This is a genomic window from Oscillospiraceae bacterium (assembly GCA_015068645.1).
Lineage (GTDB): Bacteria > Bacillota > Clostridia > UMGS1840 > UMGS1840 > SIG452.
Genome location: SVKD01000012.1, coordinates 1 through 86188, shown reverse-complemented (window position 1 = coordinate 86188; position 86188 = coordinate 1). Strand labels below are relative to the sequence as shown.

95 protein-coding genes, 1 tRNA gene, 1 rRNA gene and 2 pseudogenes are annotated in these 86188 nt (G+C 41.0%); 26 read left to right on the top strand and 73 right to left on the bottom strand.

The features are described from left to right. From E7413_06905 to E7413_06895, 3 genes are all read right to left on the bottom strand, one after another. Positions 1 to 73: ribosomal RNA gene (locus E7413_06905) — 16S ribosomal RNA — on the bottom strand; the annotation flags it as partial. 435 nt (positions 74 to 508) lie between these two features. Beyond that, a complete protein-coding gene (locus E7413_06900; protein ID MBE7019585.1) occupies positions 509 to 1417 on the bottom strand; it encodes a radical SAM protein in 909 nt (302 codons plus the stop codon). A gap of 68 nt (positions 1418 to 1485) precedes the next feature. After that, positions 1486 to 1914, bottom strand: coding sequence for a hypothetical protein (locus E7413_06895; protein ID MBE7019584.1), 429 nt, complete (start codon positions 1912 to 1914; stop codon positions 1486 to 1488). Between the two features lie 269 nt (positions 1915 to 2183). Between E7413_06895 and E7413_06890 the strand changes: the two genes are divergently transcribed. Together E7413_06890 and pgmB are read left to right on the top strand one after the other, a co-directional pair. Further along, on the top strand, positions 2184 to 4373 hold the full coding sequence (locus E7413_06890; GenBank protein MBE7019583.1) for a family 65 glycosyl hydrolase: 2190 nt from the start codon (positions 2184 to 2186) through the stop codon (positions 4371 to 4373). Then, complete coding sequence (pgmB, locus tag E7413_06885; GenBank protein MBE7019582.1) at positions 4336 to 5013, top strand: beta-phosphoglucomutase; 678 nt, start codon at positions 4336 to 4338, stop codon at positions 5011 to 5013. Before E7413_06890 ends, pgmB begins: the two co-directional genes overlap by 38 nt. A gap of 596 nt (positions 5014 to 5609) precedes the next feature. Here the strand turns inward: pgmB and mfd are convergent. Beyond that, on the bottom strand, positions 5610 to 9080 hold the full coding sequence (gene mfd, locus E7413_06880; protein ID MBE7019581.1) for a transcription-repair coupling factor: 3471 nt from the start codon (positions 9078 to 9080) through the stop codon (positions 5610 to 5612). Position 9081: 1 nt separating this feature from the next. Beyond that, entirely contained in the window at positions 9082 to 9663 is a 582-nt protein-coding gene (locus E7413_06875; protein MBE7019580.1) for an aminoacyl-tRNA hydrolase, read from the bottom strand. Between the two features lie 351 nt (positions 9664 to 10014). Here E7413_06875 and E7413_06870 point away from each other — a divergent pair, with 351 nt between their 5' ends. Genes E7413_06870 through E7413_06860 form a run of 3 tightly spaced genes read left to right on the top strand, consistent with a single transcriptional unit; the run spans position 10015 to position 14379 of the window. Next, positions 10015 to 11766, top strand: a complete 1752-nt coding sequence (locus tag E7413_06870; protein MBE7019579.1) for an ABC transporter ATP-binding protein — start codon at positions 10015 to 10017, stop codon at positions 11764 to 11766. After that, a complete protein-coding gene (locus E7413_06865; GenBank protein ID MBE7019578.1) occupies positions 11753 to 13672 on the top strand; it encodes an ABC transporter ATP-binding protein in 1920 nt (639 codons plus the stop codon). The genes E7413_06870 and E7413_06865 overlap by 14 nt, the downstream gene beginning before the upstream one ends. Before the next feature lie 11 nt (positions 13673 to 13683). After that, positions 13684 to 14379: a GTP pyrophosphokinase family protein gene (locus E7413_06860; protein ID MBE7019577.1), complete on the top strand. Its 696-nt coding sequence runs from the start codon at positions 13684 to 13686 to the stop codon at positions 14377 to 14379. 51 nt (positions 14380 to 14430) lie between these two features. Here the strand turns inward: E7413_06860 and E7413_06855 are convergent. The 3 genes and pseudogenes from E7413_06855 to E7413_06845 form a co-directional block, all read right to left on the bottom strand. Continuing rightward, positions 14431 to 16720 (bottom strand): annotated as a pseudogene (locus E7413_06855) (UDP-N-acetylglucosamine 2-epimerase (non-hydrolyzing)). 38 nt (positions 16721 to 16758) lie between these two features. Further along, on the bottom strand, positions 16759 to 17031 hold the full coding sequence (locus E7413_06850) for a hypothetical protein (protein MBE7019576.1): 273 nt from the start codon (positions 17029 to 17031) through the stop codon (positions 16759 to 16761). Positions 17032 to 17155: 124 nt separating this feature from the next. After that, complete coding sequence (locus tag E7413_06845; GenBank protein ID MBE7019575.1) at positions 17156 to 17377, bottom strand: DUF1858 domain-containing protein; 222 nt, start codon at positions 17375 to 17377, stop codon at positions 17156 to 17158. Positions 17378 to 17527: 150 nt separating this feature from the next. On the opposite strand from E7413_06845, the gene E7413_06840 reads away from it, so the two are divergent. Genes E7413_06840 through E7413_06825 form a run of 4 tightly spaced genes read left to right on the top strand, consistent with a single transcriptional unit; the run spans position 17528 to position 19551 of the window. Beyond that, complete coding sequence (locus E7413_06840; protein MBE7019574.1) at positions 17528 to 18511, top strand: hypothetical protein; 984 nt, start codon at positions 17528 to 17530, stop codon at positions 18509 to 18511. Next, complete coding sequence (gene yabP / locus E7413_06835; GenBank protein MBE7019573.1) at positions 18502 to 18786, top strand: sporulation protein YabP; 285 nt, start codon at positions 18502 to 18504, stop codon at positions 18784 to 18786. Before E7413_06840 ends, yabP begins: the two co-directional genes overlap by 10 nt. Positions 18787 to 18809: 23 nt before the next feature. Further along, positions 18810 to 19265, top strand: coding sequence for a hypothetical protein (locus tag E7413_06830; GenBank protein MBE7019572.1), 456 nt, complete (start codon positions 18810 to 18812; stop codon positions 19263 to 19265). Between the two features lie 4 nt (positions 19266 to 19269). After that, positions 19270 to 19551, top strand: a complete 282-nt coding sequence (locus E7413_06825; GenBank protein MBE7019571.1) for a hypothetical protein — start codon at positions 19270 to 19272, stop codon at positions 19549 to 19551. 122 nt (positions 19552 to 19673) lie between these two features. On the opposite strand, the gene E7413_06820 is transcribed toward E7413_06825, so the two are convergent. The 10 genes from E7413_06820 to purE all read right to left on the bottom strand — a co-directional run bounded on the left by E7413_06820 (position 19674) and on the right by purE (position 28043). Continuing rightward, a complete protein-coding gene (locus E7413_06820; protein MBE7019570.1) occupies positions 19674 to 19868 on the bottom strand; it encodes a hypothetical protein in 195 nt (64 codons plus the stop codon). Next, positions 19865 to 20437: a hypothetical protein gene (locus tag E7413_06815; GenBank protein MBE7019569.1), complete on the bottom strand. Its 573-nt coding sequence runs from the start codon at positions 20435 to 20437 to the stop codon at positions 19865 to 19867. Before E7413_06815 ends, E7413_06820 begins: the two co-directional genes overlap by 4 nt. A gap of 228 nt (positions 20438 to 20665) precedes the next feature. Beyond that, positions 20666 to 21454 carry an amidohydrolase gene (locus E7413_06810; GenBank protein ID MBE7019568.1) on the bottom strand — a complete coding sequence of 263 codons (789 nt, stop codon included), beginning with the start codon at positions 21452 to 21454 and terminating at the stop codon, positions 20666 to 20668. 14 nt (positions 21455 to 21468) lie between these two features. Beyond that, positions 21469 to 22599: an SAM-dependent methyltransferase gene (locus tag E7413_06805; GenBank protein MBE7019567.1), complete on the bottom strand. Its 1131-nt coding sequence runs from the start codon at positions 22597 to 22599 to the stop codon at positions 21469 to 21471. Positions 22600 to 22605: 6 nt separating this feature from the next. Then, positions 22606 to 23892 carry a phosphoribosylamine--glycine ligase gene (gene purD / locus E7413_06800; protein MBE7019566.1) on the bottom strand — a complete coding sequence of 429 codons (1287 nt, stop codon included), beginning with the start codon at positions 23890 to 23892 and terminating at the stop codon, positions 22606 to 22608. A gap of 76 nt (positions 23893 to 23968) precedes the next feature. Further along, the gene (locus tag E7413_06795) at positions 23969 to 25141 is read right to left on the bottom strand and encodes a phosphoribosylaminoimidazolecarboxamide formyltransferase (GenBank protein MBE7019565.1); all 1173 of its coding nucleotides are present in this window, start codon (positions 25139 to 25141) and stop codon (positions 23969 to 23971) included. Between the two features lie 29 nt (positions 25142 to 25170). Continuing rightward, entirely contained in the window at positions 25171 to 25875 is a 705-nt protein-coding gene (locus E7413_06790; protein ID MBE7019564.1) for an inosine monophosphate cyclohydrolase, read from the bottom strand. A gap of 19 nt (positions 25876 to 25894) precedes the next feature. Further along, the gene (locus E7413_06785; protein MBE7019563.1) at positions 25895 to 26482 is read right to left on the bottom strand and encodes a phosphoribosylglycinamide formyltransferase; all 588 of its coding nucleotides are present in this window, start codon (positions 26480 to 26482) and stop codon (positions 25895 to 25897) included. After that, positions 26482 to 27528, bottom strand: a complete 1047-nt coding sequence (locus E7413_06780) for a phosphoribosylformylglycinamidine cyclo-ligase (protein ID MBE7019562.1) — start codon at positions 27526 to 27528, stop codon at positions 26482 to 26484. The genes E7413_06785 and E7413_06780 overlap by 1 nt, the downstream gene beginning before the upstream one ends. A gap of 17 nt (positions 27529 to 27545) precedes the next feature. Continuing rightward, positions 27546 to 28043 carry a 5-(carboxyamino)imidazole ribonucleotide mutase gene (gene purE, locus E7413_06775; protein ID MBE7019561.1) on the bottom strand — a complete coding sequence of 166 codons (498 nt, stop codon included), beginning with the start codon at positions 28041 to 28043 and terminating at the stop codon, positions 27546 to 27548. A gap of 257 nt (positions 28044 to 28300) precedes the next feature. Here purE and E7413_06770 point away from each other — a divergent pair, with 257 nt between their 5' ends. Then, on the top strand, positions 28301 to 29857 hold the full coding sequence (locus tag E7413_06770) for a DUF3794 domain-containing protein (protein MBE7019560.1): 1557 nt from the start codon (positions 28301 to 28303) through the stop codon (positions 29855 to 29857). A gap of 67 nt (positions 29858 to 29924) precedes the next feature. Here E7413_06770 and E7413_06765 read toward each other — a convergent pair whose 3' ends face one another. From E7413_06765 to E7413_06585, 37 genes are all read right to left on the bottom strand, one after another. After that, entirely contained in the window at positions 29925 to 31463 is a 1539-nt protein-coding gene (locus E7413_06765; GenBank protein MBE7019559.1) for a hypothetical protein, read from the bottom strand. Positions 31464 to 31595: 132 nt separating this feature from the next. After that, the gene (gene rpmE, locus E7413_06760) at positions 31596 to 31793 is read right to left on the bottom strand and encodes a 50S ribosomal protein L31 (protein MBE7019558.1); all 198 of its coding nucleotides are present in this window, start codon (positions 31791 to 31793) and stop codon (positions 31596 to 31598) included. Between the two features lie 13 nt (positions 31794 to 31806). Beyond that, entirely contained in the window at positions 31807 to 32148 is a 342-nt protein-coding gene (locus tag E7413_06755; protein MBE7019557.1) for a 50S ribosomal protein L17, read from the bottom strand. A 45-nt stretch (positions 32149 to 32193) separates the two neighbouring features. Continuing rightward, on the bottom strand, positions 32194 to 33141 hold the full coding sequence (locus E7413_06750) for a DNA-directed RNA polymerase subunit alpha (protein MBE7019556.1): 948 nt from the start codon (positions 33139 to 33141) through the stop codon (positions 32194 to 32196). A 143-nt stretch (positions 33142 to 33284) separates the two neighbouring features. Then, entirely contained in the window at positions 33285 to 33911 is a 627-nt protein-coding gene (gene rpsD / locus E7413_06745; protein ID MBE7019555.1) for a 30S ribosomal protein S4, read from the bottom strand. A gap of 79 nt (positions 33912 to 33990) precedes the next feature. Next, positions 33991 to 34386, bottom strand: coding sequence for a 30S ribosomal protein S11 (gene rpsK, locus E7413_06740; GenBank protein ID MBE7019554.1), 396 nt, complete (start codon positions 34384 to 34386; stop codon positions 33991 to 33993). Between the two features lie 104 nt (positions 34387 to 34490). Continuing rightward, positions 34491 to 34859, bottom strand: coding sequence for a 30S ribosomal protein S13 (gene rpsM / locus E7413_06735; GenBank protein MBE7019553.1), 369 nt, complete (start codon positions 34857 to 34859; stop codon positions 34491 to 34493). Positions 34860 to 35107: 248 nt separating this feature from the next. After that, positions 35108 to 35221 carry a 50S ribosomal protein L36 gene (gene rpmJ / locus E7413_06730; GenBank protein ID MBE7019552.1) on the bottom strand — a complete coding sequence of 38 codons (114 nt, stop codon included), beginning with the start codon at positions 35219 to 35221 and terminating at the stop codon, positions 35108 to 35110. 16 nt (positions 35222 to 35237) lie between these two features. Next, a complete protein-coding gene (infA, locus tag E7413_06725) occupies positions 35238 to 35456 on the bottom strand; it encodes a translation initiation factor IF-1 (GenBank protein ID MBE7019551.1) in 219 nt (72 codons plus the stop codon). A gap of 21 nt (positions 35457 to 35477) precedes the next feature. Beyond that, positions 35478 to 35759, bottom strand: coding sequence for a hypothetical protein (locus E7413_06720; GenBank protein MBE7019550.1), 282 nt, complete (start codon positions 35757 to 35759; stop codon positions 35478 to 35480). Between the two features lie 11 nt (positions 35760 to 35770). Next, positions 35771 to 36520, bottom strand: coding sequence for a type I methionyl aminopeptidase (gene map / locus E7413_06715; protein MBE7019549.1), 750 nt, complete (start codon positions 36518 to 36520; stop codon positions 35771 to 35773). Beyond that, positions 36517 to 37155, bottom strand: a complete 639-nt coding sequence (locus E7413_06710; protein ID MBE7019548.1) for a nucleoside monophosphate kinase — start codon at positions 37153 to 37155, stop codon at positions 36517 to 36519. The genes map and E7413_06710 overlap by 4 nt, the downstream gene beginning before the upstream one ends. Positions 37156 to 37176: 21 nt before the next feature. After that, a complete protein-coding gene (secY, locus tag E7413_06705; GenBank protein MBE7019547.1) occupies positions 37177 to 38427 on the bottom strand; it encodes a preprotein translocase subunit SecY in 1251 nt (416 codons plus the stop codon). 1 nt (position 38428) lies between these two features. Further along, a complete protein-coding gene (locus tag E7413_06700; GenBank protein ID MBE7019546.1) occupies positions 38429 to 38869 on the bottom strand; it encodes a 50S ribosomal protein L15 in 441 nt (146 codons plus the stop codon). Between the two features lie 30 nt (positions 38870 to 38899). After that, entirely contained in the window at positions 38900 to 39079 is a 180-nt protein-coding gene (gene rpmD / locus E7413_06695) for a 50S ribosomal protein L30 (protein MBE7019545.1), read from the bottom strand. An 88-nt stretch (positions 39080 to 39167) separates the two neighbouring features. After that, positions 39168 to 39674, bottom strand: a complete 507-nt coding sequence (locus E7413_06690) for a 30S ribosomal protein S5 (GenBank protein MBE7019544.1) — start codon at positions 39672 to 39674, stop codon at positions 39168 to 39170. 32 nt (positions 39675 to 39706) lie between these two features. Then, a complete protein-coding gene (locus E7413_06685) occupies positions 39707 to 40069 on the bottom strand; it encodes a 50S ribosomal protein L18 (protein MBE7019543.1) in 363 nt (120 codons plus the stop codon). 57 nt (positions 40070 to 40126) lie between these two features. Beyond that, complete coding sequence (locus E7413_06680) at positions 40127 to 40675, bottom strand: 50S ribosomal protein L6 (GenBank protein ID MBE7019542.1); 549 nt, start codon at positions 40673 to 40675, stop codon at positions 40127 to 40129. A gap of 14 nt (positions 40676 to 40689) precedes the next feature. After that, positions 40690 to 41088, bottom strand: a complete 399-nt coding sequence (gene rpsH, locus E7413_06675; GenBank protein ID MBE7019541.1) for a 30S ribosomal protein S8 — start codon at positions 41086 to 41088, stop codon at positions 40690 to 40692. A 147-nt stretch (positions 41089 to 41235) separates the two neighbouring features. Then, on the bottom strand, positions 41236 to 41421 hold the full coding sequence (locus tag E7413_06670) for a type Z 30S ribosomal protein S14 (protein ID MBE7019540.1): 186 nt from the start codon (positions 41419 to 41421) through the stop codon (positions 41236 to 41238). A 58-nt stretch (positions 41422 to 41479) separates the two neighbouring features. Continuing rightward, entirely contained in the window at positions 41480 to 42022 is a 543-nt protein-coding gene (gene rplE, locus E7413_06665) for a 50S ribosomal protein L5 (protein ID MBE7019539.1), read from the bottom strand. Positions 42023 to 42044: 22 nt separating this feature from the next. Beyond that, on the bottom strand, positions 42045 to 42371 hold the full coding sequence (locus tag E7413_06660; protein MBE7019538.1) for a 50S ribosomal protein L24: 327 nt from the start codon (positions 42369 to 42371) through the stop codon (positions 42045 to 42047). 14 nt (positions 42372 to 42385) lie between these two features. Next, entirely contained in the window at positions 42386 to 42754 is a 369-nt protein-coding gene (gene rplN / locus E7413_06655) for a 50S ribosomal protein L14 (GenBank protein MBE7019537.1), read from the bottom strand. A 73-nt stretch (positions 42755 to 42827) separates the two neighbouring features. Next, a complete protein-coding gene (gene rpsQ / locus E7413_06650; protein MBE7019536.1) occupies positions 42828 to 43085 on the bottom strand; it encodes a 30S ribosomal protein S17 in 258 nt (85 codons plus the stop codon). A gap of 67 nt (positions 43086 to 43152) precedes the next feature. Beyond that, on the bottom strand, positions 43153 to 43353 hold the full coding sequence (locus E7413_06645) for a 50S ribosomal protein L29 (protein ID MBE7019535.1): 201 nt from the start codon (positions 43351 to 43353) through the stop codon (positions 43153 to 43155). Then, a complete protein-coding gene (gene rplP, locus E7413_06640) occupies positions 43343 to 43780 on the bottom strand; it encodes a 50S ribosomal protein L16 (GenBank protein ID MBE7019534.1) in 438 nt (145 codons plus the stop codon). The genes E7413_06645 and rplP overlap by 11 nt, the downstream gene beginning before the upstream one ends. A 3-nt stretch (positions 43781 to 43783) precedes the next feature. Continuing rightward, positions 43784 to 44461, bottom strand: a complete 678-nt coding sequence (rpsC, locus tag E7413_06635; protein ID MBE7019533.1) for a 30S ribosomal protein S3 — start codon at positions 44459 to 44461, stop codon at positions 43784 to 43786. A 12-nt stretch (positions 44462 to 44473) separates the two neighbouring features. Beyond that, positions 44474 to 44809 (bottom strand): 50S ribosomal protein L22, encoded by a 336-nt coding sequence (locus E7413_06630; GenBank protein MBE7019532.1) that lies wholly within the window; start codon positions 44807 to 44809, stop codon positions 44474 to 44476. Positions 44810 to 44887: 78 nt separating this feature from the next. Continuing rightward, positions 44888 to 45160: a 30S ribosomal protein S19 gene (gene rpsS, locus E7413_06625; protein MBE7019531.1), complete on the bottom strand. Its 273-nt coding sequence runs from the start codon at positions 45158 to 45160 to the stop codon at positions 44888 to 44890. A 90-nt stretch (positions 45161 to 45250) separates the two neighbouring features. After that, the gene (gene rplB / locus E7413_06620; protein ID MBE7019530.1) at positions 45251 to 46084 is read right to left on the bottom strand and encodes a 50S ribosomal protein L2; all 834 of its coding nucleotides are present in this window, start codon (positions 46082 to 46084) and stop codon (positions 45251 to 45253) included. 14 nt (positions 46085 to 46098) lie between these two features. Continuing rightward, positions 46099 to 46386: a 50S ribosomal protein L23 gene (locus tag E7413_06615; GenBank protein ID MBE7019529.1), complete on the bottom strand. Its 288-nt coding sequence runs from the start codon at positions 46384 to 46386 to the stop codon at positions 46099 to 46101. A 1-nt stretch (position 46387) separates the two neighbouring features. Continuing rightward, positions 46388 to 47011, bottom strand: coding sequence for a 50S ribosomal protein L4 (gene rplD, locus E7413_06610; GenBank protein ID MBE7019528.1), 624 nt, complete (start codon positions 47009 to 47011; stop codon positions 46388 to 46390). Positions 47012 to 47098: 87 nt separating this feature from the next. After that, the gene (locus E7413_06605) at positions 47099 to 47737 is read right to left on the bottom strand and encodes a 50S ribosomal protein L3 (protein MBE7019527.1); all 639 of its coding nucleotides are present in this window, start codon (positions 47735 to 47737) and stop codon (positions 47099 to 47101) included. A gap of 167 nt (positions 47738 to 47904) precedes the next feature. After that, positions 47905 to 48219 carry a 30S ribosomal protein S10 gene (gene rpsJ, locus E7413_06600; GenBank protein MBE7019526.1) on the bottom strand — a complete coding sequence of 105 codons (315 nt, stop codon included), beginning with the start codon at positions 48217 to 48219 and terminating at the stop codon, positions 47905 to 47907. Positions 48220 to 48715: 496 nt separating this feature from the next. Continuing rightward, positions 48716 to 49069, bottom strand: coding sequence for a 50S ribosomal protein L20 (rplT, locus tag E7413_06595; protein MBE7019525.1), 354 nt, complete (start codon positions 49067 to 49069; stop codon positions 48716 to 48718). 62 nt (positions 49070 to 49131) lie between these two features. Continuing rightward, positions 49132 to 49329 (bottom strand): 50S ribosomal protein L35, encoded by a 198-nt coding sequence (gene rpmI / locus E7413_06590; protein ID MBE7019524.1) that lies wholly within the window; start codon positions 49327 to 49329, stop codon positions 49132 to 49134. A gap of 48 nt (positions 49330 to 49377) precedes the next feature. After that, positions 49378 to 49887 (bottom strand): translation initiation factor IF-3, encoded by a 510-nt coding sequence (locus E7413_06585; protein ID MBE7019523.1) that lies wholly within the window; start codon positions 49885 to 49887, stop codon positions 49378 to 49380. A 304-nt stretch (positions 49888 to 50191) separates the two neighbouring features. Here E7413_06585 and E7413_06580 point away from each other — a divergent pair, with 304 nt between their 5' ends. Next, positions 50192 to 51130 carry a M23 family metallopeptidase gene (locus E7413_06580; GenBank protein MBE7019522.1) on the top strand — a complete coding sequence of 313 codons (939 nt, stop codon included), beginning with the start codon at positions 50192 to 50194 and terminating at the stop codon, positions 51128 to 51130. Here the strand turns inward: E7413_06580 and E7413_06575 are convergent. The 5 genes from E7413_06575 to lon all read right to left on the bottom strand — a co-directional run bounded on the left by E7413_06575 (position 51114) and on the right by lon (position 58254). Further along, the gene (locus tag E7413_06575) at positions 51114 to 51785 is read right to left on the bottom strand and encodes an S-layer homology domain-containing protein (protein ID MBE7019521.1); all 672 of its coding nucleotides are present in this window, start codon (positions 51783 to 51785) and stop codon (positions 51114 to 51116) included. The genes E7413_06580 and E7413_06575 overlap by 17 nt on opposite strands. Positions 51786 to 52191: 406 nt before the next feature. Beyond that, the gene (locus tag E7413_06570; protein ID MBE7019520.1) at positions 52192 to 52692 is read right to left on the bottom strand and encodes a small multi-drug export protein; all 501 of its coding nucleotides are present in this window, start codon (positions 52690 to 52692) and stop codon (positions 52192 to 52194) included. 61 nt (positions 52693 to 52753) lie between these two features. After that, positions 52754 to 54556 (bottom strand): aspartate--tRNA ligase, encoded by a 1803-nt coding sequence (gene aspS / locus E7413_06565; GenBank protein ID MBE7019519.1) that lies wholly within the window; start codon positions 54554 to 54556, stop codon positions 52754 to 52756. Between the two features lie 29 nt (positions 54557 to 54585). Further along, entirely contained in the window at positions 54586 to 55836 is a 1251-nt protein-coding gene (locus E7413_06560; GenBank protein ID MBE7019518.1) for a histidine--tRNA ligase, read from the bottom strand. Positions 55837 to 55851: 15 nt separating this feature from the next. Beyond that, positions 55852 to 58254 carry an endopeptidase La gene (lon, locus tag E7413_06555; protein MBE7019517.1) on the bottom strand — a complete coding sequence of 801 codons (2403 nt, stop codon included), beginning with the start codon at positions 58252 to 58254 and terminating at the stop codon, positions 55852 to 55854. Between the two features lie 201 nt (positions 58255 to 58455). Between lon and spoIID the strand changes: the two genes are divergently transcribed. The 3 genes from spoIID (at position 58456) to E7413_06540 (ending at position 61194) form a co-directional block, all read left to right on the top strand. Further along, complete coding sequence (spoIID, locus tag E7413_06550; protein ID MBE7019516.1) at positions 58456 to 59466, top strand: stage II sporulation protein D; 1011 nt, start codon at positions 58456 to 58458, stop codon at positions 59464 to 59466. A gap of 70 nt (positions 59467 to 59536) precedes the next feature. Beyond that, positions 59537 to 60229, top strand: a complete 693-nt coding sequence (locus E7413_06545; protein MBE7019515.1) for a M23 family metallopeptidase — start codon at positions 59537 to 59539, stop codon at positions 60227 to 60229. 140 nt (positions 60230 to 60369) lie between these two features. Beyond that, on the top strand, positions 60370 to 61194 hold the full coding sequence (locus E7413_06540) for a ParB/RepB/Spo0J family partition protein (protein MBE7019514.1): 825 nt from the start codon (positions 60370 to 60372) through the stop codon (positions 61192 to 61194). A gap of 50 nt (positions 61195 to 61244) precedes the next feature. Here the strand turns inward: E7413_06540 and E7413_06535 are convergent, their stop codons facing one another. From E7413_06535 to fba, 5 genes are all read right to left on the bottom strand, one after another. Then, entirely contained in the window at positions 61245 to 63296 is a 2052-nt protein-coding gene (locus E7413_06535) for a hypothetical protein (GenBank protein ID MBE7019513.1), read from the bottom strand. A gap of 25 nt (positions 63297 to 63321) precedes the next feature. Further along, positions 63322 to 64410 (bottom strand): copper amine oxidase N-terminal domain-containing protein, encoded by a 1089-nt coding sequence (locus tag E7413_06530; GenBank protein MBE7019512.1) that lies wholly within the window; start codon positions 64408 to 64410, stop codon positions 63322 to 63324. A gap of 160 nt (positions 64411 to 64570) precedes the next feature. Beyond that, positions 64571 to 65929, bottom strand: a complete 1359-nt coding sequence (locus E7413_06525; GenBank protein ID MBE7019511.1) for a PFL family protein — start codon at positions 65927 to 65929, stop codon at positions 64571 to 64573. A gap of 17 nt (positions 65930 to 65946) precedes the next feature. Further along, positions 65947 to 66219 carry an ACT domain-containing protein gene (locus tag E7413_06520; GenBank protein ID MBE7019510.1) on the bottom strand — a complete coding sequence of 91 codons (273 nt, stop codon included), beginning with the start codon at positions 66217 to 66219 and terminating at the stop codon, positions 65947 to 65949. A 97-nt stretch (positions 66220 to 66316) separates the two neighbouring features. Then, complete coding sequence (fba, locus tag E7413_06515; protein ID MBE7019509.1) at positions 66317 to 67180, bottom strand: class II fructose-1,6-bisphosphate aldolase; 864 nt, start codon at positions 67178 to 67180, stop codon at positions 66317 to 66319. Between the two features lie 384 nt (positions 67181 to 67564). Between fba and murJ the strand changes: the two genes are divergently transcribed. From murJ to E7413_06460, 11 genes are all read left to right on the top strand, one after another. Continuing rightward, positions 67565 to 69079, top strand: a complete 1515-nt coding sequence (gene murJ / locus E7413_06510) for a murein biosynthesis integral membrane protein MurJ (GenBank protein ID MBE7019508.1) — start codon at positions 67565 to 67567, stop codon at positions 69077 to 69079. Next, positions 69043 to 70575, top strand: coding sequence for a hypothetical protein (locus tag E7413_06505; GenBank protein ID MBE7019507.1), 1533 nt, complete (start codon positions 69043 to 69045; stop codon positions 70573 to 70575). The genes murJ and E7413_06505 overlap by 37 nt, the downstream gene beginning before the upstream one ends. Further along, positions 70572 to 71684 (top strand): glycosyltransferase family 4 protein, encoded by a 1113-nt coding sequence (locus tag E7413_06500; protein ID MBE7019506.1) that lies wholly within the window; start codon positions 70572 to 70574, stop codon positions 71682 to 71684. The genes E7413_06505 and E7413_06500 overlap by 4 nt, the downstream gene beginning before the upstream one ends. Next, positions 71681 to 72160 (top strand): DUF4330 domain-containing protein, encoded by a 480-nt coding sequence (locus E7413_06495; protein ID MBE7019505.1) that lies wholly within the window; start codon positions 71681 to 71683, stop codon positions 72158 to 72160. Before E7413_06500 ends, E7413_06495 begins: the two co-directional genes overlap by 4 nt. 18 nt (positions 72161 to 72178) lie before the next feature. Beyond that, positions 72179 to 72658, top strand: coding sequence for a DUF4330 domain-containing protein (locus E7413_06490; GenBank protein ID MBE7019504.1), 480 nt, complete (start codon positions 72179 to 72181; stop codon positions 72656 to 72658). Then, positions 72649 to 73560, top strand: a complete 912-nt coding sequence (locus E7413_06485; GenBank protein ID MBE7019503.1) for an RluA family pseudouridine synthase — start codon at positions 72649 to 72651, stop codon at positions 73558 to 73560. The genes E7413_06490 and E7413_06485 overlap by 10 nt, the downstream gene beginning before the upstream one ends. Then, positions 73538 to 74248: a 1-(5-phosphoribosyl)-5-[(5-phosphoribosylamino)methylideneamino]imidazole-4-carboxamide isomerase gene (gene hisA, locus E7413_06480; GenBank protein ID MBE7019502.1), complete on the top strand. Its 711-nt coding sequence runs from the start codon at positions 73538 to 73540 to the stop codon at positions 74246 to 74248. Before E7413_06485 ends, hisA begins: the two co-directional genes overlap by 23 nt. Positions 74249 to 74263: 15 nt before the next feature. Beyond that, a complete protein-coding gene (gene recF, locus E7413_06475) occupies positions 74264 to 75394 on the top strand; it encodes a DNA replication/repair protein RecF (GenBank protein MBE7019501.1) in 1131 nt (376 codons plus the stop codon). A gap of 29 nt (positions 75395 to 75423) precedes the next feature. Beyond that, complete coding sequence (gene nth, locus E7413_06470) at positions 75424 to 76074, top strand: endonuclease III (protein MBE7019500.1); 651 nt, start codon at positions 75424 to 75426, stop codon at positions 76072 to 76074. 89 nt (positions 76075 to 76163) lie between these two features. Next, positions 76164 to 76250, top strand: a tRNA-Leu gene (locus E7413_06465). 540 nt (positions 76251 to 76790) lie between these two features. Continuing rightward, entirely contained in the window at positions 76791 to 78995 is a 2205-nt protein-coding gene (locus tag E7413_06460; GenBank protein MBE7019499.1) for a DNA methyltransferase, read from the top strand. On the opposite strand, the gene E7413_06455 is transcribed toward E7413_06460, so the two are convergent. From E7413_06455 to E7413_06425, 7 genes and pseudogenes are all read right to left on the bottom strand, one after another. After that, positions 78978 to 79520 carry a hypothetical protein gene (locus E7413_06455; protein ID MBE7019498.1) on the bottom strand — a complete coding sequence of 181 codons (543 nt, stop codon included), beginning with the start codon at positions 79518 to 79520 and terminating at the stop codon, positions 78978 to 78980. The genes E7413_06460 and E7413_06455 overlap by 18 nt on opposite strands. A 24-nt stretch (positions 79521 to 79544) precedes the next feature. Further along, a complete protein-coding gene (locus E7413_06450; GenBank protein MBE7019497.1) occupies positions 79545 to 80276 on the bottom strand; it encodes a restriction endonuclease subunit M in 732 nt (243 codons plus the stop codon). Beyond that, positions 80273 to 80491, bottom strand: a complete 219-nt coding sequence (locus E7413_06445; protein MBE7019496.1) for a helix-turn-helix transcriptional regulator — start codon at positions 80489 to 80491, stop codon at positions 80273 to 80275. Before E7413_06445 ends, E7413_06450 begins: the two co-directional genes overlap by 4 nt. A 274-nt stretch (positions 80492 to 80765) precedes the next feature. Then, positions 80766 to 81581: a zinc ribbon domain-containing protein gene (locus E7413_06440; protein MBE7019495.1), complete on the bottom strand. Its 816-nt coding sequence runs from the start codon at positions 81579 to 81581 to the stop codon at positions 80766 to 80768. Positions 81582 to 82284: 703 nt separating this feature from the next. Beyond that, positions 82285 to 82428, bottom strand: a pseudogene (locus E7413_06435) (adhesin). A 409-nt stretch (positions 82429 to 82837) separates the two neighbouring features. After that, positions 82838 to 83623, bottom strand: coding sequence for a zinc-ribbon domain-containing protein (locus E7413_06430; protein MBE7019494.1), 786 nt, complete (start codon positions 83621 to 83623; stop codon positions 82838 to 82840). Positions 83624 to 83848: 225 nt separating this feature from the next. Continuing rightward, a complete protein-coding gene (locus E7413_06425) occupies positions 83849 to 84676 on the bottom strand; it encodes a pyridoxamine kinase (GenBank protein MBE7019493.1) in 828 nt (275 codons plus the stop codon). Positions 84677 to 84770: 94 nt separating this feature from the next. On the opposite strand from E7413_06425, the gene E7413_06420 reads away from it, so the two are divergent. Beyond that, the gene (locus tag E7413_06420; protein MBE7019492.1) at positions 84771 to 85814 is read left to right on the top strand and encodes a PLP-dependent aminotransferase family protein; all 1044 of its coding nucleotides are present in this window, start codon (positions 84771 to 84773) and stop codon (positions 85812 to 85814) included. A 117-nt stretch (positions 85815 to 85931) separates the two neighbouring features. Here the strand turns inward: E7413_06420 and E7413_06415 are convergent. Next, positions 85932 to 86188: S-layer homology domain-containing protein (locus E7413_06415; GenBank protein ID MBE7019491.1), on the bottom strand; the 257-nt coding region annotated here is incomplete at its 5' end.

Genomic DNA, 86188 nt, shown 5'->3' with positions numbered 1-86188 from the left:
ACCCCGTTCGACTTGCATGTGTTAGGCACGCCGCTAGCGTTCATCCTGAGCCAGGATCAAACTCTCTCGTATATTTCCATTAAAAAAATAAACAATTTAAGTTCGCTAGCTTTTCGCTTCGCTTTTTTCTTTTCCTCGATTTACTTGATTTCGTTCGTAGTTCTTAAAATAAAAACTCTAGAATTTTCAAGGTCCATTATGTTATTCAGTTTTCAAGATTCATTTGCCGTCCGAATCAGACAGCTTAGCCATTGTAACACAAGTTTTTTACTTTGTCAAGCATTTTTTTAAAATTTTTTCATTTTTTTCCACGTTTTTCACAAAAACATAGGTAGTTTTTCAACAGAACGCCGATTTTTAGCTGTTTTTTGCAAATAAAAAAGCAGATTTTTCGGGAATCATTTGTCAGAATTTCGTTAAAAATTCTATTTTCATACAAAAAAACGGCTCTGTTAATGTGACAGAACCGTCTTTTTACTAATACTATATAACATTATACTATATGCCATTAAATCCCCGTCAAGTCAAAGGGTGGGGTATATTCTTCTTTGGCGCTGGACTTTTGTTGCATATAGGCGCTTTCAAATCCAAGCTCCAAAGCCATGTCAACCACCGAGTGATACTCCAAAGAAGTAATTCTGCGATTTAGTTCAGGATAATCTTCCAAATGTCCGTTGGGGGTAAACTGGCTCATTAAACTTAAAATAAATTGTTCTGTCCCAAACCGTTCTGCCAAACTCTTTAACACTTCAAAGGAATCTTTGCGGCAACCGGGCAACACCAGATGCCGTACAATCACCCCTGATTGCAGGATTCCCTCCGCATTGAACTTGGGGGCACCGCAAAGGGAAATCATTTGGGAAAGAGAATCCATAGCAAAATCAAAATAATCGGGTGCCGAACTGTATTTCTTTGCAATTTCAGAGGACTGATATTTTACATCGGTGAGAAAAATATCAATAGTTCCCTTTAACATCTGAATGGTTTCCGGCTTTTCGTAACCGCCTACATTGGCAACAAAGGGAATATGTATTTTATCACGAACCAAATCGATTGCCTGCATAATTTGTGGCAGATATGGCGTAGGTGTTACCAGATTGATATGGTGGGCGCCGTCTAATTGCAGTTTCAGAAAAATATCACCAAGCTGTTTTGGGGAAATTTCTTTTCCAAATCCACCAATGCTGATATCATAATTCTGACAGTACCGACAGGCAAGATTGCATCCCGAAAAGAATACCGTTCCCGAACCTTTGGTGCCACTGATACAGGGTTCTTCCCAAAAATGAAGAGCTGCCCTTGCCACCTTAATCTGGTCAGTTGCACCGCAAAAACCAACGGTTTTGGTTCTGTCAACACCGCAATTTCTGGGACACAGTGTGCAGTTTTTTAAGTTGTCTAATCCAAAACTCTCCATAAAAACTATACCTTACTCAAAGTAACAGAATTGTTATCTTGTGTTGACGGAATATCGCCATTTACCTTTTAACGTTCTTTTGCAATAATATTACTACAGGTTATGTAAATACTATCTTCCCAAGAAAAGAGAATCCCTATTTGAAAATCATCAGTTTCTTCACAATATAAAATTTCCATATAACCGAAAGTATCAATGCAATTCATAAAATGCCCACGTAACTCTTTTACGCCAACAAATGTAATATCTGCTTTTTTCCCATAAATACATAATTGATTTTGCTCGTATTGCAGTTTTACAATTTCCAAATCATGAAACCCATCATATTTTTCATAGGCTTCTAATGTTTCCTTGGTTAACAATGGTGTTATTTTTGTGCGAAAGTACTCATTATACTTATGTATATTTTCCAGGAATAATTCATCTGCAGTTTCCATATCGTAAACATCTGAAATGCCATTAATACCCTTCCAAAGCTCTTCAGTAAAAAAATTCATATAACTCTCCTTTTTTACGGCATGAAAGCAACAAGGGGGGAGGACTGCTTTTTATCTTATTCCGCCCCATCAAAACCGAATCTTTAAGCTTCTGTTTCTCTTACACCCATCATAGCACACGATTCTCTTTTTGTCAACGAAACAAATTTTTGGTGAAAATCGGTATTCGAAAATAGTTTTTCTTGACAAGAGGAAAAGTTTGTTATATTATATATAATGTAATAATAGGAAAAAGACGGAAAAGTTTATTTTCTGACGGAGGTTTATTTATGGCAAAGGAAGCAAAAAAGTATTTTAAGGTTGACCCCTGGAAAATTATTGAAGAGGGCTTTAACCCTGCGGAAGGCAGAGTGGGCGAAAGTATTTTCTCCATGGGCAACGAATATATGGGGATCCGCGGCATTTTTGATGAAATGTATTCCGGGGACAAGCTGGTTGGATGCTATTTTAACGGCGTGTATGAAGAAAAGCCGTTATCCTACCCCGAATATTTCAATGGTCTGGCAAAAAGATGCTGTTTTATGATTAATGCTCAGAACTGGCTCTACACCAGAATTTTTGTGGACGGTGTGGAAATTGACTTAGCTAAAGTGCCCTTTAGCAATTTCTACCGTGAACTGGATATGAAAACCGGTCTGGTATTAAGACGTTTTACATACAAAGATATCACTTTCACTTTTGAAAGATTTACAAGCATCAACTATCACTATATCGGCGGACAGAAAATTACTCTGCAGAGCGAAACCGCTCACGATGTGAAAATCGTTTCCGGTATTGACTTTACTCCCATTCACGAGGAAGAAGGCAAAAACTACTGGACCGAATGCGGTAAGGGCGATGACTACATCATCTGCGCTACCCAGACCAGCGGTCAGAGAATTTATTCCAAAATGAAAACCAACTTCGGTGCAGGCAAAGTTGTATCCGAAGACAAGATGATTATGCAGGAATACGATTTCACCTTACAGGGCGAAAAAGTGTTTGAAAAAGTGGTATATAACTTTGTGGAACGTGACAAAGATTTGACCATTGACTTAGCAAAAGCCGATTCCTACTTAGCAAAATCCTATGATGAATACAGAGCAGAACACGTGGCTCGTTGGGAAGAAATCTGGAAACATTCCGACGTGGAAATTGACGGTGATGATGAAAACCAGCAGGGTATCCGTTTCTGTATCTTCAATATGCATCAGACCTATCACGGTGACGACGGCAGATTAAACGTTGGTGCAAAAGGGTTGACCGGTGAAAAATACAGCGGTTGGACTTTCTGGGATTCTGAAACCTACTGCTTACCCTTCTATATGTTCAATAACCCCAAAGCAGCAAAAAATCTTCTGATGTACCGTTATAACACCCTGCCTCAGGCAAAAGAACGTTCTATCGAACAGGATTGTAAGGGTGCTTGTTATCCCATGGTTACCATTGACGGTACTGAAAGCTGTGGCGTTTGGCAGCATGGGAACTTGGAAATTCACGTGACTGCGGCAATTGCATACGGCGTGTGGCATTATGTGAGAAACACCGGTGACATTGAATTCTTAAAAGATTACGGTCTGGAACTGTTGGTGGAAACTTCCCGTTACTTTGCATCCCGTGGTGACTGGAGCCCGAAAACCGGTGAATTCGGTCTGTGGGGTGTAATGGGTCCCGACGAATTCCATATGATGGTACATAACAATACCTACACCAACTTTATGGTGAAGAAAAACTTCCTCTACACCATTGAAATGGTGAAAAAATACGGCTACGATGTTCCCCAGGAAGAACTGGCACAGTGGCAGAACATGGCTGACAAAATGCGTATCAACTACGACGAAAAAACCAAACTGTTTGAACAGCACGACGGTTACTTTGATTTCCCCGAATATGACGTAAAAGGTATGGATCCCGATAAGGTTCCCGTTTACAAATACTGGGCGTATGACAGAATTTTCCGAGTGAATATGTTAAAACAGCCTGACGTTGTGTTAATGCAGTTCTTCTATTCTAAAGACTTCACTTTAGAACAAAAACGTGAAAACTTCTATTTCTATGAACACAGATGTTCTCACGAAAGCTCCTTATCCCCTGCAATTCACTCCATTATGGCAGCTGAAATCGGCGATTTGGATATGGCGGAAGAATATATGGCATACGGCAGCCGTGTGGACATCGACGATTACAACAGAAATGCTCATCAGGGCTTACACGTTACCTCCATGTCTGCAGCTTGGATGAATATGATTTACGGCTTTGGCGGTATGAGAAGTGACGGCGATATGCTTTCCTTCAAACCTAACATCCCCAAAAAATGGGATCGTTACGCATTCACCATTTTAGTTCGCGGAAGCGTTCTGAAAGTGGAAGTAGTGAAAGGAAAAGCAACCTTCAAAGTGTTGGAAGGTGCACCTGTTACCGTTGAAATTTACGACAAAGCATATGAAATTACCACGGAGGGTGTTGAAATTGAGTACTAATTTTTCGAATATCAAAGAAATCAAAGCAGTTATTTTTGACTTGGACGGCGTTATCGTATCGACTGATGACTGCCACTACAGAGGCTGGAAAAAAATGGCGGACGAAGAAGGTATTTATTTTGACCGCACCATTAACGAACGTCTTCGTGGTGTAAGCCGTATGGAAAGCTTAAACATCATTTTGGAACGTGCCGAAAAAGAGTATACCGAAGAGGAAAAAGTGGCGCTGGCTACCCGTAAAAACGGTTACTATGTAGAGTTCATTCAGGCGTTAACTCCCGATGATATTCTCCCCGGCGTGATGGAATCCTTAGAAGCTTTAAAAGCAAAAGGAATCAAAATCGCCATCGGTTCTTCCAGCAAAAATACTCCCATCATCTTAAAACAAATCGGCTTATCCGATTACTTTGATGCGGTGTCTGACGGAAACAACATTTCCAACTCCAAACCCGATCCCGAAGTATTCTTAAAAGCGGCAGACTTCTTAGGAATGCCTTATGACAACTGTGCGATCGTAGAAGATGCAGATGCAGGTATCGAAGCAGGAAAAGCTGCAGGTATGGTAACTTTTGCAGTTGGCAGTGCCAAAGGCGGAGACGTTACCCTCTCCAATATGAAAGAGTTACTGGAAAATCTGTAATATACAATCAAAAAAATCCCCAAATCCACTTTGGATTTGGGGATTTTCTTTTGCTCAAATTTTTTATTCTTCCGATTTGTCTTTCTTACAATCGCCAACCATATAAATTTCTTCCGTTTTCTGCTGAACGCTCTTTTATTCTTCTATCACATCGGTGATTTTATTAAAAAGCTCAAAATACATTGTTTTGTAGTCTGCCAGAGTGGGTTCCTCCGTGTTTTTCATTAAAATAAGAACCCGACCCGATAACGCAATCAAAGATTGCGGTCGGGTACCCCGGAACCTTGTTGTATTCACAATAAAAACAGAAAGCACGCCACCCCCGTGTGACGTGCTTTCTGCTTTCTCGCGAAAGGACTTCTATTCCACTACAAAAAGTAGGGATTAGTTGTTCAGGCATCGGGCATCTTAAATGTCGCAACTTAGAATGTCTCCCCGATTTCCTGCCTTTATTGTATCATCAATACTCCCTCTCTGTCAATTTCCATACAGGACGACTTTTTTTGACAAAAGTCCCTTTGTGAAATTTTTTTATCACAAAATAATCAAACCTCTCATCGCAATACAAAAAAACGGCATCTGATGATGCCGTTTTCTTACTTGACGAAATTTTCAAGTTGCTGTATGATGTTTTCCATAATTTTCGTCAGTTCACGGGATTTTCTTAACGTAATGGTGCGAATGGAGAAATAGGGTTTCACCCCTGCACCAAACAGTGCCTTTCCTTTATACTCGCTGCCTAAATTGAGAACTGCGGAAATCAATTCCTGCGAAATTGCTTTCATACGGAAGGTAATCGTTCCCGAATTTTCAGAAACATCATAAATTCCCAAGCGTTCACACATCGCACGAAGGTAAGACACTTCGATTAAGTTCATAGTTTCCTGGGGGATATCGGAAAATCGGTCGGTCAATTCGTCAATCATATCCTCCACATCTTCACGGGTTTTCACAAGCGAAATCTTTTTATAGATTTCTAATTTACTTGCGTGGTCAGAAATATAGGAATCATCAATAAATGCAGACACTTTCAAATCCACCTGACAGGTCACTTCCTCCTGTACGGTTTCTCCTTTTTGCTCACGGACTGCCTCGTCTAACAGTTTTAGATACATATCGTATCCCACAGCATCCATATGACCGTGCTGCTCTGCACCTAAAATATTGCCTGCCCCACGGATTTCCAAATCTCGGAGCGCAATTTTAAAGCCCGAACCGAACTCGGTAAATTCCTTGATGGCTTTTAAGCGTTTTTCCGAAACCTCGGTGATGGATTTATCTCGCTTATAAGTGAGATAACAATATGCCAGACGGTTGGAACGCCCTACTCTGCCTCTGAGCTGATACAATTGAGCCAATCCCAGATGGTCTGCATTTTCGATAATCATAGTGTTGACATTTGGCAAATCCAAACCCGTTTCAATAATGGTGGTGCAAACCAAAATATCAATTTCACCCAGCGACATCCGATAGAAAATTTCTTCCATTTTCTCACGGCTTAATTTTCCGTGCGCCACTTCCACCACGGCCTCGGGGAACTGTTCTTTCAGTTTTGCCGCTACGTTGTGAATGGTTTCCACACGGTTGTATAAATAAAATACCTGACCGTTTCGGTGGAGTTCTTTTTCAATCGCCTCGTGGATAATGGCATCGTGATACTCCAGCACAAAGGTTCTCACAGGATGACGGTCACAAGGGGGTTCTTTTAAGGTGGAAACATCACGGATCCCCACCATCGCCATATTAAGCGTTCTGGGAATGGGGGTAGCAGACAGGGTTAAAATATCCACCCCGTTTTTCATTTCCTTGATTTTTTCTTTATGGGCAACACCGAACCGCTGTTCTTCGTCCACAATGAGAAGTCCCAAATCCTTAAACTGCACATCATTGGAAAGTAATCTGTGAGTTCCGATGGCAATATCGCACATCCCGCTTTTTAATTCTTTAATCACACCGTCAATCTGTTTTTTGGTGCGGAATCTTGACAGCAACCCAACCTTTACGGGAAAATCTTTCATACGATTGACAAAAGTATTGTAATGCTGTTGTGCCAACACGGTAGTGGGTGCCAGATATGCCACCTGCTTTCCGTCGCAAACAGCTTTAAAAGCAGCACGGAGTGCTACCTCAGTTTTTCCGTAACCCACGTCACCGCATAAAAGACGGTCCATGGGGCGGTGGCTTTCCATATCTTTTTTCACATCATAAATAGAGGTAAGCTGGTCATCGGTTTCTTCGTAAGGGAAAGTCCGCTCAAACTGAATCTGCATATCCGAATCTTCCGAAAATGCAAAGCCCTCAGCGGTTTCTCGTTTTTGATATAAGTCCATCAGTTTTAACGCCAGATCCTGACAACTTTTCTTGACACGTTGTTTCACTTTGTCAAAGTCGGTACCGCCAAGTTTATTCAAGCGAACCCCTTTGGAATCATTCCCCACATATTTATAAAGAGTGTTCAACTGATTGACGGGAATATACAGATAATCACTGCCGTGATAACGGATTTTGATAAAATCCTTTCCCTCTCCCTCTACGGTCAGACGGGTAATTCCAAGATATTCCCCGATTCCGTGAACGGGGTGCACCACAAAATCCCCTACTGTCAAATCCGAGAAATTGGTGATGGCATTTTCATTTTTCACCGCTTTATGGGGACGCTTTTTGCGGTCTGCGGTGTAGATATCCGAAAAGTAAACAAATTTCAGTTCAGGATAAGAAAACCCTTCCGTAAAACCGGGCACTGGTAAAATCTGCACTTCACCCGGCACAAAACTATATGCATCGGTTACAGGAGCATTCAGTTCATAATTGGATAACGTGTAAGACAGTTTTTCTGCCTTGGAACGGGTTTTCCCGGGAATCAAAACAGAGTAACCTTCCTCTAAATATTCTTTTAATTCCTCCACAAAAATACCGATACTGCCACTTGCTGAAAGTACCGATTTGGCAGGCAGATTGATTTCTTTTGCTGGTTTTTTTCCACCATAGTTATTTTTAATAAAAGCAAAATGGCAAACACTGTGCGCATAAAAGATTTCCATTTGCTTGACGGGGTCCTGAAAAAATTTCAGATTCGCTTTGTGAATCAACCCTTTTTCGCAAAGCTCCAACAGATATTCATAATGCTCCCGATAAAGTGCCTCGTGGGCTTCATAGATACCGTTGGGGTCATCTAAGAGAAACATAAAATCATCATCGGTATAGGAAAAAAGCGGTGCCAGAAAATCTTTCAAAAACGGGAAATACCGGTCATAAGATTGCAGTTTTCCAACATTTTGAAGTCGCTCAATATCACGGGATAAGATATCAAACAGTTCCCCATCGGCGTGTTTTTTTTCCTTCTTTAAAACTTCTGCCAAATCTTTGGGATCGGGCACCAAAAAATCGTCGGCAGAAGTGATGGTTGCTTCTTTAATCACTTCATAAGACAGACGGGTGATGGGGTCAAAGGTACGAATAGAATCCACCTCATCCCCGAAAAATTCAATACGGTACGGCACCCCTTCAGTATAGGGAAACACATCCACAATTCCCCCACGAACAGAGTATTGTCCGTGGCTTTCCACAATGTCTACCCGTTCATAAGAAGATAATTTGGCAATCAGCTTCTTCTGTTCGTATTCATCGCCGATTTTTAAGGTGACATTGGAATCAGACAACAGTTCTTGTTTCACCACCGGCACAAATGCTGCACCGGGCGTGACAATATAAAGTCCCTTTTCCTTTCGGGAAATGGCATTTAAAAATTCCAGACGTTCTTTTTTATCGGCGGTATCTTTGGCGTCCAGTTCATAGTAACAGAATTCGTAATCAGGCAAGAAATAAACGGGAATCTCATAAAACTCCGCAAAGCTTTTTAGTTTTTCCCCTTCTTTTCTGTTTTTGACCATCAAAAATGCCGGACGTTTTTCCGAAAGTATCAAAGCGGTAATGATATGCGCTTTGGCACCGTCGGTCAGTCCGGTCACAGAGGTGATATTCGGTTGTTTTGCCCGGATGGCTTCTTTTAATTTCAAAAACGGCTTATAGCCATCAAGCAGAGGAAAAAAGCCTGCAGTTTTATTCATATTACTTCGTTCCTTCGCCGATTCCCTTCTTGTTATAAAGGTTCATCGCTTTTTGGGTATCGCCTTTTAACATATAGCTGATGGCTTCCACCGCATCCTCCACAGATGCGGAAAAACCGTTCATTTCCTCTTTGGAGAATTTTCCAAGCACATGATCCGCAAGGTCTCTTTCCCCATTGGAACCAACACCCAGTCGGATTCTGGGAAAATTATCCTTGCCCAAAAGATAAATGATGCTCTTCATCCCATTATGACCGCCGGCGGACCCTTTTTCACGGATTCTTAAGGAACCAACGGGCAAGGAAATATCATCATACACTACGATGATATCCGAAACATCAACTTTATAAAACCCTGCCGCCTGAACAACAGCTTCTCCGCTTAAGTTCATAAAGGTGGTAGGTTTTAATAAAATCACTTTTTCGCCATTGATATTACCTTCCCCTAAAAGGGATTTAAATTTAATTTTATTGACCTTAATATTATTCTTGGCCGCTAAGTAATCCAAACATAAAAAGCCTGCATTGTGGCGGGTGAATTCATATTGTTTGCCGGGATTGCCCAGCCCTACTATCATATGCATATTATCTTCTCCGTATGTTTTTCTGAAAAATTCTCTTAACTAAGTTATTATATAATAAAAAAAGGAAAAAGTCAAGGTGCACTCATCTTCTTCCCCTTACCGAATGACGAACCTAAAAAATCCGCCATTATTTTTGCAATTGCACAAGGTTGCCGGAAGACGGATATTCGAGAATGCAAAAATACGAGGCGGCGATTTCTTTTTGGTTCTTTTTCTTTGTCGGCAAAGCAAAAAGAACAATTGTTCACAGAGAATTCATTGACAAATGATAGTAATAATAGTATAATGAAAGGTAGAATTTACGGGGTATCCCTTACAAATATAAAACCCTTACAGAGAGAAGGAGCAATTATGATTAAGAAACTGTTAGGATGTGTGAGAGAATATAAAAAGCCATCCATTTTGGCACCGGTGTTTGTCACAATGGAAGTGCTTTTAGAAGTGCTGATTCCCTTTTTAATGGCAAAACTGGTGGACTTAGGTATCAACGGAAATGACGGACAAGGTGATTTTCGCTACATTGTGATTGTGGGAATCATTTTGATTGTGCTATGTGCGCTGTCTCTTTGGACAGGGGTGCTGGCGGGAAAACATGCTGCAACCGCTTCCGCAGGCTTTGCTAAAAATTTACGAAAAGATATGTTTCATAATGTACAGAATTTTTCGTTCTCCAATATTGATAAATTCTCCACTTCCGGGATTGTAACCCGCTTAACCACTGACGTGACCCATCTGCAGAATGCCTATCAAATGATTATCAGAATTGCAGTGCGTGCACCCATGATGCTGATTTTTTCTCTTGTGATGGCATTTACCGTGAAAGCAGAACTGGCGATGATTTTCTTAGCCGCAGTTCCCGTGTTGGGGATTGGTCTTTACTTCATTATGACTCACGCACACCCCATTTTCAAACGGGTATTTAAAACCTACGACAAATTAAACAATGTGGTACAGGAAAACCTACGTGGTGTTCGAGTGGTAAAAGCTTTTGTCCGTGAAAATCATGAAGAAGAAAAATTCGGCGAAGTTTCCAACGCAATTCACACAGATTTTGTTCGTGCAGAACGTCTGCTTGCCTGGAATGCACCACTGATGCAATTTTGTATGTATGGCTGTATGCTCTTTATTTCCTGGGTTGGTGCCAATCTGATTGTGCAAAACGCTATGACCACCGGGGAACTGATGAGCGTGATGACCTATGTGATGCAGATTTTAGGTAGCTTAATGATGGTTTCCATGATTTTTGTAATGGTTACCATTTCACGCACCGCTGCAGAACGAACCACCGAGCTGTTAAATGAAACCGCAGATATTAAAAATCCCGAACATCCTGTTTTTACAGTTGCAAATGGCGAAATTGTGTTTAAAAATGTCAACTTCAGTTATGCAGGCGATTGCCAAAAGCTTTGTCTTACCGATGTAGACCTGACCATTCAATCCGGAGAAACAGTTGGTATTTTAGGCGGAACAGGTAGTGCCAAAACCACATTGGTACAGTTAGTGCCCCGTTTGTATGATGTAACATCAGGAGAACTTCTGGTAGGTGGCATCAACGTAAAAGACTATGATTTAGATACCTTACGTAATGAAGTGGCTATGGTATTGCAAAAAAATGTGCTGTTCTCAGGTACCATCAAAGAAAACTTGCGTTGGGGTAACGAAAATGCCACCGATGAGGAAATGATTCACGCTTGCCAACTTGCTCAGGCAGACGGCTTTATCCAAGAATTCCCTGACGGTTACGAAACTTTCATTGAACAAGGCGGTGCCAATGTATCCGGCGGACAGAAACAGCGTTTATGTATTGCAAGAGCGCTCTTAAAGAAACCGAAAATCCTGATTTTGGATGACTCTACCAGTGCGGTGGATACCCACACTGATGCTTTAATCAGAAAAGCATTTTTGGAAGAAATTCCCGATACTACTAAAATTATTATTGCACAGCGCGTTTCCTCCATTATGGAAGCCGATAAAATCATCGTGATGGATGACGGCAAAATTGCCGGTATCGGAACCCACGAAGAACTGCTCCAAACCAACGAAATATACCGTGATGTGTATGAATCCCAAACGAAAGGAGGAATTTCTGATGGCACAAAATAACCAAAACAGAGTACCTCCCAAATTTGACCCTGCTCGCTTTGCTCCGCAGAAGAAGCCTGATAAAAAGACCATCAAGCGGTTGTTGGGTTACATTTTTAAGGATTACAAATTTTCCTTCTTTCTGGTAGTGATTTTAATCATTTTAAGCACGGTTGCCAACGTTTCCAGCGCCATGTTTTTGGGAATTTTAATTGATGATTATATCACTCCTTTAACCAAAATGGCAAACCCTGTTTTTACAGGACTCATCCAAGCCATCGGCGTGATGATTGTGATTTATGCCGTGGGTATTTTCTCCACTTTAATGTTTAACCGTATGATGGCAAAAATTGCGCAGGGAGTGCTTCGGGATATCCGTAATGATATGTTCTCCCATATGCAGAAACTCCCCATCAAATATTTCGATACCCACGCCCACGGGGACGTGATGAGTCACTACACCAACGATACCGATACCTTAAGACAGATGATTTCTCAGAGTTTGCCTCAGATGTTCTCATCCTTGGTAACCATTATTTCTGTTTTATGTGCAATGATTGTCACCAATATATACTTGACTGTATTCACCCTGCTCTTTGTGGGCGTGATTTTAAAAGTGACAGGTGCAGTTGCCAAAAACAGTGGCAAGTATTTTGGTAAACAACAACAGGCACTCGGCAGTGTGAACGGATTTGTGGAAGAAATGATTCACGGACAGAAGGTTATCAAAGTGTTCTGCCACGAAGACGAAACCAAAGAAGAATTTGACAAACGAAACGAAGAACTTTGCGAAAACGCCACCAACGCCCACAAGTTTGCCAATGTGCTTGGTCCCATCAACAATAACTTAGGACATCTGCAATACGCATTACTCGCTATTTTGGGTGGCGGTATGGCAATTATGGGATTTGGCGGTTTAACCTTAGGAAACATTGCCACCTTCCTGCAACTTTCCAAAAGCTTCAATATGCCTATCTCTCAGATTTCTCAACAAATCAATATGGTGGTGATGGCATTGGCAGGCGCCAAACGTATTTTTGAACTGTTGGATGAAAAGGTCGAAGATGACAACGGCTATGTTACTTTAGTCAATGCAAAATACGAAAATGGTGTGCTGACGGAATCTGAAAAACGTACCGGTTTATGGGCTTGGAAACATCCTCATTCTGACGGCACGCTCACTTACACCGAATTAAAAGGGGAAGTGGTGTTTGACGATGTGGACTTCGGTTACACCGAAGAAAAAATTGTGCTGCACAATGTGTCTCTCTATGCCAATCCGGGCGAAAAAATTGCATTTGTGGGGGCAACAGGTGCAGGCAAAACCACCATCACCAATTTAATCAACCGTTTCTATGATTTAGCAGACGGCAAGGTCCGTTATGACGGCATCAACATCAATAAAATCAAAAAAAGTGATTTGCGCCGTTCGTTGGGAATGGTGCTTCAGGATACCAATCTGTTCACCGGCACCGTGAAAGAAAACATCCGCTACGGAAAACCGGATGCCACCGATGAAGAAATTATTGCGGCGGCAAAACTGGCAAATGCTCATGGATTCATCTCCCGTCTGCCGCAAGGTTACGACACTCCCTTAACCAACAACGGAGAAAGCTTATCTCAGGGGCAACGTCAGTTGATTGCCATTGCAAGAGCAGCAGTATTAGATCCGCCGGTTATGATTTTAGACGAAGCAACTTCTTCGATTGATACCCGTACCGAAGCCATTGTGCAAAAAGGGATGGACAGCTTAATGCACGGCAGAACCGTGTTTGTGATTGCCCACCGTCTTTCCACCATTCAGAATTCCGATGTAATTATGGTGTTAGACCACGGCAGAATCATTGAACGGGGGAGCCACGAAAAACTGTTGGAAGAAAAAGGAAAATACTACCAACTCTACACCGGCTCGGTAGAATTGGATTAAGGAACAAAGAAATGGAAAATGAATTGCAAAAATATTTTTTAGGGCAGGATTCCTCCCTGTCTTTGGAACAATTAGACGCATTCTTTCAAAATACAAAAAAATTCTCGGATATGCTGATGATGTATCAATGCGCTATCCGAGAAATCCGCACCAAGTTTGAAATTTTAAACGATGACCTTTCCTATCGCAACAACCGAAACCCCATTGAAATGATTAAATCCAGAGTGAAGAAACCCCAAAGTATTTTAGAAAAGCTGAAGCGAAGAAACTTAGAGCTTTCCGTTTCCTCTGTGATGGAAAACTTAAACGATGTGGCAGGAGTTCGGGTCATCTGTTCCTTTGTGGACGATATTTACAAGGTTGCGGAAATGTTTACCCGCCAAGACGACGTTATTGTGCTGGAAGTGAAAGACTACATCAAAAATCCCAAACCAAATGGTTACCGCAGTTATCATATGATTGTGGAAATCCCTGTCTTTTTTGCAGACAGAAAGCAAGCTGTGAAGGTGGAAGTGCAGTTTCGTACCATTGCTATGGATTTTTGGGCCAGCTTGGAGCACGGCATGAAATACAAAAAAGATATGCCCGATGCAGAGGAACTGATTGCAGAATTAAAAGCCTGTGCTGATGTGATTGCAAAAACCGACCTGCATATGCAGGACATCAACGAACGTCTGCAGGCCCTCTCCCACCCTGAAGAATCATAACAAAAACAAAAAGCGATTGTAGTCATCTACAATCGCTTTTTTTGGATACATTTATTTTGTAACTAAATCTGCGGGACGTTCGGTGGTTCTTCCAAAGTGATACAAGATTGCATCCACACTTCGTTTGGAAGCAAGACCGTCACCATAGGGATTTACGGCATGCGCCATCTTGTTGTATTCTTCGGTATCTGTTAACAAGGTTTTTCCCATAGAATAGATATCTTCTTCGTGAATCCCTGCAATTTTTACGGTTCCTGCCACCACTGCTTCAGGACGTTCGGTTTCATTACGGAGCACCAACACGGGTTTTCCGAGAGATGGCGCTTCTTCCTGCAAACCGCCGGAATCAGTCATAATCATATAGGCACGATCCATTAAGTTATGCAGTTCACAAACATCCACAGGGTCAATCAGATGCACATTGTCCAAATCACCAAGCACCGAGAATGCAACTTCTCTTACTGCAGGATTTAAGTGAACAGGATATACTACCTGCACCTCGTCTTTGAATTCTTCCGCCAACCGCTTGATAGCACGGCAGATATTCTGCAGAGGTTCGCCAAGATTTTCACGTCTGTGAGCAGTCACCACGATGATTTTCTTGGAGAAATCCAAGGATTTTAAGGTTTCATCAGCAAATTCATAATCTTTTCTTACAGTGGTTTTTAATGCATCAATTACAGTGTTACCGGTGATGAAGATTTTGGATTCGTCTTTTCCTTCTTTTAAAAGGTTCGCTTTATTCTGCACCGTGGGTGAAAAATGAAGCTCTGTTAAAGAACCGGTCAGCACTCGGTTCATTTCTTCCGGGAAGGGAGAATATTTATCGTATGTACGAAGTCCTGCTTCAATATGGCCTACTGCTGTCTGCTGATAAAACGCTGCCAGTGCACCTGCAAAGGTGGTGGTAGTATCGCCGTGAACCAACACGATATCCGGTTTTGCTTCTCCGATTACCTCATACAAACCTTTTAACACATTGGAGGTGATATCCACTAATGTCTGGCGTTCTTTCATAATATCCAGATCGTAATCGGGCTTAATATCAAAAATTTCTAAAACCTGATCCAACATCTGACGATGCTGTGCAGTAACCGCTACGATGGACTCGATTTCTTCTCTCTGCTCTAATTCTTTTACAAGAGGAGCCATTTTGATTGCTTCAGGACGGGTACCAAATACCGTCATAACTTTTAACTTATTCATAATACAACCCTCTTTACTTTTCAGAAGTGCCGTCTCGAGTCTCTTCAATAGGTGCATGGTAGCCTTCTGTTTTTGACAGTTCCTGTAAAAACTTTTGTTCATAATTTTTATTTTTTACATAAATGATACAGCCAATGCAATACACCACTGATACACCTAACATCAGCAACGTACGCTTTAGCCCTGCGGTAATCAACACAACTGCCGTTAAAGAAAGAAGTCCGCTTACCGTGCATAAAATACCAACTGCCTGACGCTGGTTAAAACCTGCATCAATCAAACGATGATGCAAATGGCTACGGTCCGGCTGCATAATCGGCTCCCGTTTTAAAATACGGCGAAAAATTGCAAAGCTGGTATCAAACAAAGGAAGTCCCATAACTACCAAGGGGATAATAAAGGTAACTGCTGCATAACTTTTAAAGAAACCGTCTACCGAAAGGGTTGCAAGCATATATCCTAAAAACAACGCCCCTGTATCTCCCATAAAAATTTTTGCAGGGTTTAAGTTATAGGGTAAAAAGCCCAAAGTAGCACCGGCAATCGCCGCCATGGCAATCGCACAATCAATCCGCCCGAACACAAAAGAAACAAACATTAAAGAGAATGCAGAAATGGTGGTAATACCGCCGGCTAAGCCGTCCAGACCGTCAATTAAGTTCAACGCATTGGTTACCCCAACAATCCAAACTACGGTAACAGGAACAGCCAACACACCCAACACATGATTTGCTTCATTGGAAAACAGATTGATGCGGGAAATAAAATCAATTCTAAGCCCCATCATCACAGGGATAATGGCACAAGCGAGCTGCACCACAAGTTTCACCAGTGCCGAAAGTGGCTTTCGGTCATCTAAAATCCCCAGCACAACCAAAATGGTTGCACCGATTAAAATCCCAACAGCTTTTTTATCCACCGTTCCCACAAAGCACATATAAGCCACAATAAATCCAAGGAAAATGGCAAGCCCACCCATTCTGGGAATGGGTTTGGTGTGCATACGGCGATTATCCCTGGGCACGTCCACCGCCTTTAATTTGAAGGCGAGAACACGAACCAAAGGCACTGCCGCAAAGGAAAACAGGAATGAAACCGCAAGGGTAAATAGAATAAAAACTCCGTTATCCATCATAATTCTTTCTCCCCGATTTTAGTAAAAACCGAAAAGCTTTATTCCTCCTCTAAAGCTTCTGCCAACCAGTATTCGGCAATATCCAAAGCCTTAAACATTCCTTCTCGTTCCACTTTTTTGATGATTTTTTCTTTCCCGCCGGTATTGGTCTGTAAAGACACAGTTACCTTAGAGGTAATGTCATAACCGCCAACAGGGGTAGACTCGGTAATATTCATCATAATTACATAATTATCTTCCGGATTTCCGTAATAGATAATGTTATCTTTTCTGGCAATCATTTTGCCTTTATAAAGCAAAGGTTCGCTCATTATTATATCACCGCTGCTTCTTCCCATTCAGCAGGAAAAAGCCCTTTCTTTTTTCGTTCTATTCAGTTGAAATGCCTAACGAAGGAATTTCGTTAGGCAACTTTTTTGATATTTGATTGGCAAATTACTGATTCTGGCTGTTTGCTTTAATTTCCAAAAAGTTATTCATTTTTTCAATCAATGCATCACAATCGGTGTTGTGGACCATACACGCTTCCTCAATGGTTTCTCCTGCTGCGGAAGGGCAACCTAAACAATGCATTCCGATAGAGAAGAAGAAGGGAGCCAGTTCCACATCCACTTTCAGCACATCTGCAATAATCATATCTTTGGTAATTTTCTGCATTTTTATTTCTCCTTTTATTCTGATTTTCAATCGGATTTTATTATACTCATTATAGCACATTTTTTCAAAAAATCAAGTCATAATTTGATTTTTTCCAAAATATATTTAAAACAAACAAAATCCCTTTCCCTGCGAAAGAAAGGAACTTTTATGCAATCAAAACAGCTAAAACCGGCTTTGACCGTGGCAGGAACCGTCATCGGTGCAGGATTCGCCACGGGAAAAGAACTGATTTTATTTTTCAAAAATGATAACATATCCCTTTGGTACTTACTGATTTCTTTAATCATAATGGCTCTTGTCAGTTTGTTATATTTTGCCAAACAAAAAGATTCCAAAATCCCAAAATCAAGCTTTTTCGTTTGCCAAGTCATCAAAATGCTGTTTCTTTTGTTCTCGGCAGCATCCTATACCGTGATGCTGGCTTGTGGCGGAGAAGCATTGCGGGAAAGTGTCTCTCTCCCCTTTTTTTGGGGGACTGTGGTTACCTTCGCCATCACAATCGGAATTGTGTCCTTTGGCGTTTCCAATGTGTACCTGTTTAATCTGATTGCAACGCCGATTCTTCTGATCTGTATGAGCGCAATCTCTTTGGCAGGGTTGTTCTCTCCCGTAGGGATGTTTGCGGCATCCCAATCTCAAAGTGTCAATCTTTTGATGTATTCGGGCTATAATTTGTTATCTGTGTTACCTGTTTTGGGAGCCCTTTCCTCCACCCTCGAAAAAAAAGATGGCTACATCGGAATCTGCATGGGATTTCTTTTTGTGATTACGGTGGGTCTTCTCTTAAAATGTTTGCTCCTCCGATTCTGCCACCTTACCCAAAACACAGCCATTCCTGTATTGAGTATCGTTTCTTATCTGGGCAATCATTTTCACATTTTTTACACCGTGATGCTCTATTTATCCATCTTAACCACGGCAGTCAACAGTTTTTATGCCGTCACACAGGGAAAAAACACGCTGCTTATAGGTTTATCTTTACTCTGTTGCAGTTTCCTGGGGTTTTCCACACTGATTGAAACTCTGTATCCCTTTTTCGGATATTTAGGCCTCGGGGTTATTGTTTATGTGATATCAACCGCATTCAAAAACCAAAAAATTAAAAAAACAAAACAGAAAGGATGTTCATAATGGCAACCGAAAAAAATGTGATTCAGAATATTATTTTGGAAAACAGAGAAAAGCTGTCTGTGTCCGGAGTACTTGATATTCTTACATTTGATGAAGAAGAAATCACGCTGGATACACAACTTGGAATCCTCACGGTAAAGGGAAGCGAGTTGAAAGTGGAAAAACTGTCCCTGGATACAGGAGAAATCGTAGCCAAAGGCAATTTTGACAATTTCAACTATCATCGGGATTCTTCCCCGAAACGGGAAAGCTTATTAAAAAGTATTTTTCGTTAAATTTTCAGTAAGGAGCTCAGCTTGTGATACTGATGATTGATATTCTGGCAGGCTTTTCTTTGGGAATGTGCTATGAACTCTTCAAAGCCTTTCGCCATAAAATCAAAAAAACGGCAGGAGATATCCTCTTTGATTTAATGTTTTGGGTATTTGCCCTTGCAATTTGCGTCCAATTATTCCTTTTGATGGGAGACCGAAAATTTCGGTTTTACGAGTTTTTCGGGACCGCTGCCGGCTTTTGTTGCTATTTTTCTGTGTTCTCCGGATATTTTGTCAAACTTTCTGAAAAAACCGCGAATTTTTTCCTGTTTTTTTTGAAAATTCCCTTTACAATCTTAAAATTCTTTGCTATAATGATTAAAAATGGTGTTTTGTTTCTATCCTCTCCATTTTTTCGTTTATTCCGCATCGGAAAACGAAATTTTTTGAAAGGGATGCGCAAACTGAAACACAATTTGAAATTGATGAAAAGGATTTGAGACTGTGAAGTTTTTCAAACAGAAGCACCTGTGGATATACGGTTTGGTTGCGCTGGTGGCTTATTTTTCTTTTCTGCATATAAAATCTTATCAGGATTATGAAGCATTAAGAAAAGATGAAGCGAACTATCAGCAAAAAATTGAATACGAGCTGGCGAAGCAGGAAGAGTTAAACCGTCTGGACGAAAAAGCAAGCAGTCAGAAGACCATCGAATCCATTGCAAGAGGAAGCCTAAACTACTTAAAAGAAGGCGAAATCCTCTTTGTAGACGGCAACAGCCGATAAAGTTTTTATAAAAAATGAAAGTGCAGTAACAATTGTTACTGCACTTTTTTAGTAAGTACTATCTTGTCTCAAAATTTTTCATTCGATTTTTCTTCTATAAATATCTTGCAAATGCAAGTTGTTTAGTGTGCCGGAGTATAGAATGGCGACCTGCCGCAGGATTCACAAAGGATCTCGGAAGTGTCTTCCACGCGATATCTGTCTCCCCAGATTTTATCGCCGCAGCTGCTGCAATTAGGGTTCACAAAGAATCCTACCAATAGATAAATCCCGCTAAACACGATAACGGTAATCAAATAGCTCCAAAATTTTTTCATTTGCAATGCTCCTTTTTAAATTGTTCAATTTTATCTTTGTATTCCCGATATGGTGCTCCGCTGGTAATCGGAAAACTATTGATAATCATTTTAATGGTTTCTTTTTTTGCTTTTGTTGCGTTAACGCGATGCTGACGACCGTCTACTGATACAAAATAATATTCATTATTGACCCGTCTGATATCTAACATATCCTGATATGCCATCACAAAAACGCCCGGAATATAATAAAGATGCTTGGACAAATATTCTTTCCCTGTGGATTTATACTGTTTCTTAACAATTTCATCCACATATCGGATGGAACCGGTTGCTTCCATCGTTTGTAATGATTTTTTCAAGCAACTTTTTCGTTCCAACGCAAAAAGTCCACGAAATATAAGCACAAACCAAAGAACGGAAAACACAAAAAGTCCAACCACCATCAGTGGCTGAAGATTCGGAATAAGCCCCACCATCATTACAACCAATGATACTACAGCAAGCACTGCAAGAGTCTGGTTGATTTTTTTGTTTTGAGTTCCCTCTTTTTTTAATTGTTTCAATATGTACGTTGTTTCTTGTTTCATTTTATTACCTCCTATGATAAGTTTTCCCTAATATTTTTTGTGGTGTATAAAATAAAAAACTCCTTTCTAAAGACTCACGCAAAAAAAAGATATTCGTAAAAATATCTAAAAATCTCGTTTTGAAATTATTATTGTGATATTTACAGTATACCACGTTTTTTTATAAAAATCAATCTTTTTTTCCATACAAAAAAACGGCAGACAACATGTCTGCCGTTTTTTATCATATTATTTGGTTATTCCTAACAGTTTTTCCGCGTTCTGATAGAAAATCTTTTCCTTTTCGTCATCAGATAAGGGTAATCTTTCAATATTTTCAATTTCCTTTTTGATATGCCACATAGGATAATCGGTACCGAACAAAATTTTGTCCATATCATGTTTTTTTAGAATTTTCACAGCCAACTCGGGAGAGATAAATTCCAAGGTGGAGGAAGTATCAAAATAAATGTTGTCTCCGCATAAAATATCCATGGAATCCTCCCAGGTGGAATAACCACCTAAGTGAGCACCGATTACCGTAAGGTTGGGAAAATCCCGCAAAATCTGCTTAATCTTGGTGGGATGGGAAAAATCGTAACGGTAGTCTCCCACGTGAAACATAATGGCTAATTTTCCCGACATCATTTCATAAATGTGATACATCTGGGGAGATAAGATATCAATTTTTCCAAAATCGGGATGAAATTTGATGCCTTTTACTCCGCTTGCAACCAGCTTTTCAATTTCCCCTTCATTATCCTCGTAATCAGGGTGCAAAGTTCCGAACCCGATAAAATCAGTGTTTTTTGATAATTCACCCAACAAAAACTGGTTAATGGCAGCCACCTGATCGGGACGGGTTGCGGTGGAATGAATGAGCATTTTATCCACACCGTATTGCTTCCACTCAGACAGTAAATCTTCACAGGTACCTTGGCAATTCATATGGATATCGTAAAAATCGCCAATGGCTTTTACTGCCTTATCGGCAATTTTCTGGGGATAAATATGACAATGACAGTCAATGATTTTCATAGGGATTCGCCTCGCTAAAAAATAAGTTTTTCTAAAATGGGATCAACGCCGAATGCTTTTTTGATTTTTCCGGTCGCTTCTGTTTTAGAAACATTGTTGGTTTTTTCCGCTAAAATCAAAAGATTCTTTGGCGTTTCCAACGGAGACACAAACTCGGTTGCCATCACATTGTAACCGTATTCTTCCAAAGTTTTCACTCTGTAGATGTCGGTTAGTAAATCGGAAAAACGCTTTTTAAAAATGCCGTTTTCAAATAAATAAGGCATTTCATCGTTACCGATGGTGGACAAGAATTCCTTGTGGCAACAAGGTGCGATGGCACAAACTTGCGCCCCATTATTCACAGCAGCCGCAATGGCAAAATCGGTTGCCACATCACAAGCGTGCAAAGAAATAGCCAAATCAATTCGGGTAGGTGGCTCAAATTCTAAAATGTCGGCACAGTAAAAATCCATATTATAGTATTTTAATTCGTCACGGATTTTTTTGGATGCCTCCACCACGTCTTCTCTGATATCCACCCCGATGATGCGACATCTTCTTTTTAACACATCACAAAGATAGAAATTTAAAAAGAAGGACAGATAAGATTTTCCGCAAGCCAGATCATACACCATGATTTCACGGTCGGTGGGTAATTTTTGGATATAAGGAACCAAAAGCTCAATGAAATGCTCCGCCTGGGTGAACTTTCTCACGTGGGTATTTTTTAATTTTCCCTGCTCGGTCACAAAATCCAACACACTTAACAGCTTGTTTGCCGCTTTGGGAGAAATGAGATGCTTTTCTTCGTTCTTTGCTACCTCAACCACCTTGTTGTCGCTTTTGGTGGTTACATTTTTGGCATCGGCACGAAGAATGAGTCTCCCTGTGCGGTCAGCATAGATAAGCTCCAGCTCGTCATATAAGTTGGCAGTTTCCAAAAGACTGCCAAACAAATCCGAAAAAGCACCTTTGTTTTTCTCTTTCTGGAATGTTAAACAATAGGTTTCTCCATCGTATGCCACAACAAAGGGATAGGTTACGGCGCCTGATTTATAAGCCCCGCTCACTTCTAAAAACAAATCTTTGTTTTCTTCCCAACGAGAAAGGATTCCGCTGCCAAATAATTTTAATTTTTGTATGGTTTGTTTATTCAAAAAAATCGCCTCTTAGTCGTACTTTTTGATACCGATATCTTTTCGATAATGTGCATCGGTAAAAGAAATTTTCGCTACGGCATCGTATGCTTCACGGATCGCATCATCCAAATTGGAGCCGGTTGCGGTAACACCAATCACACGGCCGCCTGCTGTTAAGAATTTGCCGTCTTGGGCTTTGGTGCCTGCGTGATAAATAAAAATATTGTCTTTTTCTTCCGCTTTTTCCATACCGGTGATTTCGTAGCCGGTTTTGTATGCTTTGGGGTATCCTCCGGATGCCATAATTACACATACACAAGCGTTATCATACCATTCAATGTTGATTTCGTCTAATTTTTCATCAATAATAGCATCAAAGATGGTGAGTAAATTGGTTTTTAATCTGGGAAGAACCACCTGGGTTTCCGGGTCACCGAAACGGGCATTGTATTCAATGACTTTTACCCCGTTTTTGGTTGCCATTAAGCCAAAATAGATAACCCCTTTAAAAGGTCTTCCTTCTGCTCGGAGGCCATTAATGGTGGGCAGGAAGATGTTTTTCATACATTCTTCTTCTAAGTCTTTGTTATACACACGGCTGGGAGAGAAAGTGCCCATACCGCCGGTATTTAAGCCTTCGTCGTTATCGTAGGCACGTTTGTGGTCCTGAGCGGATACCATGGGCACCACGGTTTTGCCGTCGGTAAACGCCAACACGGAAATTTCGGGACCGGTTAAGAATTCTTCAATTACCACGGTGGAGCCGGAATTTCCGAACACTTTATCCACCATCATTTCATTAATAGCAGCTACCGCTTCTTCTTCGTTCTGGGCAATGATAACCCCTTTACCTAATGCTAAACCGTCTGCTTTAATAACAGCAGGATAGGTGTTTTCTGCTTTTAAGTAAGAGATAGCAGAATCTGCATCGGTAAAGGTTTCATATTTCGCGGTGGGGATATTGTATTTTTTCATCAGCTCTTTGGAGAAGGCTTTGCTTCCTTCCACAATCGCTGCATTTTTGCGGGGACCGAAAGCACGGATTCCTGCGGCTTCTAACTCGTCCACCAAGCCTAATACCAACGGGTCATCGGGAGCAACCATAACCATATCGAAAGCTTCTTCTTTGGCATAAGATACCAGCTTTTCAATTTCGGTTGCCTTGATGGGCACTAAGGTTGCCAACTGAGAGATACCGCCGTTTCCGGGTGCACAATAGATATTAAGGTCGGGGTTATCCCGTTTTAAGCATTTGATAATGGCGTGTTCTCTTCCGCCACCGCCAACAACTAAGATTTTTTTATTTTTTTCACTCATTGTCTTTCATTCTCCTATCCGTTAATCAAAAGGAAATAGGGAATTTTCGATAAAAATTCCCTATTGTTTTCTTATTTTAGTGATGGAATAAACGGTTGCCGGTGAATACCATAGCAATACCGTATTTGTTACAGGTGTCGATAACATGGTCATCACGGATGGAACCGCCGGGCTGAGCAATAAACTCTACCCCGCTCTTTCTGGCACGTTCAATGTTATCGCCAAAGGGGAAGAATGCATCGGAACCAACAGACACACCGGACTGGGTTTTCAGCCATTCTAAGCGTTCTTCACGGGTTAACACAGGCGGTTTTTCAGTGAAAAACTGTTCCCAAACACCATCTTCCAACACGTCCATATATTCGTCGGAAATATACACGTCGATGGTGTTGTCTCTGTCGGGACGACGGATATCGGGTTTGAATTTTAAGTTCAACACTTTTTCGTGCTGTCTTAAATACCAAACGTCTGCTTTGTTACCTGCCAGTCTGGTACAGTGAATTCTGGACTGCTGACCTGCGCCAACGCCGATCACCTGTCCGCCCTTTGCATAGCAAACGGAGTTGGACTGGGTATACTTTAAGGTAATTAACGCAATAATCAAGTCAATTTTTGCACTTTCAGGGAAAGATTTTGCATCAGTCACAAAATTGGTTAACATATTTTCGTCAATTTTCAGTTCGTTTCTTCCCTGCTCAAAGGTGATACCGAATACATCACGACGTTCAATGGGCTTGGGAGTGAAATCTTTGTCAATCTGGATAACGGTGTAGCCGCCTTTTCTTTTGGATTTTAAGATTTCCAGCGCCTCGGGAGTATAGTCGGGCGCGATGATACCGTCAGACACTTCTTTGGCAATGATTGCCGCAGTTTCTTTGTCACAGGTATCAGATAAAGCGATAAAATCACCGTAGGAAGACATTCTGTCTGCACCTCTTGCTCTTGCATATGCGCAAGCCATAGGAGAAAGCTCAAATTCTTCCACAAAGTTGATTTTCTTTTCTAAATCGGAAAGGGGTAACCCAACTGCTGCACCTGCAGGGCTAACGTGTTTAAAAGATGCTGCTGCGGGAAGACCGGTAGCTTCTTTTAATTCTTTTACCAGCTGCCAGCTGTTAAAGGCATCCAAAAAGTTAATGTAACCGGGTCTGCCGTTTAAAATGGTAATGGGCAAATCATATTCCTCGGTAAAAATTCTGGAGGGTTTTTGATTGGGGTTACAACCGTATTTTAATTCTAATTCTTTCATCGTTTCGGTTCCTTTCCTTTTTTTCGTTGTTATTTGTTTTTGTTGATGATTCTGGTCTCATAAGAACCGTCTTTTAAAGAAATGTATCTTACAAACAAGGAAACCTTGTTGTCTTCATTTAAGTTTGTCCATAAGGTGTTGGTAAAAGCGTCAATATCTTCGTTAATTTCCACCAGTTCGGGTTCCCCATAGAAAGAAGGGATGGGATTACCGTCACATTTGTAGGTATGGATGAAATGGCCTTCACCCGCTACGGGCTGAGAATATTCATAGAAGAATCTCTGGCAGGATTCGCCGTTGCCCATTGCACTTTTTAAAATAGACATTTTATAGGAAAATCCGCTATTTACGGTCAGTTCTGCAGAAATACGGGGAGTGTAGTTTGGAGCATCGGGTTCAAACTCACGGGTACGAAGTGCTTCTTCGAAGGTTTTGCCATCTTTTAAGAAGTCATACACGGTGTCGGTCTGGTCACCGTTGGTCACCACGGTTTTATCCCCCAGTACACGAACAGGTGCATAAATAATTAAAGAGGGATCGCTTAATTTGGAGGGGTCAAACGCTTCGGTGCGGATGCCTTCTCCTTCCGTCACAAACACACGGTTACGACTGTTTTCGCTTCTTCCCATAATAAAATATGCGGTTACGGCATGTTCACCGTCTTTGGATTTTCCAACGATGATGCCTCTGCCGGGATAAGAATTTGTATTCAGTAATTCTGCAATCTGATTCATAGTCTATGTTGTTCCTTTCCTATACTCTGCCACTTAAAACCAATTCACAGGCTTGGGGTAGAATCTTCCATTCTGCCTGCTCCATTACTCTTTTTTGCAACACTTCGGGAGTGTCACCATCCTCTACCATCACGGGCTGTTGCAAAATGATTCTGCCACCGTCGGTAATTTCGTTGACAAAATGCACCGTTGCACCGGTCACTTTTACTCCTTTTTTTAAAGCCGCTTCGTGAACTTTCAGTCCGTAGAAACCGTCTCCGCAAAAAGACGGAATGAGGGACGGATGCACGTTGATGATTTTTTCGGGAAATTCTTTGATAATTTCTTCTCCGATAATGGATAAAAATCCTGCCAACACGATTAAATCGGGATTTTCCGCTTTTAATTCGGCAAGGAGCGCTTTCTGATAGCTTTCGTTATCGGGAAAGCTTTTTCTTGCCACTACCACACCGGGAATCCCTGCGTTTTTGGCACGTTCCAATGCATACACATCCGGTTTGGAGGAAATTACTTTGGTAATTTCACCCGACACAATCACATCCTTGGCATCAATCAATGCCTGCAGGTTGGTACCGCCGCCGGACACTAACACAACAATCTTTTTCATTAGATCAGTTTCACTCCTGCGTCACCGTTTTCTACGGTACCTAAAATATATGCTTTTTCCCCTAAGGATTCGATGATTTTTACCACGCCGTCTGCATCGCCTTTGTTCACAGCCATGCAAAGACCGATACCCATATTATAGGTGTTATACATATTTTCTTCCGAAATACCGCCTTTTGCCTGCAACAGTTTAAAGATGGGTAGCACCGGGAAGGAATCTTTTTTAATGACCGCTTCGGTACCTTTGGGTAACATTCTCGGAATGTTTTCATAGAAACCGCCGCCGGTGATATGAGAAATTGCTTTCACTTTGTACTGAGCTAACACAGCCAGCACGGTTTTTACATAAATTTTGGTGGGGATGATTAAAGCTTCGCCTAAGGTCATACCCAGTTCATCATAATATGCGGCTAAATTTTTCTTCGCTTCTTCTTCGGGACCGTTTAATTCAAACACTTTTCTCACCAGAGAGTAACCATTGGAATGAATCCCGGAGGAAGCCACGCCGATTAACACGTCGCCTTCTGCCACGGTGGAGCCGTCGATAATTTTATCTTTATCCACAACGCCCACGGAGAATCCTGCCAAATCGTATTCGTCCACAGGATAGAAACCGGGCATTTCTGCAGTTTCACCGCCAACTAACGCACATTCACCTAAGATACAGCCGTCGCTGACACCTTTTACGATTTCTGCGATTCTTTCAGGCACGTTTTTGCCAACTGCTAAGTAGTCTAAGAAGAACAGAGGTTTTGCACCGGAGCAAACAATATCGTTTACACACATTGCAACACAGTCCTGGCCAACGGTATCGTGTTTGCCGGTTAAGAATGCAATTTTTAATTTGGTGCCCACACCGTCAGTACCGGATACTAAAACGGGATTGGTGTAGTTACCGGTTTTAAACAGTTCAAACAGACCGCCAAAACCGCCGATGTCGGTCATAACGCCATTGGTAAAAGTTTTCTTTACGCTTTCTTTAATCAGTTCCACGGAACGGTATCCTGCGTGGATATCTACGCCCGCCTGTTTATATGCTTCATTCATAGTTTTTGCCCTCTTTCTTATAAACTTGCCACTTCGTCCTGAAGTTTTTTATCTTTGGCACGAACTTCGTTTGCCATATTCTCTTTCATTTGTTCTAATTTACTTTCAATATCTTTATACTTTAGGGAAAGTATCTGCAGTGCTAAAATTGCCGCATTGTCGCCACCGTCAATGGCTACGGTTGCCACAGGGATACCTTTTGGCATCTGCACGATGGATAACAGTGCATCCAGGCCGTCTAAGGTAGACGCCTTAATGGGAATACCGATCACAGGCAAGGTGGTAAACGCTGCTAAAACGCCACCTAAATGTGCCGCCTTTCCTGCAGCCGCAATAATCACTTCAAAACCGTTCGCTTTGGCGTTTTTGGAAAACTGTGCCGCATCTTCAGGAGTTCTGTGAGCAGACATCACTTTCACTTCCACGTCCACTCCGTAATCTTTTAAGGTTTTAATACATCCTTTTAACTGGGGAAAATCAGAATCGCTTCCCATAATGACTGCAACTTTCGGCATTTTTTGCTCTTCCTTTCCGATACTTTTTTCGTTTGTCAGATGTTACGGATAAAAAATTATCCTATCCTAACATATCAAATTCATTATACCACAGCCAAACTTAAAATGCAAGACAATCCGACCATTTTTTTCTTTTTTTCAGCCTCGCTTTCTTGGTTTTTTTCCAAATCCTTTTTGGGTAAATTGTTTTGGCGTTTTTCTTATAATTATTTCAACACTGTTTTGGAATATTCTCTGAAAAATCCACATATAGTGAAATGAAAATAAAAAGAGCCTGCTCAAAAAATAATCACAAAGGAGAACCTTCTATGATGGAAGCAAACGTGACAAAAACTGTTTGGACAAAAAACGTCAGCCAACCCATTGAATGGGATTTAAACGTATCCGATTCCAAACGTGATATTTTAAAAATTCTCTCACAAAAACTTACGGGCTATGTATCGGAATATAGTGTTCGGGACAACTTATTCACAGCCAAGGTGAAGCTTTGTGCCAATCTGCTGTACTTACCAGAAGGTGCCCAGATGGGACAAATTTGTTCCATCTCCCACTCTGACACCATTTTAATCAAAGAAGAAATCCCCTCTTCCTTAGCCTGGGATTTTTCCGACATTGCCTTTTCTGTCTCCCAAAATAATCCTGTATTTATCAATTCACGAAAAGCAGGAATCCGAGGCAGATTGCACCTTACACTTACCTTAAAAGAAAATGTTTTCATTCCCCGCCTTACCATAGACGAAGATGTTGAATGTTTGAGCGAGACGATTCCTACATACTGCATTCTTCAAAGCACAGAAGAAGAATTTCCGGTTGCCTTAAATTTTCCGCTACCACCGGGAAAACCTCCTGTGGCGGAAATTCTAGAGTCCTCTCTGCAGGTGAGGAATCAAGATTTAAAACCTATTTCCAATAAGGTTGTAGCCAAAGGTGACTACACATTAAAAATGTTGTATTACTCCACGCTATCCACCCTAGAAACTGCTGAATGTTCCTCTCCCTTCACTGAAATCGTGGATATGGGAGCGGAAGAAAAAGATTTTTTAATATACGATATGATACCTTTTTTAGAGGATATTAAAGTCACCGAAAATGAAGAAAACGAGGCAAAATCTATTCACGCCACCGGTGTGATGCAGTTAAAACTGCAAGCAACAACACCCGGGAAAACTTCTTATATCATCGATGCTTACAGCCCCAACTGCGCTGTCAAGCTGTTAAAGAAAACCACCTCTTTCGAACAACTTCAGATTCTGCCGCCCGAAACGGTTTCCATCAAGGAAATTATTGCGTTACCCGATGTGCAATTTGAAGGAATTGCAGATATATCCTGCACTCCGAAACTTAATAACACTAAAATTGAGCATCACCGAATCATCATGTCGGGAGACTTGGATACCATCATCTTATATCAGACGCCCTCAGGAATGAACTCTTTATCCCGACAAATCCCCTTTGAACTGGTACATGACCTTTCAGCTCCCATCGCTTGTGAAAGCGCAACTGCAAAGCTATTCCCCAACCATTTTTCTTATAATATCTTAAATCAAAATTCTTTGGAACTGCGAATGGGTGTCACTGCACAAATGATGATGCACCATACCACCCAAAAAGAATATGTGGAAGGAATTTTACCCGACCGCGAAAAGCCATTGAAAATTGACCGTGCTCCCATTGTTGCCTATATGATAAAACCGGGGGATACCCTGTTTAACATTGCCAAAAAATATGCCACCACCGTGGACCGCTTGAAAGCGGTGAACAACATTGACAACGACCGCAATTTAAAGGTTGGCAGTTATCTGATTATTGAGTAATACAATTAAAAGAGACTGCATCACGAAATGTGATACAGTCTCTTTTTTCGTTCAGTATGTTCAATCATTACAAATTCAAGCGGCTAATATCAAAACGACCATTTTGTTTAAAATATCCTAAATTAAAAGGCTGTGTAGGATTTTTCTTTTGCCACAATTCTGCCACCTGTTTCAATTCATTTGCAGTAATCAGAAGAATTTGAGTATCATTATTCAAAGAAAAATCAACACAAAGTTGTGCACTTTGCGGAGTGAATTCAGGGGCAATCACCATAAACACAACCACGTCCTTATCAGATGAATTGATATATCTTTCAAATTGCTGAATATGGTCTTTTAAATTAACAGAACTTTCTTTGGATTTGTTATCCCACATAATATACTTATCTTTAAAAGTAAGTTTTCCATCAGGATGGTCAGTTCCCGTCAAGGTTAGCGGTTTATTTAACAACATCTTTTCAAACAGATAGTTTGTAGCATCCTCGAATAAGTGTTCGCATTGTAAATCCTTTTCAATAATTTTATTTGCTCTTAAGAATTTTAAGTCCCTATTTGCCAACTGTTCATAAACAGAAATCAGCTTTTCTCTATCATCTTCAGTTTTTAATTCAATTTTTCTCATGGAATCATAAAAAGCCAAGATTCGTTCAATCAACACATTTTTTGTACCAGAGACATTCAAACCGATTTCGCCGCACCATGCAGATAAAACGGAACCGTCCAATCCATCTCGTGGAGAAAATCCTCCCAACAAATTGGAGGGAAGAATAGATTTTAAAATCACATCTTTTAATTCTGTCAGAGTTGGGTTATTAGACAACTCAATTTGCGCTTTTCTAGAATTTTGACTTGCTTTGTGAATAATATCAATTAAATATTGCTTCTTCGCTTTCTTTATGATATAGTCAATCATTTTTTCATAGCCATAAGCACGAATTTCAATGTTGTAGTATTGACGCAAGCATTTTGCAATGTCGTCAGGAATCATATCGCATACGATGCCGTCTGAATTTTTTATAGTAAATAACAATCCCTTCGATTGTAAAGCTTTTCTTGTATCATCAATATCTTTCGATTCGTGTAACAGGTTCTCTCGTTGCGGGAATCGTCCTGCTTTTGCTTCTAACATGTGAAACTCTTTGTTGGAAATAGACAAGTATTTTCTAAGTGCTTCCAACAAGTTTTTTTCATCTACTGAGATATCATCATTGTATGCCCAAGCAACATCAAGCATATGTTTAAACAATGCAAAATCCTTAGACATTTTAGTAAAATCATAGTTGTTAGAATCGTCAACAATATTCTTTTCATATGTCTTGATTGCGGAATCGGTTTCTGTTTCTTTTGAAATGAAGTCATCTTGATTCAAAAGATGATCTCTTAACAGAATAGGTGAAATGATACGAATGGCACGATTTGAATCTAACTTTATCTTTTCCAACTGATTGGAAATATTTTCATAAGATGTATATTGTAATGCAGTTTTAATTAAACATTCCTTTATTTCATCTAAAGAAAGTCTAGTATAGTCTGCAACATAAGCGGATGCAATTCTCTTTGCAATAGTTATATTAGGGATGTTTTCTACATATTGAATAAAATTCATATTTATCACCTCAGTATAAGTATATCATATATTTCTAAAAAAGTCAAACTCTAACAATAAATACCGTCTTTTAGTAAGATAAACGCATAAAAAAATGGCTTACAGAGTGTTCTGTAAGCCATTTTCTTGTTTTTATAAACCAAATTTCTTTTTGAATTTTTCTACACGTCCGCCGGTGTCTACCAGTTTCTGTTTGCCGGTATAGAACGGATGGCATTTTGCACAAATTTCCACGTGCAGGTTTTCCTTGCTGGAGCCGGTTTCATAAACCGCGCCACAAGCACAGGTGATAGTGGTTTTTTTGTAATCCGGATGGATTCCCTGTTTCATTGTGAATACCTCCTTATACTAATTCGATTACAGACATTAAAGCTGCATCGCCACGGCGTTCGAAAGTTTTGATGATTCTGGTGTAACCACCGTTTCTTTCAGCATATTTCGGAGCGATTTCTTCAAACAGCTTTTTCACAACATCTTCTTTGGTGATAAAAGCCAGCGCCTGTCTTCTTGCATGTAAAGTATCTTTTTTCGCAAGAGTAATCATTTTTTCAGCCAATGCTCTGGTTTCTTTTGCTCTGGTAACGGTGGTTTCCATTTTACCGTGTTCTAACAGAGCAGTAACAAGATTTTTGAGCATAGCGATTCTATGGTCTGTAGGACGACCTAATTTTCTGGTTCCTGCCATTTTGACATAGCCTCCCTTTTTAATCAATTCCCTTTCGGGTCAGGTTTATTCTTCTTCCTGCGCCAGAGTCAAGCCTAACGCTTCTAATTTGGCAATAACTTCTTCCATGGATTTTCTACCTAAGTTTCTTACCTTAATCATTTCTTCCTGAGTCTTCTTGGACAGGTCTTCAACATTGTTGATACCTGCACGTTTCAGACAGTTGTAAGAACGAACAGACAAGTCTAAATCCTCGATAGTCATTTCCAAAACTTTTTCTTTGTAGTCTTCTTCTTTTTCCACCATGATATCGCTGTTCTTTGCTTCTTCGGACAAACCTACGAATAAAGACAGATGCTCGCTCATGATTTTTGCAGCCCAGCCAACTGCTTCGTCAGCAGTCAACACGCCGTTGGTCCAAACTTCCAAAGTCAGTTTATCATGGTCGGTTTTGTTACCTACTCTGGTGTTTTCAACAGTTGCATTTACCTTCTTTACAGGAGTATAAATGGAGTCAACCGGAATTGCACCCACAGGCAGAGTCGGAGTTTTATTCAGTTCAGAAGGAACATATCCGATACCGTGGTCAAACACAATTTCCATATAGAATTTTGCGTCTTTATTTAAGGTTGCAATGTGCAGTTCGGGGTTTTTAATTTCCACTTCTGCATCCGGTTTGATATCGCCGGCAGTTAAAACACATTCGCCGTCTGCTTCTAAAATCACGGTTTTAGGACCGTCACAGAACAGTTTTGCAGCGATATTTTTTACATTCAGAATAATTTCGGTTACATCTTCTTTCACACCGGGAATGGTGGAGAATTCGTGTACCACACCATCAATTTTCACGCTGGTGGGAGCAACACCTTCCAAAGAAGATAACAGAATTCTTCTCAAGCTGTTACCAAGGGTAGTACCATATCCCCGATTTAACGGGCTTAAGGAAAATTTAGCATAATCACCGCTGGGTGACCGGTCTAAAAATTCGATATTGGGTTTTTCAATTAAAATCATATTGTGACCCTCCTCACCTACTGGTGTTCAATCTTATTTTCTATCGTGTTGGAGTTTTACGCTCTTTGGGTCAGCCATACTGACTTAACCGCCTCCTCCGACCAAAAAACGATCGGAGAAAGCATAAAAGCAAAGTCAATATCTTATTTGGAGTACAACTCAACGATTAAGTGTTCTTCAACTTCCAGATCGATTTCGTCTCTGGTGGGCATTCTTACGATAGAAGCGCTTAAAGCGTTTTTATCTAAAGATAACCACATGGGAACTACTTTAGATTCGGTAGTTTCTAACACTGCTTTAATCTTTTCAGAGCTGCGGCTCTTATCTTTAATGGTGATGGTATCTCCTGCCTTCAGTAAGATAGAAGGAATGTTTGCTTTCTGACCGTTTACTTCAAAATGGCCATGTCTAACCAGCTGTCTAGCTTCCGGTCTGGAAGTAGCCCAACCTAATCTGTAAACGATGTTATCTAATCTGGATTCTAAGATGATCAGTAAGTTTTCACCGGTGATGCCTGCTTTTTTAACAGCCATTTCGTAGTAGTTTGCAAACTGACCTTCTAATACGCCATAATATCTTCTAGTTTTCTGTTTTTCACGCAGCTGAACGCCGTATTCAGACATTTTCTTTCTTGCCTGGCCGTGCTGTCCGGGAGCATATGCTCTTTTAGACAGTGCACATTTTTCAGAAAAACATCTGGTACCTTTTAAGAAAAGTTTCTGATTTTCTCTTCTGCAAAGACGGCACACTGCACCTGTATATCTTGCCATTTGTTTTGCACCTCCACTTGTATTCTTTGGCTTATCGCCAAAATCCTAAATTTCAAATAATAATGTTCTCCAAAAGAGATTATACTCTTCTTCTCTTCGGAGGTCTGCAACCGTTGTGAGGAATAGGAGTTACGTCTTTAATCATGGTAACTTCCAAACCTGCGGTCTGCAGTGCTCTGATTGCAGCTTCTCTACCGGAACCGGGACCTTTTACGAAAACTTCAACAGTTTTTAAGCCATGTTCCATAGCAGCTTTTGCAGCAGTTTCAGCAGCCATCTGTGCAGCAAACGGGGTGTTTTTTCTGGAGCCTCTGAAGCCCAGACCACCTGCGGATGCCCAAGAAAGTGCATTACCTGCAACGTCAGTGATGGTTACGATTGTATTGTTGAAAGAAGACTGAATATGAACTGCACCTTTCTCAATGTGCTTCTTCTCTTTTCTTCTTCTGGTAGTTCTTTTAACCGCTTTAGCCATTTGATTTTCTCATTCCTTTCGTTAAAGTGCATCTCTACACTTCGATTCTTCTAGGCAACAAGCTTCTTAGCCTGCCTGCCGTATGGGAAACCCAAGCAAAAAGATTATTTCTTTTTGTTTGCCATAGTTTTTCTGGGACCTTTTCTGGTTCTTGCGTTGGTTTTGGTTCTCTGACCTCTGCAAGGCAGACCTTTTCTGTGTCTGGTTCCTCTGTAACATCCAATTTCAATCAAACGTTTGATATCCATTGCAACGTCACGGCGAAGATCACCTTCAACTACATGGTTTTTGTCGATATTATCTCTTAATTTTGCTACTTCTTCATCGGTTAAATCTTTAACTCTGGTGTCGGGATTGATTCCGGTTTCTTTTAAAATTCTTCTGGAAGCAGAAACACCAATTCCGTAGATATAGGTCAAACCGATTTCTACTCTTTTTTCTCTGGGTAAGTCGATACCAGCAATTCTTGCCATTTGAATCTACACCTCCTGATTTTTTCGTGTTGGATTTCGTTTGTTTATTGGCGGTTTCCCGCGAAAACGATTAGTGAAACCGTTTTCCTCTCACAGTGAGAGCAGTTGGAACACGTTTTATAAAAAGTATTCCTTATATGAAGCAAACATCCTGCAAAAAAGGCATACAGAGGAACTCTGTACAGCCGCGCCTTTTTCACAAAAGGTTTGTCTTTGCCGCTAAACGGGCATTCTTTGGAATTTGGCGATTAACCCTGTCTCTGTTTGTGTTTGGGGTTTTCGCAAATTACCATGATATTTCCTTTTCTGCGGATAACTTTACATTTTTCGCAGATTTTTTTTACAGACGGTCTTACTTTCATGAGTATTTACCTCCTATTATTTCGCTCTCCATACAATTCTGCCTCTGGTTAAATCATAGGGAGACATTTCTAAAGTCACTTTATCTCCCGGCAGAATTTTAATGTAGTGCATTCTTAATTTTCCTGAGATATGAGCTAAAATTTTGTGCCCATTTTCTAATTCAACTGTGAACTGAGCATTGGGTAATGCTTCAATTACAGTTCCTTCTAATTCAAGTACATCATCTTTCGGCATAATTTTTCCTCCGTGCAACTGTTATTCTTCCGATTCAGTATCATCTGTGAGAGCCCGAAGTGATTTTCGAAGCTCTGCATTGGTAATTTTTTTACCTTCGCTGATTTTTTGAAGCAGACGTTCATTTAAAGTATATTGGGATTTTTCCAAATGCTTTACTTTTTTCTTCTTCGGCTTTTCTAATTTCCGAAGCATTCCGTCTGCAAGCAACACATAATTGGAATCTAAAACTTCCAATACCATAAAAATGCGATTCTTATCTCTACCGCTTAAGGATACAACCAAGTCCGCTATTTGAAACATCCTTGCCCTCCTTATAACGTAGTTAAGATGACAGGTTCACTGTCTGTGATAAGAATGGTATTTTCGTAATGTGCCGATAGGCTGCCGTCCACCGTACGGATAGTCCAACGGTCTATGGCATCCTGATACACAGGATATTGCCCTAGGTTTACCATAGGTTCCACGGCAATGGTCATCCCCGGCATCAGCTTGGGTCCCTTCCCTGCTCTTCCGAAATTGGGAACCGACGGCCCTTCGTGCAAATTCGCTCCGATGCCGTGGCCTTCCAAATCACGAACAATGGAAAACCCTTTTCCTTCAATAAATGTCTGAATGGTTTCTGAAATATCTCCGACTCTGTTTCCTGCCACAGCCTGCTTCATCCCTAAAAAGAAACTTTCTCGGGTTGCTTCCACAAGAAGCTTTGCCTCTTGGGAAACGGCTCCGGCGAATGCAGTGTCGGCACAGTCGCCATGATATCCTTTATAACAAGCGCCGCAATCAATGCTGACAATATCGCCTTCCTGAATCACGTATTCACCGGGAATTCCATGCACCACCTCATCGTTCACCGAAACACAAATGTGCATCGGATAACCATTGTATTGGTAAAAAGATGGGGTAGCATTGCATTTTCTGATGAAATTTTCTGCAATTTTGTCAAGCTCAATTGTCTTGATTCCCGGTCTTACCGCTTCGATAGCTTTTTGTAAAGCACCTTTGGTAATCTGACCAGCTTTTTTCATCAGTGTAATTTCTTCTTTACTTTTAATATAAATCATAATCTTACACCCAGCACTTGTAATGCATTTTCCACAGTATCTTCCACACCGACACAACTTTGAACGGCTACCAATAATCCCTTTTCAGAGAAAAGTTGAATTAAAGGTTGTGTTTCTTTGCGATAAATATCCAACCGTTTGGAAATTACCTCCGGTCGGTCATCCTCTCTGATCTTCAGAGTGGTACCGCATTCGTCACAAATATTGTCCTGTTTCGGTGGATTATACTGAATATGAAAGGTAGCTCTGCAATTTGGACATTCTCTGCGACCGGCTAAACGATTGATAATCGTTTCATCAGACACATCTAAAAGCAACGCTTTATCCAGCTTGATTCCCAACTCAGCCAAATTTTCTACCTGAGCAGTATTTCTGGGAAAACCGTCTAAAATGTATCCGTTCCGACAATCTGGCTCCGAAAGTCTATTGATGAGTAACTTGTAAACCATTTCGTCCGACACAAAATTTCCTTTGGAAATCAGCCGATCAATTTCTTGTCCTAATGGAGAGCCCTTACCAATCTCATCCCGGAGCAATGCTCCGGTTGAGATGGTTGGAATTTCTAATTTTTTTGCTAAATTTCGCGCCAAAGTTCCTTTACCGGCACCGGGCGCTCCTAATAATGTCAAAATCATTGTTATGCACCGCAAAAAATTTTAATCTAAGAAGCCTTTATAATGTCTCATCAACATCTGAGATTCAATCTGTTTTACGGTTTCAATTGCAACACCTACTACGATGATCAGAGAAGATCCACCGAATGCAAACGCAGGATTGATGTGCGAGAGCAAGGTGGGAACAACTGCAATCAACGCAATAAAGATTGCACCGATCAGAGTGATTCTGTTTAATACCATACGGATGAAGTCACTGGTGGGTTTACCAGGTCTTAAGCCGGGAACGAAACCACCGTTAGCCTTCATGTTATTTGCAATTTCAATCGGATTAAACTGCAGTTCAGTATAGAAGAATGTGAACAGAATAATCAGAATGAAATAAATGATGGAGTACCAAATGCTACCGGGTGATAACACACGGATAACGCCTGCCCAGAATCCGGTACCTGCACCGCCAAGCATCTGTGCGATGGTTGCAGGGAATGCCATAATAGATACAGCAAAGATGATGGGTAAAACCCCTGCCATAGCAACCTTAATCGGCACGTGAGTGCTCTGGCCGCCATACATTTTTCTACCAACAACTCTTTTTGCATACTGAACAGGAATTCTTCTTTCAGCATTGTTCATCAGAACGATGAAACCGATTACAACCAGGATAATCAACGCCAGTGCAGCAATGATTAACCAGTTGGTTCCACCTACGATAAAGGAATACAGCGCAGTAGGAGCACCGGATACGATACCTGCAAAGATGATCATGGAGATACCGTTACCAACACCTTTTTCATTAATCTGCTCACCTAACCACATTAAGAATGCGGTACCAGCTGTTAAGGTAAGAACTACAGCAAAGAAGGTGATCGGTCCTTTAAAGCTTGTATCAACAACAGCCATGTATAAACCGGATGCCTGAACAAATGCTAAAACGATGGTAACAATACGAGTGATTTTTGCAATTTTCTTTTTGCCTTCTTCCCCTTCTTTAGCCATTTTTTCCAAAGCGGGAATTGCAACAGTCAGAAGCTGCATGATAATGGATGAGTTAATGTAAGGGGTGATGCTCATTGCAAAAATAGTTGCTTGCTCTAAAGCATTACCGGACATAATGTTTGCTAAACCAAACAGAGTATTATTTCCGCTGCCAAACAGCTGGGGTAAAATATCTCTGTTAATAAAGGGAACAGGGATATGCGATCCTAATCTGAAAACAACCAGTAACAGCAAAGTGTATAAGAGTTTTTTTCTCAGATCCGGAATTTTCCATGCATTTTTTAATATGCTAAACATATTAAATCACCTCAGTCTTTCCACCTAAAGCAGTAATTTTTTCAGCAGCAGCTTTTGAGAATCTTGCAGCTTTTACAGTCAGCTTTTTGGTAAGATCTCCTCTGTTTAACACAACAATTCCGTCATTGATTTTAGAAATTACGCCAGTTTCTTTTAACAGTTCAGCAGTAACTTCAGTTCCGTTTTCAAATCTTTCTAAATCGGAAAGATGAATTTCGGTATAGTTTTTCGCAAAGATATTGTGGAAGCCTCTTTTGGGGAGTCTTCTTGCTAACGGCATCTGACCGCCTTCAAAGCCGGGTCTTACACCGCCGCCAGATCTTGCTTTCTGACCTTTATGACCTTTGCCGGCTTGTTTTCCGTTACCGGAAGCGTGACCTCTACCTTTTCTGTAACGCTCTTTTACGGAACCCGGAGCCGGAGATAATTCATTTAATCTCATAACTTTTACACCTCCGAATGAATTTTAGTTTTAGACTTCTTCACAGTCTACCAGATAAGATACTTTTTTTACCATACCTCTGATCTGAGGTGTATCATTATGGATTTTTTCGTCTCTGATTTTTTTCAGGCCTAATGCGTTTGCAGTCTTAATATGGCTGTCAAGACGACCGATCAGGCTCTTTTTTAAAGTAACTTTTAATTTAGCCATTTTTAAAATACCAAGTGCTTAAAAACTTTTAGGCACATTTCCTTTCTTTCGGACTCATCTTATTTGGTTCTGATTCCTATGAAACCTCTTATTTCACGATTTCAGCGGGAGTTTTACCTCTTTTATCAGCCACTTCTTTTAAACTCATTAAGCTCTTTAATCCTTCGATAGTAGCAGATACTACGTTTCTGGGATTGTTGGATCTTAAACATTTGGTTCTGATATCTCTGATACCAGCCAGTTCCAGTACGGCTCTGGCAGGGCCACCAGCGATAACACCGGTACCTTCAGCAGCAGGTTTTAATAACACTCTGCCTGCACCAAATTCACCAATAACTTCATGAGGAATAGTAGTTTTGTACAGGGGAATTTCCACCATGTTTTTCTTTGCATCCTCAATACCTTTTCTGATTGCATCCGGAATTTCAGCTGCTTTACCCATACCGCAACCTACTCTACCGTTTTCGTCGCCTACAACTACCAAAGCTGAGAAACGGAAGGTTCTACCACCTTTTACAACTTTAGCAACTCTGTTTAAGGCAACAACTTTTTCTTTAATATCCAGCGTAGCCGGATCAAATTTAGCTTGATTCACGATTGTATTTCCTCCTTATCACTAAAGTGTAATTAGAACTGCAGTCCGCCTTCTCTGGCACCTTCAGCCAAAGCGGCAACGCGTCCGTGGTACAGATAACCGCCACGATCGAATACAACAACTTCGATACCTTTGGCTTTTGCTTTTTCTGCAACCAATAAACCAACTTTTTTCGCAGCTTCAATGTTTCCACCCGGATTCTTGCCGAATTCAGGGCTTAAGGTAGAAGCGGAAACTAAGGTAACACCTGCAACGTCATCGATAATCTGAGCATAAATGTGATTTAAGCTTCTGAACACATTCAGTCTCGGTTTCTGTGCAGTACCTTTAATATTATTTCTGATTCTGTAATGTCTTTTTACTCTGGCAACATTACTGTTTTGCTTTTTAACCACTGTTTATTCACTCCTTTAAACAATCTGATAAAACAGCTAAGGAACATAACCAAACGATTATTTCTTCTTAGCGCCGGTTTTACCTTCTTTTCTGATAATAACTTCATCAACGTATTTGATACCTTTACCTTTATAGGGTTCCGGAGGTCTTTTTTCACGGATATTGGCAGCGAACTGACCAACTTTCTGTTTATCGGGACCTTTTACGATGATTTTATTCGGTGTGGGGCAATCCAGGGTGATACCGTCACGTTCTTCCATCTCAACCTGATGAGAATAACCTAAGTTCATAACGATTTTGTTACCCTGTTTTGCAACTCTGTAACCAACACCGTTGATTTCCAGTTCTTTAGAGAAACCGGAGGTAACACCGGTAATCATATTGGAAAGGATGGTACGAGTTAAACCGTGTAAGGATCTATGTGTTTTTTCATCACTGGGTCTGGTTACGGTTACTTCGTTATTTTCCAATTTCAGGACCATGTCCTTATTGAACTTCTGTTCTAAAGTTCCTAAGGGACCTTTTACAGTTACTAAATTTTCAGCGCCGATTGTTACTGTTACTCCATTCGGTACGGAGATCGGCATTTTACCAATTCTAGACATCTTTTATCCCTCCATTACCAAATATAAGCGAGAATTTCGCCGCCGACATTTTCCTGTCTTGCTTTTTTATCGGTCATGATTCCTTTAGAAGTGGAAACTAACGCGATACCCAGGCCTTTTAATACTTTCGGCAGTTCTTCGCTTTTTGCGTAAACTCTGAGACCCGGTTTTGAAATTCTTCTCAAACCATTAATTGTTTTAGTTTTGTTTGCACCGTATTTCAGGGTGATTCTGATGATGCCCTGAGTGCTGTTGTCAATCAGCTGGAAATTCTTAATGTAGCCTTCTTCTAAAAGAATCTCAGCAATTGCTTTTTTCATATTAGATGCGGGAACATCCACGGTATCGTGTTTTGCTGTACCTGCATTTCTAATTCTTGTAAGCATATCTGCAATAGGATCTGTGATCTGCATTGTATAGCCTCCTTTTTTAAGGTATTGTTTATCACGCCAAGGTGATACGACTTACCTAAAACCTTGTTCTTAATTCTTTACGTGCCCCATCGGGGGACTTTTCTGCCCTTTCGGGCAGTTACAGTCTTTCGCCTGCAAAAACCAATCTTACCAGCTTGCTTTTTTCACGCCGGGAATCTGACCTTTGTATGCCAGTTCTCTGAAGCAAATACGGCAAATGCCATATTTTCTAAGATAAGCATGAGGTCTGCCGCAGATTTTACATCTGTTGTATTCTCTGGTGCTGAACTTCTGGGGTTTCTGCTGCTTATTAATCATAGATTTTTTAGCCATTTGTTTCCATTTCCTTTCACTTTACTCTTGTGTTTTGGGAATCTTCAGAAATCGACGCTTACGCTTTAATGAAGGGAGCGCCCATCAGAGTCAGTAATTCTTTTGCTTCTTCGTCAGTTTTTGCAGTGGTAACGAATGCAATGTCCATACCTCTGATTTTTTCTACCTTATCGTATTCGATTTCCGGGAAAATCAGCTGTTCTTTGATACCGAATGCGTAGTTGCCGCGGCCGTCAAAAGAGTTTGCGCTAATACCTCTGAAGTCTCTTACACGGGGAAGAGCGATGCAGAATAATCTTTCGATAAATTCATACATTCTTTCGCCACGTAAAGTAACTTTACATCCAATGTTCATACCTTCTCTTAATTTGAAGTTAGATACGGATTTTTTCGCTTTGGTCAGAACTGCTTTCTGACCGGTGATTAAGGTTAAGTCTGCAGCAGCGCTTTCTAACGCTTTTGCATTGTCTTTTGCTTCACCAACACCGATGTTTACAACAACTTTGTCGATTTTCGGAATCTGCATTACAGATTTGTATCCGAATTTGCTCATCAGGGCAGGTGCAACTTCGTTCTTATATAAATTAGCTAAGTTAGACATAATCGCAGTTTACCTCCCTTTCTTATTCGCCTAAAGTTTCATTGCATTTTTTGCAATATCTTACTTTTTTGCCATTGTCCAGGATTTTCTTACCGGTTCTTACCGCTTTACCGCATTTGGGGCAAACGAGCATTACTTTGGAAGCATAAATCGGACATTCCTGTTTTACAATACCACCGGTCTGACCCTGAGCTTTAGGTTTGGTGTGTTTGGTAGCAACGTTAACACCTTCTACGATAACTTTACCTTCTTTGGGGGATACTACCAGAACTTTACCTTTTTTGCCTTTGTCTTTACCGGAAATAACCATTACACGGTCATCTTTTCTTACATTCACTTTTTTGTACATTTTCGTTACCTCCCTTACAATACTTCAGGAGCCAAGGATAAAATTTTGGAATATTCCTTGTCACGAAGCTCTCTTGCAACAGGGCCAAAAATACGAGTACCTCTCGGATTTTTGTCATCTTTAATAATTACAGCTGCGTTTTCGTCAAATCTGATGTAGGTTCCATCCTGACGGCGAACACCTTTCACACTTCTAACGATAACAGCTTTTACAACATCACCTTTTTTTACAACTCCGCCGGGTGTTGCTTTTTTGACAGTAGCTACAACCACGTCACCGATGTTTGCGTATCTTTTTTTAGATCCGCCGAGAACTCTGATGGTCAGCAGTTCTTTTGCACCGGTATTATCAGCTACTTTCATTCTGCTTTCTTGCTGAATCATTGTAATCCTCCTCTGCTTACTGACATAAGTCGCAAGCGTTTTTATTAACGGTATTACTACCGCAGAAACATTCTTATTTTGCTTTTTCAACGATTTTTGTAAGTCTCCATCTTTTGTCTTTAGACAAAGGTCTGGTTTCCATGATTTCAACTCTGTCGCCGATGTTACATTCGTTGTTTTCATCATGTGCTTTGAACTTAATGGTTCTTTTGATGATTTTTTTGTAAATCGGATGCTTTACAGAATCTTCAATCTTAACAACGATGGTTTTATCCATTTTGTTGCTTACAACTTCGCCGATTCTAACTTTTCTAAAGCCTCTTTCGGACATGATTTAGTTCCTCCATTTCCGCCTTTCGCCAAAAACGGGAAAAGCGATTCTAAACCTCACGGGAAAATTATTGGTTAATTCCCAGTTCTCTTTCTTTTAATACAGTCTTGATTTTCGCGATAGTTTTTTTAACTTCTTTCATTCTCATGGGGTTATCAAGCTGGTTGGTGGCATGTTGAAATCTTAAGTTAAAAAGCTCAATTTTCAGCTCAGCGAGTTTCTGATTAAGCTCCTTATCCGCTAAATCTCTAATATTCTTAATCTTCATCGCTTTCTACCTCCACTTCTTTTTCACGGAGAACAAACTTGGTCTTAACGGACAGTTTGTGCTGCGCTAATCTCATAGCTTCTCTGGCAGTTACTTCATCAACGCCGGAAAGCTCGAATAATACTCTGCCCGGTTTTACAACTGCTACCCAGTATTCGGGAGAACCTTTACCGCTACCCATACGAGTTTCAGCAGGTTTTTCGGTTACCGGTTTATCGGGGAAAATTTTGATCCAAACTTTACCGCCTCTTTTGATGTAACGGTTGATCGCAATACGGGCAGCTTCGATCTGGTTACCGGTGATCCAACCGGGTTCGGTAGCCTGAATACCGTAATCGCCGTAAGTTACTTTGTTACCTCTTAAAGCTTTACCGGTCATTCTGCCTCTGAATTGTTTTCTTCTTTTTACTCTTTTAGGCATTAACATAGCTTATTTTCCTCCCTCTTGAGTATTTTTTTTCGCATTTTTGCTTTCAGGAAGAATTTCACCTTTGTAAATCCAAACTTTAACGCCTAACTTACCGTAGGTGGTATTCGCTTCTGCAAAACCGTAATCGATATCTGCTCTTAAGGTCTGCAGCGGAATGGTTCCTTCGTGATAATGCTCAGTTCTTGCAATTTCAGCTCCGCCAACACGGCCGGAAACGGAAGTTTTAATACCTTTTGCACCGAACTTCATAGTTCTCTGCATGGACTGTTTCATCGCTCTTCTGAAGGAAATACGTTTTTCCAGCTGAGCTGCGATGTTTTCAGCTACTAAAGTTGCATCCATTTCTGCGGGTTTTACTTCAACGATGTTTACGTTAACGTTTGCGTTACCGCCCAGTAATTTCACAACAGAAGCTCTGATTTTTTCTAATTCTGCACCGCCTTTACCGATTAACATACCGGGTTTTGCAGTGAACACTTTAATAAAGATTTTATTTGCTTTTCTTGCAATTTCAATTTTGGAAATGCCGGCCTGGAACAGAGATTTCTTTAAGAATACTCTGATTTTGTGGTCTTCTACTAAAGTATCGCCGAATTTGTGATCCGGAGCGTACCATTTAGAGTCCCAATCTTTAATAACGCCGACTCTTAAACCATGCGGGTTAACTTTCTGACCCATTACTCATACCTCCTATTCTTTTTCTTTTACAACCACGGTAATATGGCTGGTTCTTTTTGCAATTCTGAATGCTCTACCCTGTGCTCTGGGCTGAATTCTTTTCAGAATCGGGCCTGCGTTTGCGAAACATTCGGAAACGTACAGGTCATCTTTTGCCATATTATGATTGTTTTCCGCATTAGCGATAGCTGATAATAACAGTTTTTCAACCAGGGGGGATGCAGCTTTGGGAGTATGTCTTAAAATAGCCAAAGCCTGACCAACGGGTTTATTTCTGATTAAATCAATAACTATCTTTACCTTGCGGGGAGATATTCTAGCATAACGGAGAGTTGCTCTTGCCTCCATTTTTATTCCTCCTCTTTCACCCTTTAGGTGGTTCTAAAATTTAAACTTATGTGTCGGGTTCTTTTGGTATTACCCGGATTATTTTGAAGTTTTTGCACCTGCGTGACCTTTGTAGGTTCTGGTAGGAGCAAATTCGCCCAGTTTGTGACCAACCATATCTTCGGTTACATATACGGGAACGTGTTTTCTTCCGTCATATACTGCAACGGTGTGTCCAACGAACTGAGGGAAAATAGTAGAAGATCTGGACCAAGACTTTAACACTCTTTTTTCGCCTTTGTCATTCATTTCTTCAATTCTCTTCAAAAGTTTGGGGTCCACGAAAGGCCCTTTTTTGATTGAACGGCTCATATTTTTGCCTCCTTGTAGATTTTTTCGCACAAGTTGTGCGTTTTATCGGGGTACCGCATCCGAAAATCGGATCACGGTGTATGTCGATGATTATTTACCGTTTCTGGTCTTCACGATCAGGCGGTTAGTGATTTTCTTTTTCTTTCTGGTTTTTAAGCCCAGAGCCGGTTTACCCCAGGGAGTAACAGGAGCCGGACGACCGATGGGTGATTTACCTTCACCACCACCATGGGGATGGTCACAGGGATTCATAACAACACCACGAACGGTAGGTTTGATACCCATATGTCTTTTTCTACCTGCTTTACCGATGGTAACGTTTTCATGCTCTAAGTTACTTACCTGACCGATGGTTGCTTTACAGTCGATCAGCACTTTTCTAACTTCGCCGGAGGGAAGTCTTACCTGAGCATAGTCACCTTCTTTAGCCATCAGCTGTGCTGCATTACCTGCAGAACGAACTAACTGACCGCCTCTGTTTTTGGTGATTTCCACGTTGTGGATGATGGTACCAACGGGAATGTTTGCTAACGGTAAAGTGTTACCGGGTTTGATATCTGCGGTTGCAGAGGAGATAACTTTATGGCCAACTTTTAATTCGTTGGGAGCCAGGATGTATCTCTTTTCACCATCTTCATACTGAACTAATGCGATATATGCGGTTCTGTTCGGATCGTATTCTAAGGTCAGAACAGTTGCGGGCATATCCATTTTGTCACGTTTGAAGTCGATAATTCTGTATTTAGATTTGTTTCCGCCGCCTCTGTGTCTTACGGTGATTCTACCGTAGGAGTTTCTGCCGGCGTGTTTTTTCAGTTTAACAAGAAGAGATTTTTCAGGTTTTACATCAGACAACACGGAGAAGTCAGGTGCGGTCATATATCTTCTTGACGGTGTAGTCGGTTTATAAGTTTTTACTGCCATTATCAATCATCTCCTTATCTTAAACTTTCAAAGAATTCGATTGTTTTGGTTCCTTTTAATTTTACAATCGCTTTCTTCCAGTCGGATTTTTTGCCTGCGTGTACGCCGACTCTTTTGTTTTTGCCGATTACGTTTAAGGTTGTAACTTTGTCTACTTCAACTTTAAAGATTTCTTCAACGGCTTTTTTGATTTCGATTTTGTTGGCATTTGCGTTCACTTTGAAAGTGTACTTCTGATCAGCCAGCATGCCCATGGATTTTTCCGAAATGATCGGAGCAATAATGATATCGTATGCGTTCATCTTAGCAGTACACCTCCTCTAATTTGGTAACCGCAGATGCTTCAATCACTAATTTGGTGTGATTTAAAACATCGTAGGTGTTGATGGTATCAACCACTGCAGTTTTTACGCCGGGTACGTTGTTTGCGGAAGCGATTAAGTTAGCTTCTTTTGCACCGGTAACCACAAATGCTTTGGTATCAACTTTTAAGTTTTCTAAAATCTTAACAAAAGATTTGGTTTTGATTTCGTCCATAGCCAGCTTATCCACAACAACAATGTTGTTTTCTGCAACTTTTGCAGATAAAGCGGATTTTAATGCCAGTCTTCTGGTTTTTTTGTTTAAGGTGTAGCTGTAATCTCTCGGTTTGGGACCTAAAGCCACGCCGCCACCTTTCCACTGGGGAGCACGGATGGAGCCCTGTCTTGCACGACCGGTTCCTTTCTGTTTCCACGGTTTTGCGCCGCCACCGCTTACTTCGGTACGGGTTTTGGTAGACTGAGTACCCTGTCTCTGATTTGCCAGGTAGTTTTTCACAGTCATATGAAGAGCGGCACTGCTGATTTCAACAGCAAAAATCTCATCTTTTAATTCGATTTCGCCGACTTCTTTGCCTTCAATATTATATAATGCTACTTTAGGCATCGTATTTCCTCCTTCCAGCCAAAGGCTGATTATCATTGTTTTGTCACCCTACGGGGTGAAAAGCAGTTTCTATATCAACTTCTGTGATTACTTGGAAGCTTTCACAGAGCTCTTAACGGTAACCAATCCGCCTTTGGGACCGGGAATTGCACCTTTAACAAGGATCAGGTTTTTGTCTTCCATAACTTTCACGATTTCTAAGTTCTGAACAGTTACCTGAACATTACCCATGTGACCGGGAAGTTTTTTGCCTTTGAATACACGAGACGGGGAAGAACAAGCTCCCATAGAACCTGCGCTTCTATGCACAGGACCAGCACCGTGGCTCATGGGGATTCTGGACTGACCATGTCTTTTGATGGTGCCCTGGTAACCTTTACCTTTAGAGATACCGGTTACATCAACGCTGTCGCCTTCTGCGAAAACGCCTGCTTTGATTTCATCGCCCACATTGTAAGAAGCGGTGTCATCCAATCTGAATTCTCTTAAGAATTTCATGATTGCGGTACCAGCTTTTTTGAAGTGGCCCATTAACGGTTTGTTAGATTTTTTTTCTTTGGTTTCCACAAAACCAACCTGAATTGAGTTGTAACCGTCGATTTCTACGGTTTTCTTTTGGGTAACGACACAGGGACCTGCTTCAATCACGGTAACCGGAACAAATTTGCCGGTTTCGGAGAAAAGCTGAGTCATGCCGACTTTTTTACCCAGAATTGCTTTTTCCATAATGTTTTCCTCCTATGGTTATTGGTTGGGGGTTGCCCAACATGACCTTGGTACCTCAGAAGTTTTTGAGGTATCAGGTGGGCGTTTTTTTTGCCCATGCGAATTCTCTTTGACACAGGTAAGAGAAAACTCGCATACTATTATATATATGGTATAATAATAGTCGATTACAGTTTGATGTCGAATTCAACGCCTGCGGGCAGGTCTAATTTCATCAGAGCATCAACAGTTTTCGCGGTGGGGTTTAAGATATCGATCATTCTCTTATGAGTTCTCATTTCGAACTGTTCTCTGGAGTCTTTGTACTTGTGTACTGCTCTTAAGATAGTAACGATTTCTTTTTTGGTGGGAAGCGGAATGGGGCCGGATACTCCTGCGCCAGTTCTTTTCGCGGTTTCCACTACTTTTTCAGCGGACTGATCTAAAATAACGTGATCATACGCTTTCAATCTGATTCTGATTTTTTCTTTCATTGCTGCCATAACCGTGTTTCCTCCTAAATAATTCAAAATTTTTTCGGTGTTCTGTTTCGGCTGCACGGTTCATTTTTCTAACACTCACCCTCGTGTTTCACACCTATTCCATAAAATATCCCGAAGATTTTTATAGCGCTCATAAAAATTTTCGGGCATCAAAAGGTAATGATGTAAGTACACCAAGTCGTTATCATGAATTACCGTTTTTTAGCCGCCTGGTTTCAAACCAAACATACTCCGTGGAAATTCCCTTCAAAACAGCCGGTTTATACCGTTTTGAAGCCACCTTCCACTTCATCGCATAACATAACCTTTGATATTATAGCAGATAGTTTGTCAAATTGCAAGTGTTTTTTGAAATTTTTTTAAATTTTTTTCAAATTTTTTCAAACCTGCCATTTTACGCCTTTTTTGGTATATTTTCCAAATAATATTTGTCTCTTTGGCGAATGAACAAACATACAAAAAGCGACCGGAAGCCGGTCGCTTTTTAAACTCAATCTTACAGAGCAGCTTTTGCTTTTTCTACTAAAGCGGTGAAGCCTGCGGGATCTGCAATTGCAATTTCGGATAACATCTTTCTGTTGATTTCGATGTTTGCTTTTTTCAGACCGTTCATCAGTCTGGAATAGCTGATACCATTCATTCTTGCAGCAGCGTTGATTCTTGCAATCCACAACTGTCTGAATTCTCTCTTTTTCTGTTTTCTGCCGATGTATGCATAAACCAGAGATTTCATAACTGCTTCATTTGCAGTTCTGAACAGTCTGCTTTTTGCGCCTCTGTAGCCTTTTGCTAATTTTAAGATTTTTTTATGTCTTCTTCTGGTGACAACAGCACCTTTGATTCTTGCCATAGTTCTTAGTATCCTCCAACTTCTATAATTTCAAATCTTAGAAAAAACGATTCCAAAAAAACTTATTTGTAAGGAATCAGTTTTTTGATTACTGCTGCATTTGCTTCACAAGCATAGCCGCCCATTCTTAAGTGTCTTTTTCTCTTAGTGGATTTTTTGTTTAAAATGTGTCTTCTGCCGGCTTTCGCTCTTTTCACTTTGCCACCTTTGGTCAAAGAAAATCTTTTAGCGGCACCTCTGTGTGTCTTAATTTTAGGCATGATAATTACTCCTCTCTTATTATATAAAATCTAAACCTAAATTACGGCTTATTTGGGGCCTAAAAACATAACCATGCTTCTGCCTTCCATTTTTGCGGGTTTATCAACTGTGCCAACCTCAGTAATCGCTTCACCGAATCTTCTTAAGGTATCTGCACCTAAGTTGGTATGTGCCATTTCACGGCCACGGAACCGAACTGATACTTTCACCTTATCTCCGGCTTTTAAGAATTTGATTGCCTGATTTAATTTGGTGTTGAAATCGTGGGTATCAATGTTCACGGAAAGACGAACTTCCTTCACGGTAACAATCTTCTGATTCTTTTTGATTTCTTTTTCTTTCTTCGCCTGTTCGAAACGGTATTTACCGTAATCCATGATTTTGCAAACCGGCGGAACTGCCTTGGGAGAAATCATAACCAAATCCAAGTTTGCTTTGATTGCTGCTTCCATGGCATCCTTAATGGGTAATACGCCCAACTGATCGCCCTGTGCACCAATAACTCTGACTTCTTTTTCGCGGATTTCCTCATTGATTGGTAATTCTTTCACGCTAATGGAAAAGCACCCCTATCTTTTGTTTTTTCGTTTTTGTTTTTGACACAAAAAAAGACGGATAAATCCGCCCTCACAAAACACACAGTACACCTGCGCATCCGATAACCTGCCGAACATTTTCGACCAAGGTGAGAAGCGGAAACTTCTTCTTTCTTATATCAATTACCTTGTTATTATAACACAATTTTTCCATTTGTCAAGTTTTTTTTGTATTTTTTTAATTTTTTCTTTTCGGTAAGAAAACCATGTTCTTTCCGTACATAGCATTTCATATATTATACTATTATATATAGGAGGTGCTTTCGTGAAGCTTCGTTTTTCATTGACACTGTTTTGCATGGCGCTTGTATGCATTCTGTCGGGTGAATTTTGGTTTCAAACACTGCACGTGCAAAGCGATGCATCTTATATCAAGTGGGTGGAATTTCAAATTCCCTCTCCCCTTTTATATCAAGCAATTGAATTGGATATCCAAAGCCGCAACGAAGAAGAACGGGTAGACTTTATTAAGTTGCTCAGTTATCTTGCAGCCAAAAACGGCGGCAATTTTAAACAAGTTACCCAAAAAGATGTAACAAATGCTGCAGAATATTTAAAAACCAATACCCCCACAAATCTTAAACAATACTCTTATTACTTAAATGCCTACGGTGCCATTTTAAACGGCTGGGTTGGTGAATACGAGGCAGAACAAAAGCAGGAAGACGGAACTGTAAAACCCGTTTTAAAATACGGACTTTTAATCCGTCATCCCGTGAAAGGATACTATTCCGATTCCGACGATTTTGGAAACAGCCGCAGTTACGGCTTTCAGCGAAAGCATCAGGGACACGATTTTTTCACCTCCACAGGGGTTCCCGTTGCTGCTGTGGAAGACGGTGTGATAGAAGTGATGGGCTGGAATCGCTACGGCGGCTGGAGAATCGGCATCCGAAGCTTTGACGGAATGCGGTATTATTATTACGCCCACCTGCAAAAAAATCACCCCTTTGCAAAAGACTTAGCAGAAGGGCATACCGTAAAAGCCGGTCAAACCATCGGCTATGTTGGTCAGACCGGCTACAGTTTCAAAGAGAACGTGAACAATATTCAGGTGCCTCATCTGCATTTTGGAATACAACTGATTTTTAACGAAGTACAAAAGGATGGCAACAACCAAATCTGGATTGACTGCTATCAGATTTCAAAATTACTTTCCAATCCCCCTGCACCGGTGGTGGTAGAAACTACGGTTGCATCTTAAAATGCTGAATTCTCAATGTCATATCCGGATTCACCAAGTATTCCTCATATGCTCCGAACCCCGTTTGCACCAAAAAAGGAACGTCCAGCGTATTTTGCACCAAAAGGGCTACTTCCCCGCGGGTTGCTTGTTCGTCCTGCGCAAAAGAAACTCCTTTTGCGATTCCATTCTGTGAAGCTACCATAATCATGCCCATAGGATAGCCGCCCATCTGTTCTGCTTTAGGAAGATATCCACAGGTAGCAACTAACATTTTGATTACTTCTGCATAGGTAACTTCCTCTTCAGGACGAAATGTTCCGTCAGGATAACCATTCACGATTTTATACGCTTTCACTATATCAATATAACCTGCCGCCCAGTGATTTTCTGATACATCGGAAAACAAAGATACAGCGGGAACATTTTTGATTGCGGTATCCTCCAATGCCAGAAGGCGACAGATAATCACTGCCATTTCCGCTCTGGTAACAGTTTGATTCAACATCAAATCGCCGTCTTCATTCCCTTTTAAAACAGAAAGAGAAACCAATTCTTCTGCTGCAAGTTCCTCAGATGTTTTTTGGGCAGATACCGTAATATTCCCCAAAAGGGTAACGGTTAAGATGATTAAAAAAAATTGTTTTAAAAGTTTCATAATTTTTTCCTTTCTCATACTGATTTTGCTTGAAAGGCTGTTACCTATCTGCTGATGACTGAAAATAAAAAACCTCCTCACGCCATATAAATTAACAAATAAAAAGTGCGCAGCCACCGAGAACGGAAAGCCGCGCACAAAAAAACGCACAGCTCCGTTTCAAAGGTTGCTACACACTTTTCAAATCATAACACAATCAACTGCTTGAAGGTATGACGAAACAAGAGCATACGCTTTTTATACTTTTTTAGTAATAGCGTGCCCTTCAAGCATTGATGTTATGAAATTGTGTTGTTTCAATTTGAAAAGTTGTAGCACATTCATTGTAACATAGTTTCCCGTATTTGTCCACAACTTTTTTTCTTTCCCTTTTTGGGTACAAAAAAACTGCAACAAAATGTTGCAGTTTTTTATGATTTAGTTACTAAAAAATCCATTGCAGGAAACTTGCTGCTCCGGAGGTCAGAAAAGTTGCAACGATTGTTCCCACAAAAATTGCAGGCAGAGCATATTTTTCTCGCATATCCAAAAGCGCTGCAATCATAGAGCCGGTGATAGCACCGGTGCCGGGTACCGGAAGTGCCACAAAGAAAAACAATCCCCATGCGGAGTATTTCTGCAACTGTGCCGCTTTTTTATGGGTACGTTCTTCCAGCTTGGTTGCAAGTTTGCAAAACAACTTTGTTCTTCTTAAGAAACCAAGCAAGGGACGGAACAGATAAATAATAAAGGGAACAGGAATCATATTTCCTAAAACACTCAGTGCATAAAGCTCCCAATAGGGCATTCCGCTATTTAAAAAGAACAAAATGGAATACCTTGCCTCCACCATAGGAATCATGGCAGCAAGCATTACTTTTAACCATAAAGGCAAAGGCAGATTCACAAAGAAGCTTTGAATGGAATTTCTAATTGCATCTAACATAATTCTTTCTCCGAATATGTATGGGTTGCCCGAGGAATCACTCAGGCAACATCATATTTCACTAGTCTTCGTTTTCTTCTTTTTCGGGTTTTACACAGGTAATATTTAAGTCGGTTAACTGTTTGTCATCCACAAAGTCGGGAGCGTTGGTCATCAGTTCGGATGCATTCTGCACTTTGGGGAATGCAATGACATCACGAATGGAATCGCAACCAGCCATCAGCATACACAGTCTGTCCAAACCGTATGCCATACCACCGTGGGGCGGAGGTCCAAAACGGAACGCATCAATTAAGAAACCGAAACGTTCCTGAGCAGCTTCTTTAGAAAAGCCTAACACACCAAACATTTTTTCCTGCAATTTGGTATCAAAAATACGGATACTGCCGCCGCCGATTTCGTTACCGTTTAACACGATATCGTATGCTTTTGCACGAACTTCGCCGGGTGCGGTTTCTAATTTATCCAAATCTTCATCCATAGGAGCAGTGAAGGGATGATGTTTTGCCACATAACGATTTTCTTCTTCATCAAACTCTAAGAGCGGGAAGTTTACTACCCACAGGAAAGAGAAGGAGTTTTCGTCATATAAATTAAATTTCTTCGCCAGGTCACAACGTAAGCTGCCTAAAACAGTGTAAACCACGTCGGTTTTATCTGCAACAATTAAAATAATGTCGCCTGCTTTTGCATTGGCTTTTGCAATCACTTTTGCCAACTGTTCTTCGGTCATAAATTTAGCAATAGGAGATTTTACGCCGTCTTCGTTTACCACGATATAAGCTAAACCTTTACCGCCGTAGGTTTTCACCAGTTCGCCCAATGCATCAATTTCTTTACGGGACAGTTTTGCACCCATACCTTCCCCGTTGATACATTTTACGCTTCCGCCGTTTTGCAAAGCGTTTTGGAATACAGTGAATTCCACGTCTTTCACTTCTTCGGACAAGTCCACCAATTCCAGACCGAAACGGTTGTCCGGCTTATCGGAACCGTAGCGTTCCATCGCTTCTTTGTAATCCATTCTCATAAAGGGAGTCTGGATATCCATATCTAAAACTTCTTTAAATACTCTTTTTAAGAAGCCTTCGTTCATAGCGATAACGTCATCCATTTCCACGAAAGACATTTCCAAGTCAATCTGAGTAAATTCAGGCTGACGGTCTGCACGCAGGTCTTCATCACGGAAACATCTTGCAATCTGAATGTAGCGGTCAAAACCGGATAACATCAGAAGCTGTTTGTAAAGCTGAGGAGACTGGGGCAGTGCATAGAATTTTTCCGGATGCACACGGCTGGGCACCAGATAGTCTCTTGCGCCTTCAGGAGTGGATTTGGTTAAATAGGGTGTTTCGATTTCTAAAAAACCGTTTTCATCATAGTAATCTCTTGCAATTTTGGAGATTTTGTGACGCATGATAATGTTTTTCTGCATTTCGGGACGGCGCAAATCCAGATAACGGTATTTTAATTTAATCTGGTCGTTTGCTTCCACATCGGATGCGATAACAAAGGGAGTGGGTTCGGAAACGGAGAGGACTCTTAATTCCTCTGCCACAATTTCAATTTCCCCGGTTTTGATGTTTTTGTTAAACGCACCGCTTCTCTGACGAACAGTACCGGTTACGGCAATCACATATTCGTTATGAACACCTTTTGCCTTATTTAAAAGTTCCACGTTGATGGTTTCATCGAACACAATCTGAACAAGACCGGTTCTGTCACGAAGGTCAATGAATACCAGAGAACCGATGTCTCTTTGTTTGTTTACCCAACCTGCTACTGACACTTTCTGCCCGATGGAGGAAGAATCAAAGTCATTTGCATAGTTGGTGCGTTTGAAGCCCTGTAAGGTTTCAGCCATTTATAATCAATCCTTTCTGTATGGTTACATTACGCTTTTACTACGTTTACGATTTCATCGGGAGCCACATTCACGGTTTCGCCGTTTGACATATTTTTCACGGGATAGCTTCCCTGAGCAATTTCGTCATCCCCGATGACTACAGTATATTTTGCGCCGATTTTGTCGGCATATTTCATCTGCGCTTTCACGGAACGAGCATTTAAGTCATATTCTGCAGAAATACCTTGTCCACGTAAGGAGTAAACAAGCTGATAAACCTGTTTTTTTGCCGCATCACCGATGGGAATTAGGAACACATCAGGTGTATCTTTGGAAACCTCCATAGCACCTTCTGCCAAAAGGAGCAGACGTTCAATGCCCATGGCAAAGCCGATACCCGGTGCATCGTTACCACCTAAATCGGCAATCAGACCGTCATATCTGCCGCCGCCAAGCACCGTACCCTGTGCACCAATGTTATCGGACACAAATTCAAACACGGTTTTGGAATAGTAATCCAGACCACGAACGATACCTTTATCAATTTTGTAGGTGATACCAACAGTATCTAAAATATCGGTCACGGTGTTGAAGTGGTCACGGCAATCGTCACACACACAGTCAAAAATGGTGGGTGCATCCTTGATTAAGGACTGGCATACCTCCGACTTACAGTCAAAGATTCGCATAGGATTCTTGCCTAATCGTTCCTGACAGGTTTCGCATAAAGAATCTTTTTTAGCTTCCAAAAATGCTTTCAATTTTTCGTTATAAGCTTTGCGACATTCCTTACAACCGATATTGTTCAGGTTTAAAGTGATGTTGCCGATGTTTAAGCGCTTGAAAATTTCAGCACCGAAAATGATGGCTTCCGCATCGGAATTGGGAGTGGTGGTGCCAAGCATTTCCACCCCAAACTGATGGAATTCACGAAGTCTGCCTGCCTGAGGCTTTTCATAACGGAAGCAGGAAATCAGATAAAACAGTTTTAAGGGCAGAACCCCTGCATAAAGTCCGTTTTCCACAAAGCTTCTTGCTACCCCTGCAGTGCCTTCGGGACGAAGGGTAATGCTTCTGCCACCCTTATCCAAAAAGGTGTACATTTCTTTGGTTACCACGTCGGTGGTGTCCCCTACCCCACGGGCAAACACTTCGGTTGCCTCAAAGGTGGGGGTTCTGATTTCTTTAAAATTAAAATCGTTACAGATTTGTTTTAAAACGCTTTCCACATACTGCCAACGGTAACTATCCTGGGGCAGTACGTCTTTGGTTCCTTTGGGTGCGGTTAATTTCGCCACTATAATCACCCTTTCTTATATTTTGTTCTCGTAGAGGTTGTAATTGGAATAAGAATCTTCAGAAAGATTCATAAAATCGTCATCATCTTTTGGAAGGAGTGCAATTTCCAACACTTCCCAAAATTCGCTGACAGGCATAAAGTTGAAGTCATCAAAAATTTCTTTTGGAATGTCTTCCAAGTCCTTTTCGTTTTCCTTGGGAATGATGATGTTAAACACTCCTGCACGATGTGCAGAAATGGACTTTTCTTTTAAACCACCGATGGGAAGCACTTTTCCGCGGATGGAGATTTCTCCCGTCATTGCCACATCATTACGGATTTTTCTGCCGGTTAATGCAGAGGTAACCGCCAAAGCAATGGTAATCCCTGCAGATGGACCGTCTTTGGGAGTTGCTCCGTCGGGGAAATGAATATAAATGTCTTTGGTTTTATAAAAATCTTTTTCCAGATGCAAACGGTCTGCCACCGAGCGGATGTAAGCAACTGCAATTTTTGCAGATTCTTTCATCACATCGCCTAAGCTTCCCGTTGCTTCAATTTTACCGGTACCGTCCACGGCTACTGCTTCGCAGAACAAGGTGTCACCACCTGCAGCTGTCCAGGCAAGACCTAATGCCGCCCCGACTTCGGGAAAAGCATTTTTGGGGTCAACGGTATATTTCTTCTTACCTAAGAAGGTTTCTAAATTATTTTCATTGACGGTGATGGATTTTTTATCCGAAAGAAGCATTTCTTTCTCCGCTTTACGGATTAAGGTCACTAGATTTCTCTCTAATCGGCGAACCCCTGCTTCTCTCACATAATAATCAATAATGGAATAAATTGCACTATCGTCAATTTTCAAGGTTTTCTTAGTGATTTTATGCTCTTTGTACTGCTTTTTCACCAAGTAGTCAGTGGCAATCCGATATTTTTCATAACGGGTATAGCCCGATAACTCTATCACTTCCATACGGTCAAGTAAGGGACCGGGAATGGTGTCCAGACTGTTTGCCGTGGTGATAAAGAGCACTTCGGATAAGTCAAAGGGCAAATCCACATAGTGGTCAGTAAAGGTGTTATTCTGCTCTTTATCTAAGGCTTCCAGCAGAGCACTGGCAGGATCGCCACGCATATCCTTACCAAGTTTATCAATTTCGTCTAACAGAATGAGCGGATTTTTCACTCCTGCGGTGCGGATGGCAGACATAATCTTGCCAGGCATTGCGCCCACATAGGTACGTCTGTGACCACGGATTTCCGCTTCGTCATGAACACCGCCTAACGACATTCTCTGATATTTTCTGCCGATGGAATCCGCAATGGATTTTACAATGGAGGTCTTCCCAACACCGGGAGGTCCCACCAAGCATAAAATCTGGGATTTGATTTCGGGATTAAACTTTTTGGCAGACAAGTATTCTAAAAGTTTCTCTTTCACTTTATCCAGACCGTAATGGTCACGGTCCAGCTTTTCCAAACATTTCTTTAAATCAATATTTTCTTTGGTGGTTTTTAACCAAGGTAAATCGAAGATGGTGTCCAGATAGTTTCTCTCCACCATGGTTTCCTGCGCCTGAGGATGCATCTTAGCAAAACGGCTGATCTGCTTTTTCAGCTTTTCATAGGAATCCTCGGACAAAGCAGTGCGAATGCCCTCCAATTTTTTCAGATACTCGTCGGATTCGGAATGAACATCTTCCTCTTCCCCCAGTTCTTCGTGAATGGCACGGATCTGCTCTCTTAAATAATATTCTTTCTGATTTTTATCAATCTGGCTTTTCACCTTTGCCTGAATGTCAATTTCCAGTTGCAGAAGGTCAATTTCCGCCGTTAAAATCTTAATCAGCTCGGTTACTCGTTTCTTAGGATCCAACAGTTCCAGAAGGTACTGTTTTTCATCGTAATCCACAAATAAGCTGCCGCAGATAATGTCGGTTAATTTTTCAATATCGCTTGTGGAAACGATTCCACCCATCACATCGGGAGAAATTCTGCCCACCAGCTTAAAGTATTCTGCATAAACATCCTTTAAGGAACGAATCTGAGCTTCCAGTTGTTTGGAACGACGGACAGGTTGCCGTCTGGGACAACGTTTCACCTGGGAGAAGAGCATGCCGTCTTTTTCATACACAGCAAAACTTTCTCCGCGGATTCTTGCATCCACCAGCACTCTCACGCAGTTGTTGGGCAGCTTTAGCAGTTGTTTTACCTTGGCAATGGTGCCGATACGGTAGAAATCACCTTCTTTGGGATGCTCCACCGAAGGATCAACCTGCGCCAGTAAAAACACAGGCTTGTTGTGTTGCATTGCATATTCAATTGCTGCCACAGAAACTTTTCTCTGGGCATCCAAATGCATCACCGTGTGGGGAAAAATAGACACGCCGCGAAGAGGCAGAACCGCCATTTCTTCGGTGATGATTTCTTCTATCATATTATGATTTTCTTTTGTCATACAATAAACTCCTTGTGATGACCAATCGGATTCTTGGAAGATTACAGGAAGCCAAACTTCCCGAGGTATACTGATAAATGGTCATACATATACATTAAATAATATTATACAATAACTTCTAAAAAAAAGCAAGCAATTTTTTTGATTTTAACAAAGAAACCCTCTCCCTGCTAAAATCTTATGAAAAAACCAACGAAAGAAGGCCAGTTTTTAATGAAAAAGAACCGTTTTTTTCCGCTGATTGCAGGAATTTTCCTGTTTCTTGTAATCTGGATGATTCCTCTGCTGTTTGCAAGCTTTGGAACCCATTACCAAAAAGAAACCCCCACGCCGTCCAAAGTGCCGCCCGTTGCCGCACAACCGCAGACCGAAATCACCTTATTGCATAACAATACTCCCATAAAGCTTCCGTTAGAAGAATACCTTTACGGCGTGGTAGCAGGCGAAATGCCGGCATCTTTTGAATCAGAAGCCTTAAAAGCCCAAGCAGTTGCCGCCAGAACCTACACCGTAAACCGTTCCAAATCACCCAACAAAGACCATCCCAATGCAGATGTCTGCTCTGATTCCTCTCATTGCAAAGCATATTTATCGCCCGACGAGCTTTCCCAAAAATTTTCAGAAAGCCCGGAGCAGCTTGAAAAAATTAAACAAGCGGTAGACAGCACCCAAAATCAGATTCTCGTCTACAACGGCGAACCAATTTCTGCGGTGTTTCATTCCACCTCTTCCGGTATAACAGAAAATGCCGAAGATGTGTGGGGAAATCCTGTTCCATATCTGGTATCGGTAACATCAGAGGGAGAAGAAGATTCTCCCCGCTATCAGGAAACCAAAACCTTTACTTTTTCGGAATTTCAAGAAAAAATTAATGCAGGAAGTAAAACCGTTTCTTTCACCGAAGATCAAAAAAATTGGTTTTCCCACTGGGAAAAAAACGAATCCGGAAGCGTAAAATCCGTATCTATTTGCGGTACTTCCTTTTCCGGAACCGAGCTTCGTTCCCTTTTAGGACTACGTTCTGCGAATTTTACTGTGGAAATCACAGATGGTATCACAGTGTCCACCAAAGGATACGGTCACGGCGTAGGAATGAGCCAATACGGCGCCAATCACCTTGCCAAGCGAGGCTACACCTACGAACAAATCTTAAAAAAATACTACACGGGTGTTGAAATTGACTCCCTGTAATGTATAAAATTCCATCAATCGGTTACAATTTTCATAACAATCAGTTTTTTCAGAAAGGAACAATGAAGTTATGAAAAAAGGCAAAACATTTCTTACCCTACTTAGCGCCGCCGGAATCATCACCGTAATTACTATGACAATCTCCCACACGACAACCACCCACCTGGAAAAAGAGTTGGCGTTAAAAACTAACACCGACCTGATAAAAAAAGCTCTGCCCACACCAACGGCAGCTGTCACACCGGAACCGACTCCACTTCCCACAGTGCCGCCCTCACCAACCCCTTTACCACCTATACCGACTGCAGAACCAACCCCTGTTCCCACTCCGACACCCTTTCAGATAGCACTTCCCGTATCGGGAGCAGAGGTGCTGTCTGATTACACAGAGGATATTCTGGTATTTCAGGCAACCTATGGGGACTACCGCATTCACACGGGAATTGATTTTGGAGGAGAAAAAGGAACCCCCATCTTGGCAGCGGCTGATGGAATTGTTTCCAAAAACAGCTTCGATTATGAAACCGGTTACACCGTGGAACTGACCCACGAGGGCGAATACCTGACCAGATACTGCAATCTGGAAAACGACAAAGCCGTCACCGTGGGTCAGGTGGTCACCCAAGGAGAACAAATCGGCACTTTAGGAGAGGTAGGAATCTTTGAAGCGCATCTGCCCAGCCATCTGCATTTTGAGCTGGAACAAAACGGAGAGCCGACAAATCCTCAAGAGTATCTTTATAACGCTCTTCCTTTGCAATAAATCCTTTCATTGCAAGGAGATCGGGCGAAAAATGTCGAACGATTTTTCTTTACTTTTCTCTCTTTTTCTGCTATAATAAAGTCGCAATTGGAAAATATTTCCATTTTCGTTCATTTCATGCAGCAAAAGGAGAAAAAACAATGAATCTTTTTCCCAAAACACCTCAAAAAAACAGAATTCTTACGGTTCCCACAGAAAATATTTTAAAGAATCCCCATCAACCGCGCAAAATTTTTGAAGAAGGGGCATTGTTTGAGCTGGCAGAATCCATTCGTGCCTGCGGAATCATTCAACCGTTAACCGTGCGAAAACTCAATGAAAGCACCTTTGAATTAATTGCAGGAGAACGTCGCTTAAAAGCATCAAAACTCATTGGATTAAAAGAAGTTCCCGTGATTGTGATGAATGTAAATGAAGATGCATCCGCTTTGGTTGCCTTAATCGAAAACCTGCAAAGAGCAGACCTTACCTTTTTTGAGGAAGCCATCTCCTACGACAAACTGATTCGGGAATTTGCATATACTCAGGACGAGCTGGCTTTTAAGCTTGGGAAAAAGCAATCCACCATCGCCAACAAGCTTCGTCTGCTCCGTTTAAGCGATGAAATCAAAGCGCTGGCTGTGGAACATCAGTTAAGTGAACGTCACTGTCGGGCATTGCTGCGAATGGACAATGAAGAACTACAAAAAAAAGTGCTCCATCAGATTATTACCAAGAATTTGAATGTAATGGAAACCGATGCCTATATTGACAGTCTGGTATCGGAAAAAGTGTCCAAAGAACGAAAAGAAAAACGAATGATTCCCCTCTTTCGGGATATCCGCATTTTTTCCAACACCCTAAAGCAGGCAGTGGAAATGATGAATAAAGCCGGCGTTCCTGCCGACACAAAAAAAAGCGAAACAGATTCCTATATTGAGTATATTATCCGCATTGATAAATCCCAATTCCCTGCATCCTCCTAAAAAAAGCTTGTGCTCGCATGTTGCGGGCACAAGCTTTTTTATCTCAGTTTTTATTGTGCATTAACAAAATAATGATAGATCGCACTCACTGCTTCAGCACGAGTTAACTGTTTTTTGGGATAGAAATTCCCGTCGTTACTTCCCTTGAAAACACCAAGTCCTGCCAAAATGGTGATATCCCCCTTCAAAGAATTGGAGGCGTCTGCTTCATCGGGGAAAGGATAACGGAAAATTTCGTCTTTTTTTGCAATCTTCTGATACCCTAACTGATAAACAAAATAGCAACTCAATTCCTCTTTCGTCATCACCGCATCAACATTTACTTGCTCTACAGGGATTCCTTCCACTTCTGCAATCATTTGTTTGATATCGTCATCCAAATCGGAGCTGTATCTCAAAAAAAATTGCAAAAATTCTTTTTTGGTAATTACTTCATCGGGACGAAACTCGTTCTCTGAAATATAGTAACCGTTATCCAGCAACGCCAGAATCATTTCTTCTGCCCAATGCCCTGCAATATCGGTATACTGTGGAACAACGGTCTCTTGAATGGAAGTTCCTCTGTAATTTAAGCGATTTCCGCTATACACATCAAAAAGAGTACCGCTTGCATTCTGGAAGGTATATGCAAGCACATATCTGTCTTTTACGGGGATATAAGTCTGGACAAAATCCATTTTTTGATCCATCACTTCTAAGATTTCCTTCTCGCTCATAGCAGAAGAAACATCCGGAAAATCCAAGTTATCCGTGAAGGAACGGTTGAAGGAGCCTACCTGCTTGGTAGCAGAATCCACCCGTACATTCAGATAATTTCCGTTTACGGGAATACCGTTTTCCATCCGTTGATAGGTGATGTAGTAGGAAGAGGGGAATTGTTCCTCCTTCACGGGAGAAATACCGTAGTGTCCCTCTTCCATATAGGCGGTCTGTGCAAACACATCAGACGCTTCTGTTTTGAAAAATGCTTCTGCTACTGCTTTGGCATCTTCTCGGCTGAAAGATTTGTTTTCCGAAGGTTCCTCAGGCATCGAAAAACTAATCAACTGTCCGGTTTTAGCGTCCAGCTGCACATCTGCGTAGCTGTTGTCCTCTTTTTTCAAATCGAAATACCAATAAAGCTTGGTTTCATCCCGATAATTTTGATGCAAGGAAGCTGTCTGAAGAGTATATTCCTCTAAAGCAGGAATTTTTTTGGTTGCAATCGTTAAGGCTTCTTCTTTGGAATACACCTCACCCACATTGGAAAGTGCTTCCAGTTCCGCAGGCGAAAATCCGACTTCAACAGATTCTTCCTTGGAAGCAGAATTGTCCATAGCTCCGTTGGTACTTCCATACATAGGAGATTCTTCCGAAAAATACGGCTCCACAACCCCACCGGTTACCGCATCAATCGCTTTCCCCGTGGTATCTTTTAAGGAATATACAGGAAACACCGTAAAAGCTTTGTCTTTTGAATTATAGTACATCCGATATTCCATCTGAACACCGATGTCACGCAGGTATGCTTCTTTTGCTTCCTCTTCCTTCAATAAAGCAGTAGTTTCAGGCAATCCCTCTGCTTTTCTCGTGCCATGGTAACTTTTGACATTCCCGTGATATTTATCCACCGTCACAGAAACCGTGTTAGCAAATACGGGAATCTCTCCGCAAAATTCCTGGAAGGTAAAATATGCTGTACGGGAATCTCTGTTCTCCCCGTCAGGTGTTACTTCCCGAAGATAAGGATATAATTCGGGATTCACTCTTTGGATAAACTCTTTGGCAATTTCTCTTGCTTCCTCGTGGGTATAGTTTGCCAAGGTTTCATCATAAGAATCTGCATAAATCCAAGAATAATAGGCAGACACAAACCCATCTTCACTAAGATAAACCTGCATATCCCCTTTGTTTTCACCCGACCAGATAAAAATCCAGCTTACTTCACCATCCGGTGCAGTCTGAGCACGATAGGTAAACTCGGTATATTCTTCAGGAACATTCAGGATTGTTTTTGCATATTCCAGTGCTGTTTGCATACTTTCCGATTCACTCTGGGCAAACGCAGGCGAAAAGCACAGTAAAAAACAAAGAAGCAAAGAGAGAACTGATTTTAATTTCATTGCAAATAGCTCCTTCTAAGAAATGTTAATATTCTAAAATAGCGGTAAAATAGCCATTCACTCTACCCACACCGGTCAATTCAATGTTGGACATATATACCCGTAAATCGTTATCAGAAATGACAAACGGAACCACACCGGGAACAGCCGCTAAGGATTCTTTTCCGTATCTGACATATTCATCGTAGCTTAAAAAGTCGCTATAAATTTCGTTATACAATTCTTCGGGCTCTTTATCGGCAAAACATTCGTGCAATTCTTTTCTTAACATGGTATCTTTATCCAAAGTTACACCGTCCATCCAGCCACCTGTCCAGGGCATATTAACACCGGTCAGAATGCTGACAGTACCGTATTTTTCGCTGGTATACAGTCTGGTGGTAAAATCCAATTCAATCGTGGGATAACCGTATGACTGATGTTCAATGATTACTGGAAATTCTCGTGCAAAGGTATTTGCATAGGCATGCACATCCACAAGCTCACTTCTTTGTTGGGCAATCTTCTGATTCAACAGTGCAACATTTTCCGCTGTCATAAAGTCTTTTCCGTCAACGACTACAGGATAGGTATAACTTACTGCAATTTTTGCAACTTCGTGATCGGTATCCAAAACGATTTGTTCTGTTTGATAAACAACTTCCATGGGAGAAGTTTTTTCGTCCACATAAACAGTTCTGGTGGCTTCGTCCCAGGCTACATTGCAGTCTAAGGTTTCTCCGATAGCACGTAACGGTACAAAGGTTCTGTCTTCCACAATTTTTGGTGCCACTTCACAATTGTTAACCGCTACAAAACCTGCGTCAAAAATCCAAGTGCTATCAATAGAAAAACTAATTGTGTGGTTCCCTTTGGTTGCGGTAGCTGTGTAATTTTCAGCATCCCAGGAAACTTCAGCACCCATCGCTTCAAAAATGGCTCTCATCGGAACCATGGTTCTGCCCTCTTCAATAAAGGGTTTTGCATCAAAGGAAATTTCCTCCCCGTTTACCACAATGCGAATGCCGTCCTCCGCAAAAGCAGTGAACATTGTTCCCATACTAAAGAGCAACACAAACATTACCAAAAGACTTACCATTTTTTTCATGATTTTCTCCTCCGAATTTTTTATCATATTATTAAAATGTTTGATACATTTCTACAGACGGAATATTCATGGATTTGTTCCCATAATTTGGTATTTTATTTTTTGGCAGAAAAAATTTTTTTACAAATACAAAACACCAAAAACATAAGCAATATGTTTTTGGTGTTTTATGTTCTTTTATCAAGCCTTAGTTTTTCAAAGACTGGATGGGGGCAGGAATTCTTCCGCCACGGGCAATGAACTCTTCACTACTATAGGGATGCACGCCCATCACGGGTGCCTTGCCTAATAATCCGCCAAATTCTACGTAATCCCCTTCTTTTTTGCCGTATGCGGGAATCACACGAACTGCAGTGGTTTTCTGATTTACCACACCGATTGCCGCTTCGTCTGCAATAATGGCAGAAATGGTGGAAGCAGGAGTATCGCCGGGAACGGCAATCATATCCAGACCTACAGAACAAACACAAGTCATTGCTTCTAATTTATCCAAAGATAATGCACCCATTGCGGCTGCTTCAATCATACCTTCGTCTTCAGAAACAGGAATAAATGCACCGGACAGACCACCTACAAAGGAGCTTGCAAACATACCGCCTTTTTTTACTGCGTCGTTTAACAGAGCCAGCGCCGCAGTGGTACCGTGGGTGCCGCAACGTTCCAGCCCCATTTCTTCTAAAATTCTTGCCACACTGTCGCCAATGGCAGGAGTGGGAGCCAAGCTTAAATCCACAATACCGAAGGGTACGCCCAATCTTCTTGCCGCTTCCTGAGCAACCAAATGACCGGTACGGGTAATTTTAAATGCAGTTTTCTTGATGGTTTCCGCCACGGTTTCAAAGTCTGCTCCTTTTACTTTCTTGAGGGCAGAATGTACTACACCGGGGCCGGAAACGCCCACGTTAATCACACACTCAGGTTCCCCAATCCCGTGGAATGCACCTGCCATAAAGGGATTATCCTCCACCGCATTGGCAAACACTACCAGTTTTGCACAACCGATACTGTCCTGATCTTTGGTGCGATGTGCCAAATCTACAATCACTTCCCCCATTCTTTTGACAGCATCCATATTAAGACCTGTTTTTAAGGACGCCACATTAACAGAAGAACAGATATTTTTGGTTGCGGTCAACGCTTCGGGAATGGATTTAATTAAAATATCATCCCCCTTGGTCAAGCCTTTATGCACCAATGCGGAAAATCCACCTAAGAAATTGACACCAACCTCGTCTGCCGCTTTTTGCAAAGCTTCGGCAAAGCAGGTATAGTTATCGGTATGGCTGCTTTCTGCCACCAAGGAGATGGGAGTCACGGAAATTCGTTTGTTCACAATAGGAATTCCAAGCTCCGCTTCAATGCCTTCGGCAACAGGAACCAATTTTTGGGCATATTTGGTAATTTTATCATAAATATTCTGACAGGCAATTTTCGGGTCAGAATGAGCACAGTCACGAAGAGAAATCCCCATGGTAACCGTTCTTACGTCCAGGTTTTCCTGGTTAATCATTTTTAAAGTTTCAATTACTTCGTAATTATTTATCATCGTCGGGCAGTCCTTTCTTAGATTCTATGCATAGAGTTAAAAATCTGCTCGTGACAAATGGTAATTTCCACCCCTAAGCGTTTGCCTTCTTCACGAAGGATTTCTTTTAACGCAGTAAATTCCACTTTTGAATTGGCGATATCCACCAGCATCACCATGGTGAACATATCTTGCATAATGGTCTGAGAAATATCCATAATGTTGATGTCCGCTTCTAATAAAACGCCGGATACACCGTGAATAATCCCGGTTCTGTCTTTGCCGATAACAGTTAATACTGCTTTTTCCATGTTTATTCGTTCCTTTCCGTTTTTAGACAAAAATCCCCCCGGGAAAATCGGGGGGATTTTTATTTATTGATTGATATTGTCAAAAAATTCTCAAAAATTACGCTTTATTTACAGAACCAAACAGTTCCATTTTTTCTTTTACGGTTGCTTTGATTGCTTCCACGCCGGGTGCTAACAGTTTTCTGGGGTCGAAGCCTTTGCCTTCTAAGTCTTTGCCTGCTTCCACGTATTTTCTGGTAGCTTCTGCAAAGCTTAACTGACATTCGGTATTTACATTGATTTTGGAAACACCTAAAGAAATTGCTTTCTTGATCATATCAGCGGGGATACCGGTGCCACCGTGCAGAACTAAAGGCATAGTGCCGGTTTTCTGCTGAATTGCATCTAACGCTTCAAAGTTTAAACCTGCCCAGTTTGCAGGATATTTACCGTGAATGTTACCAATACCTGCAGCCAGCATGTCCACACCTAAATCTGCAATCAGTTTACATTCATCGGGATCTGCCACTTCGCCTGCGCCAACAACGCCGTCTTCTTCACCGCCAATGGAACCAACTTCTGCTTCCACGGAGATACCTTTTGCATTTGCAATAGCAATGATTTCTTTGGTTTTTTCAATATTTTCTTCAATGCCGTAGTGAGAACCGTCAAACATTACGGAAGAGAAACCTGCTTCGATACATTTTTTTGCACCTTCGTAAGAACCGTGGTCTAAGTGCAGAGCAACGGGAACGGTGATGCCTAAATCTTCTACCATCGCTTTTACCATAGCGGTAACGGTTTTAAAACCGGTCATGTATTTACCTGCACCTTCGGAAACCCCTAAGATAACGGGAGAGTTACATTCCTGTGCAGTTTGAAGAATTGCTTTGGTCCATTCTAAGTTGTTGATGTTGAACTGACCAACTGCATATTTGCCTTCTTTTGCTTTTTTGAGCATTTCGCTTGCGGATACTAACATCGTAAAATTCCTCCTGAAATTTTCTTTATATGATAAAATTTTAATACAAATTTTTACATCGTATCCATTATACAACATTGTGAAAAAAAAAGCAAACATTTTTTCAAAAAATTTGTCCTTTTTTTCATTTTCTCCGTTTATCACGAATTTTGACACCGTTTTTTCTTTTTTTCGTGATATGTGACAAATAAAAATGTAGGGGACAAGGTGGCATCGTCCTCTACAGTGTGATAATTTTCAATATCTACGCAACAGTATCCGAGTGGTTTTTCATGAAAAATCCCATAAAATAAGCTCGGAATGATTGACATTTCTTATATTATATGGTAAATTATATAATTAGATAGTTATGTAATTATATAGTTTAAAGCGAAGGTATTTTTTATGAAAAAATCAATCAAAACCGTAGGCTTTATGTTTGTGATGATTTTACTCTCCAAGTTGATGGGTCAAGGAAGAGAAATGCTCATCGCCAGTCTGTACGGTTCCTCCGGTGCAGCCGAAGCGTTTTACGGTGTGTCGGCACTACCTTTAAATTTATTCGACATTGTATTTGCCTCGGCGGTAAGCTCGGCATTCATCCCGGTATATAACACTTACTTAGAAAAAGACGGTGTGAAAGAGGGCGACCGTTTTGCATCTGCCTTTTTGAATGTGATATTCTTAGGCTCAGTGGTGCTGACGGGAATTTTAGTCTTGTTTGCTTCCGATTTGGTCACCTTAATGGCAGGAGGCCTTGCAGGAGAGGTGCGGGAACTGGCAATCCATCTTTTAATCATTATGCTTCCCGTGATTGTGTTTGCCTCCCTGGCGTTTTCGCTGGTGGGACTGCTTCAGTCCAAAGGCGAATTTTCTATTCCTGCCGCTATGAGCTTAGTGTCCAACGGAATTGTCATTTTGTATTTATTCTTCTTAAATGACAAATTCGGCATCAACGGTCTGGCAGTATCTTTGGTAGTGGGCTGGGTACTCCAGTTTGCCATCCAGATTCCCGTGGCAATCAAAAAGGGATTCCATTATCAGCCTGTTTTACGTCACGAGGGACTAAAAACGGTGGTGAAATTGGCTATCCCCGTTATGGTTGGAACTTGGATTCAACCCATTTCCACCATTATCAACAATGCCTTTGCCTCCGAAATTCCTCACGGACTTTCCACCTTAAACTGGGCAAACAAGCTGTATCTGATTGTATCCAGCGTATTTACGGTAAGCTTAACCAACTACATTTTCCCCCGTCTTTCCAAACAGTCGGTGCAGGAAGACAGCGACGCATACAACAACACCCTTCGTGTTTCGTTTTTACTGATTGTAGCGGTGTTAATCCCCATCACGGTGTTGATGCTGGCATTTAAAACACCCATTATTGAAATTGTGTACAAACGAGGGGAATTTACCGATACCGATTTACTCTTAACCTCAGGAGCATTCTTCTATTATTCCTTAGGAATCCCCTTCTACGGACTGCTGGACTTATTAAACAAGGCATACTACGCCAGAAAGAAAATGCTTATTCCTTCTATCACTGCAGGCGTTGCTATCCTCTTTAACATTGGCTTATCCTATGTGTTAAAAAACACAATGGCATCCTTCGGGCTTGCTCTTGCTACCAGCTTAACGGCGGTATTTATGAGTGCAGTGCTTCTGATTCTCTTAAACAAACAGTTAAAATTCTTAGGAACCAAAGAATTGTTCTCGATATTAGGTTGTGTACTTCTTGGGGTTGTGATGTTCCCTGTGTGTACTCTTACCTATAGCATAATTCCCTTAAAAGGAAATGTGATCGGTCATATCGCCACAGTTGGCATTGCCGCTCTGGCAGGTATTTTCGTATATGGTGTTGGATTGCTGCTAACCCAACGTGAATGGCGCAACAAACTGAAAGGAGTGATGAAACGATGATGACCTGTTTTAAAAACAGTAAAATCTACAAAATCTTTCAAAAGATTTATCTGTTCTTTTTAATTCCCTTCCGGAAAACTTTTCTGTATAAACTGTTTATGAACGATCTTCCCACAAAAGCGTTCCGAGAATCCAAAACCGCAAAACTGATGGGAAAAATCGCCCAGTTTTTTGGTTGGATCAGCCATCTGATTACAGAGAGTTTCACCTATCGCAGCTTAAAAAATTGGTGTACCGGTACCACGGTAACCGAAATTGTAAGCACCAGCAAAATTTTAAATTGGTTCCACGCGGATTCTTCCGGTTACAGTTTTTCCTTCTTAATTTTCCTGATGGTGCTGTTTTTAGCTGGAATCCTTCCCACAATGGCGGTAGTTGCACTGTGCCTGCTGGCACTGGGATTCGCCTTTTTGGAAGCAGACTTTGAAAAAAATCTGAAACAGACCAAACCGATTGTCACCGACATGTTGATTGGTTTCTACCTGATCGCCTTGGTTTATGGGCTCTTGATTTCAAAATCTCCCGATAAACTTCAGATTTTCCTGGTCTATTTCGTTTTTGTGGGCCTGTATTATGTGGTACGGTATTTTGTTTCCACTCCCAGAAGACTCATGATGAGCATTTCCTACTTCACCCTGTCCGGTATCGTAGTGTGTGCTTACGGTTATCTCCAGTATATCACCGGTAGCTACGAAATGACCACCTGGACAGATACCAATTTGTTCACCGACATTTCCGGACGTATTTATTCCACATTCCAGAATCCCAACGTGTTTGGAGAATATTTGCTGTTTTTAATTCCTCTGGCGCTGGCTATGTGTATCATCGCCAAAGAAAAGCTACATAAAATTGTGTACGGTGTCTGCACGGTTGCCGCTCTCGGCTGCCTCATCCTGACCTACTCCCGAGGTTGCTGGTTAGGGTTGATTGCCGGTATGGGACTGTTTATCATCCTGCTTTACAGAAAAGCACTGGTTCCCATTGTGTTGGCATCTCCTTTCGCACTTCTGGTACTGCCGCAGAGCATTTTGAATCGTTTTATGAGTATCGGAAACCTGAAAGACAACTCCACTGCCTATCGTGTGTACATCTGGAGAGGCTCCGTGGATATGTTGAAAAAATTATGGCCAACCGGAGTTGGTCTGGGAAATTATTCCTACGAAATGTCCTACGCTCCATATGCTTATAATGCCATTATGGCACCCCATTCCCACAGTTTATATTTCCATCAACTCTGTGAAACCGGTATTTTCGGATTTATTGTGTTCATCTCGTTGGCATTTTTCACTTTAAAACAACTCTTTATGGTGTATAAGCATCCCAAATCCCAAGAACTCGGAGTGTTAGCGGTTGCTTTAATCAGTGGATTTACCGCCTTCTTAATTCAGAGTTTCTTTGACAACACTTTCTATAACTACAGAATTTATATGTTCTTCTTCGCATTCTTAAGTCTGGCAGCATCCTTATTTGCTGTGGGAGAGGAGGAAACAAAATGAAAGTGTTAATGGTGATTTCCGATACCAACATTGGTGGTGCCGGAAAATGGATCGTAGAATACTTCCGCTATCATAACAAAGACCGTTTTCAGGTAAAAGCGGTTGTTCCCACCGGGTCCCAGCTGAAACCTCTTTACGAAAAAGCAGGCCTTAACGTAATGGAATGTGACGGCATTGCCGATGTGAGTTATTCCAAAGAAGGGGTAAAAAACCTCTACCGCATTTTCAAACAGGAATGCCCGGATATTGTTCATGCACACGGCACTATGTCTGCCAGAGTGGCGGCTGCAAAATGTGGCAGCAACGTGAAAAAAATTGTATATACCCGTCACAGCGTGTTTGAACCTACCGGTTTCTTCACAAAGCCCATTGGCAAGATGGTTAATCGTATGATTACGGCGTTCACCTGCAACCAAAGCATTGCAGTGTGCGAAGCAGCAAAGAAAAATCAGACAGACACAGGCGTTCCTGCAAAAAAAATTACCGTAGTATACAACGGTGTGGAAGCAATTCCTACTCCCACTCATGAACAGAAGGAAGCCGCAAGAAAGCAGTTTGGCTTATCAGAAAACGATTTGGTCTTTTCCATCAGCGCCAGATTAAATCCCGTAAAAGGGCACAAATATTTAGTGGAAGCAGTTTCCAAACTTCCTGATCGCACCAACTTAAAATTTTTGATTGCCGGAACAGGGCCGGAGGAAGAAGCCTTAAAACATATGGTAACGAAACAAGGATTACAAGACTCTATTATCTTCACCGGATTCTTATCCGATGTTTCCAATCTGCTGTATGCCACGGACGTGCTGTTAAACTGTTCCTACGGCACCGAAGCCTGCAGCCTTGCAATTTTGGAAGCATATTCTTTGGGAATTCCCTGCATCGCTACCGATTACGGCGGAAATCCCGAGTTGGTTCAGACCGGGATAAACGGGATTGTCTTCCCCACTAACGATTCTTCTGCCTTGGCAGATGCCATTCAAAAACTGAAAGAAAACCCTGCCCTTATTTCCAAATACGGGCAAGGCGCAAAAGAAACCTATCAAAAGGGTTTCACCGTGGAACTGATGGCAAAAAATACAGAGAAAGTATATGAGGATTTGATGAAATGAACAAGAAAAAAAATAATGTGATGAAATACGTCATTGAACTGATCATATTGCTGGTCATCGGGGTGGTTGCCTTTTACGGTATCTCCAAAATCAACCCTGCGGTAACCCGCAATAACAAAAAAAACGTAACAGTTACCTTCGAAGCTCAGGATGTGGAAGAACACATCCTCAAAAAAATTGCAGAAGGTGACGAAATTTCGGATAATATCAAAAACACATCCTTCGGAACCATCAAGTCTCTTTCCGAACCACGTCCTTCCACCAGAGCTGTTGCAGATTATGAAAGCAAAAAATATATTCAGGCTCCGGTAGACGATCTTTACACTGTGGATATCGTGACAGAATGTGAGGCTGACATATCCGACCTGGCAGTGATGGTGGGAGACACCGAATTAAAAATCGGTTATATGATCCCTTTGATTAACGAAGACTATCTGGTAAACTGTACGGTTACCGATATCAAGATTGCAGAGTAAATCAGGAGGTATGCTATTATGATGAAGAATGGAAAACTTTTTGGCAAAATCAACCTGTTTGATTTTCTGGTTATCTTATTGATTTTGGTGCTGATATTCGCTATTGGTATGAAATTTTTATTCAATAAGGAAACTGTAACCAACTCCGTGGATGTTACCTACGAATTGAAAATAGAATCTGTGCGGGATGTCACCGCAAACGCCTTTCAAAAAGGAGACACGATTTATCATTATGACTTAAATGAAATCATCGGCACTGTGGAAGACGTTCAGTCTGTTCCTGCAACGGATCCCATGAACACCTTAACCGGTGAAGCCATCGAAGTTCCTTTGGAAGACCGTTTTGATGTGATTATCACCGTGAAATCAACTGCTGTCCGGCATGAAACCGGTAATCTGATGATCGGCAAGATGAAATTGGTGGAAGGCGGTCAGTTCCGTGCAGCAACCTTGCTTGCAAACTGCATGTGCGAAGTTCAGAACCTGCAATGGAACTAAGAGAAAAACTTTCCTTTTTGGCACAATCTCATCACGATCGATTGGACTATTTCTTAAAAGGACAAGGAATTTCTCATCGGATTATCACCAAGCTGAAGTATTTGGGCTGTCTACTCATCAACGGAAAACCCGTCACAACACGTCATCCTGTATCGGCAGGTGATGAGGTAACTCTTCTGTTTCCCAAAGAAACTGAGATTTCCTGCGAACCCGAGCAAGGAATTTTTACCATCCTCTACGAAGACGGTGACCTTATGGCAGTGGTCAAACCGTACGGTATCGCCACTCACCCTGCCTTAGGAACGGCAAACGGAACTTTGGGCAATTTTGTAACACAGTATTATGTGGATAATGGCTGTCCGATGCCCTTTCGTCCCGTCAGCAGGCTGGATAAAACCACCAGCGGCGTATTGGTAGTTGCAAAGCACGGACTTTCCCATCATATTCTGTCCAATCAGAAGCAAAACGGTTCCTTTCGGAAACTGTATCTGGCATTGGTAACGGGTGTTCCCGAAAAAATGTCTGGTGAAATCACCTTTCCTATCGCAAGAGAATCGGAAACCTCTTTAAAACGGGTCTGCCGTGATGACGGAAAACCTGCCCATACCTGCTACCGCGTGCTGATGAGCAAAGAAAATTTTTCTTTGCTGGAACTGGAGTTGTTAACAGGCAGAACTCATCAGATCCGGGTACATTTATCCCAAATAGGACATCCTATCGTGGGTGATACCATGTATGGCGGAATTTCTGCGAAACGGCTGTACTTACACTCCCATTGTGCACAATTTCCTCATCCCATTACAGGAAAATTGTTGGAAATTCATTCCCCTTCCGATTTTGAAACCATTTTATCAACCATAGAAAACGAGGACTTTTACGATGATTATTTATCCCGCAATTGATATTAAAGACAACAAATGTGTCCGCCTTTGCAAAGGCGTGTATGAAGACACTACCGTATATTTTGAAAAACCTTTGGACGCCGCTAAAAAATGGCAGGAAGAAGGCACAAAATATCTGCACTTGGTCGACCTAGACGGCGCACGCTATAAAGAGCCCTACTGCAAAGACATTATTTTAGAAATCGCCAAAGAAACAGGTTTGTTTATTGAAATCGGCGGCGGCATCAGAAGTTTTGAAACAGCAAAAGAATATTTAGAAAACGGTATTAGCCGTGTGATTTTCGGCACTTCTGCCGTGACCGCTCCCAAAGAAATTGAAAAAACCGCTCTGGCATTCCCCAACCACGTTGCCGTGGGCATTGACGCCAAAGACGGATACGCTGCCATTGATGGCTGGATTGATACCAGTAAAATCAGTGCGTTGGAGCTTGCAAAAAAAGCAGAAGCTATGGGTGCCGACACCATTATCTACACCGACATTGCAACCGACGGCATGTTATCAGGCCCCAACTTAAAGGCAATGGAACAGATGAAAAATCACGTTTCCATTAACGTGATTGCGTCCGGTGGTGTCAGCTCATTTGAGGATCTGGTTCATTTAAAAGAAATCGGCGTGGATGGTGCCATCGTGGGCAAAGCAATCTACACAGGAAACGTGAACTTAAAAGAAGCAATTTTAAATATTTAGACAGTAGTTTGATTACTGTTTGGAAAGGGTGTGATCAAAATATATCTTCAAAATATCAAATTAAGCCAATTTCGAAGCTACAATTATTTAGATCTCTCCTTTTCCCCATCCACCAATATTCTCTGCGGCAAAAACGCTCAGGGAAAAACCAATATTGTGGAAGCAATTCACTATTTTTCCACTTTGAAATCTCATCGGTTTGTGTCTGATAAAGAACTGATTTTATCCGAATGCGACGTGGCAAACATGCAGATTTCTTATCAGAAACACCCCACGTCCCGCGTGGAAAAAATGAAAATCGGCTTATCAAAAAATTCTAAATCTGCAAAACGGGAACTGTCAAAAAACGATGTAAAAACAGACAACGCCTCTTTTTTAGGGGAATTTCATTCTGTACTCTTTTCTCCCGAGGATTTGAATTTAATCAAGGGAGACAAAGAGCAACGGCGACGGTTCTTGGACTCGGACGTTTGTCAGATTCGTCCCCGTTACTACAAAATTCTAAAATACTACAATTCCATTTTAAGAAACCGTAACAAGCTCTTAAAAGAAGAACATCCCGATGAAACACTTCTGCAGGTTTATACCGAAAAACTGGTAGAATTTGGCACGGAAGTCATCATCTACCGTGCACTTTTTGTGGAACGCTTAAAGGAAACCGCCAAGAAAATTTATGCGGAAATTGCGGGAGAAACAGAAGAATTAAATCTCCGCTATGAAAGCGAACTGTTTGATACCTTTGTGGAAGACAAAGCAGCTATCCGCGAAATGTTTCATCAAAAGCTTTCTGAGGTGGCAAAGGAAGAACACCTGTTTCACACCACAAGGGTAGGTCCTCACAGAGATGACCTTGAATTCTATTTAAATGATAAAAATGCTAAAATTTATGCTTCCCAAGGCCAACAAAGAACCATTATTTTAGCATTAAAATTATCAGAACTGTTGTTTATCAAAGAGCTGACAGGTTCCTATCCTGTCCTGCTTTTAGATGACATCTTATCCGAGCTGGATAAAACACGGCAGAAAAGCTTATTTTCCTACATCAAGCCCTGCCAGACCATTATCACCATCACCGATGCCCAAGCATTTGAGGTGGAGGGTGCAAAAACATTCTTAGTAGAAAATTCTGTGGTCACCGAACAATAAAAACAAAGGAAAGAGGGGTTACAAAGGATATGACGAAAAAAGAACTGTTTTTTAAGCTAAAAGAACAACTGGATATTCTTTACGAAAACCCTCATTGCACCCTGGATTACACCACTCCCTTTGAACTTTTGGTTGCTACCATCTTATCGGCACAGTGTACCGATGCAAGAGTGAATATCGTCACCAAAACCATTTTTCCGAACTATAACACCCCCGAAGCATTCGCTTCCCTTTCGGAAAATGAAATTGCTAACATGATTCAATCCACCGGCTTTTATAAAAATAAAGCAAAAAATATCAGAAACTGTGCTATCGCTCTGGTGGAACAACATAACTCCCAAGTTCCCGATACCATGGAAGAATTGACCAAATTAGCAGGAGTTGGCAGAAAAACCGCCAGCGTAATTTTAGGGGAAATTTTTGGGAAACCGGCGATTGTAATTGATACTCACGCCAAACGTTTAGCAAACCGCATGGGCTTAACCAAAGAATCCGACCCGGTAAAAATTGAGTCAGCACTCAGAAAATTCATTCCCCCGGAATTTCAGTTTGATTTCTGTCACCGTCTGGTGGCACACGGCAGAGCTGTATGCAAAGCGCAGAAACCTGCCTGCGAAATCTGCATCTTAAACGAGATTTGTAAGCACGGCATCAAAACATTGGAGAAGACGAAAAAATAACCCCATTTTCTTCAAAAAAAGTATTGACAACAAAATAAAAGTGTGATAGAATATAAAAGCTGTTTGAGAAAATAGCATCAATATGGTGTGCGGATATGGCGGAATCGGCAGACGCGCTAGCTTCAGGTGCTAGTCGGGGCAACTCGGTGGAGGTTCAAGTCCTCTTATCCGCACCAAAAAAGAAGTTATCCATTTCGGATAGCTTCTTTTTTTCGTATAATAAAACAGAGGACTTGAACCTTAAGAAGGCGGCAATCGTTAGAAAAACCATTCGGGGAATGGTTTTTAGCGAAGCCGGGGCGCAGGCGGGTACCGAAAGGCATCGCCTTTGGGTCGCCAAGCTGAAAAGGTGTGCGAAGCACAACTGTGTCCTCTTATCCGCACCAAAAAAGAAGTTATCCATTTCGGATAGCTTCTTTTTTTCGTATAATAAAATAGAGGACTTGAACCTTAAGAAGGCGGCAAGCGTTAGAAAACCATTCGGGGAATGGTTTTTAGCGAAGCCGGGGCGCAGGCGGGTACCGAAAGGCATCGCCTTTGGGTCGCTAAGCTGAGAAGGTGTGCGAAGCACAACTGCGTCCTCTTATCCGCACCAAAAAAGAACGGTTATTTTGATACTAATAGCCGTTCTTTTATTTTTGCTCTAAATTATTCCAAAACCATCGACATTAATGTATTGACATTATTCGCGAAAAAGAGTATAATCAATTTATTAAATGAACAAAGTGCGAGGTGCTATTATGTATATATCGGTTTCTGATGCTGCAGAAAAATTTAATATATCTAAAAGAAGAGTTCAGATATTGTGCGAACAAGGACGTATTGAAGGCGCTAATAGAATGAGTGGTGTATGGTTAATTCCTACCAATGCCCAAAAACCTACTGATGCACGAATAAAAAGCACTGTGCCTGAAAATCAATTATCATTATTTGATGATCTTTATAAAATTGAAGAAGAAAAATTAAGTATTGCTCAAGTTTGTGAGCTGCTTTCTATTTCTCCAGCAACTGTCAAAAACTGGGTTAGACTCGGAAAACTGAAGATTGAGTCTGATAGCGAAACTTTTGATAAGAAATATATAGAAGCACTTATCTCAGAAATAAGAATCGGAAAAGATAACCGTTTGAAAAGTCGAAGGAACAAAAAAAGTGTAAGTGGCAAAGTCCTATACAAAGATTACATCAAAAACAATCATAATCGTGAAATTGTTGAAAGTATTTTGAATTCTTGTGACCAAATTACAGAAGATGAATTGAGAGTGATTCTCGCTAATTTTGCCATACAATTATATCAACAAAGCGGAGGGATAGTTGTATCAGATTATTTGTTACTTGAAGGAAAAAGTGATATTACAAGTAATGATGTATTCAATAGTTTGATTAAAGACTTGCTTGGGAATATTGATGTATCAAAAATTACGATTGCAAATATTCAAACCGCTTTGAATAGTAAAGTTCAGTTAGTTCCATTAGAAGATACTTTGGGATTTGTTTACATTTCCCTTCGAGATTTAAGTCATCGTAAACAAACCGGTGCATATTACACACCCCAAAAAACGGTTAATACGCTTATTTGCAATTTGAAAAACTATGTTAATACTCAAAACAAGACATTATGTGATCCTTGCTGTGGAACGGGAAATTTCCTTATCGGTCTTGTTGAAAAAGGTGTGGGAATTGAGAATCTTTATGGTCAAGACATAGATGAAGTTAGTATTCTAATTACACGAATCAATATGTTTTTGCATGATAACAGCATTACTAGAGAGCAGTTGTATTCTCAATTTGTTTGTGGCGATACCCTTTCCAATACTTTCTCTCGTAAGTTCTCTGTAGTATTGGGCAATCCACCTTGGGGATATGATTTTAGCAAAGAAGAAACCGCTTATCTTACTGCTAATTATACTACTGCTAAAAACAAAGGTATGGAGTCATACGATTTGTTTATTGAAAAAGGAATGGCAATGATAGAAGAAAATGGGTACTTAGCATACGTATTGCCAGAAGCGATTTTAAGTGTAAACTCACATCAGCAGGCAAGAGAACTTATTGTAAAAAACACGGCGTTTAAATTTGTGAGTTACTTGGGGAATGCTTTTTCGGGAGTGCAATGTCCTGCGATCATCTTAGGCATTCAGAAAGGTTGTTGCGGAGAAACGAAAGGTTGCAGAATTGAACTGAATAATAAAGAATTCGTTATTAATGAAAACAGAGATATAAATGCAACATCGTTCTCTTTTAACATGAGCGATGAAGAATACGATTGTTTACAAGTGATTGGCTCATTAAAAAACGCTAAATATCTTGCAAATAACGCTAAGTTTGCATTGGGAATTGTCACCGGTAACAATAAGGAGTATATCACAAATGAAAAAACAGAAGGAATGGAAATTGTTTTAAAAGGTAGTGATATTTTTAGATATGCTATGAAGGAAACCGATAACTATATTTATTTTGCGCCTGAAAAATTTCAGCAAGTTGCGTCAACTGAAATGTATCGAGCTAAAGAAAAGTTATTGTATAGATTCATTGCTGAAGTGCCTGTTTTTATGTATGATAATCAACAAACGCTTTCGTTGAACAGTTGCAACATCTTAATACCACAGATTGAAGGTATGGATATAAAGTACATTTTGGCAATTTTGAATTCTAGTGTAGCAGCTTTCTTTTTAAACAAAAAATACAATTCTGTTAAGTTGCTGAGATCACACATAGAATCGTTACCGATCCCCATGGTAAGTACTGAAAAACAGAGTGGTATTATAAAAAAAGTAGACCACATAATGAATTCAAGCGAAAACATTAGTGGTCTATATGAAGATCTTGATAATGAAATTATGAGTATTTATTCTCTTTCAGAGATACAGAGAAAAACTATTCGTGGGGCATTATCTGGAAAGAATTTATTTTTTCTCAAATAATGCAAGTAGTTGAGAGTAGGTTAATTCCTTATGAAAATACTTCTTTTTATGTTCGGCATAGTTTGATTTGTTTATATGGAATTGATACTCAGTACCACCTTTGTGCTGAATTGAATATCCGGGCATATTAGGGACAATGTCGCTTTGAGCTTTGAAGATTACAATTTTATCTTTGAAAAAGATTCCGTAGTAAAGAATATCGAATTCGGAGGGTTTGATTTGTTGTATGTTGCAATCGAATGTTATATTCGTAGCCTCAGCTTCAGTCAAAACCCTTGAATCCGATGCGGAATTCAAACAAAGGTCAATTATATTAGATTTTTTCAGCGGTTTGAGTTTTTTCTTAGCTCGTGAGAACTTCGCTTCTATCTTTTGGTTTTTTGAATCCAACAGGTCAAAATACTTCCCATCTGCCGGAGTGAATTTCTCCAACTCCTTAATCATTAACTGGGCGAGTTCACCGAAATTTGTACCCAAACTAAATATGCCATTTATGAATTGCTCAAGTTTCTTTTTATCTGCCATACAACAACTCCTTTTAAAAAATACTTATTTTTTACCTTTTCGACGAACAATTTCTAAAATATCTTTTTCGTCAACCAGAAATGGAGATAATTCTTCTTCGGTCATAAAAACTTGTCCTTCAAACACTTCAACACCTGCAATACCCGTATTTTCGTTACGATGCTGGGGACCAAGTTTTCCAGTTCTTTGAAGTTCCTCGCTTGTGAGAACCCAATAAATCAATTCGTCACGGCAAGTACCGATCCAAATGAAAACATCGCAACAAGCAGGTTTTAACTGCTGATAGTGATACTTGAATCCAGCAGCTTTTGCTTCGGAATGTAAATACGCTCTGCTTGCTAAACTGCCACCTGCGTTTGTGCTGTTTGCACGACAGGCTTTTACTTCAATACGAATTCCGTCAAGCCATAAATCAAATTCACCATCAAATGCAGGGTACTCTGCAGAAACATTTTCTTTAGTTGCTTTTACAAACTGCGGAAATAGTGTGCGAACGTGTTGCTCTCCCCAAGTCTGCCCGTAGGTACGAGGAGCCATATCAAACAGATCCAAATATTTATTTCGCTCACAATACTCGGTATTTAATTGTGAATATCTTTCATATGTAATTTCGCCTATTGCCAAGTAATATGCTAACAGTCTATTTTCAACACTAAAAGGAAAAAGTGCCTTTTCATCTTCAATGGATTTAATGATGCTGGTATCGCCATTGGACTTTTTTCGCAAATTATTTAATTCTATCATTAGTTCTTTCATTTGATCTCATCCTCCAAAAATAATTTATAAGTTTCGATTTCAAGTGCTTCGGCAATACGCTGAATGTTCTCTAGAGAAATACTTCTTCTGTAGCACTCAATAGCGCTGATATAAGTACGGTGCATACCGCATTTGTCAGCAAACGATTCTTGCGAAATATTCATAGCAGTACGATATTTCTTTAAGTTGTTTCCGAAAACTTTAACTATATCCATATATACGCCTCCCATCATATACATTATATGTTTTTGAATACAATTAGTCTACATACAATAAGTATCATAAAATAGAGTGATGGTCACACATTCGAAAATGAAGGTCAGTAAAGAGTCGGTCATACAAGTAGAACAATTTGTATCAAAATATGCATTCTTATCCAAGTAAAAAAGACTATTCTTCGGAGTAGTCTTTTTTCATTCTAATCAAACAGAGGACTAAAAAAGAACGGCTATTCTATCTGAATTGCCGTTCTTTTTATAAAGATATGTCTTAATTGATTTTCGTAGTAAAGTGATTTTCCAGATATTCCAGACAAGGCTGATAAATATCGTAATCGCTGATGTTGTATTCAAAATCCAAACAACAAATCATACCGTTTTTCACAAAAAGCTTCCGGTATAATGAACGAGCTCCGCCTGCTCTTGTTACCGCTGCAGCATACCAAGTTTCGCCGTGATCCTCGTAGTTTACGTCTCCACCATATTCCGCATATAAGTCATCCAAAGTATCCTGGACAGACATTCCACTTGTATTCCAAGTAGCGCGGATTGTCATCGTGGCAGTGGAATCTTCCGACACATAGGTTTTTACTGCATTCACACCGCTGGGGGTCACAGAATAGAAGTTTGCGGGGTATGCACTGGCAAATCCATATTCCCTATTGGTATACGTATAATAGGTATCTATTTCACGGGAAGACGAAGGAGTAGAAGTAGGCGTCGGCGTGGGAGTGGGAGTAGGTGTCGGGGTAGGCGTTGGCGTCGGACTGGGAGACGGAGTAGGACTCTCTGTGGGAGTCGGACTGGGAGTAGCAGTAACCTCTGCAGTCGGTTCGGGAGTAGGCGTCACAATCACCACAGGGGTGCCGCCGGTGTTACCCGGATCTTTGTTGATTTTATAAACAATCAACAAAGAAACCACAACCAAAGCCATAATTAAAGTGACCAACACCAAAATCAACAGAACTTGGGTTGGATTTTTCTTCTTAGCAACCGAAACAACTTCTCCTACCGGATGGCCGCAAACAGGGCAAACTCGGTCATTGGATGTCAGTTGATTACCACAATTTTTACAAAACAAAATCATCGCCTCCTAAAAATGTTCATGATCCGTTCTCAAAAACAATATACAATAGAAATTTGATATAAATCATTCTTATTATATCATACAGATTCCGATAAATCAATCTTTTTTCTGTGATTTTACCACAAATTACCCAATAAAACAAAAAAATCTTACTCATTCCAAAAAAGGAGTTATCCAATAGGATAACTCCTTTTTTTATTGTGAATACAACAAGGTTCCGGGGCATCCGACCGCAATCTTTGATTGCGTCATCGGGTCTGGTTCTTATTTAATCAATTTTCGTGGTAAAATGGTCTTCAATATATTCAATATGAGGTCCGTAAATATCCAGATCTTTCGTTTGATATTCAAAATCCATACAGCAAATCATTCCGTTTTTCAAAAAGAGCTTCCGATAGAAGGAACGGTCTCCCCATTCAACTTTTGCAGCATACCAGGTTTCTTCCCTGGGATGATACGTAATGTTGGCACCATATGAATTTTGAAAATCTTCATACACATCATCAAGTGTCAAGCCTCCTGTATTCCATACTGCACGAATGGTCATCACAGCAGTGGAATCCGCCGAAATATAGGTTTTCACCGCATCCTCCCCTTGAGGCGTTATCGAATAGAAATCCGAGGGATAAACACAGGAAAAACCGTATTCCCGATTCACATACGTCTGATAAGGACCGTTTTCCTGTGAAGGAGCAGGATTAAAAGTTGGGGTTGGCATAGGTGTAGGTGTAGGCGTCTGCGAGGGAGCAGGTGTTGCGGTTGGTGTAGGAGTAGGACTGGGAGATGGCGTAGGACTCTCTGTAGGAGTAGGTGTAGAAGTAGCCTCTGCAGTCGGTTCGGGAGTAGGATTCACAATCACGACCTGGTGTCCCGGTTCATACGGCTCTCTATTGATTTTATAAACAATCAACAAAGAAACCACAACCAGAGCCATAATTAAAGTAACCAACACCAAAATCAACAGAACTTGGGTTGGATTTTTCTTCTTAGCAACCGAAACAATTTCTCCTACCGGATGGCCGCAAACGGGGCAAATCCGGTCATTAGATGTCAGTTGATTAGCACAATGTTTACAAAACAAAAATCATCGCCTCCTAAAAAATAATCACAACCTGGTTGTCTTTTTCAACATGAAAAAAGTTCATTTTTAACCTTTTTCATGATAACGCGTTCCCCTTAATCAATCAAGGGATAAAATGACAAAACATAATTATTCTAAAAAGGAGTTATCCCATGGAATAACTCCTTTTGATTGGTTAGTTAATTAAGGAAATCAGATAATAACAACGGTCTTTGGTGTAAGAAATTCCAATCAGGTTTTTGGAAGTCTGGTCAGATACCGTTTTCATCTCTGCTTCTTTTGCCACAATCCAGTTCAATTCGTCTGCCTCTAACGCTTTGAAATCAGACGAGGACATGATTCCTTTCAGATACTGGTACACATCATTTAATAAAACATCCCATTTGTTAAACACAATGCCTGATTCGTAAGCCATCTCAGATTCGGTTGCATAATCCAAGTAATTCTGGGAATAGATTTCAATACCACTGGCGGTGGTGAGATACTGATTCTTCTGCTGATACCGCTGATTCGGAGTGGGTACCGGGGTGGCTGCCGGTGTTGGTACCGGAGTAGGCGCCTGTGTAGGAAGCGGAGTAGGATCCGAAGTGGGATCCGGAGTAGGTTTCGCAGTAGGCTCGGCAGTGGGCTCCGGAGTTTCCGTAGGTGCGGGTGTCGGAGAACTTGTAGCTTCGGGAGTGGGACTGGGTTCTGCCGACGCAACCACAGCACCAGAGGTATCGCCATTGGGATATATGGGTTGATTGGTTCGGAAGATTAACAAACAAAAAATCACAACCAATGCTACAACAGACACCACAATCAAAGCAATCGTTAAATTCCGGCTTTGATTATTGGGAGTAACAGGTACCGGATTGGGCATGGGGTTTGATACGGGAGTACCCACATTTAACGGTGCTCCGCAATCAGTACAGAATCGGTCGTTGGATGACTGTTCTTTTCCACAGTTTCTGCAAATCACAACAATCGCCTCCTAAATCATTTCTTCATAAGTTTTATAACCGGTGAGAAGTTTCATACATACATCTCACGATATACAGTAAAATTGTAACATATCTTTTTAAAAAAATCAATCCTTTTATCACTTTTTATATTTTACAAAAAAAAGACATCTCCAAAAAGATGTCTTTTTCAGAAGATTTATGAGTCTGGCTACCATGTTACGATCTATTCTGTTATGATTTGATTAAAGCATAGAAATCAGTTTGGGAAGAGCAGGTTCAAAAGCGGCACCGTACCAATGATTGGGAAGCTCGGCGGTAATGCGGATACATTCCAGCACATATTCCGCTGCAATTTTTGCGGCTTCAAAAGAAGATTTTCCTCTCATCAGAGCACCCACAAAAGCGGAGGCATAAATGTCTCCTGTTCCGTGACAGCTATTGGGCAGGAAGGGATGCTCGTAATACTGATATTCACCGTTTTCATATACCACAACACCCGTGGTTCCCTCTTTGTAGGAAACACCTGTTAAAATCACATTTTTGGTGCCTAATGCAACCAATTTATCAAGCATTTCATCAATATAGGCTCTGTCATATTCGGTTTTATATTCCATGCCTGTTAAGAAACAGGCTTCGGTGATGTTGGGAAGTAAGTAATCTGCTTTTTCACAAAGACGTTTCATTGCATTCACATAATCCATATCAAAAATGGAATACAAGGAACCGTTGTCTGCCATAGCAGGGTCCACAATCAGACGGGCAGACTCAGTTTTGGTACCGGCAAAAATATCCAGCACGTAGTCAATCTGCTGCAGGGAACCTAAGTAACCGGTATAAACAGCTTCAAATTGAATGTTTTCTTTCTTCCAATGGTCTAAAATAGAAGGCATATCGTCCGCCAGATCACGGAAGGTAAATCCCGAAAATCCTGCAGTATGGGTAGAAAGCACTGCAGAAGGAAGAATGGCTGTTTCCAATCCGCAAGCAGATAAAATGGGAAGCGCCACCGTCAGGGAGCATTGCCCTACGCAGGAAATATCCTGAATCGTCAAAATTCTTTTATAGTTCATTTCAAAAAACCTCTTTACATTTTAAGATAAATCTATTATAATAAAAATCTGAACATAAGTAAATAATCAAAACAGGAGTTTTTTATAAGACCAGATGAAAGACAAAAAATATCTTTCCCTCTATCGGGAATTAAAACATAAAATTCAATCGGGACAATATCTGCCCAATCAAAAAATCCCTTCCAAGCGTACCCTTTCCGACCGCTACGGTGTAAGTGTGATTACAGTGGAAAAGGCATTGTATCTACTGATAGAAGAGGGATACATCACCTCCAAAGAAAAAAGCGGATATTTCGTGTCATCTTTGGAAGTGTTACCACTTGACACCAATCAAAAAAAAGCGTCCTTTTTACCGTTGGAAGAACCCGTTGAAAAAGCACCCCGATTTGAATACGACTTGTGGTTTAAAACAGTCCGAAAGGTGTTGTCAGAACAAGGAGAACGTCTGTTTATCAAATCTCCCAATCAAGGGACAATCGCCTTAAGAAATGCACTGTCTGACTATCTGCTGCGTTACCGCAATATGTCGGCGGATCCTCGTCGTATCATTATCGGGTCCGGCTCGGAACAGTTGTATGAAACAGTTGTAAAACTGTTAGGGAGAGAAATTACCTACGGCATTGAAGACCCGTCCTACGAAAAAATCGAAGCCGTCTATCGGGCTGAGGGCGTCAGCGTGAAAAAACTGCCCATGGGACGGGATGGTATCACCCGTCAGGCACTGCGTCAGGATGATTTTAAAGTTCTTCACGTCACACCTTTCCAAAGTTATCCGTCCGGTGTAACTGCCTCTGCATCCAAACGGTATGAATACATCCAGTGGGCTAACGATGAAAAATATATCATTGAAGATGATTTTAACAGCGAGTTTTTCCTACCCGGAAATCCCATTGAATCTCTGTTTTCGTTAGACAACAATCAGCGGGTCATTTATATGAATACCTTTTCTAAAAGCATCTCCCCCGCCATTAGAATCGGGTATCTGATTCTGCCGGAATCTCTGCTTCCCCGCTACGATGAAATTTTAGGCAACTTCTCCTGCACCGTTCCCGTATTAGACCAATATATCTTGGCAGAATTTTTAAAAAGCGGTAATTTTGAACGGCATTTAAACCGCATCAGAAGAAATATGAAATAAGAACCCGCCCCGATGACGCAATCAAAGATTGCGGTCGGGTTCCCCGGAACCTTGTTGTATTCACAATAAAACAGTCCCAACCGATTATTCGGTTGGGACTTCTCTGTTTGTGATAACCTAAATCAATCCTTTTTGTGCCGCACGCCACAAGAATGTCACAATTTGAGCACGGGTACAGGTTTTTCCGGGGGAGAAGGTTGTATCGGAGGTTCCGTTGGTAATACCATTCTCTACCGCCCATGCGATTGCTTCTTTGTAGTTTTCGTGCTCCGGCTTATTAAGGTCGGTGAATTTCAAAGATGCACTGCAAGCAGGTTTTCCTGCCGCACACCAGATATAATATACCGACATCATACGATTACAAGACTTGTTCG

Bases quoted from the DNA above. Each gene is read 5' to 3' on its own strand.
- E7413_06660 (MBE7019538.1), bottom strand. From the start codon at position 42,371: ATGTACAAAAAAGTGAATGTAAGAAAAGATGACCGTGTAATGGTTATT.
- E7413_06505 (MBE7019507.1), top strand. From the start codon at position 69,043: ATGGCGCAACAAACTGAAAGGAGTGATGAAACGATGATGACCTGTTTT.
- E7413_06545 (MBE7019515.1), top strand. From the start codon at position 59,537: ATGAAAAAAGGCAAAACATTTCTTACCCTACTTAGCGCCGCCGGAATC.
- E7413_06605 (MBE7019527.1), bottom strand. From the start codon at position 47,737: ATGGAAAAAGCAATTCTGGGTAAAAAAGTCGGCATGACTCAGCTTTTC.
- E7413_06850 (MBE7019576.1), bottom strand. From the start codon at position 17,031: ATGAGCGAACCTTTGCTTTATAAAGGCAAAATGATTGCCAGAAAAGAT.
- E7413_06490 (MBE7019504.1), top strand. From the start codon at position 72,179: ATGATGAAGAATGGAAAACTTTTTGGCAAAATCAACCTGTTTGATTTT.
- map (MBE7019549.1), bottom strand. From the start codon at position 36,520: ATGATTTATATTAAAAGTAAAGAAGAAATTACACTGATGAAAAAAGCT.
- rplP (MBE7019534.1), bottom strand. From the start codon at position 43,780: ATGTTAATGCCTAAAAGAGTAAAAAGAAGAAAACAATTCAGAGGCAGA.
- yabP (MBE7019573.1), top strand. From the start codon at position 18,502: ATGTTCATAATGGCAACCGAAAAAAATGTGATTCAGAATATTATTTTG.
- E7413_06790 (MBE7019564.1), bottom strand. From the start codon at position 25,875: ATGAATCAGATTGCAGAATTACTGAATACAAATTCTTATCCCGGCAGA.
- E7413_06670 (MBE7019540.1), bottom strand. From the start codon at position 41,421: ATGGCTAAAAAATCTATGATTAATAAGCAGCAGAAACCCCAGAAGTTC.
- rplT (MBE7019525.1), bottom strand. From the start codon at position 49,069: ATGGCAAGAATCAAAGGTGCTGTTGTCACCAGAAGAAGACATAAAAAA.
- E7413_06785 (MBE7019563.1), bottom strand. From the start codon at position 26,482: ATGAAAAAGATTGTTGTGTTAGTGTCCGGCGGCGGTACCAACCTGCAG.
- infA (MBE7019551.1), bottom strand. From the start codon at position 35,456: ATGCCGAAAGATGATGTACTTGAATTAGAAGGAACTGTAATTGAAGCA.
- E7413_06780 (MBE7019562.1), bottom strand. From the start codon at position 27,528: ATGAATGAAGCATATAAACAGGCGGGCGTAGATATCCACGCAGGATAC.
- E7413_06815 (MBE7019569.1), bottom strand. From the start codon at position 20,437: ATGAAACAAGAAACAACGTACATATTGAAACAATTAAAAAAAGAGGGA.
- E7413_06420 (MBE7019492.1), top strand. From the start codon at position 84,771: ATGAAAGACAAAAAATATCTTTCCCTCTATCGGGAATTAAAACATAAA.
- E7413_06485 (MBE7019503.1), top strand. From the start codon at position 72,649: ATGGAACTAAGAGAAAAACTTTCCTTTTTGGCACAATCTCATCACGAT.
- murJ (MBE7019508.1), top strand. From the start codon at position 67,565: ATGAAAAAATCAATCAAAACCGTAGGCTTTATGTTTGTGATGATTTTA.
- rpmE (MBE7019558.1), bottom strand. From the start codon at position 31,793: ATGAAACAGGGAATCCATCCGGATTACAAAAAAACCACTATCACCTGT.
- E7413_06680 (MBE7019542.1), bottom strand. From the start codon at position 40,675: ATGTCTAGAATTGGTAAAATGCCGATCTCCGTACCGAATGGAGTAACA.
- E7413_06520 (MBE7019510.1), bottom strand. From the start codon at position 66,219: ATGGAAAAAGCAGTATTAACTGTTATCGGCAAAGACAGAACCGGGATT.
- E7413_06895 (MBE7019584.1), bottom strand. From the start codon at position 1,914: ATGAATTTTTTTACTGAAGAGCTTTGGAAGGGTATTAATGGCATTTCA.
- E7413_06425 (MBE7019493.1), bottom strand. From the start codon at position 84,676: ATGAACTATAAAAGAATTTTGACGATTCAGGATATTTCCTGCGTAGGG.
- E7413_06460 (MBE7019499.1), top strand. From the start codon at position 76,791: ATGAACAAAGTGCGAGGTGCTATTATGTATATATCGGTTTCTGATGCT.
- E7413_06795 (MBE7019565.1), bottom strand. From the start codon at position 25,141: ATGAAAGAATTAGAATTAAAATACGGTTGTAACCCCAATCAAAAACCC.
- E7413_06890 (MBE7019583.1), top strand. From the start codon at position 2,184: ATGGCAAAGGAAGCAAAAAAGTATTTTAAGGTTGACCCCTGGAAAATT.
- E7413_06770 (MBE7019560.1), top strand. From the start codon at position 28,301: ATGAAAATAAAAAGAGCCTGCTCAAAAAATAATCACAAAGGAGAACCT.
- E7413_06645 (MBE7019535.1), bottom strand. From the start codon at position 43,353: ATGAAGATTAAGAATATTAGAGATTTAGCGGATAAGGAGCTTAATCAG.
- rpmI (MBE7019524.1), bottom strand. From the start codon at position 49,329: ATGCCTAAAATTAAGACACACAGAGGTGCCGCTAAAAGATTTTCTTTG.
- pgmB (MBE7019582.1), top strand. From the start codon at position 4,336: ATGAAATTACCACGGAGGGTGTTGAAATTGAGTACTAATTTTTCGAAT.
- E7413_06540 (MBE7019514.1), top strand. From the start codon at position 60,370: ATGAATCTTTTTCCCAAAACACCTCAAAAAAACAGAATTCTTACGGTT.
- E7413_06865 (MBE7019578.1), top strand. From the start codon at position 11,753: ATGGCACAAAATAACCAAAACAGAGTACCTCCCAAATTTGACCCTGCT.
- rplN (MBE7019537.1), bottom strand. From the start codon at position 42,754: ATGATTCAGCAAGAAAGCAGAATGAAAGTAGCTGATAATACCGGTGCA.
- E7413_06440 (MBE7019495.1), bottom strand. From the start codon at position 81,581: ATGATTTTGTTTTGTAAAAATTGTGGTAATCAACTGACATCCAATGAC.
- E7413_06525 (MBE7019511.1), bottom strand. From the start codon at position 65,929: ATGATAAATAATTACGAAGTAATTGAAACTTTAAAAATGATTAACCAG.
- rpmD (MBE7019545.1), bottom strand. From the start codon at position 39,079: ATGGCTAAATTAAAAGTTACTTTAAAAAAGAGCCTGATCGGTCGTCTT.
- mfd (MBE7019581.1), bottom strand. From the start codon at position 9,080: ATGAATAAAACTGCAGGCTTTTTTCCTCTGCTTGATGGCTATAAGCCG.
- rpsS (MBE7019531.1), bottom strand. From the start codon at position 45,160: ATGAGCCGTTCAATCAAAAAAGGGCCTTTCGTGGACCCCAAACTTTTG.
- rpsM (MBE7019553.1), bottom strand. From the start codon at position 34,859: ATGGCAAGAATTGCTGGTATCGACTTACCCAGAGAAAAAAGAGTAGAA.
- E7413_06615 (MBE7019529.1), bottom strand. From the start codon at position 46,386: ATGAACGCATACGATATCATTATTGCTCCGATCATTTCGGAAAAATCC.
- purD (MBE7019566.1), bottom strand. From the start codon at position 23,892: ATGAGTGAAAAAAATAAAAAAATCTTAGTTGTTGGCGGTGGCGGAAGA.
- rplD (MBE7019528.1), bottom strand. From the start codon at position 47,011: ATGCCTAAAGTAGCATTATATAATATTGAAGGCAAAGAAGTCGGCGAA.
- rpsQ (MBE7019536.1), bottom strand. From the start codon at position 43,085: ATGTCCGAAAGAGGCTTTAGAAAAGTTAGAATCGGCGAAGTTGTAAGC.
- rpmJ (MBE7019552.1), bottom strand. From the start codon at position 35,221: ATGAAAGTAAGACCGTCTGTAAAAAAAATCTGCGAAAAATGTAAAGTT.
- E7413_06755 (MBE7019557.1), bottom strand. From the start codon at position 32,148: ATGGCAGGAACCAGAAAATTAGGTCGTCCTACAGACCATAGAATCGCT.
- E7413_06750 (MBE7019556.1), bottom strand. From the start codon at position 33,141: ATGATTTTAATTGAAAAACCCAATATCGAATTTTTAGACCGGTCACCC.
- E7413_06495 (MBE7019505.1), top strand. From the start codon at position 71,681: ATGAACAAGAAAAAAAATAATGTGATGAAATACGTCATTGAACTGATC.
- rplB (MBE7019530.1), bottom strand. From the start codon at position 46,084: ATGGCAGTAAAAACTTATAAACCGACTACACCGTCAAGAAGATATATG.
- rpsD (MBE7019555.1), bottom strand. From the start codon at position 33,911: ATGGCAAGATATACAGGTGCAGTGTGCCGTCTTTGCAGAAGAGAAAAT.
- E7413_06710 (MBE7019548.1), bottom strand. From the start codon at position 37,155: ATGATTTTGACATTATTAGGAGCGCCCGGTGCCGGTAAAGGAACTTTG.
- E7413_06900 (MBE7019585.1), bottom strand. From the start codon at position 1,417: ATGGAGAGTTTTGGATTAGACAACTTAAAAAACTGCACACTGTGTCCC.
- rplE (MBE7019539.1), bottom strand. From the start codon at position 42,022: ATGTCTAACTTAGCTAATTTATATAAGAACGAAGTTGCACCTGCCCTG.
- E7413_06700 (MBE7019546.1), bottom strand. From the start codon at position 38,869: ATGAGATTAAATGAATTATCTCCGGCTCCGGGTTCCGTAAAAGAGCGT.
- rpsC (MBE7019533.1), bottom strand. From the start codon at position 44,461: ATGGGTCAGAAAGTTAACCCGCATGGTTTAAGAGTCGGCGTTATTAAA.
- lon (MBE7019517.1), bottom strand. From the start codon at position 58,254: ATGATAGAAGAAATCATCACCGAAGAAATGGCGGTTCTGCCTCTTCGC.
- E7413_06445 (MBE7019496.1), bottom strand. From the start codon at position 80,491: ATGGATATAGTTAAAGTTTTCGGAAACAACTTAAAGAAATATCGTACT.
- E7413_06720 (MBE7019550.1), bottom strand. From the start codon at position 35,759: ATGTTTCAAATAGCGGACTTGGTTGTATCCTTAAGCGGTAGAGATAAG.
- E7413_06630 (MBE7019532.1), bottom strand. From the start codon at position 44,809: ATGGAGGCAAGAGCAACTCTCCGTTATGCTAGAATATCTCCCCGCAAG.
- E7413_06570 (MBE7019520.1), bottom strand. From the start codon at position 52,692: ATGTTAGATGCAATTAGAAATTCCATTCAAAGCTTCTTTGTGAATCTG.
- secY (MBE7019547.1), bottom strand. From the start codon at position 38,427: ATGTTTAGCATATTAAAAAATGCATGGAAAATTCCGGATCTGAGAAAA.
- E7413_06500 (MBE7019506.1), top strand. From the start codon at position 70,572: ATGAAAGTGTTAATGGTGATTTCCGATACCAACATTGGTGGTGCCGGA.
- E7413_06535 (MBE7019513.1), bottom strand. From the start codon at position 63,296: ATGAAATTAAAATCAGTTCTCTCTTTGCTTCTTTGTTTTTTACTGTGC.
- E7413_06765 (MBE7019559.1), bottom strand. From the start codon at position 31,463: ATGAATTTTATTCAATATGTAGAAAACATCCCTAATATAACTATTGCA.
- rpsH (MBE7019541.1), bottom strand. From the start codon at position 41,088: ATGCAGATCACAGATCCTATTGCAGATATGCTTACAAGAATTAGAAAT.
- spoIID (MBE7019516.1), top strand. From the start codon at position 58,456: ATGAAAAAACCAACGAAAGAAGGCCAGTTTTTAATGAAAAAGAACCGT.
- E7413_06875 (MBE7019580.1), bottom strand. From the start codon at position 9,663: ATGCATATGATAGTAGGGCTGGGCAATCCCGGCAAACAATATGAATTC.
- rpsK (MBE7019554.1), bottom strand. From the start codon at position 34,386: ATGGCTAAAGCGGTTAAAAGAACTACCAGAAGAAGAAAAGAGAAGAAG.
- E7413_06870 (MBE7019579.1), top strand. From the start codon at position 10,015: ATGATTAAGAAACTGTTAGGATGTGTGAGAGAATATAAAAAGCCATCC.
- hisA (MBE7019502.1), top strand. From the start codon at position 73,538: ATGATTATTTATCCCGCAATTGATATTAAAGACAACAAATGTGTCCGC.
- E7413_06575 (MBE7019521.1), bottom strand. From the start codon at position 51,785: ATGAGAAAGGAAAAAATTATGAAACTTTTAAAACAATTTTTTTTAATC.
- E7413_06840 (MBE7019574.1), top strand. From the start codon at position 17,528: ATGCAATCAAAACAGCTAAAACCGGCTTTGACCGTGGCAGGAACCGTC.
- purE (MBE7019561.1), bottom strand. From the start codon at position 28,043: ATGCCGAAAGTTGCAGTCATTATGGGAAGCGATTCTGATTTTCCCCAG.
- nth (MBE7019500.1), top strand. From the start codon at position 75,424: ATGACGAAAAAAGAACTGTTTTTTAAGCTAAAAGAACAACTGGATATT.
- aspS (MBE7019519.1), bottom strand. From the start codon at position 54,556: ATGGCTGAAACCTTACAGGGCTTCAAACGCACCAACTATGCAAATGAC.
- E7413_06810 (MBE7019568.1), bottom strand. From the start codon at position 21,454: ATGAAAATCATTGACTGTCATTGTCATATTTATCCCCAGAAAATTGCC.
- E7413_06455 (MBE7019498.1), bottom strand. From the start codon at position 79,520: ATGGCAGATAAAAAGAAACTTGAGCAATTCATAAATGGCATATTTAGT.
- E7413_06860 (MBE7019577.1), top strand. From the start codon at position 13,684: ATGGAAAATGAATTGCAAAAATATTTTTTAGGGCAGGATTCCTCCCTG.
- rpsJ (MBE7019526.1), bottom strand. From the start codon at position 48,219: ATGGCAGCAATGAAAGAAAAAATCAGAATCAGATTGAAAGCGTATGAT.
- E7413_06820 (MBE7019570.1), bottom strand. From the start codon at position 19,868: ATGAAAAAATTTTGGAGCTATTTGATTACCGTTATCGTGTTTAGCGGG.
- E7413_06530 (MBE7019512.1), bottom strand. From the start codon at position 64,410: ATGATAAAAAATTCGGAGGAGAAAATCATGAAAAAAATGGTAAGTCTT.
- E7413_06845 (MBE7019575.1), bottom strand. From the start codon at position 17,377: ATGCAGAAAATTACCAAAGATATGATTATTGCAGATGTGCTGAAAGTG.
- fba (MBE7019509.1), bottom strand. From the start codon at position 67,180: ATGTTAGTATCCGCAAGCGAAATGCTCAAAAAAGCAAAAGAAGGCAAA.
- E7413_06450 (MBE7019497.1), bottom strand. From the start codon at position 80,276: ATGAAAGAACTAATGATAGAATTAAATAATTTGCGAAAAAAGTCCAAT.